The sequence below is a fragment of the Streptococcus oralis subsp. tigurinus genome (assembly GCF_002096275.1).
GTDB classification, from domain to species: domain Bacteria; phylum Bacillota; class Bacilli; order Lactobacillales; family Streptococcaceae; genus Streptococcus; species Streptococcus oralis_CN.
Genome location: NZ_NCUG01000017.1, coordinates 57672 through 173014 on the forward strand (window position 1 = coordinate 57672; position 115343 = coordinate 173014).

The following is a 115343-nucleotide window of genomic DNA, read 5'->3' on the forward strand; positions in this document are numbered from 1 at the left end:
CTTATTCCTTTTACAGATCAGCAGGATCGTAAGCCAGATTTTTTAGGATAGCAGAATATGAGGAGACAAATATAACATTTTCTTGTTGACGGGGATATTGGTGCATTATGCATCCATTTGCCAACAAGAATCAACAGAAAATAAAAGGAGGACTCATATGTCAATTACAAAACTTTTACAGATTCAATATCCAATTTTCCAAGGGGCTATGGCTCAAATCTCGCACTATCAACTAGCAGCAGCTGTTTCTGAGGCTGGAGGTCTGGGAATTATCGCTTCGGGTGGTATGACCGGAGAGCAGTTGCGAGAAGAAATTCGTGAACTGAGAAAGTTGACAGATAAGCCTTTTGGTGTCAACATCATGTTGATGATGAAAAATATCAAGGATATTGTGACCGTTATCATCGAAGAAAAGGTTCCAGTGGTAACTACAGGTGCAGGAACTCCTAAGCATATCATGCCTTACTTGAAAGAAGCAGGAATCAAGGTTATTCCAGTTATTGCCAGTGTCAAGCATGCTCAAAAAATGCAAGAATTGGGAGTTGATGCTGTAATCGCTGAAGGTTCAGAAGCTGGTGGCCATATTGGAGAGACCAATACAATGGCTCTTATCCCACAAATCGTTGATGCCGTAACGATTCCAGTCATTGCTGCAGGAGGTGTGGCAGATGGTCGTGGACTTGCTGCTGCGATTGCCCTAGGTGCACAAGGAGTTCAAATGGGAACAGTTTTTCTTGCTTCAGAAGAATGTCCAATTTCTCCAGCCTATAAAGAAGCTATTTTGGCGGCAAGTGATACAGCGACTGCGGTTACAGGCCGCATTGCGGGAGCGCCAGTTCGTTGTATTCGCAATGAGATGACGGATCACTACATTGAATTAGAGCAGAAAGGTACAAACCGAGAGGAACTGGAAGAAATTACGATCGGTTCCCTATCTAAGGCTGTCTATGAAGGTGATACAGTTCATGGTTCAATGATGAGCGGACAAATTGCGGGTTTGGTGAAAGACATCAAACCATGTAAGACTATTTTAGAATCAATTGTGAAACAGGCGCAAGAGTGCCTACAAGACATTCGACTAGAATTAGGTGAATAATGTAATCTAGACGGAAGATTCTGCACTGATGTGGAAAAAGGAGAGCGAGGCATTTGCTATCCTTTTTTATATATGGTTTCTTTAAGAGCATCTTGCTATAATAAAAGCAGTGCTTTCTCTTTAAAGGTCGCTTTTTAAGGGCTTTTGTGATATAATAATGCGCAAGAGGTTTAGAATGAAAAAAAATAATTTAATCCCGTTTTCTGCAGTCTTGCTAGGACTTGCAACTTTCGGAATCTTAACTTTGCTGATTATTTTTTCACATAATCTTGCTGTAACAATCACTGTTTTATTTTTATTTGTACTGCTTTATCTGCTTTTATTTGTATGGCAAAAAAAACAGTACGAAAAGAGCGAAATTGAACAAATCCAATATGTAAATCACCAAGCCGAAAATAGCTTGAGTACTTTGCTTGATCAAATGCCGGTGGGAGTCCTGAAATTAGACTTATCAAGTGGAGAAGTAGAATGGTTTAATCCTTATGCTGAGTTAATTTTGACAAATGAAGAAGGGGAAATTGATGTTGAGTTAATTCAAGCCATCATCAAGGCTTCTGTTGGGAATCCTGGTTCGTATGCTACCTTGGGTGAAACACGATATGCTGTCCATATGGATAAGGCTTCAGGCGTTTTGTATTTTTTTGATGTTTCTGGGGAGTACGAAGCAACTGTCGAATTGGTAACTAGCCGTCCAGTCATTGGGGTCATCTCAGTGGATAATTACGATGATTTGGAGGATGCGACGTCTGACTCTGATATCAGCCATATCAATAGCTTTGTAGCTAATTTTGTTTCAGAATTTGCTAGTAAGTATGCTATGTTTTCTCGCCGTGTGGGGATGGATCGTTTTTATTTATTCACAGATTATACAGTACTCGAGGAATTGATGAATGATAAATTCTCTGTTATTGATACTTTCCGAGAAGAATCAAAACAGAGGCAACTAGCCCTAACTTTAAGTATGGGATTTTCTTATGGTGATGGAAATCATGAAGAGATAGGGAAAATTGCCTTGCTCAACTTGAACTTAGCAGAAGTTCGCGGTGGTGACCAGGTGGTGGTCAAGGAAAATGATGAGACCAAGAATCCAGTCTACTTCGGTGGAGGAACTGCTGCGTCTATCAAACGTACTCGTACACGTACGAGAGCCATGATGACAGCCATTTCTGATAAGATTCGAAGTGTTGACCAGGTTTTTGTAGTCGGTCATAAAAATCTAGATATGGATGCCTTGGGCTCTGCTGTCGGTATGCAGTTGTTTGCAAGTAATATTATTGAAAACAGTTACGCTGTCTATGATGCAGATAAAATGTCAGCAGATATCGAGCGTGCTATCCAGTTCTTAAAGAAGGAAGATACTACGAAACTCTTATCTCTTACAGATGCGATGAAGCTAGTTACAAGCCGTTCGTTATTGATTTTAGTGGATCACTCAAAGACGGCTTTGACCTTATCGAAAGATTTTTATGATTTGTTTACTCAAACCATTGTTATTGACCATCATAGACGTGATCAGGATTTCCCTGAGAATGCAGTCATCACCTATATTGAAAGTGGAGCAAGTAGTGCGAGTGAGCTGGTCACAGAATTGATTCAGTTCCAAAATTCTAAGAAAAATCGTTTGAGTCGTATGCAGGCTAGCGTACTGATGGCTGGAATGATGCTGGATACCAAGAACTTTACATCTCGCGTAACGAGTCGAACCTTTGATGTGGCTAGCTACCTGAGAACACGTGGAAGCGATAGTATTGCTATCCAGGAGATTGCTGCGACAGATTTTGAAGAGTACCGTGAGGTAAATGAACTCATTTTACAAGGTCGTAAGCTAGCTTCAGATATCTTGATTGCCCAAGCTAAGGACTCAACCACTTATGACACAGTTGTTATCAGTAAGGCTGCCGATGCTATGCTGGCCATGTCCGGTATTGAGGCTAGTTTTGTTCTGGCAAAAAATACACAAGGATTTATCTCTATCTCAGCTCGAAGCCGTAGTAAAATCAATGTGCAACGCATTATGGAAGAGCTAGGTGGCGGAGGCCATTTTAATCTAGCGGCTGCGCAAATCGAGAATATGAATCTGTCAGAAGCAGGAGAAAAATTGACTAAACTAATCTTGGATGAACTAAAGGAAAAGGAGAAAGAAGAATGAAAGTAATCTTTTTAGCAGATGTTAAAGGAAAAGGAAAAAAGGGCGAAATCAAGGAAATGCCAACTGGCTATGCTCAAAACTTCCTGATTAAAAAGAATTTGGCCAAGGAAGCGACTGCTCAAGCAGTGGGCGAGTTGCGTGGTAAACAAAAATCAGAAGAAAAGGCTCATGCTGAAATGATTGCTGAAGCAAAAGCCATCAAGGCTAAGCTTGAAGCAGAGGAAACGGTTGTAGAGTTTGTTGAAAAGGTTGGACCAGATGGCCGTACATTTGGCTCCATCACTAACAAGAAAATTGCAGAAGAATTGCAAAAGCAATTTGGTATCAAGATTGACAAACGCAATATTCAAGTGCAAGCACCAATTCGAGCAGTAGGTTTGATTGATGTACCAGTGAAAATCTATCAAGATGTTACAAGTGTCATCAATCTTCGTGTAAAGGAAGGGTAAGTTTACAACTTCTTGACAAGATTGTAAAAGGAAGGAAAGTCGGATGGCAGAAGTAGAAGAACTACGAGTTCAACCTCAGGATATTTTGGCAGAACAATCTGTTCTGGGGGCTATTTTTATAGATGAGAGTAAGCTCGTTTTTGTCCGAGAATACATTGATTCTCGTGACTTCTTTAAATATGCTCATCGATTGATCTTCCAAGCGATGGTAGATTTGTCGGATCGTGGGGAAGCGATTGATGCGACGACAGTTCGGACGATTTTGGATAGCAAAGGGGATCTCCAAAATATTGGTGGCTTGTCTTACCTTGTCGAAATTGTCAACTCTGTACCAACTTCAGCCAATGCAGAATATTATGCTAAAATCGTAGCCGAAAAGGCTATGCTACGTCGCTTGATTTCCAAGTTGACAGAGTCTGTCAACCAAGCCTATGAGGCTTCTAAGCCTGCAGATGAAATCATCGCTCAAGCTGAAAAGGGACTCATTGATGTTAGCGAAAATGCCAATCGTAGTGGGTTCAAGAATATTCGCGATATTTTAAATATCAACTTTGGGAACCTAGAAGTTCGGTCACAACAAACTACGGATATCACAGGTATTGCTACAGGCTATCGTGATTTGGACCATATGACGACAGGTCTCCATGAGGAGGAGTTGATTATCCTAGCGGCGCGTCCAGCGGTTGGTAAGACAGCCTTTGCCTTGAATATTGCTCAGAACATTGGTACCAAGTTGGATAAGACGGTTGCTATTTTTTCACTGGAAATGGGTGCAGAAAGCCTAGTAGACCGTATGTTGGCAGCAGAAGGTTTGGTGGAGTCTCATTCTATCCGTACTGGTCAATTGACTGATGAGGAGTGGCAAAAATATACCATTGCTCAAGGGAATCTAGCCAACGCGAGTATCTATATTGATGATACGCCAGGGATTCGGATCACGGAAATTCGTTCGCGCTCACGTAAACTGGCTCAAGAAACAGGTAATCTAGGCTTGATTTTGATCGACTACCTACAGCTTATCACAGGGACTGGTCGTGAGAACCGCCAACAAGAAGTCTCTGAAATTTCTCGTCAGTTGAAAATTCTAGCTAAAGAGCTAAAGGTTCCAGTAATTGCTCTTAGTCAGTTATCTCGTGGAGTGGAACAGCGTCAGGATAAGAGACCAGTCTTGTCTGATATTCGTGAATCGGGTTCTATCGAGCAGGATGCGGATATCGTAGCCTTTCTATACCGTGACGACTACTATGATCGTGCAGGTGAAGAAGAGGAAGGAATTCCAAATAACAAGGTTGAGGTTATCATTGAGAAAAACCGTAGTGGAGCTCGTGGAACGGTGGAATTGATTTTCCAAAAAGAATACAATAAATTTTCAAGTATCTCAAAGAGGGAGGCATAAGATGTCAGATGCATTTTCAGATGTAGCCAAGATGAAAAAAATCAAAGAAGAAATCAAGGCACATGAGGGACAAGTCGTTGAAATGACTTTGGAGAATGGCCGTAAGCGCCAAAAAAATAGATTGGGTAAGCTAATTGAGGTTTATCCATCTCTATTTATCGTTGAATTTGGGGATGTTGAAGGAGACAAACAAGCCAATGTCTACGTTGAATCCTTCACCTACTCAGATATCTTGACAGAAAAGAACTTGATTCGCTATCTAGACTAAGAATCCTAAAATGAAGTGAGCTTTGCTCACTTTTTTCTTTTTCTCCCGAATAGTATAAACGAGGGGAACCTCGGAAATTTATATTATTAAGGAGAATGAATGACGTTTTTAAAATCAGGAGTTAAGAAGAGTAGATGTACTCAGTTGAGTGTAGGGCTGGCTACTTTGTTTGTTACAAGTACCTTTTTGTTTGGTGGGGAATCGGTTCAGGCTGATAGTGTAGCGCGTGGAGATGACTATCCGCTTCACTACAAAAATGGTAGTGTTGAAATCGATCAATGGCGGATGTATTCTCGCCAGTGTACGTCTTTTGCGGCCTTTCGTTTGAGTAGTGTAAATGGCTTTGAGATTCCTCCTGCCTACGGAAATGCAAATGAATGGGGACATCGTGCAAGGCGAGAAGGCTACCGTGTGGATACTAAGCCAGAAGTTGGGGCTATTGCTTGGTCGACAGAAGGTTATTATGGGCACGTGGCCTGGGTATCAAATGTGTCAGGGGATACGATTGAAATCGAAGAGTATAATTACGGGGTTCGAGAAAAGTATAACCGTCGAAAAGTCAAGGCTAGTTCGATGACAGGTTTTATTCATTTCAGGGATTTATCTGCTAGCCATAGTGCGGGTGAGAATGCTCGTAGCTCAGAACTTCCGTCTAGTGGGACAATAGTATTCACGGGGAAATCGCCTATTATGGACCAACCATCAAGCACAGGACAAGTTATTGACTACTATTATGCTGGTGAGAGTGTGAGTTATGATCAAGTTCTTGAAAAGGATGGTTATAAGTGGCTCGGTTATTTGTCTTATAGCGGTTCTAGAAGATATGTGCAGTATGCAGAGCTAAGCAATACAGAAAAAGGCTGGAAAAAAGAAGGAGGGAGTTGGTATTACCGAGAGAATGGGAAACTCGCAACTGGTTGGAAGAAAATAAATGGCAGTTGGTATCACTTTAAAGACAATGGAACCATGTCAACAGGTTGGGTGAAGGATGGTTCGCATTGGTACTATCTAAAGGCATCAGGGGAGATGCAGACAGGATGGCTAAAGGAAAATGGAACATGGTATTATTTGGAGAGTTCAGGGGCTATGAAGTCTAGCCAGTGGTTCCAAGTAGGAGGAAAGTATTACTACGTCAATGCTTCAGGGGCTTTAGCAGTGAATACCACTGTGGATGGCTATCGAGTGGATAGTAACGGAGCTAGAATCTAGAAAGAATATAAAAAAGAGGGCTTCACTACCATTTGCCTATTCTTTCCGATGGTATTTTTCCTTGCTTTCCTTTATAATGGGTGTATGGACAAGAAAAAATTATTATTAATTGATGGATCTTCTGTTGCCTTTCGAGCTTTTTTTGCGCTTTATCAGCAGCTGGATCGATTTAAAAATGCTAATGGTCTTCATACCAATGCAATCTATGGTTTTCAACTCATGTTGAATCATGTCTTAGAGCGAGTTGAACCCAGCCATGTTTTGGTAGCTTTTGATGCAGGTAAGACGACTTTCCGAACAGAGATGTATGCAGACTACAAGGGGGGGCGTGCTAAAACCCCAGATGAGTTTCGTGAGCAATTTCCCTTCATTCGTGAGTTGCTAGATCATCTTGGGATTCGCCACTATGAGTTGGCCCAGTATGAAGCAGATGATATCATCGGAACCTTAGGTCGCTTGGCTGAGAAGGATTCTTTTGAAGTGACTATTGTCAGCGGAGACAAGGACTTGATTCAGTTGACGGATGAGCATACAGTGGTTGAGATTTCCAAGAAAGGTGTGGCTGAGTTTGAGGCCTTTACACCAGATTACCTTATGGAAAAGATGGGCATTACCCCAGCTCAGTTTATAGATCTCAAGGCTCTTATGGGGGATAAGTCTGATAATATCCCTGGCGTCACTAAGATCGGTGAAAAGACGGGTATCAAGCTCTTGCTAGAACACGGTTCGTTAGAGGGTATTTATGAAAATATCGATGGGATGAAGGCTTCTAAGATGAAGGAAAATCTCATCAATGACAAGGAACAAGCCTTTTTGTCTAAAACCTTGGCGACCATTGAGACAAATGCACCGATTGAGATTGGCCTTGATGATTTGCTTTATAGTGGACCAGATGTGGAAAATCTCGGGAAATTCTACGATGAGATGGGCTTCAAACAGCTCAAGCAAGCTTTAAATGTGTCATCAACGGATGCGCCTGAAAGTTTGGATTTCACTATCGTTGACCAAGTCAGTCAAGACATGCTGAGCGCCAACTCTATCTTCCACTTTGAGCTTTTTGGTGAGAATTACCATACAGATGACTTGGTTGGTTTTGCCTGGTCCTGTGGGGATAAACTTTACGCTACAGACAAACTTGAGCTCTTGCAGGAGCCGATTCTCAAGAATTTTCTAGAAAAAACACCTCTGAAAGTGTATGACTTTAAGAAAGCGAAGGTTCTTTTAAATCGTTTGGGCTTGAATTTGCAGGCCCCTGCTTTTGACAGTCGTTTGGCCAAATACCTCCTCTCTACTGTCGAGAACAATGAAATTTCAACCATTGCGAATCTCTATGGCCAGACTTATTTGGCTGATGATGAGACCTTCTACGGTAAGGGGGTCAAGAAAGCTATCCCTGAGAGAGAGAAATTCTTGGAGCACTTGACTCGCAAGGTTGCTGTATTGGTTGAGACGGAGCCTGTTTTGCTTGAAAAACTCAGTGAACATGGGCAGTTAGATCTTCTCTATGACATGGAGCAACCTCTGGCTTTTGTCCTTGCCAAGATGGAAATTGCTGGAATCAAGGTCAAAAAAGAAACCCTACTTGAGATGCAAGCTGAAAATGAGATTGTCATTGAGCGACTCACCCAAGAGATTTATGAGCTGGCTGGTGAGGAATTTAATATCAACTCGCCTAAACAGTTGGGCGTACTTCTCTTTGAAAAACTGGGACTTCCTCTAGAATACACCAAGAAAACCAAGACAGGTTACTCGACAGCAGTGGATGTGCTGGAGCGTCTGGCTCCTATTGCACCGATTGTCAAAAAAATTCTAGACTACCGTCAGATTGCTAAGATTCAATCCACCTATGTGGTTGGCTTGCAGGATTGGATTTTAGATGATGGCAAGATCCACACGCGCTATGTGCAAGATTTGACTCAGACTGGGCGTTTGTCTAGTGTAGATCCAAACTTGCAAAATATCCCTGTTCGCTTGGAACAAGGTCGCCTCATTCGTAAGGCTTTTGTGCCAGAGTGGGAGGATAGTGTCCTTCTTAGCTCCGACTATTCACAGATTGAGTTGCGCGTTTTGGCGCATATCTCTAAGGATGAGCACTTAATCAAGGCCTTCCAAGAGGGAGCAGATATCCATACTTCGACAGCTATGCGTGTCTTTGGAATTGAACGTCCTGAGGATGTGACGCCAAACGACCGTCGCAATGCCAAGGCTGTCAACTTTGGAGTGGTTTACGGGATTTCAGATTTTGGTTTGGCGAACAATCTTGGTATTAGTCGTAAGAAGGCCAAAGCCTACATTGATACCTACTTTGAGCGTTTTTCTGGGATTAAAAACTATATGGAAGAAGTGGTACGTGAAGCGCGTGATAAGGGATATGTAGAGACCCTCTTCAAGCGTCGTCGAGAGCTACCAGATATCAATTCGCGCAACTTTAACATTCGTGGTTTTGCAGAGCGAACTGCCATTAACTCCCCTATTCAGGGTTCGGCAGCAGATATTCTTAAGATTGCTATGATTCAGCTAGACAAGGCTCTAGTTGAGGGTGGTTATCAGACCAAGATGCTGTTGCAAGTGCACGATGAAATCGTCCTTGAGGTTCCGAAATCAGAACTAGCAGCTGTCAAAGCTCTAGTGAAACAAACAATGGAAGAAGCCATCCAGCTCAGTGTTCCCCTTATCGCAGATGAAAATGAAGGGGCAACCTGGTACGAGGCTAAATAAGAAAGTTATGAAAGAGTTTGAAGCAGTTGCCTTCAAACTCTTTTTCATGATTTTCTGTAAGCAGTTTCCTTGACTTTTCCTTGTATTTGCGTTACTATATGTCCATATAAGATATGGGAGTCTGTGTACAGTCTGAGAGGAAGTGTTAAACTTCGACCGCACCTGATCTGGGTAATGCCAGCGTAGGGAACGATACTTAGCCGAATTCTGCACCTTTTCCATATATGGAAGGGGTTTTCTTTTTGTCAAAAGGAAACCTGAGAAAAGGAGGTTTTTATGAAAGCAAGCATTGCCTTGCAAGTCTTGCCCCTATCGCAGGGGGTTGATCGAATTGCTATTATCGATCAGGTTATTACTTATCTGCAAGCTCAGTCCGTGACCATGGTAGTGACACCATTTGAAACGGTCTTGGAAGGGGAGTTTGATGAGCTCATGCGTATTCTCAAAGAAGCGCTTGAAGTGGCAGGGCAGGAAGCAGATAATGTCTTTGCCAATGTCAAAATAAATGTAGGAGAAATTTTAAGTATTGATGAGAAACTTGAAAAGTATACTGAGACGTCACATTAGTCTATTTGGTTTTCTAGGAGTCTTGTTAATCTGGCAGTTAGCGGGAATATTCAAACTTTTACCCAAGTTTATCCTGCCAACCCCTTTTGAAATTCTCCAGGCCTTTGTTCGTGACAGAGAATTTCTCTGGCACCATAGCTGGGCGACCTTGAGAGTGGCTTTACTCGGACTAGTCTTAGGAGTCTTGATTGCCTGTCTCATGGCGGTGCTTATGGACAGTCTGACTTGGCTCAATGACTTGATTTACCCTATGATGGTGGTTGTCCAGACCATTCCGACCATTGCCATAGCTCCTATCTTGGTTTTGTGGCTAGGCTATGGAATTTTGCCCAAGATTGTCTTGATAATCTTGACGACAACCTTCCCTATCATCGTCAGTATTTTAGATGGATTTAGGCACTGTGACAAGGATATGCTGACCTTGTTTAGTCTGATGCGGGCAAATCCTTGGCAAATCCTGTGGCATTTTAAAATCCCGGTCAGTCTGCCTTACTTTTATGCAGGTCTGAGGGTCAGTGTCTCCTACGCATTTATCACAACAGTGGTGTCCGAGTGGCTGGGAGGTTTTGAAGGTCTTGGTGTTTATATGATTCAGTCTAAAAAACTGTTTCAGTATGATACCATGTTTGCCATTATTATTCTGGTATCGATTATCAGCCTTCTCGGTATGAAGTTGGTCGATATTAGTGAAAAATACGTGATTAAATGGAAACGTACTTAAATAGAGCGTTTTAGAAAAAGAAAAGAGGAAATGAAAATGAAGAAAACATGGAAAGTGTTTTTAACGCTTGTGACAGCTCTTGTAGCTGTCGTGCTTGTGGCTTGTGGTCAAGGGACTGCTTCTAAGGACAACAAAGAAGCAGAACTCAAGAAGATTGACTTTATCCTAGACTGGACACCAAACACCAACCACACAGGGCTGTATGTTGCCAAGGAAAAAGGTTATTTCAAAGAAGCTGGAGTGGATGTTGATTTGAAATTGCCACCAGAAGAAAGCTCATCTGACTTGGTGATCAATGGCAAGGCGCCGTTTGCTATCTATTTCCAAGACTACATGGCTAAGAAATTGGAAAAAGGGGCAGGAATCACTGCCGTTGCTGCTATCGTTGAACATAATACATCTGGAATCATCTCACGTAAATCTGACAATGTCAGCAGTCCAAAGGACTTAGTTGGGAAGAAATACGGAACCTGGAATGACCCAACGGAGCTTGCTATGTTGAAAACCTTGGTAGAATCACAAGGTGGAGACTTTGAAAAGGTTGAAAAAGTACCAAACAACGACTCAAACTCGATCACACCAATTGCCAATGGCGTCTTTGACACTGCTTGGATCTACTACGGTTGGGATGGTATCCTTGCTAAATCTCAAGGTGTAGAGGCTAATTTTATGTACTTGAAAGACTACGTCAAGGAGTTTGACTACTACTCACCCGTTATCATCGCAAACAACGACTATCTAAAAGACAACAAAGAAGAAGCTCGCAAAGTCATCCAAGCTATCAAAAAAGGCTACCAATACGCCATGGAACATCCAGAAGAAGCTGCAGATATCCTCATCAAGAATGCACCTGAACTCAAGGAAAAACGTGACTTTGTCATCGAATCTCAAAAATACTTGTCAAAAGAATATGCAAGCGACAAGGAAAAATGGGGACAATTTGATGCTGCTCGCTGGAATGCCTTCTACAAATGGGATAAAGAAAATGGTATCCTTAAAGAAGACTTGACAGACAAAGGCTTCACTAATGAATTTGTAAAATAATGACAGAAATTAGACTTGAACATGTAAGTTATGCCTATGGCGATGAAAAGATTTTAGAGGATATCAACCTGCAGGTGACTTCGGGTGAAGTGGTTTCTATCCTAGGTCCAAGTGGTGTTGGAAAGACCACCCTCTTTAATCTGATTGCAGGAATTTTAGAAGTCCAGTCGGGAAGAATTGTCCTTGATGGCGAGGAGAATCCCAAGGGGCGCGTGAGTTATATGTTGCAAAAGGATCTCCTCTTGGAGCACAAGACGGTGCTTGGCAATATCATCCTGCCCCTCTTGATTCAAAAGGTGAATAAGGTGGAAGCTATTGCCCGAGCAGATGAAATCCTTGCGACCTTCCAGTTGACAGCTGTACGGGACAAGTATCCTCACGAACTCAGTGGAGGGATGCGTCAGCGTGTAGCCTTGCTCCGGACCTATCTTTTTGGCCACAAGCTCTTTCTTCTTGACGAGGCTTTTAGCGCTTTGGATGAGATGACTAAGATGGAACTCCACGCTTGGTATCTGGAGATTCACAAGCAGTTGCAGCTAACAACCTTGATTATCACGCATAGTATTGAAGAGGCCCTCAATCTTAGCGACCGCATCTATATCTTGAAAAATCGTCCCGGGCAGATTGTTTCAGAAATTAAACTAGATTGGTCTGAAGACGAGGACAAGGACGTCCAAAAAATTGCCTACAAACGACAAATATTAGCAGAATTGGGATTAAATACTTAGAAAAATTGGGAGTTAGTGAAGATTATCCTTTACCAGCGCCCTTTTTCTTTTAAAAATGAGAAAATTTCGGTATAATAGTCAAAGATAGTCAAGGTTCAAAGAAGGAGTTTGATTTACTATGAGATTTAAAAATACATCAGATCATATCGAAGCCTATATCAAGGCGATTTTAGACCAGTCTGGTATCGTGGAATTGCAGCGGAGTCAGTTGGCGGATACCTTTCAGGTTGTGCCGAGTCAGATCAACTATGTAATCAAGACACGTTTTACTGAAAGCAGAGGTTACTTGGTTGAGAGCAAGCGAGGTGGTGGAGGCTACATTCGCATTGGGCGGATTGAGTTTTCCAGTCATCATGAAATGCTCCGCGATTTGCTTTACTCGATTGGTGAGCGAGTTAGTCAGGAGATTTATGAGGATATTCTCCAGCTTTTGGTGGAGCAGGACTTGATGACCAAGCAGGAAATGACCTTGCTGACTTCTGTAGCAACAGATCGTATCCTAGGGGAAGAATCCTCAGTTGTCCGTGCCAATATGCTCCGACAGCTATTACAAGAGGTAGATAGAAAAGAGAAGTAAGATGAACTATTCAAAAGCATTGAATGAATGTATCGAAAGTGCCTACATGGTTGCGAGCCATTTTGGAGCTCATTACCTAGAGTCTTGGCATTTATTGATTGCCATGTCCAATCACAGTTACAGTGTGGCAGGTGCGACTCTAAATGATTATCCTTATGAAATGGACCGTTTAGAAGAGGTTGCGTTGGAACTGACTGAAACCGACTATAGCCAAGATGAAACCTTTACGGAATTGCCCTTTTCCCATCGTTTGGAGGTTCTCTTTGCAGAAGCAGAGTATGTAGCCTCAGTGGTCCACGCAAAGGTATTAGGGACAGAGCATGTATTATATGCAATCTTGCATGATGGCAATGCCTTGGCAACTCGCATCTTGGAGAGAGCAGGATTTTCTTATGAAGACCAGAAAGATCAGGTCAGAATTGCTGCTCTTCGTCGCAATTTAGAGGAACGTGCAGGTTGGACAAGAGAAGACCTTAAGGCTTTGCGTCAACGCCATCGCACAGTAACTGACAAGCAAAATTCTATGGCCAATATGATGGGCATGCCTCAAGCTCAAAGTGGTGGTCTAGAGGACTACACGCATGACCTGACGGAGCAAGCGCGCTCTGGCAAGTTAGAACCAGTTATTGGTCGTGACAAGGAAATCGCACGTATGATTCAGATTTTGAGTCGGAAGACCAAGAATAATCCTGTCTTGGTTGGTGATGCGGGTGTCGGGAAAACAGCTCTGGCACTTGGACTTGCTCAGCGTATTGCTAGTGGGGATGTACCTGTGGAAATGGCTAAGATGCGCGTTTTGGAGCTTGATTTGATGAATGTTGTTGCGGGGACACGTTTCCGTGGAGATTTTGAAGAGCGTATGAACAATATCATCAAGGATATCGAGGAAGATGGCAAAGTTATCCTCTTTATCGATGAACTCCACACCATCATGGGTTCTGGTAGCGGTATTGATTCGACTCTGGATGCGGCCAATATCTTGAAACCAGCCTTGGCGCGTGGAACTTTGAGAACGGTTGGGGCCACCACTCAGGAAGAATACCAAAAACACATCGAAAAAGATGCTGCCCTTTCTCGTCGTTTTGCCAAAGTGACGATTGAAGAGCCAAGTCTAGCTGACAGCATGACCATTTTGCAAGGTTTGAAAGCTACCTATGAGAAACACCACCGTGTGCAAATCACAGATGAGGCCGTTGAAACAGCTGTCAAGATGGCGCATCGTTACTTGACCAGTCGTCACTTACCAGATTCTGCTATCGACCTCTTGGATGAGGCGGCAGCAACTGTGCAAAACAAATCTAAGCATGTGAGAATGGACGAATCCGACTTGAGTCCAGCTGACAAGGCCTTGATGGATGGTAAGTGGAAACAAGCAGGCCAGCTAATCGCAAAAGAACAAGAATTGCCTGTCTATAAAGACTTGGTGACAGAATCTGATATTTTGACCACCTTGAGCCGCTTGTCAGGTATCCCAGTCCAAAAGCTGACACAAACAGATGCTAAGAAATACCTTAACCTCGAAGCAGAACTACACAAACGTGTCATCGGCCAAGATCAAGCTGTTTCAAGTATTAGCCGTGCTATTCGTCGTAACCAGTCAGGTATTCGCAGTCACAAACGTCCGATTGGTTCCTTTATGTTCCTGGGACCAACGGGTGTCGGAAAGACTGAATTGGCCAAGGCCTTGGCAGAAGTTCTTTTTGATGACGAATCAGCCCTTATCCGCTTTGATATGAGTGAGTATATGGAGAAATTTGCGGCTAGCCGTCTCAACGGTGCCCCTCCAGGCTATGTGGGCTACGAAGAAGGTGGGGAGTTGACCGAGAAGGTTCGCAACAAACCATACTCCGTTCTCCTCTTTGACGAGGTAGAAAAGGCCCACCCAGACATCTTTAATGTCCTCTTACAGGTTCTGGACGACGGTGTCTTGACAGATAGCAAGGGGCGCAAGGTGGATTTTTCAAATACCATTATCATCATGACGTCAAACCTTGGTGCGACAGCTCTTCGTGACGACAAGACAGTTGGCTTTGGGGCCAAGGACATTCGTTTTGACCAGGAAAATATGGAAAAACGAATCTTTGAAGAGTTGAAAAAAGCTTATCGACCAGAGTTTATAAACCGTATTGATGAAAAGGTGGTCTTCCATAGCTTGGATAGCGAACACATGCAGGAAATCGTTAAGATTATGGTGAAACCATTGATTGCTAGCCTAGCAGAGAAAGGCATCGACTTGAAACTGCAAGCTTCAGCGTTGAAGTTACTAGCAAGTCAAGGATATAATCCAGAAATGGGAGCTCGCCCACTTCGCAGAACACTGCAAACAGAGGTGGAAGACAAGCTAGCTGAGCTCCTCCTCAAGGGAGAACTGGTAGCAGGCAAGACCCTCAAAATCGGTGTAAAAGCTGGTCAATTAAAATTTGATATTGCTTAAAAATGGAGAATCAGGAGTTGTCCTGATTCTTTTTGTATTTATTTTTATAAAACCAAAGGAAATAAGTTGACAATATGTAAATATTGGTTATAATAAGAATAAATAGATATTAAGATTTGTATAGAATGAAAAAGAGCAGAGTTTCCTGAAATTTCCACCATTTCAATAGAGCCCTGTTTCTTTTTTTGCGTATGAAATGAAAATAACGTAAACCTAGCCAAAGAGTGAATTTTAGATAGGTTAAGAAGGGAAATAGATGAACATTTTAGTTGTAGATGATGAGGATATGATTAGAGAGGGAGTAGCTGCTTTTTTGAGAGAAGAAGGCTATCATGTTATTCTAGCAAAGGATGGACAGGAAGCTTTGGAGAAATTTCATGAGTTCCCTATTCATCTGATGGTCTTGGATCTGATGTTACCGAAGCGGAGTGGATTTGAGGTGTTAAAAGAAATTAATGGAAATCATGATATTCCTGTAATCGTCTTAAGTGCGCTCGGAGATGAGGAAACTCAGATGCAGGTATTTGACCTTTATGCTGATGATCATGTGACGAAACCATTTTCACTGGTGCTCCTAGTCAAACGGATTCAAGCCCTGCTTAGGCGTTACTATGTTGTGGAGGATATTTGGCATTATCAAGATGTGACAGTGGATTTCACATCCTACCAAGCTCGAGTCAAGAACGAGGAGGTTGCAATTAAGCCGAAAGAATTGTTGGTTTTAAAATGTTTAATCCAACATAAGAACCAGGTCTTGAGTAGAGAGCAGATACTCGAGTCTATCTCAAATGATTTTGCAGATTTGCCTCTTGATAGAGTAGTTGATGTTTACATTCGAAATCTTCGTAAGAAGTTGGATCTGGATTGTATTGTAACAGTGAAAAATGCAGGATATAAAATTAGCTTATGATAAAAAACCCTAAATTATTAACCAAATCATTTTTAAGAAGTTTTTCGCTTTTAGGTGCAATCGCTTTGGTCATCCACATTGCCATCTATCTGACCTTTCCTTTTTATTACATTCAGCAAGAGGGTGAGAAGTTTAATGAGAGTGCTACTATTATGAGCAAGCACTTAGAAGGCAAAAATTTTCATGAACTGCCTAGTTTGCTGGAGTCCTATTCAAAATCTCTTCGCATCTCTGCCCATTTGAAAGATGACGTACTGGATAAGAGAATTTCCCTTGTGCACGACTTGGAAATAAAGGAAGGCAGTCCCACTAACTATATCGTAACGATTGACCGTCAGATTACGACAGCTGATGGTAAAAAGGTAACCATTCAATTTATTCAAGGTGTGGATATTTATAAAGAGGCAACACGGATTATGCTTCTCTATCTCCCGTATACCTTTTTAGCAACGCTTGTATTTGCCTTTCTCTTTTCCTACTTCTATACGAAACGTTTATTGGAGCCCCTCTTTTATATCTCAAAAGTTACAGGTAAGATGCAGGAGTTGGATCATGATATTCGCTTTGATGAAACGCGAAAGGATGAAGTTGGGGAGGTTGGAAAGCAAATCAATGATGTGTATGAAAACTTGCTGGCAGTCATTGATGAATCTGAGAGAAGAAATGAACGGATTGTCAGGTTGCAAAAGCAGAAAGTTTCTTTTGTTCGTGGAGCGTCACATGAGTTGAAAACCCCTTTAGCCAGTCTTCGAATTATTCTAGAGAATATGCAGTACAATATTGGGGATTATAAAGACCACCCTAAGTATATAGCAAAGAGTATCGATCAAATTGATCAAATGAGCCACTTGCTCGAAGAAGTTTTGGAGTCCTCTAAGTTCCAAGAGTGGACAGAGTGTAGCGAGACCTTGATAGTCCAGACTGTTTTGACGGATGTTTTATCTCGCTATCAGGAATTAGCACACTCAAGAGGAATAGAAATTGAAAATCAATTGACAGATGCTACTAGGGTCGTCATGAGTCTCAAGGCATTGGATAAGGTTTTGACAAACCTGATTAGTAATGCAATTAAATATTCAGATAAAAATGGGCGCGTAATCATATCCGAGCAAGATGGCTATCTTTCTATCAAAAATACCTGCCAACCTCTTAATCAAGAAGAGTTGAATCATTTGTTTGATATTTTTTACCACTCTCAAGTTGTCACAGACAAGTCTGAAGGGTCTGGTTTAGGACTCTATATCGTGAATAACATCCTAGAAAGTTATCAAATGTCCTATAGTTTTCTCCCTTATGAACAAGGAATGGAATTTAAAATTTGCTTGCAAGCAGATTAGTTGTATAAAGCAAAAGAACGGAAATCTCTCCGTTCTTTTTTGTTAAAGTTCACATAGGTTTAACATGAGAATATTATTTTAAATATAGAAAAAAGAAAGGATACTGGTATGGTATTTGCGATTATTTTAGTAACCTTCCTCGTTCGATTGATTTTTTTAAAACGTTCGATGGAGAATGAAAAACGAATCCTTAGCAATGGCGGGAAAGAATTTGGAGTTGAGAATACAAAACGATTAACGATGGCTCATATTGTTTTCTATCTCTCCTGCTTTGTTGAAGCAATGGTACACAAGACAAATTTTGATGGCATAAGCATGGTTGGTTTAGTCTTGCTTATTTTTTCTATGCTGATGTTGATGTTGGTGATTCACTTGTTGGGAGATATTTGGACAGTAAAGCTAATGCTTGTCAATAATCACAAATATGTAGATCATCCTCTCTTTCGAATTGTGAAACATCCCAATTACTTTTTAAATATTCTTCCTGAGCTAGTTGGTTTAGCTTTGGTGAGTCATGCTTACGTAACTTTTATCTTTATTTTTCCTGTCTACGCGGTTATTCTTTATCAAAGAATAGCAGAAGAAGAGAAATTACTGCAAGAAGTTATCATTCCTAATGGAAGAATGAAAGGATAGCAAAAATAATATAGCAAATTTCACATACAATTCATATTAGCAGGATATACTGTAGTTAATTAAAATTATGGAGGATACAGATATGTTTAAATCAAATCATGAACGAAGAATGCGATATTCCATTCGTAAATTTAGTGTAGGAGTAGCTAGTGTACTAGTAGCTAGCTTCTTTATGGGGAGTGTTGCTCATGCTGGTGAGATGAGCTCGAGTGCACCCACAAATAGTGCTAAGGTCACTGAACAAACTTCATCTAAGGATAAGGCAGGAGAAAACAAAGAAACTTCTTCTGAAAATAATAAAAAAACAGAGCCAGCTAGAGAAACTTTGAAAGATGCAAAAGAAAAATTAATAAAAGAGCTAGCGGAAAGTGACCTTCCTGCAGATAAAAAAGCAGCATATCAGCAGAAAATCGAACAGGCGAATGATACAGGAAGCTTGCTTTCGATAGATAATGATTTTCACCTAGACTTACTAGAACACCATGAAAAGCAGCATATGGAACAAGAAAGGAAGGAAAAAGAAAATCAATCGAAAGATGAAAATAAGGTGGTTCCTCCGACTAAGGAGAGCTCGGAACAGTCTTACGATACTTCTACAAAAGAGAACACAGGTGCGGTCGCTGAAATTCAAAAACGTTTAAAAGAAGAAATCAGAAAGGGTACCCTACCAACTGAGCGGAAAGATTCCTTGATAAAAGAGATTGAGGGAGAAGATGACCGTGATAACCTAGAAACTTTGGAGAATAGTTATAGAGAGCTGGAAGATACTTTCAAAAAAATCAATGAAGAACTTGACCATCAAAAGAAATTGATTAGTGATATGGCGACTACAAAAGGTATCACCGAAGAGGATAAAAGTTCTTTAGTAGGCGAAATCAATAAAATCAAAGAGCGAGTTGTAAATGATTTTAAGAACGAGTCGGATAAATCACTCCAAACGATTAAACAAGAAGTTATTGCCGATCTAGGTAAGTTATTCAAATCTTACAAAGCTTACGTTGAAAAAGAAATTCAAAACTACGTCAATGAACAAGTGGACGAAAACATAAAGGAGAAAAAACTAAACAAAGAAGAAGCAAACGAGGATGCCACAATCAAACAGTTACGCGAGTTGGAAAAAAAGGCGCTTCAGCAACTCGATCAGGCCGCGAAAAACGAAGAGGTGCTGAAGGCTAAACACAGTCTTCTTGATGAGATTGCAAAACTCAAAACATCTAATGGCAATAAAGAGACAACGAAACCGAGAGACAAACGAAGTGCTAAGGAGACTGATCAGCAAGATTTGGCTAAACAAATTTCAGAAGCTAATCTATCGCTTTCTAATCACATGAGTGAGCTGTTGGATAGAACTAAAAAGGATCTGAAATCTGAGGACGAGTCTAAATTTGATGAATTAATTAAAAATGCCTTAGGAATTGTAAATAAATATAGATCAGAGCTTTCTAAAGCTCAAACAAAAGAGGAACTAGATCGGATTCTAGAAACAGCGAAGTCAGAGCTAAATGCTGCTGTGGAGGAATTCAAAAAAGGGTTAACGAAACCAACTGAGCCTCAAAGAAAGCCTGATATGGAAGGTCATATTCCTCCAACTAAAGATGGGAAATCTCAGACACCGACTGAAGAAACGAAAGAGATAGAATCTTTGAAGAATAAGGCTAAGGAAGAGCTAAAAAAACTAGAGCAAGCTTTGACTGAAGTGAATAACTATCCAGAGTTACCAGAAAATAACAGTGATTATAAGGTGCAGAAAAAAGATATTTGGGAGGATTCTAAAAAGATTGCTCCTGCTAAAATAAAAGCATTTAGAGAGCAGTTAGAAAAAGGTTCATACACTGCCAAAACTCTCCAAACGTTTATAGATGACTTTATCTATTATCAAATCCATGCACAAATCGAAAAGATGACAAGACAAGTCGCTTTGTATCGAGAGAAATACGCGAAAATTCCTAGTTTAGAAAAAGAATTTGAATCAGGTATCAAGCAAATATGGAATAAGAATTATGCTACCTTAGAAGGGAAATATCTAGCGGATTACTTTAAGAACGAATTTCTTCCATCCTTTAATAAGATTCAGCAGATTGTGGAACTTCAGAAGGCTATCAGCCAGCTTGAAGAAGAAATGAAGACAGTCCCAGATGGAGCTAAGTTAACAGGAGAAGCTGGTTCTGCTTATGAAAAGGTCAGAAATCGTGCAAGCGAAATCATTAAACAAGGGAAAGAGCTTCTAGAACAAGTAAATATTACAGAAAAGCAGCTAGATACTCAGATAGGAGAGCTTCAGAAGAGCTTATCTGAATTGAAGGTAGCGAAGGCCAACTTAGTGCCAAAGAAAGAAGATAAGAAAGAAATTCCAAAACCAGATTTGCAACCAAGTCCTAAACCAGAAGGCAAGAAACCACACACGCCGGCACAACCCGGTACTGAGGATAAAAAACCATCTGCTCCAAAACCAGGTATGCAACCAAGTCCTCAACCAGAAGGCAAAAAACCGCAAACACCGGCACAACCCGGTACTGAGGATAAAAAGCCATCTGCTCCAAAACCAGGTATGCAATCAAGTCCTCAACCAGAAGGCAAGAAACCACACACGCCGGCACAACCCGGTACTGAGGATAAGAAGCCATCTACTCCAAAACCAGGTATGCAACCAAGTCCTCAACCAGAAGGCAAAAAACCGCAAACACCGACACAACCTGGTACTGAGGATAAGAAGCCATCTGCTCCAAAACCAGGTATGCAACCAAGTCCTCAACCGGAAGGTAAGAAACCGCAAACACCGGCGCAACCAAAGACACATAAAATCTTTACAGCAGCAGATGGCAAGACGAAAGTCTCAGTAATATTTGATAAACCTACAGATGCAGATAAGTTACATCTCAAGGAAGTAACGACGAAAGAGTTGGCTGATAAAATTGCTCGTAAAACAGGAGGGGGAACAGTTCGTGTGTTTGACTTATCTCTTTCTAAAGGAGGCAAGGAAACTCATGTCAATGGAGAACGAACTGTTCGGCTCGCGCTTGGGCAGACTGGATCAGATGTTCACGTCTATCACGTAAAGGAAAATGGCGACCTTGAACGCATTCCTTCTAAAGTTGAAAATGGGCAAGTTGTCTTTAAAACGAGCCACTTCAGTTTGTTTGCGATTAAGACACTTTCTAAGAATCAAAATGTCACTACACCTAAACAGACTAAGCCGTCTATCCAAGATAGTCAAACACAGATAGGAGAGAGCCAAACTGGAAAATTCCAGAATAAAGAAGTTAATCATAAACCACTGGCTACTGGAAATGAAACGGCGGCAAAAGGAAATCCTACATCAGCAACTGAGAAGAAATTACCATCTACAGGAGTGGCGTCTAATCTAGTTCTTGAGATCATTGGTCTCCTTGGTTTGATTGGAACTTCATTCATCGCGATGAAAAGAAGAAAATAATGATTCAGTTTTTTAAAAATATCCACTTTCGATATTTAGCATTTGATTGGTTAACCATTGAAGATCCTAAAGATTTTACTTATAATTGGTATCTAATAATGATAAGTCATTTCATATAGAGATGAATCTAAGATATAAAAAGAGAAGGCTATTGAACCGCAAAAGTTAGATTTTTTCTGTCTAGCTTTTGAGGGGCATTATAAAGATGGCCTTCTCTTTTTTTGTTACCTTTTTATAAAAAGTAATAAAAAACTATTGACAAAACAAAAATATAGTATATAATAAAAACATAGAAAATAAAAATATCAAAAATTATAAAAAGGTAAAACGTTTATGAAAAAGAAAACAGCAGTGGTATTTGGGACCTTTGCTCCTCTCCATCAAGGGCATATCGATCTGATCCAGCGAGCGAAGCGTCAGTGTGACCAGGTCTGGGTAGTCGTTTCAGGATACGAGGGAGATCGAGGTGAGCAGGTAGGTTTAAGTCTTCAAAAACGATTTCGCTATATCCGAGAGGCTTTTCGTGATGACGAGTTGACCTCTGTCTGCAAGCTGGATGAGACCAACCTTCCCCGTTACCCTATGGGCTGGCAGGAGTGGTTGAACCAGATGTTAGCGGAGATTTCCTATGATGAAACCCAGCAAGAACTGACTTTTTTTGTGGGAGAAGAAGAATACCAGCAAGAGCTATCTAGACGTGGATTTGGAACCGTCTTGCAAGAAAGAAAGTTTGGTATCTCAGCGACTATGATTCGAGAAAATCCAAGCAAATATTGGAAATACATCGCACAACCCTTCCGTCGTCAGTTTACAAAGAAAGTATTGATTATGGGAAGTGCTAGCAATGGGAAGACCACTCTGGCCAAGGATTTGGCAAGGTATTACGATGCGCCTGTTAGTCTGGAATACGCGCGTGAGTACCAGATCAAAAACAATGTCCGCGACGATGAATTGACTCCAAAGGATTATTATTATCTCCTTTTAGGGCAGTATGACCAGACCTCCAAACTAATAGATAGCAATGCCAATCGAGGCCTTGTGATAGCCGATACCAACTCCTTGGTAACAAAAGGATACTATGACTATTACATGGAGACTGAGGACCAAGAGGACTTATCAGGAGAAACCTTTGACAATCTTTTTGTTTCGATTTTGGCTAAGGAAAAATGGGACTTGATTCTCTTTGTGCAGCCTGTCGGTTCTTATGTCAATGACGGGTTTAGAGATATGACCATGGCGGAAGACCATATTCGCTACAGTTTTTCCCAGCATTTGGATCAGATGAGAGAGCGATATTTAACCAATATTCCTTTAGTTTATCTAGCGGAGGATTATCTAGGCAATTACGAAGCAGCAAAAGTGGCTATCGATGCCATTTACCAAGCAGATTAGGAGAAAATTATGAAAAAACTAACTGAAAAAATCACACAATTTATCGAAAACTTTAAAAATGTCCATGCCGAAGCCCGCAAGATTGGTTTTGCAGGGATCATGCGCCTGCTCTGGAAAGATCTCTTTGTCGGCCGTAGCCTTTTCCAGTGGTTGTATCTCATCGCCTTGTCAAGTGTTCCCTTGATCTTGGAATTCACGCAAAATATAGAAAGTCATGACTGGCTGAGCTTGTTTGCATCTTGGACTGGGATTGTCTGTGTTATCTTGGTAGCAGAAGGTCGTGCAAGCAATTATCTCTTTGGAGCCATTAACTCGGCTATCTATTTGATTTTGGCAATGAATGCGACTTTTTATGGCGAAGTCTTGACGACTGTTTACTTCTTTGTCATGCAGCCGATTGGTCTCTATGCTTGGTTGTCCAATCGTATCAATGACCAAGGAAAACCAGAAGAATCTCACTTTGAAGCTAAGAAATTATCTGTGATTGACTGGCTCAAGTACTTGGCCTTGACTGCCATTATCTGGATTGGTATGGGCTTGGCTTACCAAAGTATCAATAGCGCTCGCCCTTTCCGTGATAGTGTTACCGATGCGACCAATGGTGTTGGTCAGCTCTTGATGACACGTCTCTACCGTGAGCAATGGATTTTCTGGATTGCAACCAATCTCTTTAGTATTTATCTCTGGTGGGGTGAAAATATCCACATCCAAGGGATGTACTGGGTTTACACACTCAACAGTCTAGTGGGATGGTACCAATGGACCAAGGCAGTTCGAAAGGAGGCATAAGATGGCAGACATAAAGATTCCAGAAGGAATGACGGAAAAAGAATATTATGAAATCCATGCCAGTCAGGAGGAGTTTTTAGACTGGTACTACAGGCAGGAACTCCCTCAATATGAAAAACCAAGTGTGACAGTGGATATGGTGGCTTACTGCTTTGTCGAAGGAAAGATCAAGCTCTTACTGATCCGTCGCAAGGCCCACCCTTATCAAAACTGCTTGGCTCTGGTTGGAGGCTTTATGGACAAGGGAGAAGATGCTGCACATGCCTGTCAGCGCGAGGTGAGTGAAGAAGTCAATCTCGATCTACCTTTGGAAAAAATCGAGCAATTGATGACCGTATCGACCCCTGGGCGTGATCCACGGGGCTGGACAGTGACCATTGCCCACTTGGTGTACCTACCTAGTCGTGCATTAGACCTCGTTCAGGCAGGAGACGATGCTAAGGATGTTGTTTTCGTAGATGTCGATTTTCAGACGGGGAAATGCTACCTAGAGGGAGTAGAGTTGGAGGATCAAGCATTCGCTTTTGACCATTATGCCATTATTCAAGAGTCCATCAAACGAATCCAAGGGCGACTTGACTGGAATCCGACCTTCCTCTATCTGCTGGAGGAGGAGTTCACTGTCTACGAAGGGACTGAACTGGTCAATCTTATCAACCCCGGTCGTCCAATCGTCAGCAATAACTTTCTCGTAAAATACGGCGAATATGTAGAAGAAGTTGGACTCAAACGAGTACCTAAAAAGAAACCAAGAAAAACCTATCGATTGAAATAAAAAACGAGGCCGGGAACTTTTCCCGACCTTTTTATTTATCATCATTTTTTATGAATGGCTATCTTTCTTAGAATTACACAAGAGCGATGCAAAAAATAGGACTCTAATATAAAAAATTTTCTATTTTTTCGTTTCGATTACGAATTGAAATAGTGGAGGGAACAATTTTTAAAATAGTTTATCTAAATAGTTGACAGATTCAAAACCCAATGTTACAATTATATTACAAAAAGATTTCTTTATATTTCAAAAACATTACAAAGGAGTAAAAAATGAAAAAGAAAACCTATATCAAATTGATGGCAGTGACTGTGTTGGCTTCTACCTTGCTACTGGGAGCTTGTGGAAATAAAAACGAAACCACTCAAACCAGTAGCTCTGCAAAGACAAGTCAATCATCAAGCTCTAAAGCGGCTTCTTCTAGCAAAGAAAGCAAGACTCAAAAATCTTCAAGCTCAGCTTCATCTGAAAAGACTCAGGCATCTTCTGGTCAGTCTTCTACAACGGTAGACCAGTCACAAGCGAAACCGGCACCTGAATCAAGACAAGAACAAGCAGCTCCTAGTCAACAAGCCCCATCTCAGGCACCTTCAACTCAGCAAGGTTCTCAAGCCCAGTCTAACCAGTCAGGCTATGATCCAACAACTGACCGCCAACTTCAAGACAAGCAAGCAGAACACAACAAACGCTACAAGGGTGTTTTAACCATGGTCGATGGTGATTTCTCAGCAGCTGCAGGCAACTGGAAGGGAGCAAATGGCGAAACTATTACGGTTTCATCAGGGGGCCAATTTACAGTAGAAACTGCAGATGGAAAGAAAGAAAACTACTCTATTAGAGGCTACTCTTACACCCTTGATGATGGCAAGTATAATGCTAAAATCGGTGGAGGAAAAATCATCCAAATTACAACAGGTGCGGATGGTAAAGTTTCAAGCGTTGCCTTGTTTCAATAATAAAATTTGGTGTTTTAACTCTTACTAGAAATCGTTCTGTAAAAGAGTGAGTCAACTGTTTTTCACTTAGTTTCTCCAAGAGAAAGTGGTATAATAAAAAAATCAAAGGAAAACGAGTGATAATACATGTCGGATAAATTAATCTTACCTCAAAACACACGATTGATGGGAGTATTTCTTGGATTTGTAGGTGGTTCTTTGGATGTGTTTTGCCATATTCAATACCATAGTTTGGTAGCGACACAGACAGGGAATATTCTCCTACTGATATCTGATTGGCACGACTCAAATGTTATCAATACGATGCTACGATTCTGCTCCATTATTTTCTTTTCTCTAGGATTTCTGTTTGCATTGCACATGAAAGAATACCGCAAAACGGCCTACTGGCGGGTTAAGATGCTGCTCCCTTTATTTATTGGAACTCTTATTCTACCTTTCTTTTCACGATTTCCTCTATTAGAAGTTCCTTTCATCGCTTTTGGAACAGGAATGATGATGCTAACATTTACGGGCAGTTTGATTGAAGATCATCCCTATGTCATTTTTATGACGTCTGGAAATTATCGAAAGATGCTGACCGCTTTGTATCGCATTGCTAGAAGAGAAGGAAATATCCAAGAATACCGTCGTCAGGCCTTAAATTATGGGATTGTTGTGGGAAGTTTCGTAGTGGGCGCAATCAGCTTGGCTGTATTGATGCATTTTCTTCATGAATGGTCTATATGGATTGTCAGCCTCAATTTGTTTTTAATTATGTCCTATTATATAGCTAGAGTGAAGCAATTAGATTTACAAGATGAAAATATATAAAAACGGCAAGACTCATTTTTGAGCTTTGCCGTTTTTGTGAGTTGTAGATGTGGGACTATGCTTTGTCTAATTGCAAGAGGGCTTCAATCTCTGCAAGAGTGCTAGCTTGTGAAATAGCTCCACGAAGTTTGGCTGCGCCAGATGTACCACGAAGGTAGTGAGGAGCGAGGCCACGGAATTCACGGACTGCAATTTTTTCTCCTTTGAGGCTAATCAAGCGTTTTAAGTGTTCGTAGGCGATTTTCATCTTATCCTCAAAGGTCAAATCAGGAAGGATTTCTCCTGTTTCAAAGTAGTGGTTGATTTGATTGAAGAGGTAGGGATTTCCCATGGCTGCTCGGCCAATCATAACTGCGTCAGCACCAACTTCTTCGATACGCTGTTTAGCGTCTTGAACCGTACGGATGTCACCGTTGGCGATAAATGGAATCTTGGTTAAAGCTTGAGCGACCTTGTGAAGGGTCTCAAGGTCTGCGTGGCCAGTATACATTTGTTCGCGGGTACGGCCATGCATAGCGAGGGCAGAGACACCTGCAGCCTCAGCAGCGAGGGCATTCTCCACGGCCAGGGATGGATCAGACCAGCCGGTGCGCATTTTGACAGTTAGGGGGATATCAAGGACAGATTGGACCTTGTTGATAATAGAGTAGATCTTGTCTGGGTCCTTGAGCCACATAGCGCCAGCTTCGTTTTTCACGATTTTGTTAACTGGGCAGCCCATGTTGATATCGACGATATCAGTCTTGGTGTTTTCTTGGATGAATTCTGCTGCGCGTGCTAGGCTGTCTTCATCGCTACCAAAGAGTTGGATAGAAACGGGATTTTCGCCTTCATCGATGTGAAGCATATGCAAGGTTTTTTCATTGTTGTATTGGATTCCCTTGTCAGAGACCATTTCCATGACAACGAGTCCAGCTCCGAGCTCTTTTGCGATGGTACGAAAGGCTGAGTTGGTGACACCAGCCATGGGTGCTAAAACAGTACGATTGGGAATCTCAACATTGCCAATCATAAAAGGTGTATTAAGATTTGTCACGAATGAGTTCCTCCAGGTCGTTTTCATCAAAGTTATAAGTCGTTTGGCAGAATTGACAAGTGATTTCTGCCCCGTGGTCTTCCTCTTTCATTTCCTCTAAGTCTGAGCTTGGAAGGCTGGCAAGAGCATCCATGAAGCGTTCTTTACTGCAGTCACATTGGAAACGGATTTCTTCTTCGGAAAGTCGTTTGTAGGATTCGTCACCGTAGATAGCCTTGAGGAGAGATTCGATATGGTCTTCGCTTTCCAGAAGTGTTGAGATAGCTGGCATTTCTTGGATGCGTTTCTCAAAGCGGGCAATCTCTTCTTCCTTGGCCCCCGGCAATACTTGGAGAAGGAAACCTCCGGCAACTTTGACCTTGTCGTCTTTATCCAAAAGAACATTGAGGCCGACTGCTGAAGGGGTTTGTTGGCTTTCAGTCAGGTAGTATGCCAAGTCTTCACCGATTTCCCCAGAGATGAGGGGAGTCATGGAGTTGTAGGGATTTCCAGTACCGTAGTCTGTGATAACGAGAAATTGGCCATTGCCGACAAAAGGTCCGACAAGGACTTCACCAGTTGCAGTCTTTTTGATGTCAACACCTGGATTTTGAACGTAGCCTTTAACATTGCCCTTGGTATCTGCGACCGTGATGATGGCACCAAGAGAGCTGGTTCCAAGAACTTTAACAGTTAGTTTGGTATTTCCTTTTTCATTGGCTGCGAGAATTTGGCTAGCGATAAGGGTACGGCCAAGTGCAACAGTTGAACTGGCTTGAGTTTGATGTTTTTCTTGAGCAGTGCGGACAGTTTCCGTGCTATCAAGGACAAAAGCACGAAAGGCTCCGCTTTCTGATATAGTTTTAATAATTTTATCCATAGCTACTATTTTAGCATAAAAATGCTCAAAGGGGGAGTCGTGTGTTTGCTGTCATTCTTTAAACTGTTTAATTGCTGATGACTGGTATAGGAGATTTATAGAAATAGAAATTTTTGTTCACATTTACTGTTAACATTTTAATTTATCTTAAAATAACCTAAAACGAACTCTTAAGTTATGGTAAACAGTTGAAAAAAAGGTTGATAAAGTGGTAAAATGTTAGGAAGATAAGTTACTAATAGTTCGTAGTTGTAGTCGATAGAAATGATATATTAATGGATAGCTTATGAAAAAACAACGAAATCTACATATATTTTTAGGCCGAACGGCCCTATATTTTGTAATCTTACTTGGCTTGCTTTATTTTTTTAGTTACCTTGGGCAGGGACAAGGTGGCTTTATTTATAATGAGTTCTAGTTTAAAGGAGAAAAAGAACTGTGTCTAATAAACCGATAAAAGATATGATTGAAACGATTGAGCACTTTGCTCAAACACAGCCAACATATCCTGCCTATAATGTTTTAGGTCAAGAGCATACTTATGGCGACCTGAAGGCTGATTCAGATAGTTTAGCTGCAGCTATCGATCGACTTGACTTGCCTGAGAAATCTCCAGTCGTCGTTTTTGGTGGTCAGGAATATGAGATGTTGGCTACCTTTGTAGCACTGACTAAGTCGGGTCATGCCTACATTCCAATTGACAGCCATTCAGCCTTGGAACGAGTTTCTGCTATCGTAGAAGTTGCAGAGCCAAGCTTGATTATTGCCATCTCAGATTTTCCATTGGAGCAAGTCTTTATGCCAATGATGACTTTAGCTCAGGTTCAAGAAGCCTTTGCTCAAGGGGATAGCTATGAGATGACGCATCCAGTCAAGGGAGATGATAATTACTACATCATCTTTACTTCTGGTACGACCGGTAAGCCTAAGGGGGTGCAGATTTCCCATGACAATCTCCTCAGCTTTACCAACTGGATGATTACAGATAAGGAATTTGCGACGCCAAGTCGTCCACAAATGCTGGCTCAGCCCCCTTATTCTTTTGACCTATCTGTCATGTACTGGGCACCAACCTTGGCACTTGGTGGTACGCTTTTCGCTCTTCCTTCAGCCATTACTCAGGACTTCAAAAAACTCTTTGCGACCATCTTTTCACTCCCGATTGCTATCTGGACCTCAACACCGTCCTTTGCAGATATGGCCATGTTGTCAGAAGACTTTAATAGCAAGAAAATGCCAGGAATCACGCATTTCTACTTTGATGGTGAAGAATTGACGGTCAAAACAGCTCAAAAACTGCGCGAGCGATTCCCAAATGCCCGTATTATCAATGCCTACGGACCAACAGAAGCGACAGTAGCCCTGTCAGCTGTTGCTGTAACGGATGAGATGTTGACGAATCTCAAACGCCTTCCAATCGGCTATACCAAGACTGATTCTCCAACCTTTATCATTGATGAGGAAGGCAATAAACTGCCAAATGGTGAACAGGGAGAAATCATCGTTTCTGGACCAGCTGTTTCAAAAGGCTATATGAACAATCCTGAAAAAACGGCAGAAGCTTTCTTTGAGTTCGAAGGTCTTCCAGCCTACCACACAGGGGATGTAGGAACTATGACAAATGAGGGCTTGCTTCTCTACGGTGGACGGATGGACTTCCAGATTAAGTTTAATGGTTATCGTATTGAGCTTGAAGATGTTTCACAAAATCTTAACAAATCAAAATATATTGATTCGGCTGTTGCGGTCCCACGTTATAACAAAGACCATAAGGTACAAAATCTATTGGCCTATATCATCCTAAAAGATGGTGTTCGTGAACAGTTTGAACGCGATATCGATATTACCAAGGCTATCAAGGAAGACTTAGCAGATATCATGATGTCCTATATGATGCCATCTAAGTTTCTCTATCGAGACAGTTTGCCACTAACGCCTAATGGTAAAATTGATATCAAGGGCTTGATTAACGAGGTAAACAGTAGATGATGGAGCTTTATAAACAGCTACCTCATTTGGAACCTTATGGTGATCTTCAGTACTTTTTATACGTAATTGTTGCGACTTTACCTATCTTCATTGGTCTCTTTTTTAAGAAACGTTTTGCCTTGTACGAGGTGCTCGTTAGTCTCTTCTTTATCGTCACCATGTTGGTCGGTGAAAAGACCGATCAATTGGCTGCATTAGGTATTTACCTTTGCTGGGAAATATTGCTCGTACTCTTCTATAAGCATTATCGAAAAAATAAGGATGGCAAGTGGGTCTTCTATCTAGTTAGTTTTCTATCCCTCCTTCCGATTATCTTTGTTAAGGTTCAGCCAGCTATCAATGGAACGCAGTCTTTGCTTGGATTTTTGGGAATTTCTTACCTGACGTTTCGTTCGGTTGGGATTATCATCGAGCTGAGAGATGGAGTGATTAAGGATTTTACCCTCTGGGAATTCCTACGTTTCCTTCTCTTCATGCCAACTTTCTCAAGTGGTCCCATTGATCGCTTTAAGCGTTTTAATGAAAATTATCAGACCATTCCTGAGAGGGATGAGTTGATGGATATGCTAGAAGAGGCTGTCAAGTATATCATGCTTGGCTTCCTTTACAAGTTTATCTTGGCCCATGTTTTAGGAGAGATATTACTGCCTCCGCTGAAAAATTTGGCCTTACAGACAGGTGGTTTCTTTAATCATTATGCTCTGGCGGTGATGTATACCTTTGGTCTAGACTTGTTCTTTGACTTTGCGGGCTACTCTATGTTTGCCTTAGCCATTTCAAACTTGATGGGTATTCATAGTCCTATCAACTTTAACAAGCCCTTTTTGTCTAGGGATTTAAAAGAGTTTTGGAATCGCTGGCACATGAGTCTGTCTTTCTGGTTTCGTGACTTTGTCTTTATGCGGATGGTTATGGTGTTGACAAGAAAGAAGGTCTTTAAAAATCGCAATGTGACCTCAAGTGTAGCCTATATTCTCAATATGCTGATTATGGGATTTTGGCATGGTGTGACCTGGTACTACATCGCCTATGGACTTTTTCATGGGATTGGGCTGGTCATCAATGACGCTTGGGTTCGTAAGAAAAAAACGCTCAATAAAGAACGGAAAAAAGCTGGGAAGGGTTCCTTACCTGAGAATCGCTGGATTCAGTTGCTTGGCATGGTTGTCACCTTCCATGTCGTGATGGTTTCATTCTTAATCTTTTCTGGATTTTTGAATGATTTATGGTTTAAAAAATAAAAGGATATGAAAAATGGATATCAAATCAGAAGTTATTGAAATTATTGATGAGTTGTTTATGGAAGATGTTTCTGACATGATGGATGAAGATCTTTTTGATGCTGGTGTCTTGGATAGCATGGGAACGGTTGAATTGATTGTTGAGATTGAAAACCGTTTTGACATTCGTGTTCCAGTGACGGAGTTTGGTCGTGATGACTGGAATACGGCTAATAAAATCGTAGCAGGTATCACGGAGTTAAAGAATGCTTAAACGCTTGTGGCTGATCTTCGGGCCTATCTTCATTGCTGGCTTTTTGGTTCTTCTACTCATCTTTTTTTATCCAGGTACAATAAGCCATAATCTGACGGAGGAGAAGTACTCGGCGGCTTCTGTTAGTACAGAGAGCTTTAAAGAGAGAAGCCAAAAAGTGAGAGCTCTTACGGATCCAAATATGCGTTTTATCCCTTTTCTAGGGTCAAGTGAATGGGTTCGGTTTGACAGTATGCATCCTGCTGTTTTAGCAGAAAAATACAATCGTCCCTATCGTCCTTATTTTCTAGGTCAGGCAGGAGCAACCTCTCTCATCCAATATTTTGGATTACAACAAATCTTGCCGGAAATAGAGAACAATCAGGCAGTATTTGTGATTTCACCCCAGTGGTTTACAAAGACAGATTCCGATCCAGCGGCTTTCCAGAGTTTTTTTAACAGTGACCAGTTGACAGCTTTTTTGGAAAATCAATCTGGTGATACTGCGACTCAGCATGCGGCTATTCGTTTGTTAAAGCAGAATCCTAATGTTGCATTAAAAGGAATTGTTCAAAAGCTATCGAAGGGCGAGGAATTGTCAGAGATTGATCGAGCTACTATTGATATCTTTGCACGATTCAACGAAAAACAATCCTCTCTCTTTGGACAATTTTCTATTCGAGGAAAACTCAAATACAAGGAACATGTGGAAAATTATTTAAAAGATCTTCCAGATCAGTTTTCGTATGATGAGTTGGAGAAAATCGCTCGTAAGGATGCAGAGGCAAATACGACCAATAATGATATGGGGATGGAAAATCAGTTTTATAATACTCGGGTGAAAAAAGATCTAAAAAAATGGGAGGGGTCTCAAAAGAATTACAGCTTCCTCAAGTCAACGGAGTACAATGATCTACAGTTGGTACTCAATCAATTTGCAAAATCGAAGGTCAATGTGCTCTTTGTCATTCAACCGGTCAATAAGAAATGGATGGAATACACAGGCCTTAGCGAAGAGATGTACCAGCATGCTGTGGAAAAAATTCGTTACCAGCTAGAAAGTCAGGGGTTCACCAATATTGCCGACTTTTCAAAAAATGGAGGAGACCCTTATTTTGTTAAGGATACCATTCATATAGGTTGGTTGGGTTGGTTGGCTTTTGATAAGGTTGCCAATCCCTTCTTGACGGATCCAAAACCAGCTCCAGACTACAAGATGAATGACCGCTTCTTTAGTGAGGACTGGGCAAGCTATGATGGGAACATCAAAGATTTCCAATAAAATGAGCTAAAAGTTTGGGATTTGAACCCAAGCTTTTTTGTTTAAATAGCGAATGTTTTAGATGAAAATAAGTCAAAGGTTTCAAATTTTCTAGAAATATCGTATAATATAAAGGAAAAACGAAAAGAAAAGGATTTTAAAATGAACAAACGTTCTTTGTTACCTGTCTTGTCGACAGCCCTGTTAGCTCCAGCCTTCTTAGCTGGACAAGTCTATGCTGAAGAAGCAACAACTCCTGCAGAAAGTTCAGCTGTTGTATCGACTCCTGCTACATCGGCGACTCCAGCTCCTGTTGAGAGCCCTGCGGTACCGGAAACTTCAGCAACTTCAGAAGCGGTTGCACCTGCAGAAACTCCGTCAGCTCCTGCTGAATCTACTAAAAGCGAAGAAAAGGACACCGTTATCTTACACACCAATGATGTCCATGGTCGTATCGTAGAGGAAAAAGGAGTAATTGGAGATGCCAAGTTAGCGACTGTCATTGAGCAGGAACGTGCGAAATCAAATCAAAATACTCTGGTTGTTGACGCGGGAGACGCTTTCCAGGGTTTACCGATTTCCAACTCTACGAAGGGTGAAGCACGCGCTGAAATTCTTAATAAGATGCAGTATGATGCCATGGCAGTAGGAAACCATGAGTTTGACTTTGGTCTTGATGAAGTTAAAAAATACAAGGAAATCTTGAAATTCCCATTACTTAGCTCGAATACTTATGTCAATGGAGCTCGTCTTTTTGAAGCTTCTACAATAGTTGATAAAGATAAGACTGTGGAAGGTGATGAATTTGTTGTAATCGGTGTGACAACGCCTGAAACTGCTACAAAAACCCACCCTAAAAACATTAAAGGGGTAACTTTTACAGATCCAATCTCTGAAGTCAATAAGGTCATCGAAGAAGTTCAAGCTAAGGCGCGTGCAGAAGGTAAGGACTACAAACACTATGTTGTGCTGGCTCACTTGGGTGTGGATACCACAACCCCAGTAGAATGGCGTGGTTCAACCTTGGCAGAAGCCTTGTCTAAAAATCCTCGTTTGAAAGGGAAACGCGTAACAGTAATCGACGGTCACTCTCATACAGTAGAATCAACGACTTATGGAGACAATGTTACCTATAACCAAACAGGAAGCTACCTTCATAATGTTGGGAAAGTTATCTACAAATCACGTCAGCTTTTGGGTAATCCTACGTTGATTGCAGCTACTGATGCTAAGAAATTACCAGCCAATCCAACAGTTGAAAAACTAGTCAAAGATATTAAACAAAAATACGATGCTGAAAATGCTGTTGAAGTCGTTTCAAACAGCCCTGTAGAACTCAACGGCGATCGTGAAAATGTTCGGGTTCGTGAAACCAACCTCGGAAACGTCGTAGCGGACTCCCTCTATCAGTATGGTCAGACAGGATTTAGCCATCCGACTGACATCGCTGTGACAAATGGTGGTGGCTTGCGTGAAACTATTGCAAAAGGCAAACCAATCACTAAAGGAAATGTCATAGCTGTTCTTCCGTTTGGAAATACCATCTCACAAATCCAAGTGACGGGGCAACAAGTCTTGGATATGTTTGAAAAGTCACTCGGATCTATCTTGCAGGTCGATAAAGATGGCAAGAAGGTCTTGGATGAGAACGGGCAACCATTGTTGGAGCCAAGTGGTGGCTTCTTGCAAGTTTCAGGTGTGAAGGTCTACTATGATACTAATCTACCATCAGGTAAACGTGTCTTGGCTATTCAGGTTAAAAACCGCACAACTGGTCGTTATGATCTCCTAGACCTCGCAAAAACCTACTATCTTGCAACTAATGATTTTCTAGCTGCGGGTGGCGATGGCTACACTATGTTAGGTGGCGCGCGTGAAGAAGGCCCATCTATGGATGCAGCTTTTGAAGAATATTTGAAAACTGCTGATTTGACCCAGTATGAAAAGATCAATCCGAATTCACGGACGATTTCTGTGGATTCTACAACCTTTAGTTTGCCAGTAGAAACGCCTCAAACGAATGCAGCTGCTAGCGATGCGACTACGAATGTGCCATTGACTTATGAGGTGGCAGGTCAATTTAGCAAGAAGGCAGTTGTCTCAGAAAAAGCTCTCCCAAATACAGGAAGTGAACAATCCATCTTCTTGCTCTTGATGGGAATGGTAGCCGGTCTGGCAGGTATCTTATCGAGCCGAAAACCAAAGCAAAAATAGGTTAAATTTCATATCTAGAAGAGTCTAGGGAAACGTTTTTACTCCTTTTTTCCTTGACTCTTTTTTGGTTTATGATATAATTAACCAGTAAAGAATCGGTGGTTATCTAAGTTTTTTTACGGAAAAGATAGCTAGGGAAGGAGTAACACATGAGACAGCTTGCACAGGAAATCGATAACTTTTTAAACGAGGTGATTTTGAGATCTGAGAACCAGCATGAAATTCTGATTGGGCATTGCACAAGTGACGTTGCCTTGACCAATACTCAGGAACACATCCTCATGCTCTTATCAGAAGAATCCCTAACCAACTCGGAGTTGGCCCGTCGCCTCAATGTCAGTCAGGCGGCAGTGACCAAGGCTATCAAGTCTTTGGTCAAAGAGGGCGTGTTAGAGACATCCAGAGATCCAAAGGATGCGCGTGTGATCTTTTATCAACTGACAGAGCTAGCTCGACCAGTGGCGGCAGAACACCACCATCATCATGAGCACACGCTCTTAGCCTATGAACAAGTGGCAAGTCAGTTTACTCCAAACGAACAAGAAGTTATCCAGCGGTTTTTAACTGCTTTAGTAGGAGAAATCAAATAATGCGGTATATTACAGTAGAGGACTTGTCTTTCTATTATGACAAGGAACCTGTCCTCGAGCACATCAACTACAGTGTTGATAGTGGGGAGTTTGTCACCCTGACTGGTGAAAATGGAGCTGCCAAGACGACGCTTATCAAGGCGAGTCTAGGCATCTTGCAACCAAGATTTGGCAAGGTAACCATTTCAAAGACAAATACTCATGGAAAAAAGCTAAGGATAGCTTATCTTCCCCAGCAGATTGCTAGTTTTAATGCTGGCTTTCCAAGTACGGTTTATGAATTTGTCAAGTCGGGTCGCTATCCGCGAAAGGGCTGGTTCCGTCGCTTGAATGCTCATGATGAGGAACATATCAAGGCCAGTCTAGACTCGGTTGGTATGTGGGAACACCGTGACAAACGAATTGGTTCCCTCTCGGGAGGGCAAAAGCAACGAGCAGTGATTGCTCGGATGTTTGCTTCTGACCCAGATATTTTTGTCCTGGATGAGCCGACAACAGGGATGGATGCGGGAAGCAAAAATGAATTTTACGAACTCATGCACCACAGTGCCCACCATCATGGCAAGGCTGTTTTGATGATTACCCATGACCCTGAGGAGGTCAAGGACTACGCGGATCGCAATATTCACCTAGTCCGTAACCAAGACTCGCCGTGGCGTTGTTTTAACGTTCACGAAAGCGACCAGGAGGTGGAACATGCTTAGTTTGTTATCCTATGACTTCATGCAGCGAGCCTTCTTGGCGGTCATTGCCATGAGTCTCTTTTCTCCAGTTCTTGGGACCTTCCTTATCTTACGTCGTCAGAGTCTCATGAGTGATACCCTCAGTCACGTTTCTCTATCAGGGGTAGCCTTTGGTCTGGTTTTGGGGATTTCTCCAACTATTTCAACCATTGCTATTGTCTTGATCGCTGCTGTCTTTCTGGAGTATCTCCGTACAGTCTATAAGAACTTTATGGAAATCGGGACTGCCATCCTCATGTCAACAGGGCTTGCAGTCTCCCTTATTGTGATGAGTAAGGGGAAAAGTTCGAGTTCCATGAGTTTGGACCAATATCTCTTTGGTTCGATTGTGACCATTAGCCAGGAGCAGGTGATTTTCCTCTTTGCCATTGCTGTGGTTGTTTTACTCTTGACTTTCTTATTTTTGCGACCAATGTACATCCTGACTTTTGATGAGGACACGGCTTTTGTAGATGGACTTCCAGTGCGAACCATGTCTATCCTTTTTAACATGGTGACAGGGGTGGCCATTGCCCTTATGATACCAGCGGCAGGAGCCCTTTTGGTGTCGACTATTATGGTCTTGCCGGCTAGCATTGCCCTTCGTTTGGGGAAAAACTTTAAATCGGTTATGCTGCTTGCCAGTGCTATTGGCTTTTTGGGAATGGTGGCAGGTCTCTATATTTCCTACTATGCGGAAACACCTGCCAGCGCTAGTATCACCATTATCTTTGTAGCTGTCTTTTTGTTAGTCAGTCTACTGAAACGCTTTATCAAATAGGAGAATGAAATGAAAAAAATTAGCTTACTACTGGCTAGTCTATGTGCTCTGTTTTTAGTGGCTTGTTCCAATCAAAAGCAGGCAGATGGGAAGCTAAATATCGTGACAACCTTTTATCCTGTCTACGAATTTACCAAGCAAGTCGCAGGAGATACCGCTAATGTAGAACTCCTCATCGGTGCTGGTACAGAACCCCATGAGTATGAACCGTCTGCCAAGGCAGTTGCTAAAATCCAAGACGCAGATACCTTTGTCTATGAAAATGAAAATATGGAAACTTGGGTTCCTAAATTGCTAGAATCCTTGGATAAGAAAAAGGTGAAAACCATCAAGGCGACAGGCGATATGTTGCTCTTGCCAGGTGGCGATGAAGAAGAGGGAGACCATGACCATGGAGAAGAAGGCCATCACCATGAGTTCGATCCCCATGTTTGGTTATCACCAGTCCGTGCCATTAAACTAGTAGAGCATATCCGTGACAGCTTGTCAGCAGATTATCCTGATAAAAAAGAAACCTTTGAGAAGAATGCTGCTGCCTATATCGAAAAATTGCAAGCCTTAGATAAGGCCTACACAGATGGTTTGTCTCAAGCCAAACAAAAGAGCTTTGTGACCCAGCACGCTGCCTTTAACTACCTTGCCTTGGATTATGGTCTCAAGCAAGTATCCATCTCAGGTCTCTCACCAGATGCTGAGCCATCAGCAGCACGTTTGGCAGAATTGACAGAGTACGTCAAGAAAAATAAAATCGCCTATATTTACTTTGAAGAAAATGCCTCACAAGCCCTAGCCAATACACTTTCAAAAGAGGCAGGTGTCAAAACAGATGTCCTCAATCCTTTAGAAAGTCTGACAGAAGAGGACACCAAGGCGGGAGAAAATTACATCTCTATCATGGAGAAAAACCTCAAGGCTTTGAAACAAACAACGGACCAAGAAGGACCAGAAATTGAGCCAGAAAAGGAAGAAAATACCAAGACAGTTCACAATGGTTACTTTGAGGATGCAGATGTCAAAGATCGTACCTTGAGTGACTATGTCGGCAACTGGCAGTCGGTCTATCCTTTCCTTGAGGATGGAACTTTTGATCAAGTCTTTGACTACAAGGCTAAGTTGACTGGCAAGATGACCAAAGATGAGTATAAGGCCTACTATCAAAAAGGTTATCAGACAGATGTGACTAAAATCAACATTACGGATAATACTATGGAATTTGTTCAAGGTGGCCAAAGCAAGAAATTCACTTACAAGTATGTCGGCAAGAAAATCTTGACATATAAGAAAGGCAATCGTGGCGTGCGCTTCCTCTTTGAAGCGACAGATGCGGACGCTGGACAGTTCAAGTATGTTCAGTTTAGTGACCACAATATCGCCCCAGTCAAGGCAGAACATTTCCATATCTTCTTTGGAGGTACTAGCCAAGAAGCCCTCTTTGAAGAGATGGATAACTGGCCAACCTATTACCCAAATAACCTATCTGGACAAGAAATCGCCCAAGAAATGTTGGCGCATTGATGCAAGAGAAGATCCCGCAAATCTGCGGGATTTTTTGGTAGAAATGATTAGGTTGTTAGGTATTATAGTACCACAGTTGTGCTGTTCACAATGTGACAAAGCAGTCATTTTCTACTGGTTGATTCTCACTAGCTGGCAAATACAAAAGCTACGATTGTACAAATTATAGAATCTTTTCAGGGGATTTAGGAAGGAATCCTAGTCATATTGACGCTGCTATCGCTTTTTGTTATAGTCAAGGAGAGAGCAGTCCGGAACAATAGTTTATTCACAGTCTGTGGATAAGTCTAGGGGAAAATGACATATAACTCAGGGTGTTGAAGTATCCTGATAATAGTTCCGTATATTAGTGACTTTCTGGAAAGCTAGTAGAAAACCTAGTACAGAGCTATTTGACAAAGGTATGTTTAAGGTGACAGGTGAGCTAGAGACTGAAAAAAACTAGTTTTTAGGCATGTTTTCTTATCCACAAGTTGTGGATAACTTTGTGAACAAGAGAAAGAGATATGAGATGATGACGAACATAAAACCACATAGGCCATTACCAAGTCAGGCCCAGCTGGATTATTTAGAGGATGAACTAGCTGCCTTTATCCATTTTGGCCCCAATAGCTTTTATGACCAAGAATGGGGAAGTGGGCAAGAGAATCCTAAGCGTTTTAACCCGAACAAGTTGGATGCGCGTGAATGGGTTCGAGTGCTCAAAGAAACAGGTTTTAAAAAACTGATTTTGGTGGTTAAGCACCACGATGGTTTTGTCCTCTACCCGACAGCTTATACAGACTATTCGGTCAAGGCTAGCCCTTGGAGGGGTGGAAAGGGGGACTTGCTCCTTGAGGTTTCCAAAGCTGCGACTGAGTTTGACATGGACATGGGAGTGTATTTGTCTCCTTGGGATGCTCACAGTCCCCTCTATCATGTGGACCGAGAAGCGGACTACAATGCCTATTATCTGGCTCAGTTGAAGGAAATCTTATCAAATCCTAACTATGGGAATGCTGGGAAATTTGCCGAGGTTTGGATGGATGGTGCTCGAGGGGAGGGGACCCAGCAGGTCAACTATGAGTTTGAGACTTGGTTTGAGACTATTCATGACCTACAAGGGGATTGCTTGATATTCTCAACAGAGGGAACTAGTATTCGCTGGATTGGTAATGAACGGGGCTATGCAGGGGATCCCTTGTGGCAAAAAGTCAAGCCCGACCAGTTGGGGACAGAGGCTGCATTAGATTATCTACAGCACGGTGATCCCTCAGGAACGCTGTTTTCAATCGGCGAGGCAGATGTTTCCCTTCGGCCGGGTTGGTTTTACCATGAGGATCAGGATCCCAAGTCTCTCGAGGAGTTGGTCGAGATTTATTTTCACTCGGTAGGGCGGGGAACCCCTCTCTTGCTCAATATCCCACCAAACCAAGATGGTCTCTTTGATGAACGGGATATCCAGCGACTGTATGAATTTAGAGCCTACCGTGACGAGCTCTATAAAGAAGATTTGGCTTTGGGAGCCAAGGTATCTGGTCCTGCTCTATCAGCAGACTTTGCTTGTTGCCACCTGACAGATGGACTAGAGACCAGTTCTTGGGCTAGTGATGTAGAACTGCCAATTCAGTTAGAGCTCGATTTAGAGTCACCTAAAACTTTTGATGTGATCGAGCTGAGGGAAGATTTGAAGCTAGGACAACGCATCGTTGCTTTCCATGTTCAGGTAGAGTTGGATGGTATCTGGCAGGAGTTTGGATCAGGATTTACAGTGGGCTATAAACGCCTTTTGCGAGGATCGGTCGTTGAGGCGCAGAAGATACGTGTGACCATTACAGAGGCACAGGATTTGCCAGTATTAACTATGATTTCACTTTATAAAACACCTAGCTTGTCAAAAAAAGAAGCTGTTCAGCAGCTAGAGTTTTCAGAAAAAAGTCTAGCTGTGACCAAGGGAGAAAATGCCTATTTTACAGTCAAGCGCAGAGAATGTAGTGGTCCTTTGGAAGCTAAGATTTCGATTCAACCAGGGACGGGTGTGCATGGTGTCGCTTATCAGGATGTGATTCAAGCTATTGAGTTTCAAGTTGGCGAGACTGAAAAAAGATTGACGCTTCCAACCTTGTATTATACAGGAGATAAAACCTTGGATTTCTATCTGAACCTAACGGTGGGTGGTCAGCTTGTTGACCAGCTTCAGGTCCAAGTTTCATAAAAAAAGAACCTTTGCGCGATGCAAAGGTTCTTTTGGTTAATAGTGATTTGGTAGCCAGCTGAGGGTGAAGATCAGTTGCTCAGCTTTCAAGAGGTCTTGGTGTTGGATGCTAGATACAGAGGTCTTGTCTAATCGACACTCTTTGACAAAGTTAAAATGGCTGTAGTTTTGCTCAGCATGGATATCTAGCCATTTATTTTCCTTAGCTAGGTAGACACGCAGATGGTCAAAGAGAGGGATTCCGAGGTCGTAGCTGGGTTTGCCTGGACAGGTCGGGTAGAATCCAAGAGCCGACCAGATGTACCAAGCAGAGAGACTACCGTTGTCCTCATCGCCAGGATAGGCTTGCCAACTTGGGTGAAAGGCTTTCTGACGTATCGACTTGATGAGAAGAGCAGTGTAGTCAGGGTAGTCACTGTAGCGGAAGAGATAAGGGATGTGGAAACTAGGTTGGTTGGAAATGGCGACTTGTCCAAAGGGAGCAGTAGCCATCTCGCTCATCTCGTGAATCTCATAACCATAGCCAGTCGTTTCAAAGAGAGGAGCATCCTGACAGGCTTTCAAAAGGTAGTGACTAAAGGTTTCTTTTCCACCCATCAGTTGGATTAAGCCAGGGATGTCGTGGAGGACGCCTAAAGTCGCTTGAATGGCAGAGCATTCGGCGTAGTCACGTCCCCAACTATAAGGAGAGAAGTCTGGTCGGAAGTTTCCTTGACTGTCTCGCGCTCGCATGTAGCCTGTTTCAGCGTCAAATAGATGGCGGTAATTTTGTGACGAAGTTCTATAAGTTTCCGCGATGTCATTTTGACCAAGCTTTTCGGCACAGTTGGCGATACAAAAGTCGCTATAGGCATCATAGTCAAGGGTGTGGCTGACGCTTTCGTAGTGGTCGGTAGAGAGATAACCCAGTTCTCGGTATTGGGCTAGTCCGTGGCGACCGTTGATGCCAAGAGGATCAGACTTGGTGGCCGTCTCCAGCATGGCTTGGAGGAGTTCTTCTTCCAAGTCGGGAGCCATATCCTTGCAGGCGCTATCTACGATAATGCCATCTAGCAGAGTACCAGGCATCATACCACGTTCGTCTGGAGCCAGCCATTTTGGAAGGAATCCAGTATCGCGGTAGCTATTGAGGAAACCTTCTAAAAAGCGGTGATAGTGTTCTGGTATGATAAGAGCAAAGAGGGGGAAGGTGGTGCGAAAGGTATCCCAGAAACCATTGTTGCTAAAGAGGACGCCGGGCTTGACAGTACCAGTAGCCAGGTCCATATGGATGGCTTGCCCTGATTCATCAACCTCATAAAAAGTCTGCGGGAAGAGAAAGAGTCTGTAAAGGCAGTGATCAAAGAAGGTTCGGTCAGCTTCTCCTGTCTCCATAATATCAAAACGATGGAGGAGGTTTTTCCAGTCCGCTTTCGCATTTGCTTTACAGCTATCAAAGTCCGTTTGAGGTAGATTAAGCAGAGCTTGAGAAGGAGAGATGAAAGAAGTTGCTAGCTGGATTTCAGCATGACTATCTGTCAGGTCAATTCGCCAGTCTCCACTTTCTTGGCTGACAGCAAGAATATCCGTATTCATTTGTAAAGCAGTAAACAGTATCAGCGGATTTTTGTTGGTCTCTGTTTTTCCCTCTTGACGCAGGGCAAGAGTCCGCTTATCTATTTGTTCTCCTGTCAGTTCATCTGCTGCGTGAAGATAGAGGGAGAGGGCTTTGCCTTGCTTTTGCTCCAAACGAATAGAAGCGCCATAGCAAGTCGGTGTCAGTTGGCTTTCAATCTGATAGCGCAGGGAGAAAATCTTCAGATAATGAGGTTGGAAAGAGGCCTTATCCCTATCATAGGAGGATTGACGGTGAAAGAGGCTGTTTCCACCCAGATGGCCTGTGACAGGTGTCAGAAGGAGCCAAGAGTAGTCGCCAATCCAAGGACTGGGCTGGTGGGTTAATCTAATCCCCTGAAAAATAGGTAGATGCGGATCGAAAAGCCAAGCTTCCTCCTGATCACTGGTCTGGGGCACAAAATAATTCATCCCGAAAGGGACGCCTGTGTAGGGCAGGGTATTTCCTCGAGAAAAGGCATGCTTGCTAGCAGTCCCAAAGCGGGTATCGATGGTTTCAAGTAGTGGTTTCATAGTCTTTCCTTTAGCTGTTTTTCTACATTATATCAGAAAAATGAGACCTTTAGATATGGGGTTCGAAAGTAAGCAATTTTGTAGAAAAATGACTATCATTTGTGTATGTATTTTCTGTCTCAAAAACTATATACTGAACATGAAACTTGTTTGAAAGAGGAAACTGCACGATGACTTATTCGAAAGAAATTGTTAGAGAATGGCTGGATGAAGTAGCAGAGCGGGCTAAGGACCATCCGGAGTGGGTGGATGTCTTTGAGCGTTGCTATACAGACACCTTGGACAATACGGTCGAGATCCTAGAAGATGGCTCAACCTTTGTATTGACTGGGGATATTCCTGCCATGTGGCTTCGGGATTCGACAGCCCAACTCAGACCCTACCTTCATGTGGCTAAAAGAGATCCTCTCTTGCGCCAGACCATTTCAGGTTTGGTCAAGCGTCAGATGACCTTGGTGCTCAAGGATCCGTATGCCAATTCCTTCAATATTGAGGAGAACTGGAAGGGCCACCACGAGACTGACCACACGGACCTTAATGGTTGGATCTGGGAACGCAAGTACGAGGTGGACTCGCTTTGCTATCCTTTGCAACTGGCTTATCTACTTTGGAAAGAGACTGGTGAGACCAGTCAGTTTGATGAGACTTTTGTCGCAGCAACCAAGGAAATTCTCCATCTTTGGACAGTGGAACAAGACCACAACAATTCACCTTATCGTTTTGTCCGTGATACAGACCGCAAGGAAGACACCTTGGTAAATGATGGATTTGGACCTGACTTTGCAGTGACAGGTATGACCTGGTCAGCTTTTCGTCCGAGTGATGACTGCTGTCAGTATAGCTACTTGATTCCATCCAATATGTTTGCCGTAGTTGTCTTGGGGTATGTGCAAGAAATCTTTGCAACACTGGACCTAGCTGACAGCCAAAACATCGTGGCAGACGCTAAACGCCTGCAAGCTGAAATCCAAGAAGGAATCGAAAACTACGCTTACACCACTAACAGCAAGGGTGAAAAGATTTACGCCTTTGAAGTGGATGGTTTAGGGAATGCTAGCATCATGGATGACCCAAACGTACCAAGTTTGTTGGCTGCGCCTTATCTGGGCTACTGCGACATTGACGATGAGGTTTACCAAGCAACTCGTCGGACCATTCTGAGCCCTGAAAATCCATACTTCTACCAAGGAGAATACGCTAGCGGTCTCGGAAGTTCTCATACCTTCTATCGCTATATCTGGCCAATCGCCCTTTCTATCCAAGGTTTGACAACAAGAGATAAGGCGGAGAAGAAATTCTTGCTCGATCAGCTGGTTGCCTGCGATGGTGGAACAGGTGTTATGCACGAAAGCTTCCACGTGGATGACCCAACGCTCTACTCTCGTGAATGGTTCTCTTGGGCCAACATGATGTTCTGTGAGTTAGTCTTGGATTACCTGGATATTCGCTAGTGAGCTATCGCTCAACAGATTCTGGTAAAGAATCACAAATATATTTTTAAATTTAAGTTAGAATGAGGTTTTACTTCATGGAAAATGTTGTCGTACATATTATCTCACATAGTCACTGGGACCGTGAGTGGTACTTACCTTTTGAAAGCCACCGTATGCAGTTGGTGGAATTATTTGACAATCTCTTTGACCTCTTTGAAAATGATTCTGAGTTCAAGAGCTTCCACTTGGATGGACAAACCATTGTCCTTGATGACTACTTGGAAATTCGTCCTGAAAATCGCGACAAAGTCCAAGGTTACATTGACCAAGGCAAACTCAAAATTGGTCCTTTTTACATCTTGCAGGATGACTACTTGATTTCCAGCGAAGCCAATGTTCGCAATACCTTGATTGGTCAAGCAGAATGTGCAAAATGGGGCAAATCAACCCAGATTGGTTACTTCCCAGATACCTTTGGAAATATGGGACAAGCTCCCCAAATCCTTCAAAAATCAGGCATTCACGTGGCAGCCTTTGGCCGTGGTGTCAAGCCGATTGGATTTGACAACCAAGTCCTCGAAGATGAGCAGTTCACTTCCCAGTTTTCAGAAATGTACTGGCAGGGTGCAGACGGAAGTCGTGTCCTCGGTATTCTTTTTGCCAACTGGTACAGTAATGGAAATGAAATTCCAGTGGATAAAGACGAGGCCTTGACTTTCTGGAAACAAAAATTGGCAGACGTGCGTGACTACGCTTCTACCAACCAATGGTTGATGATGAACGGATGTGACCACCAGCCTGTACAGCGAAATCTGAGTGAAGCCATTCGTGTGGCCAATGAACTCTTCCCAGATGTGACCTTTGTGCATAGTTCCTTTGATGACTATATCCACGCAGTAGAAAGTGCTCTGCCGGAGCAACTATCTACGGTTACAGGTGAGTTGACCAGTCAGGAAACAGATGGCTGGTATACACTGGCTAACACTTCTTCATCCCGTATTTATCTCAAACAAGCTTTCCAAGAAAATAGCAACCTGCTAGAACAAGTAGTGGAACCATTGACGGTCATCACTGGCGGACATAACCACAAGGACCAGTTGACCTATGCTTGGAAAGTCCTTCTACAAAATGCGCCACATGACAGTATCTGTGGCTGTAGCGTAGACGAGGTTCACCGTGAGATGGAAACACGTTTTGCTAAGGTCAACCAAGTTGGGAACTTCGTTAAGACCAATCTTCTCAACGAGTGGAAGGGTAAAATCGCAACCCATGAAGCCCAAAGCGACCATCTCTTTACCGTCATTAACACAGGCTTACATGATAAGGTTGATACGGTAAGCACAGTGATTGATGTGGCGATTTGTGATTTCAAGGAATTGCACCCAACAGAAGGCTACAAGAAAATGGCAGCCTTGACCTTGCCAAGCTACCGTGTTGAAGACTTGGAAGGACATGCTGTAGAAGCGAAAATCGAAGATCTGGGAGCTAATTTTGAGTATGATTTGCCAAAAGACAAGTTCCGTCAGGCTCGTATCGCTCGACAAGTGCGCGTGACAGTGCCTGTTCATCTAGCACCTCTCTCTTGGACAACCTTCCAATTGCTTGAAGGAGAACAAGAACACCGTGATGGTATTTACCAAAATGGAGTGATTGATACGCCATTTGTAACGGTTAGTGTGGATGAAAACATCACGGTCTATGACAAGACAACTCATGAAGCGTATGAGGATGTTGTTCGCTTTGAAGACCGTGGTGACATTGGAAATGAGTACATTTATTTCCAACCAAAAGGAACAGAGCCTATCTACGCAGAACTCAAAGGATATGAAGTCTTGGAAAATACAGCTCGTTTTGCCAAGATCTTGCTCAAGCATGAATTGACAATTCCAGTAAGTGCAGACGAAAAACTGGATGCAGAACAAAGAGGCATCATCGAGTTTATGACGCGTGAAGCTGGGCGCTCAGAAGAATTGACAACCCTTCCTCTGGAAACAGAGATGACTGTCTTTGTTGACAATCCTCAAATCCGCTTCAAGACTCGCTTTACCAACACCGCTAAGGATCACCGTATCCGTCTCTTGGTTAAGACTCATAATACGCGTCCAAGCAATGATTCTGAAAGCATTTATGAGGTGGTGACACGACCAAATAAACCAGCGGCTTCATGGGAAAATCCTGAAAATCCTCAACACCAGCAAGCCTTTGTCAGTCTGTATGATGATGAAAAAGGGGTGACGGTGGCAAATAAAGGATTGCACGAGTATGAAATCCTTGGAGACGACACTATTGCAGTGACCATTCTTCGTGCCTCAGGTGAGCTAGGTGACTGGGGTTACTTCCCAACACCAGAGGCTCAGTGCTTGCGTGAGTTTGAAGTTGAGTTTGCTCTGGAATGCCATCAAGCCCAAGAACGCTTCTCAGCCTTCCGTCGTGCCAAAGCCTTCCAAACACCATTCACTAGTCTTCAGGTCGCTAAACAAGAAGGAAGTGTTGCAGCAACTGGTAGCCTCTTGAGTCACGCGGCACTCAGCTTACCACAAGTTTGCCCAACAGCCTTTAAAGTGGCGGAAAATGAAGAAGGATATGTCCTCCGTTACTACAATATGAGTCAAGAAAATGTGCGCATCTCAGAACACCAACAAACTATTCTTGACTTACTTGAGCGACCATATCCCGTTCATTCAGGACTCTTAGCACCACAAGAAATTCGTACAGAATTGATCAAAAAAGAAGACATTTAACAGTTTTAAAGTGTTTGATAACTAATACTATGAGATAGAAAGGAGGGGCGAAAAAGTAAGGGCTAACTGCTGATTCGCCCCTTTTTACGGTAAAGAACAATGATTATTGCAACCATTGATATCGGAGGGACCGGTATAAAATTTGCTAGTCTAACTTCCGATGGAAAAATACTAGATAAGACAAGTACTCCAACGCCAGAAAGTTTGGAGGATTTACTAGCTTGGCTAGACCAACGCTTGGCAGAACAAGATTATAAGGGTATTGCTATGAGTGTTCCAGGCGCGGTCAATCAAGAAACAGGTGTGATTGAGGGAATCAGTGCTGTGCCTTACATCCATGGCTTTTCTTGGTATGAGGCTCTTGCTCATCACCAGCTACCTGTCCATCTAGAAAATGATGCCAACTGTGTTGGACTTAGTGAATTGCTAGCTCACCCAGAGCTTGAAAATGCAGCCTGTGTCGTGATTGGGACTGGGATCGGCGGAGCCATGATTATCAATGGCAAACTTCACCGTGGTCGCCACGGCTTAGGTGGTGAGTTTGGCTACATGACAACCATCGCACCAGCAGAAAAACTTAACAACTGGTCGCAACTAGCGTCAACTGGAAATATGGTGCGCTACGTGATTGAAAAATCTGGTCAGACTGACTGGGATGGTCGCAAGATTTACCAAGAAGCTGCAGCAGGAAATGCTCTTTGTCAAGAAGCGATTGAGCGCATGAATCGTAATCTGGCTCAAGGTTTGCTCAATATTCAGTATCTCATCGACCCAGATATCATTAGTCTGGGTGGCTCTATCAGTCAGAATCCAGACTTTATCCAAGGTGTCAAAAAAGCTGTCGATAAATTTGTCGAGACCTACGAAGAATACACGGTCGCACCAGTTATCCAAGCTTGCACCTATCACGCAGATGCCAATCTTTACGGTGCCCTAGTCAACTGGCTACAGGAGGAAAACCAATGGTAAGATTTACAGGACTTAGTCCCAAACAAACGCAAGCTATTGAAGCATTAAAAAATCACATTTCTCTGCCAGATGTAGAGGTAGCTGTCGCTCAGTCTGACCAAGCCTCTATCTCTATCAAGGGTGAAGGTGGACACTATCAACTAACCTATCGAAAACCTCACCAACTCTACCGCGCCTTGTCCTTGTTGGCAACAGCTCTAGCAGAAGGTGATAAGGTAGACCTTGAAGAACAAGCTGCTTATGAAGATTTGGCCTACATGGCAGACTGTTCTCGAAATGCGGTGCTGAATGTGGCTTCTGCCAAACAGATGATTGAGGTCTTGGCTCTCATGGGTTATTCAACCTTTGAGCTCTACATGGAAGATACTTATCAGATTGAGGGGCAACCTTACTTTGGTTATTTCCGTGGTGCCTACTCGGCTGAGGAGTTGCAGGAAATCGAATCCTATGCCCAGCAGTTTGACATGACCTTTGTGCCTTGCATCCAGACCTTGGCCCACTTGTCAGCCTTCGTCAAATGGGGTGTCAAAGAAGTGCAAGAACTCCGTGATGTAGAGGACATTCTCCTTATCGGTGAAGAAAAGGTGTATGACCTGATTGATGGCATGTTTGCCACTCTGTCTAAACTGCAGACACGCAAGGTCAATATTGGGATGGACGAAGCCCACTTGGTTGGTTTGGGGCGCTACCTCATTTTGAACGGTGTTGTGGACCGTAGTCTCCTCATGTGTCAACACTTGGAGCGCGTGCTGGATATTGCCGATAAGTATGGTTTCCACTGCCAAATGTGGAGTGACATGTTCTTCAAACTCATGTCAGCAGATGGCCAGTACGACCGTGATGTGGAAATTCCTGAGGAAACTCGTGTTTACCTAGACCGTCTCAAAGATCGTGTAACCTTGGTTTACTGGGATTATTACCAAGATAGCGAAGAAAAGTACAATCGTAATTTCCGCAATCACCACAAGATTAGCCAAGATATAGCCTTTGCAGGTGGTGCTTGGAAGTGGATTGGTTTTACCCCACACAACCATTTCAGCCGTCTAGTGGCTATCGAGGCCAATAAAGCCTGTCGTGCTAATCAGATCAAAGAGGTCATCGTAACTGGTTGGGGGGACAATGGTGGGGAAACTGCCCAGTTTTCTATCCTACCCAGCTTGCAAATCTGGGCAGAACTCAGCTACCGCAATAACCTCGACCGTTTGTCTGCTCACTTCAAGACCAATACAGGTCTATCGGTTGAGGACTTTATGCAGATTGACCTAGCTAACCTCTTACCAGACTTGCCAGGCAATCTCAGCGGGATCAATCCCAACCGCTATGTCTTTTATCAGGATGTTCTCTGTCCGATTCTTGACCGGCACGTGACACCTGAACAGGACAAACCGCACTTTGCTCAGGCAGCTGAGATTCTCTTTGACATCAAAGAAAAAGCTGGGGACTATGCCTACCTCTTTGAAACTCAGGCCCAGTTGAACCAGATTTTAAGCAGTAAAGTGGATGTGGGACGACGCATTCGTGAAGCTTATAAAGCCGGTGACAAAGTCAGCTTACAGCAAATCGCCAGACAAGAATTACCAAAACTCAGAAGCGAGATTGAACATTTCCATGCCCTCTTTAGCCATCAATGGTTGAAGGAAAACAAGGTCTTTGGCTTGGACACAGTTGATATCCGTATGGGAGGACTCTTGCAACGCATCAAGCGAGCAGAAAGTCGCATCGAGGCTTATCTAGCTGGTCAGCTTGACCGCATCGACGAGTTAGAAGTGGAAATCTTACCATTTACTGACTTCTACGCAGACAAGGGATTTACAGCCACAACAGCCAACCAGTGGCACACTATTGCGACAGCTTCGACGATTTATACGACTTAAAGGTCTTTTTTCCGAGTCAGAATGTTTCTCGTGAAACCTATTTCTTATAAAAAACTTCTCCACAAAAAATAATTTGTGGAGTTTTTTCTATAATTAGTAGTTTAACCTAGCCTTCAAATAGGAGTATACTAATAATGTAATCGTTATCAAACCTAAAAATTCGATGAAATCAGTTTTTAGGAATAAAAAGGGAGGAAATTATGAAAAAGTTTTCAAAGACCTTGAGAGATAACTGGATCTTTCTCTTGATGGTTTTACCAGGGGCACTCTGGTTGATTCTATTCTTTTACATTCCAGTATTTGGGAATGTGGTCGCCTTTAAAGACTACCATATGACCAGTAATGGTTTCATAGATAGTATTGTGAATAGTAAATGGGTCGGGTTAGATAATTTCAGATTCTTGTTCAGTTCAAAAGATGCCTTTATCATCACTCGTAATACCGTTCTTTACAATCTCGGCTTTATCTTTATCGGTTTGATTGTATCAGTAGGGATTGCCATCATCCTCAGCGAGCTCCGCTCTAAAAGAATGGTTAAGATTTTCCAAACGTCTATGTTGTTCCCTTACTTCCTGTCATGGGTTATCATCAGTTTCTTTACAGATGCCTTCCTAAACATTGACAAAGGGGTCTTCAACCATTTCCTAACATCCATTGGCATGAAGGAAGTCAACTTCTACGCTGACTTAGGCATTTGGCCATACCTTCTCCTTTTCCTAGGTATTTGGAAAGGCTTTGGATATAGCAGTGTCATGTACTATGCGACAATCATGGGAATTGACCCAACCTACTACGAAGCAGCAACAGTGGACGGGGCGAGCAAGTGGCAACGTATTCGCAACGTAACCATTCCTCAGTTGACTCCGCTTGTAACAGTCTTGACCATCCTTGCAGTCGGAAATATCTTCCGTGCAGACTTTGGTCTCTTCTATCAAATTCCACACAATGCTGGTCAGCTTTACAATGTAACCAACGTTTTGGACGTATATGTCTTTAATGGTTTGACTCAGACAGCAGATATCGGTATGGCTTCAGCAGCCGGTCTTTACCAATCCGTTGTCGGTTTGATTCTGGTTATCCTATCAAACTTGCTTGCAAGACGAGTCGATCCAAACTCCGCTTTGTTCTAGAAAGGAGGAGAATATGGCAGAAAAGAAAATTAAAAAAGAAAAAATCGATAATGTCGGCATTCACTCCTTCAGTAAGAAAGCAGATATCTTCTTTAGTATCATCTCTGGTTTGATCGCTCTTTCTTGTATCTTGCCCTTTATCTTCGTTATCATCATTTCAGTGACAGACGAAAAGAGCATCCTCCAGTATGGATATAGCTTTTTCCCTTCGAAGTTTGGTGTAGATGGATTCCAGTTCTTGGCTCAGTTTAAAGATAAGATCCTCCAAGCGCTCTTTATCTCAGTTTTTGTAACCGTAGTTGGAACAGTGACCAATGTCTTCATCACAACCACTTATGCCTACGCCATCTCACGGACAACCTTTAAGTACCGCAGATTCTTTACAATCTTCGCTCTTCTTAGTATGTTGTTCAATGCTGGTTTGGTACCAGGCTATATTGTGGTAACTCGCCTGCTTCAACTTGGTGATACCGTTTGGGCCTTGATTGTTCCAATGCTTCTTTCACCATTCAACATCATCCTGATGCGTTCTTTCTTCAAGAAGACCATTCCAGAAGCCATTCTCGAGTCCGCTCGTATCGATGGTGCCAGCGAAGCTCGGATCTTCTTCCAGATTTGTTTGCCATTGTCACTTCCAGGTATCGCAACCATCACGCTTTTGACAGCTCTTGGTTTCTGGAACGACTGGTTCAACGCCCTTCTTTACATCAAGAGTGACAACTTGTATCCATTGCAATATTTGCTTATGCAAATCCAACAAAATATGGACTACATCGCAAAAGCAGTCGGTCTATCTGGTCAACTGGGAGTTGCTCTTCCAAAAGAAACAGGTCGTATGGCTATGGTTGTCGTTGCAACCCTTCCAATCGCCATTCTATATCCATTCTTCCAACGCTACTTTGTTAAAGGTTTGACGATCGGTGGTGTGAAAGAATAGCATTTGCTGAGAAATACCGTTTCTCTCTTCCCAACTTCATCTTAGTGACTGAAGTTACAAATTATTAAATCGTTTATAAGTTTAAAAATAAAAAAAGGAGTTTTTATCATGAAAAACTGGAAAAAATATGCTTTTGCATCTGCTAGCGTAGTCGCTTTGGCTGCAGGTCTTGCTGCTTGTGGAAACCTTACAGGTAATAACAAAAAAGCTGCTGACACTGCTTCAAGTGAAAAACCTGTTCTTAAAATGTACCAAATCGGTGACAAACCAGACAACTTGGATGAATTGCTAGAAAATGCAAACAAAATCATCGAAGAAAAAGTCGGTGCTAAATTGGATATCCAATACCTTGGATGGGGTGACTATGATAAGAAAATGTCTGTTATCACATCATCTGGTGAAAACTATGATATCGCATTTGCATCTAACTATGTCGTAAATGCTCAAAAAGGTGCTTATGCTGACTTAACTGAATTGTATAAAAAAGAAGGAGCAGAGCTTTACAAAGCACTTGACCCAGCTTACATCAAAGGGAACACTGTAAACGGTAAGATCTATGCAGTACCAGTTGCAGCTAACGTTGCATCATCTCAAAACTTTGCCTTCAACGGAACTCTTCTTGCTAAATACGGTATCGATATTTCAGGTGTCACTTCATACGAAACACTTGAACCAGTCTTGAAACAAATCAAAGAAAAAGCTCCAGACGTAGTACCATTTGCGGTTACGAAGAACTTTATTCCATCTGATAACTTTGACTACCCAGTACCAAATGGACTTCCATTTGTTATCGACCTTGAAGGAGACACTACTAAGATCGTAAACCGTTACGAAGTGCCTCGCTTCAAAGAACACTTGAAGACGCTTCACAAATTCTATGAAGAAGGATACATTCCAAAAGACGTAGCAACAAGCGACACTTCATTTGACCTTCAACAAGATACTTGGTTCGTTCGTGAAGAAACAGTAGGACCAGCTGACTACGGTAACAGCTTGCTTTCACGTGTTGCGAACAAAGACATCCAAATCAAACCAATCACTAACTTTATCAAGAAAAACCAAACAACACAAGTTGCCAACTTTGTTATCTCAAACAACTCTAAGAACAAAGAAAAATCAATGGAAGTGTTGAACCTCTTGAACACGAACCCAGAACTCTTGAACGGTCTTGTTTACGGTCCAGAAGGCAAGAACTGGGAAAAAATTGAAGGTAAAGAAAACCGTGTACGCGTCCTTGATGGCTACAAAGGAAATACTCACATGGGTGGATGGAACACTGGTAACAACTGGATTCTTTACATCAACGAAAACGTTACAGACCAACAAATTGCAGATTCTAAGAAACAATTGGCAGAAGCTAAAGAATCTCCAGCACTTGGATTCATCTTTAACACTGACAATGTGAAATCTGAAATCTCAGCAATTTCTAACACAATGCAACAATTCGATACAGCAATCAACACTGGTACTGTAGACCCAGATAAAGCAATCCCAGAATTAATGGAAAAATTGAAATCTGAAGGTGCCTACGAAAAAGTATTGAACGAAATGCAAAAACAATACGACGAATTCTTGAAAAACAAAAAATCATAAGAACGATTGATTTCGTGTATTCATTCCTAATTCCTAAAAATGTGATCACTGCCTTCCCTAGTTCTCTAGGGGAGGTAGTGATTTTTAGGATGCAAACATGAAAAGAGTGGTTCTGAGGGTTTATGCGATGTGATACACATACATCTATAGGGGATTTATTATGAAAAAATATCGCCTTCTTTTCAAAATGAGTGCTGTCTTCTCTTACCTATTTTTCGTATTTGGTCTTTCTCAGCTGACGCTTATTGTCCAAAACTATTGGCAATTTTCTTCCCAGATTGGCAATTTCTTCTGGATTCAAAATATCTTGAGTTTGCTATTTAGCGGAGTCATGATTTGGATTCTGGTTAAGACAGGCCATGGTTATCTCTTTCGCATTCCAAGAAAAAAATGGCTTTGGTATTCGATTTTGACAGTATTAGTGGTAGTGCTCCAGATCTCTTTTAACGTTCAGACAGCTAAACATGTTCAGTCAACTGCGGAAGGTTGGGCTGTACTGATTGGTTATAGTGGGACTAACTTTGCAGAGCTAAGTATCTATATAGCCCTGTTCTTTCTGGTTCCACTGATGGAAGAATTGATCTATAGGGGTTTGTTGCAACATGCTTTCTTTAAACATTCGAGATTTGGCCTTGATTTGCTTCTTCCTTCCATTTTGTTTGCTCTTCCTCATTTTTCAAGTCTGCCTAGTCTGTTAGATATTTTCGTTTTTACAACATCTGGAATCATCTTTGCTGGTTTGACCCGCTATACCAAGAGCATCTATCCTTCCTATGCAGTGCATGTGATCAATAATATTGTAGCGACCTTGCCATTTTTGCTGACTTTTTTACATAGGGTGTTTGGGTAAAATACTGGCTGGAGAGTTAGGAATTATAGTTTTTCAATTTATAAGCGAATTTCAGGAGGTAAATAAGTATGACACCATTAAAATGGTTTGCTGGAGGAAGCGAAAGACGTTGTGAAGCCATGACTATCATTGATCATCTACTGGAAGATATAAAGGATGAGCCTCAACTTACTCCCTTGAAAAATCAGTTAGTGATTTATAAAAGACGACTAAGGGACGACGGGACCTCTGTTCCATTTATATTGAGCCAAATGAATGTTGCCCTTTCGCGTGTATTGATTGAAAACAAGCTAAGTTTGTCAGAAAGTCAAGACGAGCAGATCAAAAAATTGAGAGAATTATCTGTTATTCGGTATGGTTACTGATGAAGTGCAGTGGCAGGTCTCTCTATACAATTTCCGGTCAAATAAATTGCATTCGTTTTCTCAAGTGGGTATACTAGAATAGTTGAATGAAAAATTCTGAAAATTTAAGAATAGAAAAGAGAACAAATCTTATGGCAAAAGATATTCGTGTCTTACTTTACTACCTCTATACTCCAATTGAAAACGCAGAGCAATTTGCGGCAGATCACTTGGCTTTCTGTAAATCAATCGGCCTTAAAGGCCGTATCCTAGTCGCTGACGAGGGAATTAACGGAACCGTTTCAGGTGACTATGAAACAACTCAAAAATACATGGACTACGTTCACAGCCTCCCAGGAATGGAAGACCTCTGGTTCAAGATTGACGAAGAAAATGAACAAGCCTTCAAGAAGATGTTTGTTCGCTACAAGAAAGAAATTGTCCACCTTGGTTTGGAAGACAACGACTTTGACAACGACATCAACCCACTTGAAACAACAGGTGCTTACTTATCTCCAAAAGAGTTCAAAGAAGCCCTTCTTGATGAAGATACAGTGGTCCTTGATACACGTAACGATTATGAGTACGACCTAGGACATTTCCGTGGGGCTATCCGCCCAGACATCCGCAACTTCCGTGAGTTGCCACAATGGGTCCGTGACAACAAGGAAAAATTCATGGACAAGCGTGTCGTGGTTTACTGTACAGGTGGTGTTCGCTGTGAGAAATTCTCAGGCTGGATGGTGCGTGAAGGCTACAAAGATGTCGGCCAATTGCACGGAGGAATCGCGACCTATGGTAAAGACCCAGAAGTTCAAGGTGAGCTTTGGGATGGGAAAATGTACGTCTTTGACGAGCGTATCGCAGTTGATGTCAACCATGTCAACCCAACCATCGTAGGGAAAGACTGGTTTGATGGAACACCATGTGAACGTTATGTCAACTGTGGAAATCCCTTCTGTAACCGTCGTATCCTAACATCAGAAGAAAATGAAGACAAGTACCTTCGTGGATGCTCACACGAGTGTCGTGTTCACCCACGCAACCGCTATGTTTCAGAAAATGAATTGACACAAGCAGAAGTAATCGAGCGCCTAGCAGCTATCGGTGAAAGCTTGGATCAAGTCGCTACAGTATAAAGCAAACAGCCTTCAGGGGCTGTTTTTCTATGCTTTTTATCTAAAAATCTAAAGTTTGTTTCTGTATCTTTCAGGAAAATAGGGTATACTATGTGTAAACGATTTCAAAGGAGGCCAGTTATGGCGAAAACATTTTTTATCCCAAATAAAGAAAGCATTCTAGGACAACAGGAGGTCTTGACTGCCAAGTCTATCTTGGCCTTGGTAGAGGGCTTGGAGTCACACAGTTATGATGCGGTCTATCTCCGTCAGCCTCTCAATCGTCTCGAGTATATCGAGTGTGGGATTGTAGGTCAGTCGCAATTTCTTTTCAAAGTGAACTATGCGGATAGTCGAAAAGGTTATCAAGTGGTGATTCCAGATTTCCTTACTAGAGCGGACTGGGAGATTGTGGAGACTCTCCTCCAGGCCCTATCTGGCAAGTTGGGGCAAGTGGTAGAAGGGTTAGAAGGGTTTGAGTTTGAAGCTTATTTCCGACAAACGCTCCAGAATTATCTAGCTGACAAAGCAGCTCGTCTAGTATACTGCCAAGGGCTCTTGGCTCCTATCTATTTCAACAAGGAATACCTCGAGAGCTTTTTGGCTGAGGATGGATTGGCACGTTTTGAAGAGCTGGTCAAGAAGGTTCAAGGTTCTGATTCCTACCTTGCCAGTGTGAAATTTTACCCAGATACTCAAGGAAAGGTACACGGTATCTATCACCTAGCTCAGGGAGTCAAAACGATTTTACCAAAGGAACCCGTTGTACCAGTGCCTTATACCGAGCAGCTGGCAGGAAAGGAACTTGTTTGGGAGATTGACCTAGTGAAGATTTCTGGTGATGGGTCCAAAGCAGAAGACTATGAAACCATCGCTCGCTTAGATTATGTAAAATTCCTAGAGTCACTACCAACAGCATTTTACCAGCAACTAGATGCCAATCAATTAGAAGTACAAGCCATCCTAGGACAAGATTTTGAAGGATTGGCAACTATCAAGTAGACACAGTTCAAAAAAGAGTAAGCATAAAAATCCCTGTCATTAACAAATGGCAGGGATTTTGGTTAAAAGAAGGTCAGGATGCGAAGGTAGTCCACTGTCAGCGCAAGCTCTGCAATGAAGAAGGGTAAGAGAATAGCGCCATCAAGTAAGACAGCGAGCAAGAAACGATAAAATGGATCAAGGCTACGGGTCTTACTTGGCTTGCTAATCACAAAGAGATTGCCAAGGGCAAAGATGGCCATGCTTAGAAGAGTGAGGATGCCAGCAAATCGTAAGCCACCAAAGAGTGCAAAGAAACTTGCTAGAGCTGTTAGGACAAGTGGGATAGCAAAGAGTCTGCTATACCGATCGAAGGCTTCTTGGAATGTGAAGTCGCTCTCCTGATCCAGCACACGTCGGACAGTAAAGCCTCCCAAAATGATGGAAAAGTAAAATAGAGCGCTAGCGACCAAGATAGAAAGTCCAGCAAAGAGATCTACAGGTGGGAGCTGGTTAGGAGAACTATTAGCAATAGAAATCATATAGCCATAGTAGAGGCGCTTGATATGATAGATACTAAAGAAAAGGTTGATTGACGACAGCAAGGTGAGTAGGACAAAGACACTATAACGATGCTTTTGGTCCCTAGTCTTGCTGGTAGTTGGTTCTTGGATAGCATCCAGCAGCCAAGACCAAAATAGTGCGATTTCTTCTTTGAGTCGAGCAGTTTTGCGGGGGTCAATGTCTGGGATATAGGGACTTTCTAAAGCCTTGCTGAGAATACTTTTCTCTTTTACAGAGTTTTCTTGCTTGTGTTCCTCTTCAGCTTTCCCTTCTCCCTCTTCCTCGGTTTGGGTTTCCCCGATTATTTCGGGAGTTTCCTCCTCATGCGTTTCTGACTCTTTAGGTGAGATAGGAGTTTCTTGGCTTGCTTGTGGTTCGGTCTCCACAGTTTCCGAAGTCTCTGGTTGGTCAGGCTGGATTTCCGATTTCGACTGAGCTGATTTCTTCTCAAGATCGGCGCTTTCAAACCATTCTTGTGTCATGGTGGAACCTCCTTTTTTATGGTCGTTTTCTATTTTTAGATTAGCAGATGAAAGCGTTTTTGTCAATGATTGCTAGGTGGGGCAGAGTACTCTTCTTCCTTGGAGAGGTAAATATCCTGATTGGCTTTTATGATGAGCAGGTCCTTGACATCTGCTTTTTCCGTTTTATAAGGGTTGCTTAATTCCGTGCCTCTTGATTCAGGTTTTTCTCTTGTGAATTGGTGGATAGAACCATAGTTACTTGAGACGTCCCAGTTAATTCGTTGGCTCTCTTTTTGGGTCAGAGTGATTGAGAGATAATCTTTGGCAGTCAGTTCAACCTTACCATAGACTTGGATATTTTCAGCATGGAAGCGATTCTCTGTTGACTCTAGTTGACTATCTGTAAGGTCTGTATCAAAGATATTGATGATATTGGGTGTCGTGAATTTGCTGTTTTTGATACGACTTCCTTCAATTCGGAGGAGATAACCATTTGTATTGAGAGTTGCATTTTCAAGGTTAGCATTTATGATGGTGGTTTGTCCACGATTGGCTGAGACGGTGATAGCCTGTAGTCTTCTTCCTTTAGGTAGGGAGAGTATGACTTCGTCAAAACGATTAGAATAACTGCTAGCGATACGAAGTAGGCCTTCGATTCCTGAACCGAGAAAACGATGTTGGGAGGCTTGTTTGTCAGTGACGCTCAGTGTTTTGTCACTCATGCCAGTAGTCAGATCGTGACGGCCAGACACCGAAGGATGATAGGTGATATGGATCTTGTCATCTACAGACTCTGTGATGGTTAGGCTGTGTTCTTCAAGGGTCAAATCAAGTTTTTCCACTTCACTTCCAAAGGTCACTTCTTCGATACGATTGTCATAGACGGGGTCTTTTGACATGGCAAGCAAACTTTGAATACCATTAGACTGGGCGCCTACAATAATCATGATAAAACCAAGGATCGTGGAAACCACACCAAAGATGAGAAATCCTTTCGTCAATTTACGCATGTCTGTCACCTCTCTTTCCTTTTTTAAGAATCCATTGCACCAAGCGAATAATCAGGAGGCCAAAGAAACGAGCTACATAGGAGATGCCTAGTAGAACAAGAGAAGAAGCACCGATAGCGAGCAAACCAGCCCCGAAAATCAAGGTAAAGGCGGATTTGGCTTCGACTAGGACGCTAAAACTCTCTACGATAAAGAGTCCGCCCAGTAGGATGCCCGTTACCGAAACGGTAAAAAAGGCTAGAATGACGGAGGCGGCTGCGATAAAAAGCCCGATAATGGTTAATATAATTGCAATTCCAACAGGAATTCCGATAGGGGCTGCTAGTAAGGCAAGTAGGGCAATGTGTAGCAGTTGACGGTCATTCTTTTGAGCAGGGGCTTCATTGACTTTTTTATCGAGAAGATCAGAGAGGATATCATGGGCAGCTTCTTTTGGTGTTCCCAGACTAGCAATGAGCTCCTCTTCGCCCTCTGGGCCTGCATCGTCAAATAGTTCCTTAAAGTAGTCCATAGCTTCGATGCGGTCAGCTTCAGGCAGTTTATGGAGATAGGTTTCTAACTGAGTCAGATAGTCAGTTCTTGTCATGGCGGATACTCCCTTCTATGATGCCGTTGACGGTGTCGGTATAGAGCGTCCACTCTTCCTTTAGAGTAACGAGCTGCTCTACGCCCCGATTGGTCAAGGAGTAGTATTTGCGCATACGCCCCTGAAACTCTCTAGAGTAGGTGGTCAGAAAGCCACTGGCTTCCAATTTTTTGAGAATGGGATAGAGCGTAGATTCTTTTATATTGGCGATGAGTTTAATGGTTTGGCTAATCTCATAACCATAAGAATCCCCCTGCTCCAGTACAGCCAAGATGAGAAACTCGATCAAGGCAGAGGATGTTGGGAAGTACATGGGAAACCTCCTTTATATTATATAAAAATTTTATATATACTCTTTTCAAATATATTGTATCTCAAGTTGAAAGCCCTGTCAAGAAATATGTGTAAAAATTTTATATATAAAAAAACTCCTAGTAAAAACTAGAAGTTTAGAGGATTTTATCCGCCCGATCCACCATAAAGAGTGAGATAGTCATGATGATATCGATGGCTAGAAGAGCAAGGACAGCTGGAATCCAAGATTGGAAAAGTTCAAAACTATAACCAAACAAGGTAGGACCAAAGGCCGCCAAGATGTACCCCCCTGTTTGCGCCAGTCCTGATAGCTGAGCTGTCTTTTCAGGAGAACTGGTTTTAAGAGAGAAGCAAACCATGAGGTAGGGAAAGAGGGCACTGCAGGCTGTTCCAATCAAGAGATGGGCGACTAACCAGTAGAGGAAATTATTGGTTGGATACAAGAGCATGGCAATTCCTGTCATCCCAGCGATAGAGATAATTGCCAGCATGATTCGACGGTGGCCGTCTGACAGATGAGTTGTCAGACTTGGAACAGTCATTGAAAAAGGAATGCTGATCAGCGAGAAGATAGAAGCTAGAAGAGCCGCATCACTATTAGAAAGACCAGCACTAATAGCAATCGTTGGCAGCCAGGTCATGCTCGTATAAAAGAGCAAGGACTGAAGTCCGCCAAAGATAATGATAGCCCAGACAGATTTGCTTTTTAGAATATTTTCTTTCGATTTCTTTTCTTGCTGCCCTTCTAGATAGTGGTTGTGGCGATGATTTGGCAACCAGACTAGCAGAGTGACCAGACAGAGAAAGCTGAGCACGAGGATGAGGCCCTTCCAAGAACTGGCTTGGGTGATAGGGACCGAAAGATAAGAAGCGATGGCCGTTGAAACCCCCATGGCAGTGACATAGAGAGTTGTTAGGAAACTAATCTTTTGAGGCTGATTTGCCTGGATCATACTTGGGAGGAGTACATTGAAAATAGCAATGCTCGCTCCGATGATCAGAGTTCCTAGATAGAGAAGGGGAAGATTGAAAATCCGAACGACAGAGCCAACAGTTAAGAGGAGGAGACAGTAAGTAAAGAGGTGTTCTAGTCCAATCTTTTGTGCCAAGCGACTCGCAAAAGCAGAGAAAAAAGCAAACATCAAGAGAGGGAGACTGGTTAAAATCCCAAGAGAACTAACCTCAACTCCTAGTCCCTGAGCAATATCTCCTAAAATAGTTGGAAGAGCAGTGAAAGGAGAGCGTAAAACAGTCCCGATTAAGACAATTCCTAGAACAAAAAAGAGTGATCGTTTTTTCATGAAAACCTCGATAGGATGATTTTAATAACAGCTTATTTTAAGGTTTTTTTCTTACAATGTCAAGGAGAGGACTGCTAAGAAAGTTCGATTGATTTAAGCGAGAATAGAGTGAAAGGAGATACATTTCTTTACTAGAATTTTCCTTGATTTGATATAAAAATAGGAAAGTGAGAAAATTTGTGATAAAATAGTGGAAGGAAATCTATATATTGGAGAAAAACGGTGCCTGAAAAGCAAAAAATCAGCGTCTTGATGTCGGTCTATGTAAAGGAAAGCCCGACGTTTTTGAGAGATGCTATCAAAAGTGTTCAAAATCAAACCTTGAAACCGAGTGAACTTGTTCTTGTTGAGGATGGGCCCCTCACGCCAGAGCTCTATCAGGTGCTAGATGAAGTGGAAGCTCAGTCAGACATTCCAGTGAAACGGTGCCCCTTAGAGCAAAATCAAGGTTTAGGCTTGGCTCTTCGATACGGTGTTTTACAGTGTCAGTATGACATTATTGCACGGATGGATACGGACGATTTAGCCGTTCCGGATCGTTTTGAGAAACAGCTTCAGCTAATGGAGAAAGAAGATCTCGATCTCTTAGGTGGGCAGATTGCAGAGTTCATTGACAATCCAGATGAGATTGTGTCTTATCGTCGTGTTCCAACTCAGCACGCAGACATTGTGGCTTATCAGAGAATGAGAAGTGCTTTTAACCATATGACAGTCATGTTCAAAAAGGACATGGTCCTCAAAGCGGGCAACTACGAAGACGGGCTTTACATGGAGGATGATCTCCTCTGGCTCAATATGATTACGGCAGGTGCCAAGACTGGCAACCTAGATCAAATCTTGTGTAAGGTTCGTGTAGGTGCAGGAATGTTTGAGCGTCGAGGTGGCTTGCGTTACCTTAAATTCTATCGTCAAGCTCGCCAACGGATGCTGGAGCGAGGGCAAATTTCTTACAGGGAATATGCTAAAAGTATGTTCATTCAGGCAATTGTTGCACTTTGTCCAGGTTTTGTTCGTCAGTTTATCTTTGTCAAACTTTTAAGAAAGAGCAAGTAAGACCTGATAGATTGAACGATTCGGGTTATCATAACAATAGTATCATCTGACTCTTTTAAGGGGGAGTAAATTCCTATGAATAAAAAACTAACAGATTACGTGATTGATCTGGTTGAAATTTTAAATAAACAGCAAAAACAAGTATTTTGGGGGATATTTGATATTCTGAGTATGGTGGTTTCCATCATCGTGTCTTATATCTTGTTTTACGGCCTAATAAATCCTGCGCCTGTGGACTATGTGATCTACACTCTTTTAGCCTTCCTTCTCTATCAAATCATAATTGCATTTTGGGGGCTGAATGCTAGTATTAGTCGCTACAGTAAGATTACGGATTTTATGAAAATCTTTTTTGGAGTGACACTCAGTAGTGTTCTTTCTTATGGAATCTGCTATGCCTTTCTTCCATTATTTTCTATCCGTTTCATCGTGCTCTTCATTTTGTTGAGTACCTTCCTCATCTTGCTTCCTCGCATCACCTGGCAGTTGATTTATTCTAAACGTAAAAAGGGTAGTGGAGATGGAGAGCATCGCCGTACCTTCTTGATTGGTGCGGGAGATGGTGGTGCCCTCTTTATGAATAGCTACCAACATCCAACCAGTGAGCTTGAGATAGTGGGGATTTTGGACAATGATGAAAAGAAAAAAGGGCAAAAACTAGGTGGAATCCCAGTCCTAGGCTCTTATGACAATCTACCTGAATTGGCCAAACGTCACCAAATCGAGCGTGTTATCGTAGCAATCCCTTCGCTTGATCCATCAGAGTATGAACGTATCTTGCAGATGTGTAATAAACTAGGTGTCAAATGTTACAAGATGCCTAAAGTTGAGACAGTTGTTCAAGGTTTACATCAATCGGGTAGTGGTTTCCAAAAAATTGATATCACAGACCTTTTGGGCCGTCAGGAAATTCGCCTTGACGAATCACGTCTGGGTGCAGAAATTACAGGCAAGACCATCTTGGTGACAGGAGCCGGCGGTTCGATTGGTTCTGAAATTTGTCGCCAGATTAGCCGCTTCAACCCAGAGCGTATCGTCTTGCTTGGACATGGTGAAAATTCAATCTACCTTATTTATCATGAGTTGATTCGTAAATTCCAAGGGATTGATTATGTTCCTGTCATTGCAGATATTCAGGATTATGATCGTCTTTTACAAGTGTTTGAACAGTACAAACCAGCTATCATCTACCATGCTGCAGCCCACAAACACGTTCCGATGATGGAGCGCAATCCAAAAGAAGCCTTCAAGAACAATATCCTCGGGACCTATAATGTTGCCAAGGCTGTTGATGAGGCCAAAGTACCTAAGATGGTCATGATTTCGACTGACAAGGCGGTCAATCCACCGAATGTTATGGGTGCGACTAAGCGCGTGGCAGAGTTGATTGTCACGGGCTTTAACCAACGTAGCAAATCAACCTACTGTGCAGTTCGTTTTGGGAATGTTCTCGGTAGCCGTGGTAGCGTGATTCCTGTCTTTGAACGTCAGATTGCTGAAGGCGGTCCCGTAACGGTGACAGACTTCCGTATGACACGTTACTTCATGACCATTCCAGAGGCTAGCCGTCTGGTCATCCACGCTGGTGCTTATGCTAAGGACGGAGAAGTCTTTATCCTTGATATGGGCAAACCGGTCAAGATCTACGACTTGGCTAAGAAAATGGTCCTTCTAAGCGGGCACACGGAAAGTGAAATTCCAATCGTTGAAGTCGGTATTCGCCCAGGCGAAAAACTTTACGAAGAACTCTTGGTTTCGACCGAATTGGTTGATAACCAAGTCATGGATAAGATTTTCGTTGGTAAGGTTAACGTCATGCCTCTAGAAGCCATTGATCAAAAGATTGAAGAGTTCCGTTCACTCAGCGGAGATGAGCTCAAAGAAGCGATTATTTCCTTTGCAAATGAGACAACCCACGTTGAGTAAGAGTGTCCAACCAATTAATTATAAATAGAAAGCCAAGGTTCTGTTTGTACAGAACCTTGGCCTTTTTACTCTGTAATTTCAAATCGTTGTATTATTTATAGTTGCTTAATGATGTCGTCAATGGTATGGGCAATCCAGTCAGGTTGATAGCTGAGTAAATCAGCCTCTTCTCCAAATCCCCAAGTAACAGCGAACTTTTTAATGCTAGTTTCTTGGGCTCCAATCATATCAAACTTGGTGTCCCCGATGATGAGGACTTGGTCTGCAGGGAGTTGATGCGTTTGCAAGGCAAAACGGATGACATCCGCCTTGTGTGGCGTTTCAGGACTAGAGCCGTAAATGCCATCAAAGAAATGATGGATTCCTAGATTTTTAGTCATATCATGAGCAGTAGGAGTATTCTTTGTTGTGGTAATATAGAGAGGGTAGTTTTGCGAAAGCTCTTGGAGCAATTCCGTTATTCGGGGAAAGAGTTGGGCTTCGTGGATGCCTTTTTTCTTGTAGTAAGAGCGGTAGATTTGAACAGCCTCCGAGATTTGCTCCTTGGGAAGACACATTGCAAAACTACTTTCAAGTGGCGGTCCCATGAAACCACGAATGGTTTTAGCATCAGGAGTCGGAACTCCCAGTTGTTCAAAGGTATGGGTAAAGGAATTGTGGATCCCGATAGAACTGTCAACCAGAGTTCCGTCTAGATCAAAAAAGATTGCTGAGATAGAGGGCATAGTTTCTCCTAATAGATAAGCTTATTCTCCGAAGATTTCTTTTTGTAGGCGGCGACCAGTAGGAGTGGCAGCGAGTCCACCCTCAGCCGTTTCACGAAAGGCAGTTGGAAGGCTGGATCCGACCTGGTACATGGCATCGATGACTTCGTCAACAGGGATCTTAGATTCGATACCTGCTAAGGCCATATCTGCCGCTATAAAGGCAAAGCTGGCTCCCATGGCATTTCGTTTGACACAGGGAACCTCAACCAGACCAGCGACAGGGTCACAGATGAGACCCAGCATATTTTTAATGACAAAGGCGATGGCTTGGCTAGCCTGATAGGGGGTTCCACCTGCAGCCAAGGTCAAGGCTGCGGCACTCATGGCAGAGGCAGAGCCGACTTCGGCCTGGCAGCCACCTTCAGCACCTGAGATAGAGGCATTGTTTGCGATGACTAGTCCAAAGGCACCCGCAGCAAAGAGGAAATCCAGCTGTTCTTCATGGCTAAGGTCTAATTTTTGGATAGCAGCAGTGAGAACGGCTGGCAGACAGCCAGCACTTCCTGCGGTTGGAGTGGCGCAGACCAAGCCCATTTTCGCATTGTGTTCATTGACCGCGATGGCATTTCGGGCGGCTGATAGGATGGTAAAGTCCGACAAGGCCTTGCCACTTTTGAGATGGCGGTCTAGTTTGGCCGCGTCTCCACCCGTTAGGCCACTACGGGATTTGTTTTCACTGAGACCGAGCTCGACAGAGGCTTTCATGACTTCTAGATTGCGTTCCATGAGGAGGAGAACTTCTGGCCGTTCTCGACCGGTTAATTGATATTCTGTCGCAATCATGAGTTCTGCGACATTTCCTTGGAAGTCTAGATCCGCCTGCTCGACCAATTCTTTGATAGAATAAAACATGTTTCCTCCTACTTAAAGAAATTGACATTGTGGAGATGAGGGATTTTTCGGATTTCTTCAATCGCCTCTTCGCAACTTCGACTATCGACTTCGATAATCATGATGGCTTTTTCTCCAGCTTTTTCTCGAGTCACATTCATCTGAGCGATGTTGATATCGAAACGAGAGAGGGCTTCAGTAACATGGGCAATCATACCTGGGACATCCTGATGCACGATGATAATGGTTGGTGTGTTCATGTTGAGAGAGACAGCAAAGCCGTTAAGCTCCGTAACTTGGATATTTCCCCCACCAATGGAAATTCCTGTCACACTGATGGATTTGTGTTCATTCTTCACAGTAATTTTAGTGGTATTAGGATGAGGGGCATTGCTGTCTTTCTGAATGGTCCAGACAATCTTGATACCGCGTTTATGGGCAATCTCAAGGCTATTTGGAATATCGGGATTGTCCGTATCCATACCTAAAATACCAGCGACGAGAGCAAGGTCAGTTCCATGACCACGGTAGGTCTTGGCAAATGAATTAAATAATTGGAATTCAACTTCTGTTGGCGTATCGTCAAAGATGGAAGAGACAATTTTTCCGATACGAACAGCTCCAGCTGTGTGGCTACTTGATGGGCCAATCATGACTGGTCCGATAATATCAAAGACAGATTGAAAACGAAGTGATTGCATCTGTTTCCCCTTATAAAGATTCTTATAACTATTATATCAAAGAATGGACCTCTGCGCTTGTTTCCCTTATCAAAAGCTCAAAATGATTAAAGATGGTATAAAATAAGGTCTTTTGTGACAAAAACCTCCTTAAAACGGTAAATATAAAACATTTTTGTAATATTTCTACATATAACCGTTAAACAACGGTAACATTTAAAAGGTATCATAGATATATTCAATGGAAGGAGAATTTTTAGATATGTCATTAACAACTAAAAAAATCAAAACAACTATCGCAGGAGTAGCAGCTTTGCTTGCTTTCTTTGCCCCGGCTCTTGCCTCTGCGCAAGAAACTGTAACTTACACTGTTAAATCAGGTGATACTCTTTCAGAAATCGCTGAGAAGTACAACACAACTGCTGAAAAATTGGCAGCAAAAAACAATATCAAAGATATTCACCTTATCTATGTTGACCAAGTTTTGGTTATCGAAGGAACAGCTTCTACTACAGCTCCAGCAGCAACAACGGAAGAAACAGCTCCAGTAGCTACAGAAACAGTTGAAGAAGCTCCAGCTGCAACAACTACAACTACAACTTATGAAGCACCAGCAGCAGAAAGCAACACTGCAGCAGCTTCTACTGTAAGTGGTTCTGAAGCAGAAGCCAAAGAATGGATCGCTCAAAAAGAATCAGGTGGTAGCTACACAGCTACAAACGGCCAATACATCGGACGTTACCAATTGACAGATTCATACTTGAATGGTGACTACTCAGCTGAAAACCAAGAACGTGTAGCAGATGCTTACGTTGCAGGACGTTACGGTTCATGGACAGCTGCTAAGAACTTCTGGCTTAACAACGGTTGGTATTAAGAATGCAAGAGTCCTTTAGGGCTCTTTTTTGTTTCTCTATAACAAAAGGTGTAACGATATTCTCAGTAATGCTCCATTTGTATAATTCCAACGAAAATCTTCAAATTGTTTTAAAACTCAAATGGTATAAATAAGCTTATTATATGTAAAAATATATCATATAATAAGCTTTTTCTTGATTTGAATGAAATAAAATACAGTTTTTCCTTGACAAACGAGGATGAGAGGAGTATTATTTATACAATATTAAAGTATAAAAATAAAAGGAGGTTCTTCTATGAATAAAGTGAAGAAGGTGTTGATGACGATGTTTGGTTTGCTTATGTTTCCCTTATTATTTGCTTGTAGTAACACTCAATCCCAAGGTGTTGAAGCCATTAAGGCTAAAGGAAAATTGGTGGTGGCCCTAAATCCAGAGTTTGCTCCATTTGAATATCAAAAATTAGTTGATGGGAAAAATCAGATTGTAGGTTCAGATGTTGAACTAGCTAAAGCCATCGCAAAGGAACTAGGTGTAGAAGTGGAGTTCTCTCCAATGAGTTTTGACAATGTACTAGCTAGTCTTGATTCAGGTAAGGCCGATCTTGCCATATCAGGTGTTTCTAAAACGGAGGAGAGAAGTCAAGTTTACGATTTTTCAATTCCCTACTACACTTCGAAAAATAAGGTTATCGTAAGAAAATCTGAATTAACGAATTACCAATCAGTGAAGGATTTGGCTCAGAAAAAGGTTGGAGCGCAGAAAGGTTCTATCCAGGAAACTTTGGTCAAAGAAACCTTGCAGAATTCTTCTCTCGTTTCACTTCCTAAAAATGGAAATTTGATAACAGACTTGAAATCAGGGCAACTGGACGCGGTTATCTTTGAGGAGCCAGTGGCGAAAGGATATGTAGAGAATAATCCAGACCTAGCCATCGCTGAGTTTGATTTTGACAATGACAAAGAAGATTCCTACGCTGTTGCGATGAAAAAAGACAATAAAGAATTAAAAGAGGCGGTTGACAAAACTATCCAGAAGTTGAAGGATTCTGGGGAATTGGACAAATTGATTGACGATGCTTTTAAAGCCTCTATCGAAAAATAGAAAGAAGGAAGAGAAATGAGTAAGGAAAAAGTTATTTTAGCCTATTCAGGTGGATTGGATACATCAGTTGCTATTACATGGTTAAAAAAAGACTATGATGTGATTGCTGTTTGTATGGATGTGGGTGAAGGAAAAGATTTGGAGTTCATCCACGATAAAGCTCTCAAGGTTGGGGCTGTTGAGTCTTATGTCATTGATGTTAAGGAAGAATTTGCTAATGACTATGTTTTAGTGGCCCTTCAGGCTCATGCCTACTATGAACAAAAGTACCCCTTGGTATCTGCTCTGAGTCGCCCTCTTATTTCAAAAAAACTCGTTGAAATAGCTCATCAGACAGGGGCAACCACAATTGCTCATGGTTGCACAGGTAAGGGAAACGACCAAGTTCGGTTTGAAGTCTCTATTGCAGCTTTGGATCCCAATTTAAAAGTAGTTGCGCCTGTTCGTGAGTGGAAATGGTCTCGTGAAGAAGAAATCCAATATGCCAAAGAAAACGGCGTCCCAGTTCCTGCTGACCTTGACAATCCTTACTCTGTCGATCAAAATCTTTGGGGACGTGCAAATGAATGTGGTGTTTTGGAAAATCCTTGGAACCAAGCGCCAGAAGAAGCATTTGGAATCACATCTTCTCCAGAAGAGGCTCCAGACAGTCCAGAATTTATTGACATTGAGTTTAGCTGTGGGGTGCCCATCTCCCTCAATGGTGAGAAGATGAAAGTGGCGGCTTTGATTCAAAAGCTAAATGAAATTGCAGGCAAACACGGTGTTGGTCGTATTGACCATGTGGAAAATCGCCTAGTCGGTATTAAGTCAAGAGAGATTTATGAGTGCCCAGGTGCTGTGACTTTATTGACAGCTCATAAGGAGATTGAAGACTTGACTCTTGTGAGAGAAGTGGCTCATTTCAAACCCATTATCGAAAATGAATTGTCCAATCTCATCTATAATGCCTTGTGGTTTAGCCCAGCAACTCAGGCTTTGATTGCCTATATCAAGGAGACACAGAAAGTTGTCAATGGAACTGCAAAAGTTAAACTTTACAAGGGAAACGCCCAGGTAGTGGCTCGGAAATCTCCAAATTCTCTTTACGATGAAAATTTGGCGACTTATACTAGTGCGGATACCTTTGACCAAGATGCGGCTGTTGGATTTATCAAGCTTTGGGGGCTTCCGACTAAGGTTTATTCAGAAGTTCAGAAAAATGTTGAGTAGTGACACGATAGAAAGGGACGACAGGATATGTCGAAAAACACAAAATTATGGGGTGGTCGATTTGAAGGCACTGTAGAAGATTGGGTAGAACAGTTCGGTGCGAGTATTTCCTTTGACCACCAACTGGCAAAATTTGATTTGATGGGTTCCCTAGCTCATGTTCAAATGCTAGGACAGACTGGCATTTTAAGCTTGGAAGAGGCAGAGCAGATCCAAGATGGTCTGCAAGCTTTGTTGCGAGATTTAGAGGCAGGAGAGCTTCATTTTGATATTGCAAATGAAGATATTCATATGAATATGGAAGTGTTGCTGACAGAGAAAATCGGTCCTCTGGCTGGGAAACTACATACGGCTCGTTCTCGGAATGACCAAGTCGCAACGGATATGCACTTATATCTAAAGGAGCAGCTTGGCCATGTCTTGGATAAGTTGGCGAATCTGAACAGTGTTTTGCTGGGTTTGGCTGAAAAACATGTGGAAACCATCATGCCAGGCTATACCCATTTACAGCACGCCCAACCGATTAGTTTTGCCCACCATCTCATGGCTTATTACAATATGTTCCAAAGGGACAGCGAACGCTTTGCATTTAACCTAAAACATACGGACCTATCTCCCCTGGGTGCGGCTGCCTTGGCGGGGACAACTTTTCCAATCAATCGTCAATTATCGAGTGATTTATTGGGCTTCCAACAACCCTATACCAATTCCTTGGACGCAGTGAGTGACCGTGATTTTATCTTGGAATTTCTGTCAAATGCCAGCATTTTGATGATGCATATGAGTCGTTTTTGTGAGGAAATCATCAATTGGTGCAGTTTTGAGTATCAGTACATTAGCTTGTCTGATAGCTTTTCAACGGGTTCGTCTATCATGCCCCAGAAGAAAAATCCTGATATGGCCGAATTGATTCGAGGGAAGACAGGACGGGTTTACGGGAACTTGCTTGGACTATTGACCGTTATGAAGTCTTTGCCTCTGGCCTATAATAAGGATTTGCAAGAGGACAAGGAAGGCATGTTTGATACAGTAGAAACGATTTTAAATTCTCTGGATGTGTTGGCAGGTATGCTATCGAGCATGCAGGTTAATAAGGCCAAAATGCAGCAATCTACAGAGAATGATTTTTCGAATGCGACCGAACTGGCAGATTATTTGGCAGAAAAAGGCCTCCCCTTTAGAGAAGCGCATGAAATAGTAGGGAAATTGGTTCTAGACTCTATCAAGCATGGTAAAAACATCCAAGATTGGGATTTGAAGGAGTTGCAAGTCTACCATCCCTTGATTGAAGCGGATATTTATATCTACTTGCGTCCAGAAACCGCTGTTCAGAGACGGAATTCCTTAGGAGGAACCGGTTTTGAGCAAGTGAAATACCAGATAGAACAAGCGAAGAAAGAACTTAAAGGGGAGAATTGATTCGTTTACAAAGTAAGAAAGAGAGGTTGAGATGATTTATCAGCCTCTTTCTTGTCTTCTCCAACCAAGCGTGTTATAATGAATACTGCTCAAGCGACCTTCAATCGTGAAGCACACACGACCTTCAATCGTGAACTAGTCATTTCGTTTATCTTTTATTACGTCGTTAACTCGCAATGAGATGCAAGCTGAGCTTGTCTGATTTATAACCTCAATCAGTCTCCCAGACTGATTGAGCGAACTCAAGTTATGCCTGCGACTCGTTGCCTATCATATTTTCATTTTAAGATGATAGGCTAAAATGGTCTCCCAGACCATTTTACTCCTAAAAGCAAACGAAAAGACTATACTCGAAGAAATTCTATTGAAAGTCATAGTAAATAGAATTTTGAAGGGTATAAATAAACGAATAGATGGGAGACTTACCATGAGTGATAACTCTAAAACACGTGTTGTCGTTGGGATGAGTGGTGGTGTTGATTCGTCGGTGACGGCTCTCTTGCTCAAGGAGCAGGGCTACGATGTGATCGGTATCTTCATGAAGAACTGGGATGACACAGATGAAAACGGCGTCTGTACGGCGACCGAAGATTACAAGGATGTGGCTGCGGTGGCAGACCAGATCGGCATTCCTTACTACTCTGTCAATTTTGAAAAAGAGTACTGGGACCGCGTTTTTGAGTATTTCCTAGCGGAATACCGTGCAGGGCGCACGCCAAATCCAGATGTTATGTGTAACAAGGAAATCAAGTTTAAGGCCTTTTTGGACTATGCCATGACCTTGGGGGCAGACTATGTAGCGACGGGGCACTATGCCCGTGTAGCGCGTGATGAGGATGGCATCGTTCACATGCTTCGTGGCGTGGACAATGGCAAGGATCAGACCTATTTCCTCAGTCAACTTTCGCAAGAACAACTCCAAAAAACCATGTTCCCACTGGGGCATTTGGAAAAGCCTGAAGTTCGCAGACTAGCAGAAGAAGCTGGACTTGCGACTGCCAAGAAGAAAGATTCGACAGGGATTTGCTTTATCGGAGAAAAGAACTTTAAAAACTTTCTCAGCAACTACCTGCCAGCTCAGCCTGGTCGCATGATGACTGTGGATGGTCGCGATATGGGTGAGCATGCAGGTCTGATGTATTATACGATTGGTCAGCGTGGTGGACTCGGTATCGGTGGGCAACACGGCGGTGACAATGCCCCTTGGTTCGTTGTCGGAAAAGACCTGAGCAAGAATATCCTCTATGTCGGTCAAGGATTCTACCATGATTCGCTCATGTCAACAAGCCTAGAAGCCAGTCAAGTCCACTTTACTCGTGAGATGCCAGAGGAATTTACGCTAGAATGTACGGCTAAATTCCGCTACCGTCAGCCTGATTCTAAGGTGACTGTACATGTCAAAGGAGACAAGGCAGAAGTTATCTTTGCGGAACCGCAACGCGCCATCACACCAGGACAGGCAGTTGTCTTTTACGATGGCGAAGAGTGTCTCGGTGGTGGTTTGATTGATAATGCCTACCGTGACGGACAGGTTTGTCAGTACATATAGTTTGACAAATTTTCTCAATCTGCTACAATAATAAAAGCAATAGAAATGATGGTCAAAGCTCATGGATGTTGCAGGCTTTTTTGTCCTGCACTTCTTACGAGTTTTGACTGTTTTTGTGTCGTTTAAGGGAAAGGATAAAAATGACTCAACAAGACTTTCGGACAAAAGTGGGAAATACTGTTTTTGGTGTTCGGGCGACAGCCTTGATTCTCCAACATGGCAAGCTCCTAGTCACCAAAGGCAAGGGCAAGTATTACACTATTGGCGGTGCGATTCAAGTCAATGAAAGAACGGAAGACGCGGTAGTCCGTGAAGTGAAGGAAGAACTGGGTGTCAGAGCTCAAGCTGGGCAGCTAGCTTTTGTGGTTGAAAATCGTTTTGAACAGGACGGTGTTTCCTATCACAACATCGAGTTTCATTATCTGGTGAACTTGCTTGAGGATGCCCCATTGACCATGCAGGAAGATGAGAAAAGGCAGCCCTGTGAGTGGATTGACTTGGATGAGTTAGAGGATTTCCAGCTGGTTCCGGCCTTTTTAAAAACAGCTCTTCCAGATTGGGACGGCCAACTAAGACACATTCATCTTGAGGAATAGGAGAAAAAATGACTTATAATTTTACGGAAGAATACGATATTATTGTAATCGGTGCGGGACACGCTGGGGTTGAGGCTTCCTTAGCTGCCAGCCGTATGGGCTGCAAGGTTTTGCTTGCGACCATCAACATTGAAATGTTGGCTTTCATGCCTTGTAACCCTTCTATCGGTGGTTCTGCCAAGGGGATTGTCGTGCGTGAAGTTGATGCCCTTGGTGGCGAGATGGCTAAAACCATTGACAAGACTTACATACAGATGAAGATGCTCAACACAGGGAAAGGACCTGCTGTCCGTGCCCTTCGTGCGCAGGCTGACAAGGAACTTTACTCTAAGGAAATGCGCAAGACAGTTGAAAATCAAGAGAATCTGACCCTTCGTCAAACCATGATTGATGAGATTTTGGTGGAAGATGGCAAGGTTGTCGGTGTGCGTACGGCGACCCATCAAGAGTATGCTGCCAAGGCTGTTATCGTGACCACAGGAACTGCTCTCCGTGGGGAAATCATCATCGGAGATCTCAAGTACTCATCAGGTCCTAACCACAGCCTAGCTTCTATTAACCTTGCTGACAATCTCAAGGAACTGGGCCTCGAAATCGGTCGTTTCAAGACAGGAACCCCTCCACGTGTCAAGGCCTCTTCTATCAACTACGACGTGACAGAGATTCAGCCAGGAGATGAAGCGCCTAATCACTTCTCATACACGTCACGTGATGAAGACTATGTCAAGGATCAGGTGCCATGCTGGTTGACCTATACCAACGGTACCAGTCATGAAATTATCCAAAATAACCTCCACCGTGCGCCTATGTTTACAGGTGTGGTCAAGGGTGTAGGTCCTCGTTACTGTCCGTCGATTGAGGATAAAATTGTGCGCTTTGCGGACAAGGAACGTCACCAACTTTTCCTAGAGCCGGAAGGGCGCAATACAGAGGAAGTCTATGTCCAAGGTCTTTCAACCAGTCTGCCTGAGGATGTCCAACGTGAGCTGGTTCATTCCATTAAAGGTCTGGAAAATGCAGAGATGATGCGAACAGGTTATGCCATCGAGTATGACATGGTCTTACCTCATCAGTTGCGTGCAACACTTGAAACCAAGAAAATCTCAGGACTCTTCACAGCTGGTCAGACAAATGGAACGTCAGGTTACGAAGAAGCTGCTGGCCAAGGGATTATCGCTGGTATCAATGCGGCTCTGAAAATCCAAGGCAAGCCTGAGTTGATTTTGAAGCGCAGTGACGGTTATATCGGAGTGATGATTGATGACTTGGTGACCAAGGGAACCATTGAACCCTACCGTCTCTTGACCAGTCGTGCTGAATACCGTCTCATCCTCCGTCATGACAATGCCGATATGCGTTTGACAGAGATGGGGCGCGAGATTGGCCTTGTGGACGATGAACGTTGGACTCGCTTTGAGATTAAGAAAAACCAATTTGACAATGAGATGGCTCGTTTAGATAGCATCAAACTCAAGCCAGTCAAGGAAACCAATGCTAAGGTTGAAGCGATGGGATTCAAGCCATTGACGGATGCCGTGACAGCCAAGGAATTTCTCCGTCGCCCAGAAGTCTCTTATCAAGATGTGGTAGCCTTCATCGGTCCAGCTGCAGAGGAATTGGATGATAAGATTATCGAATTGATTGAAACAGAAATCAAGTACGAAGGTTATATTTCCAAAGCCATGGATCAGGTTGCCAAGATGAAGCGCATGGAAGAAAAACGCATTCCAGCTAATATTGATTGGGATGATATTGATTCTATCGCGACAGAAGCTCGTCAGAAGTTCAAACTCATCAATCCAGAAACCATCGGCCAAGCCAGCCGTATTTCGGGAGTAAATCCAGCAGATATTTCTATTTTGATGGTGTATCTTGAAGGTAAAAATCGTAGTATTTCTAAAACTCAAGAAAAGAAAGCATAGAGAAAAACAGCTCCGAAGACGGGGCTGTTTTGTTGACTTGTACTCAATGAAAATCAAAGAGCAAACTAGGAAGTTAGCCGAAGGCTGTACTTGAGTACGACAAGGCGAAGCTGACGTGGTTTGAATTTGATTTTCGAAGAGTATTATTCTTCATCTGGTGTGAGGATCATAGGGATGATAATCGGTTCACGTTCTGTATTTTCATAGAGGAAGGGGCGAATGGCGTTGACAATGGCGCCATTGACAGATTGCACGCTAGCATCTTTGTTCTTCAGTGCGATACGAATAGCATTGAAGAGGATGCGCTGACTTTGGCGAATCAAGTCTCCAGATTCTCTCATGTAGACAAAGCCTCGGCTGAGGATATCTGGACCAGACAAGATCATTTTAGACTTGAAGTCAACAGTTGCGACTGCTAGAACGACACCGTCTTCAGATAAATCACGACGGTCTTTGAGGACAGCAGCGCCGATTTCACCGATACGATTTCCATCGACATAGATGTCTTGGGCATTGAAATGCCCAGCGATACGAGCTGAGTTAGCAGTAAGGGCAAGGACATCACCATTGCTCATGATAAAGATATTGTCCTTCTCGACACCCGTATCCACCGCTAGTCCAGCGTGGACTTTTTGCATGCGGTATTCACCATGGACAGGCATGAAGTATTTTGGCTTAATCAAGCGGAGCATGAGTTTTTGCTCTTGCTGACCACCGTGTCCAGATGTATGGATATTGTTCACTTTACCGTGGATAACTTCGACACCAGCTTCAGAAATAGTGTTAATCAATTTGTTGACGCTAGTGGTATTTCCAGGGATTGGGCTAGAAGAGAAGATAACCGTATCACCGGGTTGGAGTTGCACCTGACGGTGGGTTCCGTTAGCGATACGAGAGAGGGCCGCCATTGGCTCACCTTGACTACCTGTACAGAGGATCAGAACCTCGCCTGCAGGGTAGTCTTTGATTTCATTTGGCTCGATAAAGGTTCCCTTAGGAGCTTTGATGTAGCCAAGCTCGATCCCGTTGACAATGGCCTTTTCCATAGAACGACCAAAGACCGCAATCTTGCGTCCAGTCTTAACAGCAGCATCTGTTGCTTGCTGGAGACGGAAGATATTTGAGGCAAAGGATGCAAAGATGATACGACCTTCGATGCCTTGGATAATCTTCATGATGGACTGGCCAACGACTTTTTCAGAGTTGGTAAAGGTTGGCACTTCTGCATTTGTCGAGTCAGAGAGGAGACAGAGAACACCCTCTTCACCAAGAGCTGCCATACGGTGCAAGTCTGCAGGTTCACCAACTGGAGTGAAGTCGAACTTGAAGTCACCCGTACAGACGATTTTTCCTTGAGGAGTATGGATGACAATCCCCAAAGGCTCTGGAATGGAGTGAGTGGTTCTAAAGAAAGTTGCCTTGAGATTTTTAAAGGTTAACTCAGTGTTATGGTTGATTTCGTAAAGTTTGGCGTTACGCAAGAGACCGTGTTCTTCGAGTTTTCCACGGATCAAAGCCAGGGCAAGCGGTCCAGCGTAGATAGGGACATTTGCTTGTTTGAGCAGGAAAGGAATCCCACCAATGTGGTCCTCGTGTCCGTGTGTGATCAAAACAGCCTTGACGCGGTCAATATTGTCTACGATGTAAGAGTAGTCGGGGATAACATAGTCAATACCCAGCAAGTCATCTTCTGGGAATTTAATCCCAGCATCGACGATGATAACCTCGTCTTGGTATTCAATTCCGTATGTGTTTTTTCCGATTTCTCCCAGACCACCGATGGCAAAAACGCCGACTTCTTCAGGTTTAAGAGTATAGGCCATATTAGAACTCCGTGATTTCGAAGACGCCAGTTTCTTTTTCGTAATCTAGCAATTTGTCAGACAAGAGTTCGATATACTCGATGTTGTACTCTGGGCGGTTTTCTTCGACAAGTTGGCGAGCAGCGATACGGCCCTCAAGTTCTGAGCTGGCATCGATGTCTAGGTAAAGTGAGCGTGTTGTTTCACGACGTGGGCTACGTTCTTTTGTTTCTTGATAAAAAACTTTGTAAATCATATAGTTCCTTTCTATTTACAGGTCAGCTTATTCCAAACTTTTAGTAGAGATTTGCTTGATTTCATTCCATTTTGTGTCTAGATTGACCTTGATTCGTTACAATTATTTCAATTATACCACAAAATGAAAAATTAGTAAAAGACGGAAAATGAGAAAGTCGTAAGGGGAAGAGGGAGCAAAAAGATAGATAGAATTTGGTTGGAGAGCGCTTAGGTGTTATAATTAAAGGGGAAATCTGAAGAGATAGTAGATTTAAGGAAGAATATAGTTCTAGTTTCATTAATCGTTAGAGTAGATGGTTGGGAAGAATGATATCTTTGAAAAAAGAAAAAGCTCTTGAGAAATCTCGAGAGCAAATAAAAAGGCTGAGACAAAACTCGGGGATTTTCCTGGAGCAGTCCAGGTGGCAGCACCTCTACCTGAAGCGAATGCATCGCAACCTTTGAATGACTTGTCACCAAATCAAACTCGATCTCAGCCTTTACTTAATTCTATCATCTATGAGGCTAAGAAGTCAATCTATAAGTATAACGATGTAGAAATAGCAAGATGGAGTGGAGCGCTTACTAAAAGGCAAAGACAAGCACTTAATTTAAGAGTAAGCAAAAAGAGAGGACCAATGGTAGTCAGGGGTCTTTACAGCTCAAAGCTGAGGGCAGTCCCACACCCGTACCAGAAGTTGGTACCTTTGAACGCTCTGTTACCAGTCGCCCTACATTATCCTCTCGATATTTATATTTTACTATAACTTACTGAAGGAATCAACTTTAAAAGCACCAAAAAGCCCTTGACCGAAGTCAAGAGCCATCTAACACTGGGGGCGAACGAATCAATCGCAATTCCAGTTCTTTAGAAACCGAAGTTTCAGGGATAGCACCGCAACCCGAAGAGTCAACGACTCAACCTGATTTTCCTACCAGTGTTGAATTACATTTTAACATTGATAGAACAACATTGTCAACAGTTTATATAAAAATAGGAATACCAAAAGGAGAATTAAGAATGTTTAGTTTGTTTGAATTTGCAGTAGGGGTTCGCCTTTTGATGTTTATAGTCTTTGTAGCCTGTGTCTATGGGGGGAATGCCCTGTTTGCGCATCTGGAACACCGCAAAACAAAGTTTCTTTGGAAGCTTGCTTTTGTGACGCTCTATTCAATTTTTCTCCTCCTTGTAACCTATGTTGTCTGGCTCGTTTTCTACTTTGGTTTAAATGCCTAAAGTCAATTATTCCTCTAGATATACAGAAAATCCACCTCGTCTTGATAGATGGGATGAACTTTCTGTATATTTAGATGAGATCTTTATTGTTACAATGTTGATTTCTCGCATCGAAAATCGAGTTGAAACATAAAAAGAAAACAATACAAACCGATAAATCAACTGGTAAGGAGATTCTAGTTATGTTTAAATCATTTAGAAGATAGAGCATGCAATAGCCGAAGAAGAGAAAAAAGTTAACCCTTCTAAAAATGTAATTTTTATCTAGCATGACTTATCCAAATTTCTTACGAAGATCTTTCCCGATAGTGTAAGCAGCCATAAATAAAGCTATACCAACACCTACGCCAAAACCGCCCTTAATTCCTTGCAATTCTTTATTAGAAATTGCACAATACTTATCCAAACCTTTAATCATACTAACCTCCTAAAAAATAACCAGCAGCCAAACCAGAACCTACTAGTGCTGTTCCACCTGCAATAGCTTTCCAAGATACTGCTACTCCAAAGATAACTAAGGGAGCGAGACCACCATCAATATCAGATAATTCGTTTTCAGATAACGATAAAAATTGATTGTCAAGAACATCAAAATTTGTCATTGAACTTTCCTCCTTTTTTCTTGTTCACTTATATATTCGGAAAAGATAGGAAAAATGTAAAATTTTTTAAATTTTTTGTGCAGAATTGCTTGTCCTAAGTGGCAGGCCCTTTTGTTTCAAAACAAAGAAAATTCCCATGCGCTGGCTTTTGTAGTATAATAGTAAACAGACAAAAAGATAGGAATGTGTTATGAAAGTATTAGCTTTTGATACGTCCAGCAAGGCTCTTTCTCTAGCCATTTTAGAGGACAAGCAGGTTCTTGCCGAGACGACGATTAATATCAAGAAAAATCACAGTATTACCCTCATGCCTGCCATCGATTTTTTGATGGTAAGTTTGGATTGGACACCTAAGGACTTGGACCGCATCGTGGTTGCGGAAGGGCCAGGTAGCTACACGGGCTTGCGAATCGCGGTAGCAACTGCTAAGACCTTAGCTCATACACTGAACATCGAGTTGGTTGGTATGTCGAGTCTATTGTCTCTGGTACCACGCCAACAAGAAGGCTTGTTTGTTCCTTTAATGGATGCGCGTCGCAACAATGTTTACGCAGGATTTTATGAAAATGCCAAACCTGTCATGCCAGAAGCGCACCTGCCCTTTGCAGAAGTGCTAGAAAAAGTCAAGGATGCTGACCAGGTGACCTTTGTCGGAGAAGTTGGCCCCTTTGTGGAGCAGATCCAAGAACAGCTACCACAAGCTAGCTACCAACAAACCTTGCCAAATGCAGCTAATCTAGCTCTTTGGGCCTGGGACAAGGAAGCAGACTCCTTGCATGACTTTGTGCCGAATTACCTCAAGCGTGTTGAAGCCGAGGAAAATTGGCTCAAGAACCACACCGAGTCTGGTGAGTCCTACATTAAACGCCTATGATAGAAATCAAACGAATCCAAAAACAGCCTGAACTAGCTAAAACCATCTACGCTGTCATGGCAGCTGTTTACCCAGTCAGTCCTTGGACGCTGGAACAAATCCAAGCAGACCTGTCCCAAGACCAGACTTGGTATGCCCTAGCTTTGGACGAGGCAGAAGTGATTGGTTTTCTAGCTGTTCAGGAGAATCTATTTGAGGCAGAAGTCCTGCAAATCGCTGTCAAAGGAGCCTATCAGGGTCAGGAAATTGCGTCAGCCTTGTTTGCTCAATTGCCAACGGATAAGGAGATTTTCCTCGAAGTCAGAAAGTCAAACCAACGAGCGCAAGCATTTTACAAGAAAGAAAAGATGGCGATCATCGCTGAGCGAAAGGCTTACTATCATGACCCAGTCGAGGACGCCATCATCATGAAGAGAGAAATAGATGAAGGATAGATATATTTTAGCATTTGAGACATCCTGTGATGAGACCAGTGTTGCCGTACTGAAAAACGATGACGAGCTCTTGTCCAATGTCATTGCGAGTCAAATTGAGAGTCACAAACGTTTTGGAGGTGTAGTGCCAGAAGTGGCCAGTCGTCACCATGTCGAGGTTATTACAGCCTGCATCGAGGAGGCACTGGCAGAAGCGGGAATAACCGAAGAAGATGTGACAGCTGTTGCGGTTACCTATGGACCAGGATTGGTCGGAGCTTTGCTAGTTGGTTTGTCGGCTGCCAAGGCCTTTGCTTGGGCACATGGACTTCCGCTGATCCCCGTGAATCACATGGCGGGCCACCTCATGGCGGCTCAGAGCGTTGAGCCTTTGGAGTTTCCCTTGCTAGCTCTCTTGGTTAGCGGTGGGCACACGGAGTTGGTCTATGTTTCTGAGGCTGGCGATTATAAGATTGTTGGGGAAACGCGGGACGATGCGGTTGGTGAGGCCTATGATAAGGTCGGCCGTGTCATGGGATTGACCTATCCAGCGGGTCGCGAGATTGACGAGCTGGCCCATCAAGGTCAGGATGTTTATTCTTTCCCACGTGCTATGATTAAGGAGGACAATCTAGAGTTTTCATTCTCAGGTTTGAAGTCTGCCTTTATCAATCTTCACCACAATGCCGAGCAAAAGGGAGAAAGCTTGTCCAAGGAAGACCTGTCAGCATCTTTCCAAGCTGCAGTCATGGATATTCTTATGGTCAAAACCAAGAAAGCCTTAGAAAAATATCCTGTTAAAACTCTAGTCGTAGCCGGTGGCGTGGCAGCTAATAAAGGTCTCAGAGAACGCCTAGCAGCTGAAATCACAGATGTCAAGGTCATCATCCCACCCCTACGCCTTTGCGGAGACAATGCAGGTATGATTGCCTATGCCAGCGTCAGCGAGTGGAACAAAGAAAATTTTGCAGGCTTGGACCTCAACGCCAAACCAAGCCTCGCCTTTGATACTATGGAATAAAGAGTCAGCTTAAGGCTGGCTTTTTTGCTCGCCGAAATGTCAGAAAATTTTGATAAAAATATAAAAATAATGATATAATATATAAAGAATAGGAGGCGGTCAGATGATTGAGAGAATGGAATTGGGAGAATTTTACAAGGAATTGCGGCTGGCGAGGAAACTCAAGCAGTCAGATGTGGCTTGTGAGGGTCTAACAGCTTCTCAGTTATCTAAGTTTGAACTGGGGCAGTCTATGTTGTCTGCGGATAAACTGATTCTAGCTATCCAAGGGATAAATGTAACCTTCGACGAGTTTGGACACAAGCTTAACAATTATCAAGAATCACCACATATGCGATTTGGACGAAAGGTTGTAGATCGCTTTGCCCATCAAGATATGGCTGGCTTAGAGCAACTATTAGAGGAAGTTGAGCAAGAACAGATGGCGCAGACCTATCGTCGTTTGAACGCTATTGTGATTAAAAACGCTATCCATTCTCTGGATAAAAACTATCTGCTAGAAGAGGAGGATAGCGAGTTTTTGACTAGCTATCTCTATGCTATCGAGTCTTGGACCTGGTTTGAACTCTATCTTTTTTGCAATACCATGCCTTTCTTAAGTAATCAAGATCTGATTTTTTTATCAACCTCTTTACTTGAAAAATCCAAGGAATTTAAAGAATTGGCACACAATAGACTGTATATGAAAAGTGGCTTTCTGAATATCATATCAGAGCTCATGGAGCGCAAACTTTTTTCTTATATCCCAATCTTTGAAGCCGAGTTGGAGAGTATGCTCCGACCATACGATGTTTTTGAGAAATTATTGTGGCAGTTTTTAAAGAAGATGAGCATTTTCCTTCAAACTAAGGGAAGCAATCAGAAAGAAATTGAACACTTTATCCAATCTCTGCAAATATTAGAAAATCCACAATTAACAGCCCTTTTTGAACTACGCTTGCAGCAATATAAAGAACTTATCAATTAGCTAAAGATGGGAAATGATAATAATATCAGCAACGATTGTCAATAATGCTATGATTTGTTTCTTCATTTCATGTCCTCCTACATAATGGTAACTATATTATATCAGTGAAATAATCAAATCAATCAAAATCGCAAATCTGAAATTTCTATAAGAAAAAATATCAAATATGCGATTTTCTAAAATGTGGTGATTTCCGTGTTATACTATCGTTGTAAGACACTTAAAGCAAATCCTAGGTCGCAGAAGTGGTTTACAAATAAAAATAATTGAAGGAGTGTAAATATGTTGAATTTACAATTTGCAGAAACAATGGAACTAACAGAAGTGGAGTTGGAGAAGGTTTACGGCGGAAATTTCACTATGGCTTGTGTGGGTGAAAATATTGGTTGTGGTGGTAGTGCTTTGCCTGCTTGGGGAGGTAGAGGTATTAGTCCCAGACCTTATGGGGCATTTGATTGGTCGAATGGGCTGATTGAAGGACTGTTTGGAAAACGTCGTAACTAACATTTAGGAGAAAAAACTATGAAAAGGGAAGAAACGAAATTTTACCTAGGGACCATTTTGGTACTTATGTCTTATTACTTGATTTTTAATTTAGTAGTGAGATTAGAGTTCATGGATCAATTATCAGATTTTGGATTTTATGGGATTCAAATTTTATTGATAATAATTGAAGGAATTGCTGCTACTGTGGTTCTTGTTAAGAGTCAACGTTGGAAAGAGTACGGTCGCTTCCAGTTTCGTTGGTCCTATCTGGGTATCTTCGTTCTTTCCTTTATATTGATGTTTTTGTGGGTAAATATAACGACTCGAATCTTTCCCAACACGCAAAATGGTAGTGCTATAAAAGAAACCGTAGCCAATTTGACGGGAATTAGTTATTTTGTGACACGTATTCTCTACGGCAGTCTTATTGCTCCGATAGTTGAGGAATTAGTTTTCCGTGGACTTCTGATGACAGCCCTATCTAAATTTAAAAAATACTATATTGATGTTATCATTTCTTCCACACTCTTTAGTCTCATCCATGTTTTACAATATGGATGGGTGTTAACAGACTTCATCGTTTATGCAGGAGCAGGTCTGCTACTCTGCATGCTCTTTCGTTATACACGTTCAATTTATTGGTCAATGGCCCTTCACATCTTGTGGAATACCTTTTTAATCATCGTCAGTTTACTGGTGTTTGGGTATTAGAAAGATGAAATATGAAAAAGATAATCTCACGCTACTACCTTTTTATAGTTATTCTGCTTGTCATTGCTGACCAGTTCCTCATTCGTTTGCTTTTACATAGCGACCTTGCTGCTGGTCTATCTGACTTTGCCTATTATTTGTCGGATATGCTGTTAAACTTTCTTGTGGTTCTGCTTGCTATTATTGTTATGATTCGGTCAGGTAAATGGCAGAAAATCAACAGTAGGAAATTTAAGGGATCCTATCTTTTTTATTCCTTCCTAGCTCTTCTTGCTTTTGTTATTTGGAATTTCGTCACATTTTATCTTTTCCCACCTACCAAAAATGAAATTTCCTATCAACTCGCCATCCCTACTTTTACAGGAGCTACGGCATTTTTGATGTATTTTTTCTATCCTGTGATTGCAGGTCCCATTTTTGAAGAGATAATCTATCGTGGATTGGTGATGACCGCTCTGGAAAAAGTTAAGAAATGGGGACTGGATGTGCTTGGTTCGGCTGCTTTATTCGGGATCTTGCATATTAGTAACCACGGTTGGGTATTGACAGACTTTTTCTTCTATATGGGTGGTGGTCTCATATTTGCAGTCTTATTTAGAGTGACAAAGTCCATTTATTGGGCTATTGGGCTGCACATAGTCTACAATGGTATTGGTCAGATTCTCTCCTTGTTGTTTTAGAGTTTTTCAATAATCCTAATTAGTAAAAGAGAACACTAGCTGTGACATAAAATTCCCGAGTCAGTTTGTAGTGCTGGACCAAGCCTTTACGGAGCTTTTGATTGGATGAAAGGACTCTGGGCAGGTTTGGCTGAAAGACGACGTAAATAAAACTTAAAAGGAACAACTATGAAAGGGAAAGAAACGAAATTTTATCTAGGGACCATTTTGGTGCTTGTGTCCTATTACTTGATTTTTAATCTTGTAGCAAAATTAGATTCAGTGAACCAACTATCCGACTTTGGATTTTATGGGATTCAAATTTTATTGATAGTAATTGAGGGAATTGCTGCTACTGTGGTTCTTGTTAAGAGTCAACGTTGGAAAGAGTACGGTCGATTCGAGTTTCGTTGGTCCTATCTGGGTATCTTCTTTCTTTTCTTTATGTTGATGTTTTTGTGGGTAAATATAACGACTCAGATCTTCCCCAGTATGCAAAATGGGAGTGCAATAGTGAAAGAAGCAGCTAATTTGATAGGAATTAGTTACTTTGTAACGCGCATTCTCTATGGGAGTCTCATTGCTCCGATAGCTGAGGAGTTAGTCTTCCGTGGCCTGCTGATGACAGCCCTATCTAAATTTAAAAAGCGCTATGTTGATATAATTGTTTCCTCAACTCTATTCAGTCTCATCCATGTTTTGCAATATGGATGGGTGATAACAGACTTCATCATTTATGCAGGAGCAGGTCTGCTACTCTGTATGCTCTTTCGCTATACACGTTCAATTTATTGGTCAATGGCACTCCACATCTTGTGGAATAGCTTTTTAATTATCGTCAGTTTATTGGTGTTTGGGTATTAGGCTTGGCAGAATTTTTTACATCACATAGATAAGGCTGGCTTCCCAGTCTTTTTCTTTATCTAAAATATCTAATAATAGTCCTTGCTCAATTCTTTGTTACCTTAAATGAAAAAGTAATTTTAAAATCCAATCACGGAATCCGATTCTATCAAAGTTTGTCAGTCTGAGAGTTTTTTAGTATAGTAGAAATATGAAATTTACAAAAATAATCAGTAGTTTGCTTGCTCTAGGAGCTCTTTTCCTGCTTTTAACAGCTTGCCAGAATTTTAAAAAGACACAACTGGTTTTGTTTGAATCCCTTTCATTCAATATGTCCCTTAAATCCTTTGAAGAAGTGTTTGGAGAGGCTAGCGAAGTAGTGGAGGAAACAGAGATGGCCTATCGAGATACTTGGCGTTCTGAAGACCCTTATTTCTATAAAACGGGACGCCTTTTCTATGATTACGAAAATATTGCTTTGAATGGTTATACAGGTCGAGCAAGATTCACATTTTCAAAATCGCATCGCTTGGAAGAAGCGACAGCTCATATTCCTGTAGCTTCAAAAGGGGAGCAATATGTAGTGCTCAACAATCTATCCCATACTATAAAAAAAGAAATTGAAGCTCTTCCGAATTTTCAATCTGTAACTACCGAGACGGTAGGACTATACGATGACGGCTATCGCTATAAAGTCAAGTTGAAAGGACAAAGTAGAGAATTTTGGATCGATGTTTATCCGACAGAAGATGAGTCTGTTGAAAGCCAAGCCGATAAGTACACTATCCGAGTTGATCAGTTTTGGATGTACTCATCAGCAAGCAATGCTTTTTAACAATATTTACTAGCTACTAGTTTCAAACTCTAAACTTTTTTCTCTTCTTTGAATGTGTTATAATATTCCTTGCTGTGGCTGTGACCTTGAACAGCCTCAAACGAAGAGAATAAGAGGAGAGAGATGAAAGAAAAAGGATTTTGGGAAGGTGTACAGGCGGCTATGCCGACTGCCCTTGGTTATGTCAGCATTGGTCTGGCTTGTGGGATTATCGGTGCGCCCTATGTGACACCTGTTGAGATGGGCTTGATGAGCCTCTTTGTTTATGCTGGGAGTGCCCAGTTTGCCATGTTGGCACTGATTGCGGTACAAGCGCCTGTGGCAGCTATTGCTATGACGGTCTTTTTGATCAACTTACGACTCTTTTTGCTGAGCTTGCATGCATCGACCTATTTCCGTCATACTAGTCTCTGGCAAAATATTGGCATGTCCAGTCTCCTGACAGATGAAACCTATGGGGTTTTGATGGGAGAATTAGCCCATACAGACAAGGTCCATCCCATGTGGATGCACGGGAACAATCTCAATAGTTATGTGGCCTGGTTTATTGGAACAGTGGCTGGGACAGCACTTGGTGGTCTCCTACCAAATCCAGAAATCTTTGGTTTAGACTTTGCCCTCGTGGGAATGTTTATCGGGATTTTCACTTCGCAATTTCAGATTATGCAAAGAAGGGTTTCTGTTCGCAATCTGCTGATGATCCTAGCAGTGGTTGCGGTATCTTTCTTTTTGCTCTTGACAGTGGTATCTCAATCACTAGCTGTTTTGTTTGCGACCTTGCTAGGTTGTACTATGGGGGTAATCTTAGATGGTCAGTAAGTATCTTTTATTAGCAGTTATTTTCTCTGGCTTGGTGACTTGGATTCCCCGTATGATTCCCTTCATCTTAGTCAAGTACAAGGGGTTGCCAGCAATCGTCGAGCGTTTTTTGAAGTTTTTGCCTGTTTCCATTATCTTTGCTTTGATCCTTTCAAGTGTGGTGTCAGGTAAGGTTGGGAGCCTTCCTCAGATCAAGTGGCTGGACTTCTTGGCAGTCTTTCCAACGGCTTGGGTAGCCTTTCGCTACCGCAATCTAGTAGGTACGGTTCTTTTTGGGGTAGTCTTGATTGCAGTCTTGCGTCTGGTCTTTTAAATCAGCCATAAAAAAAAACTATCACAGAGATAGATATCATATAATGGCGTAAATTCCTTTTTTCTGTTAAGATAAGACTATATTCTATTTTGGAGGAAATATTATGAAGAAAATTATTAAATATTCATCACTTGCTGCTCTAGGGCTTGTAGCCGCAGGTGTATTGGTAGCTTGCTCAGGCGGTGAAAAGAAAGATGCTGCATCTGGTGAAGCAACATCTAGTAAAAAAGAAATTATCGTTGTAACCAATGCTACACCAAAACCATTCAACTATGAAGAAAATGGCGAATTGACTGGTTACGAGATTGAAGTGGTTCGCGCTATCTTTAAAGATTCTGACAAGTATACTGTCAAGTTTGAGAAGACAGAGTGGTCAGGTGTTTTTGCAGGACTTGATGCTGATCGTTACCAAATGGCTGTTAGCAACATCAGCTACACTAAAGAACGTGCTGAAAAATACCTTTATGCAGCTCCAACTGCTAAAAACCCTAACGTTCTTGTAGTGAAAAAAGATGACTCTAGCATCAAATCGTTTGATGATATCGGTGGAAAATCAACAGAAGTTGTTCAAGGAACAACATCTGCTAAACAGCTAGAAGACTACAACAAACAACACTCAGATAACCCAACTATCCTTAACTACGTTAAAGGGGACTTCCAACAAATCATGGTACGTTTGAGTGATGGCCGATTTGACTACAAGATTTTTGATAAAATCGGTGTAGAGACAGTCATCAAGGACCAAGGTTTGGATAACTTGAAAGTTATCGAACTTCCAAGCGACCAACAACCTTACGTATACCCACTTCTTGCGAAAGGTCAAGACGAGTTGAAATCATTTGTAGACAAACGTATCCAAGAGCTTTACAAAGACGGAACTCTTGAAAAATTGTCAAAACAATTCTTCGGAGACACTTACCTGCCAGCAGAAGCTGACATTAAATAATTAAAAACACCTCTGTTAATGACAGGGGTATTTTTTATGTAAGCACATTCAAAAAATGACCTCTTTACCTCATATCCTTTGACAGAAGGCGCTTACATGGGTTATAATAGTATATAATACCTTTAAAGGAGATTGTCATGAAATATAAAAAATTTCTATCCTCATTTACATTAGCGACTGCTTTGTTAGCAGCAAGTGCGATAAATCAGGAAGTTCAAGCTAATGAAAAGCCTGTAGATGCTAAGGAAAAAGCTGTTGCACCATCATCATCTGAAAAACAGATTACAGATGCGCAAGAGGAAGTTAAAAAAGCTCAAGCCTCTGTAGATGAAAAAGCTCCGAAAGAAGCGGAGGCTAAAAAGGATGTAGCCAAGGCTGATAAGAAGATTGCCGATACTAAGAAAGCTATTGAGATAGCTAAAAATGCTGATGCTATCATCGAAAAGGAATCAAAGGTAGCATCTGAGAAGAGTGCTGAAAAAGCGGAAGCTGACAAAGCTTTGGCAAATGCAGAATCTACAGCAACAGCAGCTAAATCTGCAGAAACAGAAGCTAAAACAGCTAGCCAATCTGCCAATGAAAAGCGTGACGCTAAAGCAGCAGAGGTAAAAGAAAAACAAGCTGAACTAGATGGCATGACTGATGAAAGTCTTAAAAATCAAATCTCTAATGCAGAAAACGAGGTTAAAAAAGCCGATCAGTCTCTTCAAGAACAAACGAAAGCAGCAAATGCAGTAGCGAACAAGATCGCAGACAAACAAAAGGAGCTTGATAATTACAAACCAACAGTTTTGAAAAAGGTCTTGAATCCAGAAGAACAAGGACGTAAAGCTCCAGCTTTTGATAGTGATTATGACTATAACAAGCAATATCGTCCTAAAGATGCCTCAGGCAATCCTTTGATGGAGAATGTTTACTTCCAAGGTGTTCGTGAAGTTGAAATAGAAGCAACTGAAGAAATGAAACGCTTCACTAAGGCTATGGCTGACTACAATGCAAATCCATCCAAATATAAAACAAGACCAGTCTTTAAGTTTGTTGTGGACAATCGCAAATTGACAGAAGCTTTCATTGAGCTAGTAAATGAACTCCGTCATGCTAATGGTGTTACACAAGACTTAGCCCTAGATGAAGCCTACATTAAACATGCACAAGAACGTTCAAATGAAATGGCTACCACTGGAGTCCTCAGCCATGATACCAAGTTATCACACCCAGATGGAGAAGATGTTCGTGTAGAAAATATTGGAATGTCTTATCTAATTCCTGGATCCGATGGTGGACCAAACTTTGTGGAAGTTAAAAACGGTCAAACGATTTATAATTTCGATAAGATCATGACTTATAAACAGTTTGCTTATCAATCACTCTTAGCTTGGTATGCAGACTTTAATAATATAAAAGGAATCGACTACGGACACCGCAGAGCCCTGCTTACACCGGTTGGAGGAAAAGTAGGTGTAGCCCAAGGAACAATTGAAGGAAAAAATCCTAATTATATTTATCATACATATATAAGTAATGCCTATACACCTGAAACAGTGAAGGAATACCGTTCTAATTTCTATGCCTTTAATGAAGACGATAAATTGCATCCGACCTTCTATGGTAAACGCATGAAGTTCTTGCCTGAGCATCACTTTGTATATGTTGAAAAAACAGTTATTGACAAATCTGCTGATCTTAAGGCTGAACTTGCATCGTTGAAAGCAGAAAAAGCTGACAAAGATGCTAAAAAAGTAGCTACTGAAACTAAAAAAGCGGACTTGTTAGCAAACTTGGATAAATTAAATAAACAAGCCAATAATTTAGTCAATGCGCGTGAACAAGTTAAAAAGGATTTGGAACAAGCTAAATCTGATTTGGCAACCTTAACTGCTGATGCGAAAGCAAAATCTGAATTAGTTGCTACAAAATCACAAGAGGCAACTAAAGCAAGCCAAAATCTAAAAGCCTTGCAAGCCAAGGTAGCAGAATTGGCTACAGCTATTAAGAATGCAGAAGAAAAACGCGATAAAGCAATGGCCTTGAAAGGTCAAGCATCAGCCTTAGAAACAACATTGAAGCAAGCAGAAGAGGATAGAGCAAAGGCTCAGAAAGTTAGTGATCAAGCAGAGGCTGAATTGAAAGTGGCTCAAGCAGCCCTAGCAGAAGCCAAAGCGAAGCTACAAGCTTTATTAGATGTACTTGAAGCAGAAAATATGCTAAAAGTGGCAGAAAAAGATGGAATGATTATTGGCCTACCAAAAAATGCACCAATTCAAGCCCCACTTCCAGAATTTGATCTTCGTAAACTTGCTGATAAACCTCAAGGTGCAGAAGCTAATAAACCTGGAGAAAAAGCTTCTACAAAAGCATTACCAAATACAGGAACAAACTCAGGTGTAGATGGACAAACGACTCTGTTCGGAGTTTACGGTTTACTTGCGAGCCTCGGCTTAGCAGGCATCGCAACACGACGCAGAAGACAAGGTAAATAATTCTTAAAAGCTATCTAGCGAGCAGCTAGCTAGCTTTTTTTATGTAGAGGTCCAGAAGCGAATGTCGTTTAATATTAGCTTAATATGTATAGTTTCAAACTATAGGTCTTCCTATCTATTAACAATTTGCGAAATCAAATAAAGTATGAGATACTATTACGGTATTATTTTTAAAGGAGATGGAATCATGAAAATTAAAAAATGGCTCGGTGTAGCAGCGCTTGCTACAGTCGCAGGTTTGGCTCTTGCAGCTTGCGGAAATTCAGAAAAGAAAGCAGACAATGAAACAGTTGTCAAAATTGCAACAGTTAACCGTAGTGGTTCTGAAGAAGCACGTTGGGATAAAGTCCAAGAATTGGTTGAAAAAGATGGCATTAAATTGGAATTCACAGAGTTCACAGACTACTCACAACCAAACAAGGCAACTGCTGATGGCGAAGTAGACTTGAATGCTTTCCAACACTACAACTTCTTGAACAACTGGAACAAAGAAAACGGGAAAGATCTTGTAGCGATTGCAGATACGTACATCTCACCAATCCGCCTTTACTCAGGTAAAAATGGAGAAGAAAACAAGTACACCAAAGTGGAAGAAATCCCAGATAACGGTGAAATTGCCGTACCAAACGATGCAACAAACGAAAGCCGTGCGCTTTACTTGCTTCAATCAGCTGGCTTGATCAAATTGGATGTTTCTGGAACTGCACTTGCAACAGTTGCTAACATCAAAGAAAATCCAAAGAACTTGAAAATCACTGAATTGGACGCTAGCCAAACAGCTCGTTCATTGTCATCAGTTGACGCTGCCGTTGTAAACAATACCTTCGTTACAGAAGCAAAATTGGACTACAAGAAAGCACTCTTCAAAGAGCAAGCTGATGAAAACTCAAAACAATGGTACAACATCATCGTTGCGAAAAAAGATTGGGAATCATCACCTAAGGCTGATGCTATCAAGAAAGTGATCGCGGCTTACCACACTGATGAAGTGAAAAAAGTTATCGAAGAAACATCAGACGGTTTGGATCAACCAGTTTGGTAATAAGAAACAGGGAGGTGGGAGAGAAAATTCCACCTCTTGCTTTTGTATAGAGCATGGATTGTAAAAAAGACTATAGGTTCATAGAAAGGTAGAGAGAATATGGTTTTTCCTAGCGAACAAGAACAGATTGAAAAATTTGAAAAGGATCATGTAGCCCAACATTATTTTGAAGTCTTGCGCACCTTAATTTCCAAGAAATCAGTCTTTGCCCAGCAGGTTGGACTTAAGGAAGTCGCAACCTATCTTGGTGAGATTTTCAAGCGAGTAGGGGCCGAAGTGGAGATTGATGAGACTTACACGGCGCCCTTTGTCATGGCACATTTCAAGAGTTCGCGTCCAGATGCTAAGACCTTGATCTTCTATAACCACTATGATACCGTACCAGCGGACGGAGATCAGATCTGGACAGAGGATCCTTTTACCCTTTCTGTGCGAAATGGCTTTATGTATGGACGTGGGGTTGACGACGACAAGGGTCATATCACGGCTCGTTTGAGTGCTCTGAGGAAGTATATGCAGCACCATGATGACCTGCCTGTCAATATCAGCTTTATCATGGAGGGAGCGGAGGAATCCGCTTCCATGGATCTAGATAAGTATCTGGAAAAACATGCGGATAAACTCCGTGGCGCAGATTTGTTGGTCTGGGAACAAGGAACCAAGAATGCCTTGGAACAGCTGGAAATTTCTGGTGGAAATAAGGGGATCGTGACCTTTGATGCCAAGGTAAAAAGTGCTGATGTGGATATTCATTCTAGTTATGGTGGGGTTGTGGAATCAGCTCCTTGGTACCTCCTTCAAGCCTTACAGTCTCTTCGTGCAGCAGATGGTCGTATCTTGGTGGAAGGTTTGTACGAAGAGGTACAAGAGCCAAATGAACGAGAATTGGCCTTGGTGGACACTTACGCTCAACGAAACCCAGGGGAAATCAGTCGCATTTACGGCCTGGAATTGCCCCTCTTACAAGAGGAGCGGCCTGCCTTTCTCAAACGTTTCTTTTTCGAGCCCGCCCTCAATATCGAAGGAATCCAGTCTGGTTATCAAGGTCAGGGTGTTAAAACGATTTTGCCAGCAGAAGCCAGTGCTAAGTTAGAGGTTCGTCTGGTTCCTGGCTTAGAACCGCATGATGTTCTGGAAAAAATTCGGAAACAGCTAGACAAAAATGGCTTTGATAAGGTAGAATTATACTATACCTTGGGAGAGATGAGTTATCGAAGCGATATGAGTGCGCCAGCCATTCTCAATGTCATCGAGTTGGCCAAGAAATTCTATCCACAAGGTGTTTCAGTCTTGCCGACTACAGCAGGCACTGGACCTATGCATACGGTCTTTGATGCCTTAGAGGTACCCATGGTGGCCTTCGGTCTAGGGAATGCCAATAGTCGAGACCACGGTGGAGATGAAAACGTGCGAATCGCCGATTACTACACCCATATTGAATTAGTAGAGGAGCTGATTAGAAGCTATGAGTAGAGATATTATCAAGTTAGATCAGATCGATGTGACTTTTCACCAAAAGAAAAGAACCATCACAGCGGTTAAGGATGTGACTATTCACATCCAAGAAGGGGATATCTACGGAATCGTTGGATATTCTGGAGCAGGGAAATCAACCCTTGTACGGGTGATTAACCTCTTGCAAAAGCCATCTGCAGGAAAAATTACCATTGATAACGACGTCATTTTTGATGGCAAGGTGACCTTGACGGCAGAGCAGCTGCGTCGTAAACGTCAGGATATCGGGATGATTTTCCAGCATTTCAACCTGATGAGTCAAAAGACAGCAGAGGAAAATGTAGCCTTTGCCCTTAAACACTCTGGACTCAGCAAGGAAGAAAAGAAGGCCAAAGTAGCTAAGTTGTTAGACTTGGTTGGCTTGGCGGATCGTGCTGAAAACTACCCTTCACAACTATCTGGAGGGCAAAAACAGCGTGTAGCTATTGCGCGTGCCTTGGCCAATGATCCGAAAATTTTGATTTCAGATGAGTCAACGTCTGCTCTCGACCCTAAGACAACCAAGCAAATTCTAGCCTTGTTGCAAGATTTGAACCAAAAATTAGGTTTGACTGTTGTTTTGATTACGCATGAAATGCAGATTGTCAAAGACATTGCCAACCGTGTGGCAGTTATGCAGGATGGTCGTTTGATTGAAGAGGGTAGTGTTCTTGAAATTTTTTCAGATCCTAAACAACCTTTGACTCAAGACTTTATCTCAACTGCCACAGGTATTGACGAAGCCATGGTCAAGATTGAGAAGCAAGAAATCGTAGAGCATTTATCTGAGAACGGTATCTTAGTGCAGCTCAAGTATGCAGGGGCTTCGACAGACGAGCCACTTTTGAATGAATTGTATAAGCGTTACCAAGTAACGGCTAATATCCTTTATGGAAATATCGAAATTCTTGATGGCACTCCTGTTGGAGAATTGGTTGTGGTCTTGTCAGGTGAAAAAGCAGCGCTAGCAGGTGCTCAAGGAGCTATTCGTCAAGCAGGCGTACAGCTAAAAGTATTGAAGGGAGGACAGTAAGATGACAGAGTTGATTCAAACTTATCTACCAAATGTCTACAAGATGGGCTGGGCTGGTCAAGCAGGCTGGGGAACGGCTATCTACCTAACCCTTTATATGACAGTTCTTTCCTTCATCATCGGAGGGTTCTTGGGGCTGGTGGCAGGTCTTTTCCTCGTCTTGACAGCACCAGGCGGTGTCTTGGAAAATAAGGTTATCTTTTGGATTTTAGACAAGATTACCTCTATTTTTCGTGCGGTTCCCTTCATCATCCTCTTGGCAATCATGTCGCCACTGTCTCACTTGATTGTGAAGACTAGTATCGGGCCAAATGCAGCTCTTGTCCCCCTTTCTTTTGCAGTCTTTGCCTTCTTTGCCCGTCAGGTGCAGGTTGTTTTGGCTGAGCTGGATGGCGGTGTCATTGAGGCGGCTCAAGCGAGCGGAGCGACCTTCTGGGATATCGTGGGTGTTTACCTATCAGAAGGTCTTCCAGATTTGATTCGTGTGACGACGGTGACCTTGATTTCCCTTGTTGGGGAAACAGCCATGGCCGGTGCGGTTGGTGCTGGTGGTATCGGTAACGTGGCCATTGCCTATGGGTTTAACCGCTACAATCACGATGTGACCATCTTGGCGACTATCATTATCATCTTGATTATCTTTGCAATCCAGTTCTTGGGAGATTTCTTGACCAAGAAATTAAGTCATAAATAAATGGAAGGAGCCCAACGGGACTCCTTTTTGTTTTCTAGCCGAAATGCAAGAAGAGTAAAGCTTCTTTTTAGAAATATGCTATAATAAAGAAAGGTCCCTCAATTAGCAAATCGGAAAGTTTGCTGTAGGAGGGATGATAATGTAAAGGAGTCTAGCTGGTATGAATTATTTCGAGGGGAATGAGTTTTTCCTTCTCTTATTTGTAGTTTTACTGATTGGTTTTGTGGTAAACTTTTTTGAAAAACGTAAGGACTACTATATTTTGGCGCTCTCCCTCTTATTTGCAGGAGCTATCTATGGTAAGAGTCGAGCGATGATGGTCTATTTGCTTGCCTTTGTCGTTTATCAATATTTTCTGGTTTTTCTAGCACAGAGGATAGAGGTAAAGAGGCTGAAACCACTGGTTTTCCTTTCCATCCTTCCTTTAGTAATCAATAAAGTCTTTGCCCTGACTTCTCTGCATTTGTTGGCCTTTATTGGAATTTCTTACATGTCCTTTAAGACCATTCAGATCATGCTAGAGATATCGGATGGCTTGATCAAAGAAAAAGTCAGTGTAAAAGATTATCTACAGTTTTTACTCTTTTTCCCAACGGTTAGTGCTGGTCCGATTGATCGGAGTAGGAGATTTTTAAAAGAGATAAACGAGGTCATGCCTCGGAAAGAGTATCTAGAGTTAGCTGGGGACGGTGTGTATCGTATCGTTCTAGGTCTACTTTATAAGGTTGTTTTGTCAACCTATGTTTACCAGATGTTACTCGCTCTAAGCAATACGGGTACAGTCGTCTACTCAATTAAATATATGTACCTCTATACCTTGTATCTGTTCTTCGACTTTGCGGGCTATAGTCTAATGGCCGTTGGAAGTAGTAATATTCTAGGTATTCAGACACCGATGAACTTTAACAAACCTTTCTTGAGTGTCGATATCAAGGATTTCTGGACCAGATGGCATATCACCTTGTCAACCTGGTTGAGAGATTTTGTGTTTTCAAGAGTATTGATGCAGGTTATCAGGAAAAAATGGTTTAAAAATAGACTACACAATGCAACCTATGCCTATATGGTCAATATGTTGGTCATGGGTTTTTGGCATGGTCTTAGTGTTAGCTACATTGTCTATGGTTTTTATCATGGTGTCTTGATGGCTGGATTTGAAGTGTATCAAAAGAAAAGCAATTTTTATAAGAAAAATAAAAATAAAAACTGGTATAAGCTACTGAGTTGGTTTGTGACCATGAATTTGGTTATGGTTGGTTTCTTTATCTTTTCAGGTGAACCCTATAAAATCTTACTAACGATTTTAAAGAGATAAGAGATTGAAAAGAAGTCTGCCAGATCGAAGGGATAGGATAAAACGAGATGATTAAATTAAAAGCATTTTTACTATCGCTTGTGCTCGTAATTGCGACGCTTGCCCTTTTAAATGTGACGTATGTCAAGAAGATTGAGGATTATTATAAAGTCAAGGATAACAGTATTCGCTATAGCACCTCATATGAAAAGTATAAAAGTAGAGATATTTTAACAAGCAATATAACCCCCAATACACTGGTTCTATTGGGCTCATCTGAGTTGGTTGCGACGATAAATGAAGACTATCATCCCAATAAAATTTTTAACTACAACGATTTTAATATCATGCAGATTGGGACTAGTTATTCACAAAATATCATTCAGGCTACGACCTTGGGTTCTATTGAAGGATCTATGAGTAAGCGAAAAGTAGCTATAGTAGAGTCGGTTCAGTGGTTTGAAAAAGATGGGACCCATCAAGATGCCTTTTTGAACAAGGCTTCTCAGGAACATATCTTCCACATGCTAGATAATGACAAGATTAGTAAGGAAACGAAAGAAAAACTGATCAATCGTATTATTGAAATCACCAAGGGAAACAAGCAACAAAATGACATCTACAAAAAATATAAAAGTTATTTCATAGATGGAAAAGGGACTATTGTTGATAAAAAACTACTAGAGTTTGAGAACGCGATGTATTCCTTTAAGCTCAAACAGACTTTTTATCAAAAACATGCTAAATCAGATTATCCTTCACTAGGAGACAAAACCCCAGACTATGATTGGCAGAAGATGACGGATCAGTTTGTGGAAGAGGTCAAAAAGAAAACAGACAATAATGACTATGCTGTTGATAATAACTACTACAATACTTACTTAAAAGACCGCTATGCATCACTAAAAGATTCCAATAAAGATTTGAGCTACCTAGAGTCACCTGAATATTCAGATATGGAACTTTTCTTGACGGTTGCTAAAGAATTGGGCATTGAAGTTGAGGTTATTATTTTCCCAGTAAACGGGAAATGGAACGACTACACAGGAGTCTCAAGAGAGATGCGAGAAAAAACTTATAAAAAAATAGAAGATGTCGCAAAAAGCCATGGTGCAACGGTACTAAACTATGGAAACAGAGAGTATGATGATTACTTTTTATTTGACGTGATGCACGTTGGAGTGAAAGGATGGATGGAAGTTGAAAAAGAACTTTACAAATTTGCAAACCAAGCTAACTAACACACAGCGTTTAATCTTGTGGACACTATTTTTCTATACGGTTATCTTAAGCATCGTGATTTACTGTTTTGTGACTGATTTTTCGAATATTCAAGAATTTATCTATAGTGAATTCTAAGATTGTATACAAAAAGGCCCTGGAACTAGGCATTGCTAGTCTTCAGGGCTTTTACCTTACATTTTATCGGTGATTTTTTGACTTAGAAATTGCCCCATCACAGCACCCATCAAGGCCCCTAGGAGGATGCTTGAAACAAAGAGAAGAATTTTGTCCAACTCTGGAGCGACCATGATACGGTCGATGTATTCTTGTGACTTCCCACGCGCAAGTAAGGTGGCCACGTAAGCTTTGGGACTAATCCACATGAGAAGGATAGGGCCACTTGTGCTAAAAGCAAAGACGAGGAAGGAGAGGGTGTTTTTGATTCGGCCTCTGTAGTTGCCGAGACGAGCGATGACATCTGCTGCAAGACCACAGGCGAGTCCTGGGAGAAAGGCACCAGCGCCATGCTTGCTCGCTAGGAAGAAAAGTGCCATAAAAAGTCCTAGAGTCGTAATAGCGCCAAAACGAGGGACTTTCGTCAAAAGAAGCATGTAGACACTGCCACCGACAAGGGCAGAAAAGGCAGGCGCGTAGAACATATTGCCTGTTTGGTCGACTAGGTGTCCTAGGAAGACTCCAATCCCTACACAGAGAAAGTAGAGGACGGCGGCCAAGAGGGTGGTTAAGATATTTTTCTTCATGAGAATCTCCTTGATGCGAATTAACAAAACCAATTGTATCACGCTTTTTGAGGATTGTAAATGGGAGTTCTATATTTTTGAAAACGTTTGAAATATGATATAATAGTTACATCGTTAGTTTAAGGAGAGTAGCATGGGAAAATTTCTAGAATTCGTCTTTAATCGTATCTTTTTGGGAATGATGGCGACGGCTTATTTCTGGCTATTAACACTAGCAGGAGGAGTGATCTTTGGTTTGGCCCCAGCTAGTGCAACTCTTATGAGTTTGTATGCAGAACATGGTTATACCTATCGAGCATACCATTTGAAGGAAGCTTGGGAATTGTATAAGAGCAATTTTATCAAGAGCAATCTGGCTTTCTATAGTTTTGTGTTTGTGGATCTTGTTCTAGTTTATGGTTTGTATCTTCTAGTTCAATTGCCCCATCAGACGATTTTCCACCTCTTGGCGACCTTTCTCAACGTCCTTGTAGTTGCTCTTGTCTTTCTAGCCTATACTGTTTCCTTGAAACTTCAGGTGTACTTTGATTTATCCTACCAAAACACCTTGAAACTGTCCCTTATCGGGATTTTCATGAGCTTACCTGCGATTGCCAAGGTTTTACTCGGGACGACTCTCCTTGTAGGAGTTGGTTATTATATGCCTGCCTTGCTCTTTTTTGTAGGAATTGGGATGTGGCATTTCTTTATCAGTGATATGTTGGAACCTATTTATGAAAGTATCCATGAAAAATTGGCGACAAAATAGAATGAAGCAGTTTTGGCTTCACTCTCTTTTACGTATTTATAGTTTGGTTATGATTGTGATCATTGCCAGTTTTGCGATTATGCTCTCGTATGCTGACTGGGATTCACGTGAGAAAGAGGCCCAAAGGGTTGCAGAACGTGTGACTACTCGGACAGTGAGTGAAGTGGAATACTATCACAGAGAGTCAACTCAACTCGCTCAGTCTTTGGTTGAAAATCAAGCCCGAATTGAAGGGATTTACAAGTATTTCAGTCTTAGCACCCCAGACTATTTCTATTGGCAATTAGAGCGTAAAACTTCGCCTTATATTTCTGTATCCTTGTATGAAAATATTGATAATATCTATGTTCGGAATGATTTTGTGACTGGAGTGGCCATTGTTCTTCAGGACTATAAGGAAGTCTATGTTTCGACTAGAGAGAAACGCAGTGGAGAGAAAGTCCCTGCGGAGGATTTTAAGCCGACAGCCAATAGTTTTGCCATTCCTGTTTCTGATCCTGTGTCTGACAAGGATTTAGGAGTGATCTATATCTCCTTATCCCCAGATGTTTTACATGGCGCTATTGACAATACTCGGGGTCATATCCCAATGGCTGTAACAGTAACTTCGCCTTTTGAGACCGAGATGTTCCATATTGGGGAGAAGGTATCAGCCGAGCGAGAAAACTGGTTTGTAGGTGTTACCTCTCACGGTTATCAGGTTCGAGCTGCTGTTCCTAAAAATTTTGTTCTTACTGGAACTTTGACGAGTTCAGCTATTATTATTGGGCTAAGTATCCTCTTTATCATCATTTTGTACGTGACTCTTAGACAGACTTTCTCAAATTACCAAAAACAGGTCGTAGATCTAGTAGATTCTATCGAGGTGATTGCTCAAGGAGAAGAAGGGCTTCGAATTGATACCTCTGAAAAAGACCAAGAGTTGCTTCTCATTGCAGAAACAACCAATGATATGTTGGATCGCCTAGAAAAAAATATCCACGATATCTATCAGCTAGAGCTCAGTCAAAAGGATGCCAATATGCGAGCCCTACAAGCTCAAATCAATCCTCACTTTATGTACAATACTCTGGAGTTTTTACGGATGTATGCCGTTATGGAAAGCCAGGATGAACTGGCAGATATTATCTATGAATTTAGTAGCTTGTTACGCAACAATATCTCCGACGAGCGGGAAACCACGCTGAAGCAGGAGTTGGAATTCTGCCGAAAATATAGCTATCTCTGCATGGTGCGTTATCCTAAATCCATTGCTTATGGTTTCAAGATTGCACCAGAATTGGAAGAAATGAGGATTCCAAAATTTACACTCCAACCATTAGTAGAAAACTACTTTGCCCATGGTGTTGACCATCGCAGAACAGATAATGTCATCAGTATCAAAGCCTTGAAGGGTCAAGGATTCGTTGAAATCTTAGTAGTAGACAATGGTCGGGGAATGTCCTCTGAGAAACTAGCTAGCTTGCAAGAAAAATTAGCTCAACGAAGTTTTGAACACGAGGCAAGCTATAGTGGGGAGCGGCAATCAATTGGAATAGTAAATGTACACGAACGCTTTGTTCTCTACTTTGGGGATCGCTACCAAATCAGTGTAGAGTCAGCTGAGCAAGAAGGTGTTCGTTACCATATCACTATCCAGGATGAATAGAAAGGGTAGAAATGTATAAAGTTTTATTAGTAGACGATGAGTACATGGTGACAGAGGGGCTCAAGCGATTAATCCCCTTTGAAAAATGGGATATGCAAGTCGTCGCGACAGCTAATCACGCAGATGATGCTTTGGATTACGTCAAGGAAAATCCAGTGGATGTGATCATTTCCGATGTCAACATGCCAGATAAGACAGGGCTTGAGATGATTAGGGAAATGAAAGAGCTACTTCCAGATACCTATTATATCTTGCTGTCTGGTTATCAGGAGTTTGATTATGTCAAAAAAGCCATGAACCTTAGTGTCGTGGATTATCTGGTCAAGCCAGTAGACAAGGTGGAGTTGGGCAATTTATTAGAAAAGATTGCGCTACAGCTTCAAGAAAAGGTGGAGCAAAGTCAGACCCTCAGTCAAGAATTAGATGAAGAAGGCTTTATCAGTTTCTTAGCAGGTAAAGAAAACTGGTGGATAGGACTTTCAAAGGAAAAGCAAGGCTCTTTTACCATTCCTTACTATGTTTTGGGGCAAGACTGGCAGATTTTCATCTCTGATCAACCGCTCGATGGCATCGTCGTGACACCATTTGAAGCACCCTACCAGCAGTCCTTTGAGAATTGGAAGATCAATGCTGAAAAAGCCCTCTTCTACGGTTCAGTCAATCTAGAAAAATCCGAGAGTTTGTTTGCTTATTACGAGCCGATTTATCGGGTGATTATCCAAGGGAATATCAATCAAATCATTGAAGAATTAACCCTGCTAGAGAAGGTTGTTTTGAAGAATACCCCGCGCGTGGCCATCACGAAGCAGCTCTTCACCCAGTTTGTCATGGATGTCTTCCATTTGTTTGAACACCTAAAAGCAGATGATATGACGGAGATTGTCAAAGCCATCCATGCCATTAACTCCTTTGAAGAATTGGTTGCCTATATCAAAGAAACCTTGACCAAGTTCTTTGGCCAGTACCGCATGAATGAAAATGTGGTGAGCGTTCTGGAGGTGATTGGGCGTGATTATCAGAAAGAGCTCTCACTTAAGGATATCAGCAAGGATCTCTTTATCAATCCTGTCTATCTCGGTCAGCTAATCAAGAGAGAAACCAACTCAACCTTTGCGGAATTGCTCAATAAACAGCGAATTAAGGCGGCGCAACAACTCTTACTTTCAACCAGTGATAGTATCGAAGATATTTGCTATGCAGTTGGCTACAGTAATGTTGGATATTTCTACAAGGTTTTCCGTAAATTGTGCGGAAAATCACCGAAAGCCTATCGGAAACAAGTTGAAACCAGCTTGTAAAAGTTGTATTCCTGTACAAAAAATGCTATAATGTTCAAAATATCTTATGGAGGAAAACATGAAAAAGAATCCTATTTATCTTTGGGTCTTGTTAGTTCTATCAGCCCTTATTTCATCTATGTCACTATTTGGAATCTTGAGTCCATTGCCAAGTAAAGATGCTCTTCGTGCTAGCCTGGCAAATAGCGGGACGCTCACTGCCCAGCAATTAGAAGACACGGTCAACTATACTTACAAAGTATCAGAATCCTCTCACTCTATTTTTAATATGTTGTTGATTATTTTATCTGCAATTTTAGTTGTAGTAGCCTTTGTGTTTCTCGTACGTAAAAACGTACAATTCGCAAACTATACTTATGTTGGCTATGTTCTACTAGCTATTGTTGGTTTGGTTTATAGCTATATGAACGTTCAAGATGCAGTCCAATTAATCAAAGATAGTGCCCTTGGCTTAGGAATGGGAGCATTAGCAAAAGGAACGAATATTTTGTTCATCATCATCAATGTTCTCTTTTTAGCCTTAGTCTTTTACAAGATGTGGCGCCAACAAAAGGACTTGGCTGAGGAAGTTGAAGCAGAAGAAGCTGCCTAAGTATTGACAAAAAAGAACTATCAAGTTACAATTTTGGTAGTTCTTTTTATATCGTAAACATAAAAATCGAGGTCAACATGAAAAAAATATCCTTAGTGTATATCAGTCTGAGTGGGAATACAGAAAGTTTTGTAACCCGACTCAAGGACTATCTCTTGTCCCAGTACGAAGGGATTGAGGTCCAAAAAATCCATATCAAGGACCTAGTCAAGGAAGGTCAAGAATTCTTTGAAATGGAACATCCCTATATCGCTTTTTTGCCGACCTATCTAGAAGGTGGGAACGGCGTCGATAACGGCGATGTTGAGATTCTAACGACTCCAGTGGGCGACTTTATCGCCTATGGGGACAATGCTAGTAAGTGTTTTGGGGTAGTCGGTTCTGGTAATCGTAATTTTAACAATCAATACTGTCTGACAGCCAAGCAGTATAGTCAGCGCTTTGGTTTCCCAGTTTTGGCTGACTTTGAAATGCGTGGTATGCTGGGAGATATTAAAAAGGTCGCAGCAATCATTGCAGATTTGTATGAGTTAGAAACAGAAAAATAAAGTAGTACTGAGGGGCAGTTGAGATTTTCAACTGCTTTTTGTGTATACAAAAAGCACCCCGTAAGGGTGCCATTTATAAACTATCCTGCTTTTCCGATAGCAAGTGCATAGATAAAGAAGATAGCGAAGCCAAAGAGGAAAATCAATCCTGCGATAGCGAGGAGTTTTAGCCAAGAAGGAAGATTTTTATTTTCACGTGTCACCAATACATAGTTCAAAAGAGCGAAGAATGGTGTTGTCAGGAAAGAACCAATCATGGCGAAGCGAAGCATGGTTGATACTTGACCAGCAAAGAACTTGATGATGATGATACCGATAACAGCTGTGAGGGTCATCCAGATGTTCAAAGATTTGCTATCATCCTCTTTTTGACTTAACAAGAGTCGTAGGGAAACCTGATTAACGCGGGAATAGCCATCGATAACAGTAATGACTGTTCCAAAGATACAGAGAAAGGCGATGAAGGTGATCAAGTAACGGGACCATTCTCCAAGAACAGAGGCATACATACCCACGAATTGAGAGATGTATTTGGCTGAAGCGGCCTCAACTGCTTGTCCTGTAGGATACTGAATGAGTGCTCCGAGTGCTACAAAGAATACAGCCAGGATAGCAGTTCCAATGTAACCAACGTTAAAGTCGAAAAGGGCGTCCTCTGTATTAAAGTTGACAGTCTTTTTCTTTTCAGCAGACCAGAGTGAGTTGATGGCTGAAATTTCAATAGGGGCAGGCATCCATCCTAGGAGGGAAACGATAAAAGGGAGGGCTGCCATTTGCCAAGGTGTCTTCTCAACAAAATCAGAGCTGTATTCTGGATGCTTAATTGCTGCAATGATAACTGCAAGAACAGTTGCAATAGTTAAAGCTGACATGATCCATTTTGCCATACCATCCAACAGTTTGTAGCCACCAAAGAGTAGCATGGCCCAAATGACTGCAACAAGGATGAGGGACCATTGAGTGATACTAAGACCGATCATTGGAAAAGCGCTAGCGATGATAGCTGAACAAAGGATGGCGACACCAGCAGTATTGACCAAGGCAGAAAAGACATTGAGAATAAAGAAAATCCAGAGATAGAGTTTCCCTTTTTCGGCATAGCCTTCGACCAAGGTTTTACCAGTGTCGGCAGTATATTCGGCACCAAAACGGAAAAATGGATATTTAAAAATATTGGCCAAGATAACTAAGAGGAGTAGTGACCAACCATAAGAACCACCAGCTTGAGTGGAGGATACGATGTGAGAACCTCCAACGGCAGCAGAAGCCATGAGGATACCTGGCCCCATTGCCTTTAGTTTGCTTGCCCAGGTTGACTGGCTTGATAACGTAACTTGTGACATAATAGATGCTCCCATTTTTGAATTTTCAGAATAATCTGAATAGATAGCTACTATTCTACAAAAAACTTAAAAGAAATGCAAGAATATTTTGAAAAAAGTTGGGAAGTTCTGAAAAAAATTACAAAAATCATATGAAAATAACCGTGGCTGTTTCAAGGGGATGATGTTTACTAGGGCCAATAAAAATCCGAGAAGTTTTCTTCTCGGATTTCGGTTATTTCAATTGATCTGTGACGTCTTTTGAGAGCAACATTCCCAGATGGTAAGTTTTATTGATATGTGCAATGACATCATTGATATTTTCAGTCGTGTGAATTTTCTCTTTGATGTCAGACCTAAATGTCTCGTCCTTCAAGAGTTGCTCTTGGTAGAGTCTTTGAAGTCTTTCCTTCTCGTACTTATTGAGCAGAAAAAGGAAAACCAAGCTAATTATAACGAGGATATAAGCATATTGACTCATAAGGTATCTCCCAGTATGATAAAGAAATAGTAAAAGTGAATAAATTGTTTTATTGAATAGCTGCAAGGCCGACCAAAATATAAATATTATTTTGCCTCAACCTTTCAGATTGCTTTCAAGTAATTTAAAGATTAGAACCTAACCCCAACTAAATCGCTGTTATTTGGTTTGACAAGTTAGTGAAGCGCCTAACCAAATCCTTGATAGGATTTGGCGTTAGTTACTTATACTATTCGAAAATCAAATTCAAACCACGTCAGCGTCGCCTTACCGTACTCAAGTACAGCCTGCGGCTAGCTTCCTAGTTTGCTCTTTGATTTTCATTGAGTATTAGACTGCTTTACAATAAAGTGATTAAAAGATTACGACATGAGCCTAACAAAATCGATATTATTTGGTTAGGTGAATTAGTGAAGCGTTTAGGCAAGTGTCTCTGGTTACGACGTAAAGAAACATAAATCGAGAATATTTATGTTTCTTTACTAGTGAAGCGCCAAGCCAAATCCCTGATAGGATTTGGTGTTAGTTACTTAGATTGCTTTGCAATCAAGTAACTTTGGCGATTTACATCTTCTCCGGCGCTTCTACTCCGAGCAAACGAAGAGCTTCTTTGAGGACGACTGCGGTTGCGTAGCTGAGGGCCAGACGACTGTCGCGCTCAGGGCTTTCATCTAGGATACGTGTATGTGCATAATATTTGTTAAATGCTTGAGCCAAACTAATCGCAAATTTCGCAATGATAGAAGGTTCAAAGTTATCTGCTGCACGATTGATAATACGTGGGAAGTCTTGGAGTAGTTTAATGATTTCCCAGCTTTCAGCATCATTCAGGCTGTAGTTGCCAGCCGTATTTGGTTTGAAATCGGCTTTGCGCAAGATAGATTGGATACGAGCGTAGGCGTATTGAACGTAAGGTCCAGTTTCTCCTTCAAAGGATACCATTGCTTCAAGGTCGAAGTCATATCCATTTGTACGGTCGGTCTTAAGATCATAGAACTTGATAGCCCCAACTCCAACAGCATGGGCAACCTGGTCTTTATTTTCTAACTCAGGATTTTTCGCTTCGATTTGGGCTTTGGCACGACTAACAGCCTCTGCAACAGTAGGCTCTAGCAAGATGACATTTCCTTTACGTGTAGAGAGTTTCTTCCCTTCTTTTGTTACCAATCCAAACGGAACATGGACAATGTCTTGACTCCAATCGTAGCCCATCTCTTGTAGTACTGCCTTGAGTTGTTTGAAGTGGGCAGATTGCTCTTGACCAACAACATAGATGGATTTTGCAAATTGGTATTCGTTTTTACGGTAAAGGGCTGCAGCCAAGTCACGTGTGATATAGAGAGTTGCACCATCAGATTTTTTGATAAGGGCTGGATGTTCAATTCCATATTTTTCAAGATTGACAACTTGGGCCCCTTCTGACTCAACAAGAAGTCCTTTTTCAGCGAGAATGTCTACAACAGCATCCATCTTATCATTGTAAAAGGCTTCCCCGTTGTAGCTGTCAAATTCGACTTGCAATTCATTGTAAAGACGGTTGAATTCTACTAAACTTTCATCACGGAACCATTGCCAGAGAGCGAGGGCTTCCTCATCTCCATTTTCCAGTTTGCGGAACCATTCGCGTGCTTCTTCATCCAAGCTAGGGTCTTTTTCAGCTTCAGCATTGATGCGAACATAGAGTTTAAGAAGTTCATCGATTGGATGTGCTTTAACGGCTTCCTCATTTCCCCATTTCTTGTAGGCAACGATCAACATTCCAAACTGTTTACCCCAGTCTCCTAGGTGGTTGACCTTGACTGTTTGATAGCCAATCTTTTGGAAAATATGTGACAAGCTATCTCCGATAACAGTTGAACGCAAGTGCCCAATAGAGAATGGTTTAGCGATATTGGGACTAGACATATCGATAACGACATTTTCTTGCTTGCCAATGGTTTGGTCGGCATAGTGCTCTTTTTCAGTGATGACATTCTGTAATACCTGAGCCGAAATAGCGCTTTTATCAAGGAAAAAGTTGACGTAAGGTCCTGTTGCGACAACCTTTTCAAAGGCTTGACTATTGATTTTTTCAGCAATATCTGTTGCAATCATTTGAGGAGCTTTACGCTCGACCTTTGCTAGAGAAAAGGCAGGGAAGGCGATGTCTCCCATTTCTGAGTTTTTAGGTGTTTCCAGTAAATTTAAAATAGCCTCTTGATCCAGGCTATCAATGACGCTAGCCAACTCGCTAGCAATCAATTCTTTTGTATTCATAAGGGCTCCTTTTGGGCTTTTTTACTATTTTAACACAATTTACTACATTTTTTGAGAAAGAAAAGAATTTTTTTGAATTATCTATTTTTTTTGGTATAATGTAGTTATAAAATAAATGTAAAATTTGTTATAAATATTCACTTAAGAGGATAATATGAGAAAAAGAGAACGGCATCAATTGATTAAAAAGATGATCACCGAAGAAAAACTTGGGACACAAAAAGAGATTCAAGATCGTTTAGAAGCTCGTAATGTTTATGTGACACAAACGACTTTGTCGCGTGATTTGCGTGAAATCGGCTTGACCAAGGTTAAGAAAAATGATATGGTGTATTATGTACTAGCAAATGAGACAGATAAGATTGATTTAGTTGAGTTTTTGTCTCATCATTTAGAAGGAGTTGCAAGAGCTGAGTTCACCTTGGTACTTCATACCAAACTTGGGGAAGCTGCAGTCTTAGCAAACATTGTAGATGCAAACAAGGATGAATGGATTTTAGGAACGGTTGCTGGTGCTAATACCTTATTGGTTATTTGTCGAGACCAGCACGTTGCCAAGCTGATGGAAGATCGTTTGCTAGATTTGATGAAAGATAAATAAGGTCTTGGGAGTTGCTCTCAAGACTTATTTTTAGCAAGGAGAGACGGAAAATGGCAACAGAAAAGCTATCACCCGGCATGCAACAGTATGTGGATATTAAGAAACAATACCCAGATGCTTTTTTGCTTTTTCGAATGGGTGATTTTTACGAGTTGTTCTATGAAGATGCAATTAATGCAGCACAAATTTTAGAAATTTCCTTAACAAGTCGGAATAAAAATGCAGAAAATCCGATACCCATGGCGGGCGTCCCCTATCATTCTGCCCAACAGTATATCGATGTTCTGATTGAGCAGGGCTATAAGGTAGCCATAGCCGAGCAGATGGAAGATCCCAAACAAGCAGTTGGGGTTGTCAAGCGAGAGGTGGTTCAGGTCATCACACCTGGAACGGTCGTTGATAGCAGTAAGCCGGATAGTCAGAATAATTTCTTGGTTGCCTTAGATCGTGATGGCAGTCAGTTTGGTCTGGCTTATATGGATCTGGTGACGGGTGATTTCTATGTGACGGGGCTATTGGATTTCACGTTGGTTTGTGGGGAAATTCGCAATCTCAAGGCTCGTGAAGTGGTGCTGGGTTATGACTTGTCTGAGGAAGAAGAACAAATCCTCAGCCGTCAGATGAATCTGGTGCTTTCCTATGAGAAGGAAGGCTTTGAGGATGTCCATTTACTGGATCCACGACTGGCAGCTGTGGAGCAAGCAGCAGCTAGTAAGCTGCTCCAGTATGTTCACCGGACCCAGATGCGGGAATTGAACCACCTCAAACCAGTTATCCGCTATGAAATCAAAGATTTCTTGCAGATGGACTATGCGACCAAGGCTAGTCTGGATTTGGTTGAGAATGCCCGTTCAGGTAAGAAGCAAGGCAGTCTTTTCTGGCTTTTAGATGAAACCAAAACAGCTATGGGTATGCGACTCTTGCGTTCTTGGATTCACCGTCCTTTGATTGATAAAGAGCGAATCATCCAACGTCAAGACGTGGTGCGGGTCTTTCTTGACCACTTCTTTGAGCGCAGCGATTTAACGGATAGCCTCAAGGGTGTTTATGATATCGAACGCTTGGCTAGCCGAGTTTCTTTTGGTAAGACCAATCCCAAGGATCTTTTACAGTTAGCGACCACTTTATCTAGTGTGCCACGGATTCGTGCGATTTTAGAAGGCATGGAGCAACCTGCCCTAACCTATCTTATCGAACAGTTAGATGCCATCCCTGAGTTGGAGAGCTTGATTAGTGCTGCCATTGCTCCTGAAGCTCCTCACGTGATTACGGAAGGTGGCATTATCCGTACGGGATTTGATGAGACCTTAGACAAGTACCGTCGTGTGCTCAGAGAAGGGACTGGTTGGATTGCTGAGATTGAGGCAAAGGAGAGAGAAAACTCTGGCATCAGTACGCTCAAGATTGACTACAATAAAAAGGACGGTTACTATTTCCATGTAACCAATTCGCAACTGGGAAATGTACCTGCCCACTTTTTCCGCAAGGCAACGCTGAAAAACTCAGAACGCTTTGGTACCGAAGAATTAGCCCGTATCGAGGGAGATATGCTGGAGGCGCGTGAGAAGTCAGCCAACCTAGAATATGAAATCTTTATGCGTATCCGTGAGGAAGTCAGCAAGTACATCCAGCGTTTGCAGGCTTTAGCCCAAGGAATTGCAACGGTTGATGTCTTGCAAAGTCTCGCAGTTGTGGCTGAAACCCAGCATTTGATCCGACCTGAGTTTGGAGACGATTCACAAATTGATATCCAGAAAGGGCGCCATGCTGTCGTCGAAAAGGTCATGGGAGCTCAGACCTACATTCCAAACAGTATCCAGATGGCAGAAGATACCAGTATTCAGCTAATTACAGGGCCCAACATGAGTGGGAAGTCAACCTACATGCGCCAGTTAGCCATGACTGCGGTTATGGCCCAGCTGGGCTCGTATGTGCCGGCGGAGAGCGCCCATTTGCCTATTTTCGATGCTATCTTTACCCGTATCGGAGCAGCAGATGACTTGGTTTCAGGTCAATCAACCTTTATGGTGGAGATGATGGAGGCCAACAATGCCATTTCGCATGCGACCAAGGACTCCTTGATTCTCTTTGATGAATTGGGACGCGGAACTGCAACGTATGACGGGATGGCTCTGGCCCAATCCATCATCGAATACATCCATGAACATATCGGAGCCAAAACTCTCTTTGCGACCCACTACCATGAGTTGACCAGTCTGGAGTATAGCTTGGAACACTTGGTCAATGTCCACGTGGCAACCTTAGAGCAGGATGGGCAGGTTACCTTCCTTCACAAGATCGAACCAGGTCCAGCTGACAAATCCTATGGTATCCATGTTGCTAAGATCGCTGGTTTACCAGCCGAACTTTTAGCAAGGGCGGATAAGATATTGACTCAACTGGAGAATCAAGGGACGGAAAGCCCTGCTCCAATGAGAGAAACAAGTACTGTTACTGAACAGATGTCACTCTTTGACGCGCCTGCAGAGCATCCTATCCTAGCAGAATTAGCTAAACTGGATGTGTACAATATGACACCTATGCAGGCTATGAATGTCTTGGTCGAGCTCAAACAAAAGTTATAAAAAGAATCCCACTCATGCATTTGTGAGTGGGATTTTCTCCATTACTTTTTATGGGCCAAGAGTTGATTGATGTGGTCTACTTTTTTTGCTTCTCTTTTGTAGAGAATAACCCAGATGATGAGGTAGACGATCGCAAACTCTGGAATGAGCTGGAGATAGAAGGTCCAGTGGAGGGGGAACCAACCAGCCAGAGTTGCCAGTGGGACAAAGCCAGCCAGCATGAGGAAGAAATGGGAAAGTGTGGCACGGAGCAGGCTCCAGTCACGGTTGAATAAGCGGCTGCCAAAGCTAAAGAGAACGCCGATAGCTGACCAGATAATCGTGCAGTAGAGCAAGATCAGGGCACCATGAACCTGATGTTGAACCATCACTTGGCCGATGAGAGAGTCGGAACTTAATGGGGCGTAGGTACTTGGTGCATAAATGAGTGAAAAGATGATAGAGAGGATGAGGCCGATGAGGACGCCAGCAGCTGCGTCGTGAAATACTTGTTTTTTCATAGTTCTAATTTCTCCTTGATGGTTTTTAGGTAACGGCGTGAAGAGTAGGTGAAGCTTTCGTTTTTTAAGAAAATTTCAACCAGACCGTTGGGCGTGAGCTTGAGATGAGAGATCGAGTCGATATTGACGATTTCAGATTGGGAAATTTGGATAAAAGTGGTCGGTAGAATTTCAAGAACTTGATAGAGTCGCAAATCAATGCTGTAGGTCTGACTCGACGTTTCTGCTAGAACCTTTCGATTCTCGATATAGAAGCGCTGAATCTTGCCAATTTCAACTAGATAGACCTGACCATCAATCTTTCCTTTGATTGTTTCTTTTTGGTCAAGATTTTCAGCGAACTCGATGACTTTTTGGACTTTTTTGGTTTCTTGAGGTGCTTGGACAATCAGCTTTTCTTCCTTGTAAGTCTCCTTAATCTGTAGTTCTACTTTCATAAATTTCTCTCCTTACATTTCATACAAAATTGTGATCACTTCTTGTACACCTTTATTAAACACTATTTTACGACCCATGACAAGAGCTTTTGCCTATGTGGAGAGATTTGGAGTCTATGTGGTATTTGCTTTTTCTGATAGTATCTGAAATATGGTATAATAGCACTAATCAATTTCTAGGAAAATAGATACAGAAAGGGGCTGAAAGATGTCTCATATTATTGAATTGCCAGAGGTGCTGGCAAACCAGATCGCGGCAGGGGAGGTGATTGAACGTCCTGCCAGTGTAGTCAAAGAGTTGGTAGAAAATGCCATTGACGCGGGTTCTAGCCAGATTATCATTGAGATTGAGGAATCAGGTCTCAAGAAGATTCAAATCACAGATAATGGTCATGGAATTGCCCACGATGAGGTGGAGTTGGCCTTGCGTCGCCATGCAACCAGTAAGATAAAAAATCAAGCAGACCTCTTTCGGATTCGAACGCTCGGATTTCGAGGTGAAGCCCTACCCTCTATCGCTTCTGTCAGTGTCTTGACTCTGTTGACTGCGGTGGATGGTGCGAGTCATGGGACCAAGCTCGTTGCGCGTGGGGGTGAAGTTGAGGAAGTCATCCCAGCGACTAGTCCTGTGGGGACCAAAGTTTGTGTGGAGGACCTCTTTTTCAACACGCCTGCCCGCCTCAAGTATATGAAGAGCCAGCAAGCGGAGCTGTCTCATATCATTGATATTGTCAACCGTCTAGGGTTAGCTCATCCGGAGATTTCCTTCAGTTTGATTAGTGATGGTAAGGAAATGACGCGGACAGCAGGGACTGGTCAACTGCGTCAAGCCATCGCAGGGATTTATGGTTTGGCGAGTGCCAAGAAGATGATTGAAATTGAGAACTCTGACTTAGATTTCGAAATTACAGGTTTTGTGTCTCTGCCTGAATTGACACGAGCAAATCGTAACTATATCAGCCTCTTTATCAATGGCCGTTATATCAAGAACTTTCTACTCAACCGTGCTATTCTTGACGGTTATGGAAGCAAGCTCATGGTGGGACGTTTTCCACTGGCTGTCATTCACATCCATATCGATCCTTATCTGGCTGATGTCAATGTGCATCCGACCAAGCAAGAGGTGCGGATTTCTAAGGAAAGAGAACTAATGGCGCTGCTTTCAGAGGCCATTTCTAATAGTCTCAAAGAGCAAGCCTTGATACCTGATGCTTTAGAAAATCTTGCCAAGTCGACCGTGCGTAATCGTCAAAAGGTAGAGCAGACCATTCTCCCACTCAAAGAAAATACGCTTTACTATGAAAAAACAGAACTCTCAAAACCTAGTCAAGCTGAGGTGGCTGATTATCAAGTAGAATTGACTGATGAAGGACAGGACTTAACCTTGTTTGCCAAGGAAACCTTGGACCAGCTAACCAAGCCCGCAAAACTGCATTTTGCAGAGAGAAAGCCTGCTAACTACGACCAACTAGACCACCCAGAGTTAGATCTTGCTAGCCTCGATAAGGCTTATGACAAGCTAGAGCGAGAAGAATCATCCAGCTTCCCAGAGTTGGAATTTTTTGGACAAATGCACGGCACTTATCTTTTTGCCCAAGGGCGAGATGGACTCTACATCATAGACCAGCACGCGGCTCAGGAACGAGTTAAGTACGAGGAATACCGAGAAAGTATTGGCAATGTTGACCAGAGTCAGCAACAACTCCTAGTGCCCTACATCTTTGAATTTCCTGCGGATGATGTCCTCCGTCTCAAGGAAAGAATGGCACTTTTAGAGGAAGTGGGCGTCTTTCTAGCAGAGTACGGAGAAAATCAATTTATCCTGCGTGAACATCCTATTTGGATGGCAGAGGAGGAAATCGAGTCTGGCATTTATGAAATGTGCGACATGCTGCTCTTAACTAAGGAAGTTTCGATCAAGAAATACCGAGCAGAGCTGGCTATTATGATGTCCTGCAAGCGGTCTATCAAGGCCAACCATCGCATCGATGACCACTCGGCTAGACAGCTTCTTTATCAGCTTTCTCAGTGTGACAATCCCTATAACTGTCCACACGGACGTCCCGTTTTGGTGCATTTTACCAAGTCAGATATGGAAAAAATGTTCCGACGCATTCAGGAAAATCATACCAGTCTTCGTGAGTTGGGGAAATATTAAGAACACAAAAAGCCTTTGTTTTTCCAAACAAGGCTTTTTAGTTTTTCTAAGGTGGGAATTTTGAATGGACATGGGCAACTTGACACGAGGTTTACACTTGCTTGACAAGACCAGTCCTATAAAAAGTGTTGTGAAAACTGAACTAGGTGACTCAAGATTTCGCAGAGTCGTCTTGGTTTGAAGGATTCTCAAGACCAATCACTTTATCAAGATAACGTTGTTTGGTTTTGAGAGTCTTGTTGATGGCAATTGCGGACGCAATCAAGAGAACGAAGGTCAGCCAAATCTAGGCGGTGAATTCAGCTGGGAAACTAGAACCAGCTAAAAAGAGATAGATAGCCAGAGCCAAGACGAAAATAGAAATCACTTGCCAGAGACCAAAGGATTTAGCCTCTTTATAGTAGTTGTCCTTGTCTTCCTCCAAAATCACTGCTGTGGAAACTTTTTCGAAGCTTTCATCCAGTAGTAGATAGTCAGTTGTCACTTGAAAAATATTGCTTAATTCAATGATTTTTTCGATTTCAGGAAGGACTTGTCTAGACTACCATTTGGAGATGCTTTGCCGCGAAACATTGATTTGTTCTGCTAGCTTTTCTTGGGACCAACCTTTTTTCTTTCTGAGCTCAAATAGTTTTTCTGCAAGTTTCATCATTCTATCCTCCTTTTTCTACCTCTATCCTAACAATTTTTACTTATAATGAGAATACAATCTCCTGTACTATTTGTCAACCAGAGGTTGCACCTTTTGTTGCAGTCTGTCTTGGGGAAATATGGTATACTAGATAGGCAAAATAATGGAGAAAAATTATGTACGAATATCTAAAAGGAATCATTACCAAAATCACTGCTAAATATATTGTCCTAGAGGCGAATGGTATCGGTTATATCTTGCATGTAGCCAATCCCTATGCCTACTCAGGTCAGGTCAATCAAGAAACTCAGATCTATGTGCACCAAGTTGTCCGTGAGGATGTCCATCTGCTTTACGGCTTTCGCTCAGAAGATGAGAAAAAACTTTTTCTTAGTCTGATTTCGGTCTCAGGGATTGGTCCTGTATCAGCTCTTGCTATTATCGCAGCCGATGACAATGCTGGCTTGGTTCAAGCCATCGAGACTAAGAACATCACCTACTTGACCAAGTTTCCTAAAATTGGTAAGAAAACAGCCCAGCAGATGGTGCTAGACTTGGAAGGCAAGGTAGTCGTGGCTAGTGATGACCTTCCTGCCAAGGTCTCAGTGCAAACCAGCGCTGAAAACCAAGAACTGGAAGAAGCTATGGAAGCCATGTTGGCATTGGGCTACAAGGCAACTGAACTCAAGAAGATCAAGAAATTCTTTGAAGGAACGACAGATACAGCTGAGAACTATATCAAGTCGGCTCTTAAGATGTTGGTCAAATAGGAGAATAGTATGCCAAAACGTTGTTCGTGGGTCAAGATGACCAATCCGCTCTACATCGCCTACCACGACCAGGAGTGGGGACAGCCCCTTCATGATGACCGCGCTCTTTTTGAACTGCTCTGTATGGAGACTTATCAGGCTGGTCTGTCTTGGGAAACGGTACTAAACAAACGCCAGGCTTTCCGAGAAGTATTTCATGGCTATCAAATTCAGGCGGTCGCGGAAATAACAGATGGGGAGTTGGAAGCCTTGTTAGAGAATCCAGCCATCATCCGAAATCGTGCCAAGCTCTTTGCGACGCGTGCCAACGCCCAAGCATTTTTACAAGTCCAGAAAACCTATGGCTCTTTTGATACTTATCTCTGGTCCTTTGTTGAGGGGAAAACTATCGTGAATGATGTTCTTGACTATCGCCAGGCACCTGCTAAAACAGCCTTATCTGAAAAGTTATCTCAAGATCTCAAAAAACGTGGTTTCAAATTCACAGGTCCAGTCGCAGTTTTAGCTTTTCTACAAGCAGCAGGTTTGATTGACGACCACGAGAATGATTGTGAATGGAAGGGGAATTAAATGATGTCTAACAAAAATAAGGGAATTCTGATTTTTGTGATTCTCTACACGGCTCTCTTTGTTTTTGACGGTGTTAAATGGTTAGCTTCCTTGATGTCATCTTCAATTGCGAATTATCTAGTTTATG

106 protein-coding genes and 1 pseudogene (2 of these 107 cut by a window edge) are annotated in these 115343 nt (G+C 42.2%); 85 read left to right on the top strand and 22 right to left on the bottom strand.

What is annotated here, in order from left to right:
* The 23 genes from B7725_RS04155 to B7725_RS04265 all read left to right on the top strand — a co-directional run.
* Positions 1-51: the 3' end of an MBL fold metallo-hydrolase gene (locus B7725_RS04155; RefSeq protein WP_084874703.1), read on the top strand. It extends 867 nt beyond the left edge of the window; the window shows 51 of its 918 coding nt (coding positions 868-918); its start codon lies beyond the left edge, outside the window; it ends in the stop codon at positions 49-51.
* A 64-nt stretch (positions 52-115) separates the two neighbouring features.
* Positions 116-1096, top strand: a complete 981-nt coding sequence (locus B7725_RS04160; protein ID WP_268700433.1) for a nitronate monooxygenase — start codon at positions 116-118, stop codon at positions 1094-1096.
* A gap of 175 nt (positions 1097-1271) precedes the next feature.
* On the top strand, positions 1272-3245 hold the full coding sequence (locus tag B7725_RS04165; RefSeq protein ID WP_084874708.1) for a DHH family phosphoesterase: 1974 nt from the start codon (positions 1272-1274) through the stop codon (positions 3243-3245).
* Positions 3242-3694, top strand: coding sequence for a 50S ribosomal protein L9 (rplI, locus tag B7725_RS04170; RefSeq protein ID WP_000864201.1), 453 nt, complete (start codon positions 3242-3244; stop codon positions 3692-3694). The genes B7725_RS04165 and rplI overlap by 4 nt, the downstream gene beginning before the upstream one ends.
* 43 nt (positions 3695-3737) lie before the next feature.
* Positions 3738-5090 (top strand): replicative DNA helicase, encoded by a 1353-nt coding sequence (dnaB, locus tag B7725_RS04175; RefSeq protein WP_061416316.1) that lies wholly within the window; start codon positions 3738-3740, stop codon positions 5088-5090.
* Position 5091: 1 nt separating this feature from the next.
* Positions 5092-5358, top strand: coding sequence for a Veg family protein (locus B7725_RS04180; RefSeq protein WP_009729582.1), 267 nt, complete (start codon positions 5092-5094; stop codon positions 5356-5358).
* Between the two features lie 99 nt (positions 5359-5457).
* Positions 5458-6567: a CHAP domain-containing protein gene (locus B7725_RS04185; protein WP_084874710.1), complete on the top strand. Its 1110-nt coding sequence runs from the start codon at positions 5458-5460 to the stop codon at positions 6565-6567.
* A gap of 84 nt (positions 6568-6651) precedes the next feature.
* Entirely contained in the window at positions 6652-9285 is a 2634-nt protein-coding gene (gene polA / locus B7725_RS04190; protein ID WP_084874921.1) for a DNA polymerase I, read from the top strand.
* A 276-nt stretch (positions 9286-9561) separates the two neighbouring features.
* Positions 9562-9852 (top strand): thiamine-binding protein, encoded by a 291-nt coding sequence (locus B7725_RS04195; RefSeq protein ID WP_084874711.1) that lies wholly within the window; start codon positions 9562-9564, stop codon positions 9850-9852.
* Positions 9815-10573 (top strand): ABC transporter permease, encoded by a 759-nt coding sequence (locus B7725_RS04200; RefSeq protein ID WP_162279008.1) that lies wholly within the window; start codon positions 9815-9817, stop codon positions 10571-10573. Before B7725_RS04195 ends, B7725_RS04200 begins: the two co-directional genes overlap by 38 nt.
* 36 nt (positions 10574-10609) lie before the next feature.
* Complete coding sequence (locus B7725_RS04205; RefSeq protein WP_084874714.1) at positions 10610-11617, top strand: ABC transporter substrate-binding protein; 1008 nt, start codon at positions 10610-10612, stop codon at positions 11615-11617.
* Positions 11617-12345, top strand: a complete 729-nt coding sequence (locus B7725_RS04210; protein WP_084874716.1) for an ABC transporter ATP-binding protein — start codon at positions 11617-11619, stop codon at positions 12343-12345. Before B7725_RS04205 ends, B7725_RS04210 begins: the two co-directional genes overlap by 1 nt.
* Positions 12346-12463: 118 nt before the next feature.
* Entirely contained in the window at positions 12464-12922 is a 459-nt protein-coding gene (locus tag B7725_RS04215; RefSeq protein ID WP_084874717.1) for a CtsR family transcriptional regulator, read from the top strand.
* 1 nt (position 12923) lies between these two features.
* Positions 12924-15356, top strand: coding sequence for an ATP-dependent Clp protease ATP-binding subunit (locus B7725_RS04220; RefSeq protein ID WP_084874719.1), 2433 nt, complete (start codon positions 12924-12926; stop codon positions 15354-15356).
* Positions 15357-15612: 256 nt separating this feature from the next.
* Positions 15613-16266: a response regulator transcription factor BgrR gene (bgrR, locus tag B7725_RS04225; RefSeq protein WP_001024193.1), complete on the top strand. Its 654-nt coding sequence runs from the start codon at positions 15613-15615 to the stop codon at positions 16264-16266.
* Complete coding sequence (gene bgrS, locus B7725_RS04230) at positions 16263-17603, top strand: sensor histidine kinase BgrS (protein ID WP_084874721.1); 1341 nt, start codon at positions 16263-16265, stop codon at positions 17601-17603. The genes bgrR and bgrS overlap by 4 nt, the downstream gene beginning before the upstream one ends.
* 108 nt (positions 17604-17711) lie before the next feature.
* Positions 17712-18239, top strand: a complete 528-nt coding sequence (locus tag B7725_RS04235) for an isoprenylcysteine carboxyl methyltransferase family protein (RefSeq protein WP_084874723.1) — start codon at positions 17712-17714, stop codon at positions 18237-18239.
* Positions 18240-18321: 82 nt separating this feature from the next.
* Positions 18322-21672, top strand: a complete 3351-nt coding sequence (locus tag B7725_RS04240; RefSeq protein ID WP_084874725.1) for a GAG-binding domain-containing protein — start codon at positions 18322-18324, stop codon at positions 21670-21672.
* Between the two features lie 333 nt (positions 21673-22005).
* Positions 22006-23064 carry an AAA family ATPase gene (locus tag B7725_RS04245; protein WP_084874726.1) on the top strand — a complete coding sequence of 353 codons (1059 nt, stop codon included), beginning with the start codon at positions 22006-22008 and terminating at the stop codon, positions 23062-23064.
* 9 nt (positions 23065-23073) lie between these two features.
* A complete protein-coding gene (pnuC, locus tag B7725_RS04250) occupies positions 23074-23853 on the top strand; it encodes a nicotinamide riboside transporter PnuC (RefSeq protein ID WP_084874728.1) in 780 nt (259 codons plus the stop codon).
* Between the two features lies 1 nt (position 23854).
* On the top strand, positions 23855-24628 hold the full coding sequence (locus tag B7725_RS04255) for an NUDIX domain-containing protein (RefSeq protein WP_084874730.1): 774 nt from the start codon (positions 23855-23857) through the stop codon (positions 24626-24628).
* A 272-nt stretch (positions 24629-24900) separates the two neighbouring features.
* Positions 24901-25584 (top strand): hypothetical protein, encoded by a 684-nt coding sequence (locus B7725_RS04260; protein ID WP_084874731.1) that lies wholly within the window; start codon positions 24901-24903, stop codon positions 25582-25584.
* 126 nt (positions 25585-25710) lie between these two features.
* A complete protein-coding gene (locus tag B7725_RS04265; RefSeq protein ID WP_084874733.1) occupies positions 25711-26397 on the top strand; it encodes a YoaK family protein in 687 nt (228 codons plus the stop codon).
* Positions 26398-26452: 55 nt separating this feature from the next.
* On the opposite strand, the gene dusB is transcribed toward B7725_RS04265, so the two are convergent.
* Together dusB and hslO are read right to left on the bottom strand one after the other, a co-directional pair.
* Entirely contained in the window at positions 26453-27433 is a 981-nt protein-coding gene (gene dusB / locus B7725_RS04270; RefSeq protein WP_162279009.1) for a tRNA dihydrouridine synthase DusB, read from the bottom strand.
* Entirely contained in the window at positions 27420-28292 is an 873-nt protein-coding gene (hslO, locus tag B7725_RS04275; protein ID WP_084874735.1) for an Hsp33 family molecular chaperone HslO, read from the bottom strand. Before hslO ends, dusB begins: the two co-directional genes overlap by 14 nt.
* A gap of 286 nt (positions 28293-28578) precedes the next feature.
* On the opposite strand from hslO, the gene B7725_RS04280 reads away from it, so the two are divergent.
* The 11 genes from B7725_RS04280 to B7725_RS04330 all read left to right on the top strand — a co-directional run bounded on the left by B7725_RS04280 (position 28579) and on the right by B7725_RS04330 (position 41031).
* On the top strand, positions 28579-28710 hold the full coding sequence (locus B7725_RS04280) for a teichoic acid D-Ala incorporation-associated protein DltX (RefSeq protein WP_029692964.1): 132 nt from the start codon (positions 28579-28581) through the stop codon (positions 28708-28710).
* Positions 28711-28730: 20 nt separating this feature from the next.
* On the top strand, positions 28731-30281 hold the full coding sequence (dltA, locus tag B7725_RS04285; RefSeq protein ID WP_084874737.1) for a D-alanine--poly(phosphoribitol) ligase subunit DltA: 1551 nt from the start codon (positions 28731-28733) through the stop codon (positions 30279-30281).
* On the top strand, positions 30278-31522 hold the full coding sequence (gene dltB / locus B7725_RS04290; RefSeq protein ID WP_084874738.1) for a D-alanyl-lipoteichoic acid biosynthesis protein DltB: 1245 nt from the start codon (positions 30278-30280) through the stop codon (positions 31520-31522). Before dltA ends, dltB (B7725_RS04290) begins: the two co-directional genes overlap by 4 nt.
* Positions 31523-31535: 13 nt before the next feature.
* Positions 31536-31775 carry a D-alanine--poly(phosphoribitol) ligase subunit DltC gene (dltC, locus tag B7725_RS04295; RefSeq protein WP_000351968.1) on the top strand — a complete coding sequence of 80 codons (240 nt, stop codon included), beginning with the start codon at positions 31536-31538 and terminating at the stop codon, positions 31773-31775.
* Positions 31768-33036: a D-alanyl-lipoteichoic acid biosynthesis protein DltD gene (gene dltD / locus B7725_RS04300; protein WP_084874740.1), complete on the top strand. Its 1269-nt coding sequence runs from the start codon at positions 31768-31770 to the stop codon at positions 33034-33036. The genes dltC and dltD (B7725_RS04300) overlap by 8 nt, the downstream gene beginning before the upstream one ends.
* Before the next feature lie 141 nt (positions 33037-33177).
* Positions 33178-35229, top strand: coding sequence for a cell surface ecto-5'-nucleotidase Nt5e (gene nt5e, locus B7725_RS04305; RefSeq protein WP_084874741.1), 2052 nt, complete (start codon positions 33178-33180; stop codon positions 35227-35229).
* A 149-nt stretch (positions 35230-35378) separates the two neighbouring features.
* Positions 35379-35819, top strand: coding sequence for a zinc-dependent transcriptional regulator AdcR (gene adcR, locus B7725_RS04310; RefSeq protein ID WP_084874743.1), 441 nt, complete (start codon positions 35379-35381; stop codon positions 35817-35819).
* Positions 35819-36523 (top strand): metal ABC transporter ATP-binding protein, encoded by a 705-nt coding sequence (locus B7725_RS04315; protein WP_001269483.1) that lies wholly within the window; start codon positions 35819-35821, stop codon positions 36521-36523. The genes adcR and B7725_RS04315 overlap by 1 nt, the downstream gene beginning before the upstream one ends.
* Positions 36516-37322 (top strand): metal ABC transporter permease, encoded by an 807-nt coding sequence (locus B7725_RS04320; protein WP_084874745.1) that lies wholly within the window; start codon positions 36516-36518, stop codon positions 37320-37322. The genes B7725_RS04315 and B7725_RS04320 overlap by 8 nt, the downstream gene beginning before the upstream one ends.
* Positions 37323-37331: 9 nt before the next feature.
* Complete coding sequence (gene adcA / locus B7725_RS04325; RefSeq protein WP_084874746.1) at positions 37332-38837, top strand: zinc ABC transporter substrate-binding lipoprotein AdcA; 1506 nt, start codon at positions 37332-37334, stop codon at positions 38835-38837.
* A 514-nt stretch (positions 38838-39351) separates the two neighbouring features.
* Positions 39352-41031, top strand: coding sequence for an alpha-L-fucosidase (locus tag B7725_RS04330; protein WP_162279012.1), 1680 nt, complete (start codon positions 39352-39354; stop codon positions 41029-41031).
* A 36-nt stretch (positions 41032-41067) separates the two neighbouring features.
* On the opposite strand, the gene B7725_RS04335 is transcribed toward B7725_RS04330, so the two are convergent.
* Positions 41068-43158, bottom strand: a complete 2091-nt coding sequence (locus B7725_RS04335) for a GH92 family glycosyl hydrolase (protein ID WP_084874750.1) — start codon at positions 43156-43158, stop codon at positions 41068-41070.
* A gap of 170 nt (positions 43159-43328) precedes the next feature.
* Here B7725_RS04335 and B7725_RS04340 point away from each other — a divergent pair, with 170 nt between their 5' ends.
* The 11 genes from B7725_RS04340 (at position 43329) to B7725_RS04390 (ending at position 57149) form a co-directional block, all read left to right on the top strand.
* Positions 43329-44609, top strand: a complete 1281-nt coding sequence (locus B7725_RS04340; RefSeq protein ID WP_084874751.1) for a glycoside hydrolase family 125 protein — start codon at positions 43329-43331, stop codon at positions 44607-44609.
* Positions 44610-44686: 77 nt separating this feature from the next.
* Complete coding sequence (locus B7725_RS04345; protein ID WP_084874753.1) at positions 44687-47332, top strand: alpha-mannosidase; 2646 nt, start codon at positions 44687-44689, stop codon at positions 47330-47332.
* A 99-nt stretch (positions 47333-47431) separates the two neighbouring features.
* Positions 47432-48301 carry an ROK family protein gene (locus B7725_RS04350; RefSeq protein ID WP_084874755.1) on the top strand — a complete coding sequence of 290 codons (870 nt, stop codon included), beginning with the start codon at positions 47432-47434 and terminating at the stop codon, positions 48299-48301.
* A complete protein-coding gene (locus B7725_RS04355) occupies positions 48295-50175 on the top strand; it encodes a beta-N-acetylhexosaminidase (protein ID WP_084874757.1) in 1881 nt (626 codons plus the stop codon). The genes B7725_RS04350 and B7725_RS04355 overlap by 7 nt, the downstream gene beginning before the upstream one ends.
* Before the next feature lie 200 nt (positions 50176-50375).
* Entirely contained in the window at positions 50376-51305 is a 930-nt protein-coding gene (locus B7725_RS04360) for an ABC transporter permease (RefSeq protein ID WP_000714584.1), read from the top strand.
* A gap of 13 nt (positions 51306-51318) precedes the next feature.
* Positions 51319-52242 (top strand): carbohydrate ABC transporter permease, encoded by a 924-nt coding sequence (locus tag B7725_RS04365; protein WP_000818344.1) that lies wholly within the window; start codon positions 51319-51321, stop codon positions 52240-52242.
* 108 nt (positions 52243-52350) lie between these two features.
* Positions 52351-53835, top strand: a complete 1485-nt coding sequence (locus B7725_RS04370) for an ABC transporter substrate-binding protein (RefSeq protein WP_084874759.1) — start codon at positions 52351-52353, stop codon at positions 53833-53835.
* Positions 53836-53995: 160 nt separating this feature from the next.
* Complete coding sequence (locus tag B7725_RS04375) at positions 53996-54685, top strand: CPBP family intramembrane glutamic endopeptidase (protein WP_084874760.1); 690 nt, start codon at positions 53996-53998, stop codon at positions 54683-54685.
* A gap of 68 nt (positions 54686-54753) precedes the next feature.
* Positions 54754-55050 (top strand): bacteriocin immunity protein, encoded by a 297-nt coding sequence (locus tag B7725_RS04380; RefSeq protein ID WP_000188103.1) that lies wholly within the window; start codon positions 54754-54756, stop codon positions 55048-55050.
* A gap of 131 nt (positions 55051-55181) precedes the next feature.
* Positions 55182-56168: an oxygen-dependent tRNA uridine(34) hydroxylase TrhO gene (gene trhO / locus B7725_RS04385; RefSeq protein ID WP_001030012.1), complete on the top strand. Its 987-nt coding sequence runs from the start codon at positions 55182-55184 to the stop codon at positions 56166-56168.
* Between the two features lie 120 nt (positions 56169-56288).
* Positions 56289-57149 (top strand): DUF4299 family protein, encoded by an 861-nt coding sequence (locus B7725_RS04390; RefSeq protein WP_084874762.1) that lies wholly within the window; start codon positions 56289-56291, stop codon positions 57147-57149.
* A 62-nt stretch (positions 57150-57211) separates the two neighbouring features.
* On the opposite strand, the gene B7725_RS04395 is transcribed toward B7725_RS04390, so the two are convergent.
* The 5 genes from B7725_RS04395 to B7725_RS04415 all read right to left on the bottom strand — a co-directional run bounded on the left by B7725_RS04395 (position 57212) and on the right by B7725_RS04415 (position 61368).
* The gene (locus tag B7725_RS04395) at positions 57212-58174 is read right to left on the bottom strand and encodes a DUF6574 domain-containing protein (protein WP_084874763.1); all 963 of its coding nucleotides are present in this window, start codon (positions 58172-58174) and stop codon (positions 57212-57214) included.
* 62 nt (positions 58175-58236) lie between these two features.
* On the bottom strand, positions 58237-59166 hold the full coding sequence (locus tag B7725_RS04400) for a DUF4097 family beta strand repeat-containing protein (RefSeq protein WP_084874765.1): 930 nt from the start codon (positions 59164-59166) through the stop codon (positions 58237-58239).
* Complete coding sequence (locus B7725_RS04405) at positions 59159-59752, bottom strand: DUF1700 domain-containing protein (RefSeq protein WP_084874766.1); 594 nt, start codon at positions 59750-59752, stop codon at positions 59159-59161. Before B7725_RS04405 ends, B7725_RS04400 begins: the two co-directional genes overlap by 8 nt.
* Positions 59739-60065, bottom strand: a complete 327-nt coding sequence (locus B7725_RS04410; RefSeq protein ID WP_000273860.1) for a PadR family transcriptional regulator — start codon at positions 60063-60065, stop codon at positions 59739-59741. Before B7725_RS04410 ends, B7725_RS04405 begins: the two co-directional genes overlap by 14 nt.
* A 136-nt stretch (positions 60066-60201) precedes the next feature.
* On the bottom strand, positions 60202-61368 hold the full coding sequence (locus tag B7725_RS04415; RefSeq protein WP_084874767.1) for a CynX/NimT family MFS transporter: 1167 nt from the start codon (positions 61366-61368) through the stop codon (positions 60202-60204).
* 222 nt (positions 61369-61590) lie between these two features.
* Between B7725_RS04415 and B7725_RS04420 the strand changes: the two genes are divergently transcribed.
* Both B7725_RS04420 and B7725_RS04425 read left to right on the top strand, forming a co-directional pair.
* Positions 61591-62421, top strand: coding sequence for a glycosyltransferase (locus tag B7725_RS04420; protein ID WP_084874768.1), 831 nt, complete (start codon positions 61591-61593; stop codon positions 62419-62421).
* A 75-nt stretch (positions 62422-62496) separates the two neighbouring features.
* On the top strand, positions 62497-64347 hold the full coding sequence (locus tag B7725_RS04425) for a polysaccharide biosynthesis protein (protein WP_001035719.1): 1851 nt from the start codon (positions 62497-62499) through the stop codon (positions 64345-64347).
* Between the two features lie 95 nt (positions 64348-64442).
* Here the strand turns inward: B7725_RS04425 and B7725_RS04430 are convergent, their stop codons facing one another.
* The 3 genes from B7725_RS04430 to sdaAB are packed head-to-tail and all read right to left on the bottom strand — an operon-like array spanning position 64443 to position 66646.
* Positions 64443-65072: an HAD hydrolase-like protein gene (locus tag B7725_RS04430; RefSeq protein ID WP_084874770.1), complete on the bottom strand. Its 630-nt coding sequence runs from the start codon at positions 65070-65072 to the stop codon at positions 64443-64445.
* A 21-nt stretch (positions 65073-65093) separates the two neighbouring features.
* Positions 65094-65966: an L-serine ammonia-lyase, iron-sulfur-dependent, subunit alpha gene (gene sdaAA, locus B7725_RS04435; protein ID WP_000500031.1), complete on the bottom strand. Its 873-nt coding sequence runs from the start codon at positions 65964-65966 to the stop codon at positions 65094-65096.
* Between the two features lie 8 nt (positions 65967-65974).
* Positions 65975-66646 carry an L-serine ammonia-lyase, iron-sulfur-dependent subunit beta gene (gene sdaAB / locus B7725_RS04440; protein ID WP_033584754.1) on the bottom strand — a complete coding sequence of 224 codons (672 nt, stop codon included), beginning with the start codon at positions 66644-66646 and terminating at the stop codon, positions 65975-65977.
* Between the two features lie 241 nt (positions 66647-66887).
* Between sdaAB and apf the strand changes: the two genes are divergently transcribed.
* The 7 genes from apf (at position 66888) to mnmG (ending at position 75284) form a co-directional block, all read left to right on the top strand.
* Entirely contained in the window at positions 66888-67502 is a 615-nt protein-coding gene (gene apf / locus B7725_RS04445) for an aggregation-promoting factor (RefSeq protein WP_084874772.1), read from the top strand.
* A gap of 277 nt (positions 67503-67779) precedes the next feature.
* On the top strand, positions 67780-68586 hold the full coding sequence (locus tag B7725_RS04450; RefSeq protein ID WP_084874774.1) for an ABC transporter substrate-binding protein: 807 nt from the start codon (positions 67780-67782) through the stop codon (positions 68584-68586).
* Positions 68587-68601: 15 nt separating this feature from the next.
* The gene (locus B7725_RS04455; RefSeq protein WP_084874776.1) at positions 68602-69798 is read left to right on the top strand and encodes an argininosuccinate synthase; all 1197 of its coding nucleotides are present in this window, start codon (positions 68602-68604) and stop codon (positions 69796-69798) included.
* Between the two features lie 27 nt (positions 69799-69825).
* On the top strand, positions 69826-71217 hold the full coding sequence (argH, locus tag B7725_RS04460) for an argininosuccinate lyase (RefSeq protein ID WP_084874778.1): 1392 nt from the start codon (positions 69826-69828) through the stop codon (positions 71215-71217).
* A 427-nt stretch (positions 71218-71644) separates the two neighbouring features.
* Positions 71645-72766, top strand: coding sequence for a tRNA 2-thiouridine(34) synthase MnmA (gene mnmA / locus B7725_RS04465; protein WP_001282946.1), 1122 nt, complete (start codon positions 71645-71647; stop codon positions 72764-72766).
* Between the two features lie 140 nt (positions 72767-72906).
* Positions 72907-73362 carry an NUDIX hydrolase gene (locus B7725_RS04470; protein WP_162279010.1) on the top strand — a complete coding sequence of 152 codons (456 nt, stop codon included), beginning with the start codon at positions 72907-72909 and terminating at the stop codon, positions 73360-73362.
* A gap of 8 nt (positions 73363-73370) precedes the next feature.
* Complete coding sequence (gene mnmG / locus B7725_RS04475) at positions 73371-75284, top strand: tRNA uridine-5-carboxymethylaminomethyl(34) synthesis enzyme MnmG (protein ID WP_084874781.1); 1914 nt, start codon at positions 73371-73373, stop codon at positions 75282-75284.
* Positions 75285-75427: 143 nt separating this feature from the next.
* Here mnmG and rnjA read toward each other — a convergent pair whose 3' ends face one another.
* Complete coding sequence (rnjA, locus tag B7725_RS04480; RefSeq protein WP_084874782.1) at positions 75428-77107, bottom strand: ribonuclease J1; 1680 nt, start codon at positions 77105-77107, stop codon at positions 75428-75430.
* Between the two features lies 1 nt (position 77108).
* Positions 77109-77342: a DNA-dependent RNA polymerase subunit epsilon gene (locus B7725_RS04485; RefSeq protein ID WP_000639588.1), complete on the bottom strand. Its 234-nt coding sequence runs from the start codon at positions 77340-77342 to the stop codon at positions 77109-77111.
* Between the two features lie 1002 nt (positions 77343-78344).
* Here B7725_RS04485 and B7725_RS04495 point away from each other — a divergent pair.
* Positions 78345-78560 carry a hypothetical protein gene (locus B7725_RS04495; protein ID WP_084874784.1) on the top strand — a complete coding sequence of 72 codons (216 nt, stop codon included), beginning with the start codon at positions 78345-78347 and terminating at the stop codon, positions 78558-78560.
* A gap of 274 nt (positions 78561-78834) precedes the next feature.
* Here B7725_RS04495 and B7725_RS04505 read toward each other — a convergent pair whose 3' ends face one another.
* Together B7725_RS04505 and cibA are read right to left on the bottom strand one after the other, a co-directional pair.
* The gene (locus B7725_RS04505) at positions 78835-78978 is read right to left on the bottom strand and encodes a hypothetical protein (RefSeq protein ID WP_000589673.1); all 144 of its coding nucleotides are present in this window, start codon (positions 78976-78978) and stop codon (positions 78835-78837) included.
* A gap of 1 nt (position 78979) precedes the next feature.
* Complete coding sequence (cibA, locus tag B7725_RS04510; protein ID WP_000180842.1) at positions 78980-79162, bottom strand: fratricide two-peptide bacteriocin subunit CibA; 183 nt, start codon at positions 79160-79162, stop codon at positions 78980-78982.
* Positions 79163-79352: 190 nt separating this feature from the next.
* Between cibA and tsaB the strand changes: the two genes are divergently transcribed.
* The 19 genes from tsaB (at position 79353) to dltD (B7725_RS04605) (ending at position 97327) form a co-directional block, all read left to right on the top strand.
* Positions 79353-80036 carry a tRNA (adenosine(37)-N6)-threonylcarbamoyltransferase complex dimerization subunit type 1 TsaB gene (gene tsaB / locus B7725_RS04515; protein ID WP_084874787.1) on the top strand — a complete coding sequence of 228 codons (684 nt, stop codon included), beginning with the start codon at positions 79353-79355 and terminating at the stop codon, positions 80034-80036.
* Complete coding sequence (gene rimI / locus B7725_RS04520; protein ID WP_084874789.1) at positions 80033-80470, top strand: ribosomal protein S18-alanine N-acetyltransferase; 438 nt, start codon at positions 80033-80035, stop codon at positions 80468-80470. The genes tsaB and rimI overlap by 4 nt, the downstream gene beginning before the upstream one ends.
* On the top strand, positions 80460-81470 hold the full coding sequence (tsaD, locus tag B7725_RS04525) for a tRNA (adenosine(37)-N6)-threonylcarbamoyltransferase complex transferase subunit TsaD (RefSeq protein WP_084874791.1): 1011 nt from the start codon (positions 80460-80462) through the stop codon (positions 81468-81470). Before rimI ends, tsaD begins: the two co-directional genes overlap by 11 nt.
* Before the next feature lie 103 nt (positions 81471-81573).
* Positions 81574-82437 (top strand): Rgg/GadR/MutR family transcriptional regulator, encoded by an 864-nt coding sequence (locus B7725_RS04530; protein WP_084874793.1) that lies wholly within the window; start codon positions 81574-81576, stop codon positions 82435-82437.
* 282 nt (positions 82438-82719) lie between these two features.
* Positions 82720-82941, top strand: coding sequence for a hypothetical protein (locus tag B7725_RS04535; protein ID WP_084874794.1), 222 nt, complete (start codon positions 82720-82722; stop codon positions 82939-82941).
* 18 nt (positions 82942-82959) lie between these two features.
* Positions 82960-83634, top strand: coding sequence for a CPBP family intramembrane glutamic endopeptidase (locus tag B7725_RS04540; protein ID WP_084874796.1), 675 nt, complete (start codon positions 82960-82962; stop codon positions 83632-83634).
* 11 nt (positions 83635-83645) lie between these two features.
* A complete protein-coding gene (locus tag B7725_RS04545; RefSeq protein WP_084874798.1) occupies positions 83646-84314 on the top strand; it encodes a CPBP family intramembrane glutamic endopeptidase in 669 nt (222 codons plus the stop codon).
* 168 nt (positions 84315-84482) lie between these two features.
* Positions 84483-85157 carry a CPBP family intramembrane glutamic endopeptidase gene (locus B7725_RS04550; protein WP_084874800.1) on the top strand — a complete coding sequence of 225 codons (675 nt, stop codon included), beginning with the start codon at positions 84483-84485 and terminating at the stop codon, positions 85155-85157.
* A 190-nt stretch (positions 85158-85347) separates the two neighbouring features.
* Complete coding sequence (locus B7725_RS04555) at positions 85348-85971, top strand: hypothetical protein (RefSeq protein ID WP_084874802.1); 624 nt, start codon at positions 85348-85350, stop codon at positions 85969-85971.
* 123 nt (positions 85972-86094) lie between these two features.
* Positions 86095-86790 (top strand): AzlC family ABC transporter permease, encoded by a 696-nt coding sequence (locus B7725_RS04560; protein WP_084874804.1) that lies wholly within the window; start codon positions 86095-86097, stop codon positions 86788-86790.
* The gene (locus B7725_RS04565; RefSeq protein WP_000253928.1) at positions 86780-87103 is read left to right on the top strand and encodes an AzlD domain-containing protein; all 324 of its coding nucleotides are present in this window, start codon (positions 86780-86782) and stop codon (positions 87101-87103) included. The genes B7725_RS04560 and B7725_RS04565 overlap by 11 nt, the downstream gene beginning before the upstream one ends.
* A gap of 103 nt (positions 87104-87206) precedes the next feature.
* Positions 87207-88049 (top strand): amino acid ABC transporter substrate-binding protein, encoded by an 843-nt coding sequence (locus tag B7725_RS04570; protein ID WP_084874806.1) that lies wholly within the window; start codon positions 87207-87209, stop codon positions 88047-88049.
* A 137-nt stretch (positions 88050-88186) separates the two neighbouring features.
* Positions 88187-90529 (top strand): CAP domain-containing protein, encoded by a 2343-nt coding sequence (locus tag B7725_RS04575; protein WP_084874808.1) that lies wholly within the window; start codon positions 88187-88189, stop codon positions 90527-90529.
* Between the two features lie 187 nt (positions 90530-90716).
* Positions 90717-91571 (top strand): MetQ/NlpA family ABC transporter substrate-binding protein, encoded by an 855-nt coding sequence (locus tag B7725_RS04580; protein ID WP_084874810.1) that lies wholly within the window; start codon positions 90717-90719, stop codon positions 91569-91571.
* A 99-nt stretch (positions 91572-91670) separates the two neighbouring features.
* Positions 91671-93044 carry a M20 family metallopeptidase gene (locus B7725_RS04585; RefSeq protein ID WP_084874812.1) on the top strand — a complete coding sequence of 458 codons (1374 nt, stop codon included), beginning with the start codon at positions 91671-91673 and terminating at the stop codon, positions 93042-93044.
* The gene (locus B7725_RS04590) at positions 93037-94098 is read left to right on the top strand and encodes a methionine ABC transporter ATP-binding protein (protein ID WP_000085690.1); all 1062 of its coding nucleotides are present in this window, start codon (positions 93037-93039) and stop codon (positions 94096-94098) included. Before B7725_RS04585 ends, B7725_RS04590 begins: the two co-directional genes overlap by 8 nt.
* Before the next feature lies 1 nt (position 94099).
* Positions 94100-94792, top strand: coding sequence for a methionine ABC transporter permease (locus tag B7725_RS04595; RefSeq protein WP_084874814.1), 693 nt, complete (start codon positions 94100-94102; stop codon positions 94790-94792).
* A gap of 160 nt (positions 94793-94952) precedes the next feature.
* Positions 94953-96107 carry a D-alanyl-lipoteichoic acid biosynthesis protein DltB gene (dltB, locus tag B7725_RS04600; protein ID WP_084874816.1) on the top strand — a complete coding sequence of 385 codons (1155 nt, stop codon included), beginning with the start codon at positions 94953-94955 and terminating at the stop codon, positions 96105-96107.
* A gap of 47 nt (positions 96108-96154) precedes the next feature.
* Positions 96155-97327 (top strand): D-alanyl-lipoteichoic acid biosynthesis protein DltD, encoded by a 1173-nt coding sequence (gene dltD, locus B7725_RS04605; RefSeq protein WP_084874818.1) that lies wholly within the window; start codon positions 96155-96157, stop codon positions 97325-97327.
* Between the two features lie 174 nt (positions 97328-97501).
* Here dltD (B7725_RS04605) and B7725_RS04610 read toward each other — a convergent pair whose 3' ends face one another.
* Positions 97502-98071 carry an MptD family putative ECF transporter S component gene (locus B7725_RS04610; protein WP_084874820.1) on the bottom strand — a complete coding sequence of 190 codons (570 nt, stop codon included), beginning with the start codon at positions 98069-98071 and terminating at the stop codon, positions 97502-97504.
* Positions 98072-98204: 133 nt separating this feature from the next.
* On the opposite strand from B7725_RS04610, the gene B7725_RS04615 reads away from it, so the two are divergent.
* The 5 genes from B7725_RS04615 (at position 98205) to nrdI (ending at position 102905) form a co-directional block, all read left to right on the top strand.
* Complete coding sequence (locus tag B7725_RS04615) at positions 98205-98819, top strand: YesL family protein (RefSeq protein WP_084874821.1); 615 nt, start codon at positions 98205-98207, stop codon at positions 98817-98819.
* Positions 98797-100467 (top strand): sensor histidine kinase, encoded by a 1671-nt coding sequence (locus tag B7725_RS04620; RefSeq protein ID WP_084874924.1) that lies wholly within the window; start codon positions 98797-98799, stop codon positions 100465-100467. Before B7725_RS04615 ends, B7725_RS04620 begins: the two co-directional genes overlap by 23 nt.
* A gap of 11 nt (positions 100468-100478) precedes the next feature.
* The gene (locus B7725_RS04625; protein WP_084874823.1) at positions 100479-101765 is read left to right on the top strand and encodes a response regulator transcription factor; all 1287 of its coding nucleotides are present in this window, start codon (positions 100479-100481) and stop codon (positions 101763-101765) included.
* A gap of 58 nt (positions 101766-101823) precedes the next feature.
* Positions 101824-102357, top strand: a complete 534-nt coding sequence (locus B7725_RS04630; RefSeq protein WP_000740034.1) for an ABC transporter permease — start codon at positions 101824-101826, stop codon at positions 102355-102357.
* 77 nt (positions 102358-102434) lie between these two features.
* A complete protein-coding gene (gene nrdI, locus B7725_RS04635) occupies positions 102435-102905 on the top strand; it encodes a class Ib ribonucleoside-diphosphate reductase assembly flavoprotein NrdI (RefSeq protein WP_000724242.1) in 471 nt (156 codons plus the stop codon).
* An 80-nt stretch (positions 102906-102985) separates the two neighbouring features.
* On the opposite strand, the gene B7725_RS04640 is transcribed toward nrdI, so the two are convergent.
* The 3 genes from B7725_RS04640 to argS form a co-directional block, all read right to left on the bottom strand.
* A complete protein-coding gene (locus B7725_RS04640) occupies positions 102986-104248 on the bottom strand; it encodes an NRAMP family divalent metal transporter (protein WP_084874825.1) in 1263 nt (420 codons plus the stop codon).
* Between the two features lie 214 nt (positions 104249-104462).
* Positions 104463-104708, bottom strand: a complete 246-nt coding sequence (locus B7725_RS04645; RefSeq protein WP_084850017.1) for a MarR family transcriptional regulator — start codon at positions 104706-104708, stop codon at positions 104463-104465.
* Positions 104709-105272: 564 nt separating this feature from the next.
* The gene (gene argS / locus B7725_RS04650; protein ID WP_084874827.1) at positions 105273-106964 is read right to left on the bottom strand and encodes an arginine--tRNA ligase; all 1692 of its coding nucleotides are present in this window, start codon (positions 106962-106964) and stop codon (positions 105273-105275) included.
* Between the two features lie 154 nt (positions 106965-107118).
* Here argS and argR point away from each other — a divergent pair, with 154 nt between their 5' ends.
* Both argR and mutS read left to right on the top strand, forming a co-directional pair.
* Positions 107119-107565, top strand: a complete 447-nt coding sequence (argR, locus tag B7725_RS04655; protein ID WP_001231483.1) for an arginine repressor — start codon at positions 107119-107121, stop codon at positions 107563-107565.
* A gap of 50 nt (positions 107566-107615) precedes the next feature.
* Entirely contained in the window at positions 107616-110150 is a 2535-nt protein-coding gene (gene mutS, locus B7725_RS04660; RefSeq protein ID WP_084874829.1) for a DNA mismatch repair protein MutS, read from the top strand.
* 41 nt (positions 110151-110191) lie between these two features.
* On the opposite strand, the gene B7725_RS04665 is transcribed toward mutS, so the two are convergent.
* Together B7725_RS04665 and B7725_RS04670 are read right to left on the bottom strand one after the other, a co-directional pair.
* Positions 110192-110650, bottom strand: a complete 459-nt coding sequence (locus tag B7725_RS04665) for a DUF3021 domain-containing protein (RefSeq protein ID WP_084874830.1) — start codon at positions 110648-110650, stop codon at positions 110192-110194.
* A complete protein-coding gene (locus B7725_RS04670; protein ID WP_084874832.1) occupies positions 110647-111087 on the bottom strand; it encodes a LytTR family DNA-binding domain-containing protein in 441 nt (146 codons plus the stop codon). The genes B7725_RS04665 and B7725_RS04670 overlap by 4 nt, the downstream gene beginning before the upstream one ends.
* Before the next feature lie 208 nt (positions 111088-111295).
* Here B7725_RS04670 and mutL point away from each other — a divergent pair, with 208 nt between their 5' ends.
* Positions 111296-113245, top strand: a complete 1950-nt coding sequence (gene mutL / locus B7725_RS04675; protein ID WP_084874834.1) for a DNA mismatch repair endonuclease MutL — start codon at positions 111296-111298, stop codon at positions 113243-113245.
* Positions 113246-113396: 151 nt separating this feature from the next.
* Here mutL and B7725_RS04680 read toward each other — a convergent pair.
* A pseudogene (locus B7725_RS04680) lies at positions 113397-113894 on the bottom strand (helix-turn-helix domain-containing protein).
* 158 nt (positions 113895-114052) lie between these two features.
* On the opposite strand from B7725_RS04680, the gene ruvA reads away from it, so the two are divergent.
* The 3 genes in view from ruvA to B7725_RS04695 are tightly spaced (at most 9 nt apart) and all read left to right on the top strand, a layout consistent with a single transcriptional unit that may run on beyond the window.
* Positions 114053-114646, top strand: a complete 594-nt coding sequence (ruvA, locus tag B7725_RS04685) for a Holliday junction branch migration protein RuvA (protein ID WP_084874836.1) — start codon at positions 114053-114055, stop codon at positions 114644-114646.
* Between the two features lie 9 nt (positions 114647-114655).
* On the top strand, positions 114656-115216 hold the full coding sequence (locus B7725_RS04690) for a DNA-3-methyladenine glycosylase I (RefSeq protein WP_084874837.1): 561 nt from the start codon (positions 114656-114658) through the stop codon (positions 115214-115216).
* A protein-coding gene (locus tag B7725_RS04695; protein WP_084874839.1) for a CPBP family intramembrane glutamic endopeptidase crosses the window boundary here: on the top strand, positions 115217-115343 show its 5' end (the start). Its footprint extends 548 nt past the window's final position; only the first 127 of its 675 coding nucleotides appear in the window; the start codon lies at positions 115217-115219; the stop codon falls past the right edge of the window.

Bases quoted from the DNA above. Each gene is read 5' to 3' on its own strand.
- B7725_RS04665 (WP_084874830.1), bottom strand. From the start codon at position 110,650: ATGAAAAAACAAGTATTTCACGACGCAGCTGCTGGCGTCCTCATCGGC.
- B7725_RS04360 (WP_000714584.1), top strand. From the start codon at position 50,376: ATGAAAAAGTTTTCAAAGACCTTGAGAGATAACTGGATCTTTCTCTTG.
- dltD (WP_084874818.1), top strand. From the start codon at position 96,155: ATGATTAAATTAAAAGCATTTTTACTATCGCTTGTGCTCGTAATTGCG.
- B7725_RS04260 (WP_084874731.1), top strand. From the start codon at position 24,901: ATGAAAAAGAAAACCTATATCAAATTGATGGCAGTGACTGTGTTGGCT.
- B7725_RS04335 (WP_084874750.1), bottom strand. From the start codon at position 43,158: ATGAAACCACTACTTGAAACCATCGATACCCGCTTTGGGACTGCTAGC.
- ruvA (WP_084874836.1), top strand. From the start codon at position 114,053: ATGTACGAATATCTAAAAGGAATCATTACCAAAATCACTGCTAAATAT.
- B7725_RS04620 (WP_084874924.1), top strand. From the start codon at position 98,797: ATGAAAAATTGGCGACAAAATAGAATGAAGCAGTTTTGGCTTCACTCT.
- B7725_RS04345 (WP_084874753.1), top strand. From the start codon at position 44,687: ATGGAAAATGTTGTCGTACATATTATCTCACATAGTCACTGGGACCGT.
- bgrR (WP_001024193.1), top strand. From the start codon at position 15,613: ATGAACATTTTAGTTGTAGATGATGAGGATATGATTAGAGAGGGAGTA.
- mutL (WP_084874834.1), top strand. From the start codon at position 111,296: ATGTCTCATATTATTGAATTGCCAGAGGTGCTGGCAAACCAGATCGCG.
- hslO (WP_084874735.1), bottom strand. From the start codon at position 28,292: ATGGATAAAATTATTAAAACTATATCAGAAAGCGGAGCCTTTCGTGCT.
- B7725_RS04565 (WP_000253928.1), top strand. From the start codon at position 86,780: ATGGTCAGTAAGTATCTTTTATTAGCAGTTATTTTCTCTGGCTTGGTG.
- B7725_RS04450 (WP_084874774.1), top strand. From the start codon at position 67,780: ATGAATAAAGTGAAGAAGGTGTTGATGACGATGTTTGGTTTGCTTATG.
- B7725_RS04530 (WP_084874793.1), top strand. From the start codon at position 81,574: ATGATTGAGAGAATGGAATTGGGAGAATTTTACAAGGAATTGCGGCTG.
- B7725_RS04390 (WP_084874762.1), top strand. From the start codon at position 56,289: ATGGCGAAAACATTTTTTATCCCAAATAAAGAAAGCATTCTAGGACAA.
- B7725_RS04180 (WP_009729582.1), top strand. From the start codon at position 5,092: ATGTCAGATGCATTTTCAGATGTAGCCAAGATGAAAAAAATCAAAGAA.
- bgrS (WP_084874721.1), top strand. From the start codon at position 16,263: ATGATAAAAAACCCTAAATTATTAACCAAATCATTTTTAAGAAGTTTT.
- B7725_RS04415 (WP_084874767.1), bottom strand. From the start codon at position 61,368: ATGAAAAAACGATCACTCTTTTTTGTTCTAGGAATTGTCTTAATCGGG.
- B7725_RS04495 (WP_084874784.1), top strand. From the start codon at position 78,345: ATGTTTAGTTTGTTTGAATTTGCAGTAGGGGTTCGCCTTTTGATGTTT.
- B7725_RS04690 (WP_084874837.1), top strand. From the start codon at position 114,656: ATGCCAAAACGTTGTTCGTGGGTCAAGATGACCAATCCGCTCTACATC.
- B7725_RS04595 (WP_084874814.1), top strand. From the start codon at position 94,100: ATGACAGAGTTGATTCAAACTTATCTACCAAATGTCTACAAGATGGGC.
- B7725_RS04425 (WP_001035719.1), top strand. From the start codon at position 62,497: ATGAATAAAAAACTAACAGATTACGTGATTGATCTGGTTGAAATTTTA.
- B7725_RS04215 (WP_084874717.1), top strand. From the start codon at position 12,464: ATGAGATTTAAAAATACATCAGATCATATCGAAGCCTATATCAAGGCG.
- B7725_RS04555 (WP_084874802.1), top strand. From the start codon at position 85,348: ATGAAATTTACAAAAATAATCAGTAGTTTGCTTGCTCTAGGAGCTCTT.
- B7725_RS04200 (WP_162279008.1), top strand. From the start codon at position 9,815: ATGAGAAACTTGAAAAGTATACTGAGACGTCACATTAGTCTATTTGGT.
- B7725_RS04455 (WP_084874776.1), top strand. From the start codon at position 68,602: ATGAGTAAGGAAAAAGTTATTTTAGCCTATTCAGGTGGATTGGATACA.
- B7725_RS04550 (WP_084874800.1), top strand. From the start codon at position 84,483: ATGAAAGGGAAAGAAACGAAATTTTATCTAGGGACCATTTTGGTGCTT.
- B7725_RS04625 (WP_084874823.1), top strand. From the start codon at position 100,479: ATGTATAAAGTTTTATTAGTAGACGATGAGTACATGGTGACAGAGGGG.
- argR (WP_001231483.1), top strand. From the start codon at position 107,119: ATGAGAAAAAGAGAACGGCATCAATTGATTAAAAAGATGATCACCGAA.
- B7725_RS04485 (WP_000639588.1), bottom strand. From the start codon at position 77,342: ATGATTTACAAAGTTTTTTATCAAGAAACAAAAGAACGTAGCCCACGT.
- B7725_RS04210 (WP_084874716.1), top strand. From the start codon at position 11,617: ATGACAGAAATTAGACTTGAACATGTAAGTTATGCCTATGGCGATGAA.
- B7725_RS04545 (WP_084874798.1), top strand. From the start codon at position 83,646: ATGAAAAAGATAATCTCACGCTACTACCTTTTTATAGTTATTCTGCTT.
- B7725_RS04645 (WP_084850017.1), bottom strand. From the start codon at position 104,708: ATGAGTCAATATGCTTATATCCTCGTTATAATTAGCTTGGTTTTCCTT.
- dnaB (WP_061416316.1), top strand. From the start codon at position 3,738: ATGGCAGAAGTAGAAGAACTACGAGTTCAACCTCAGGATATTTTGGCA.
- adcR (WP_084874743.1), top strand. From the start codon at position 35,379: ATGAGACAGCTTGCACAGGAAATCGATAACTTTTTAAACGAGGTGATT.
- B7725_RS04320 (WP_084874745.1), top strand. From the start codon at position 36,516: ATGCTTAGTTTGTTATCCTATGACTTCATGCAGCGAGCCTTCTTGGCG.
- tsaD (WP_084874791.1), top strand. From the start codon at position 80,460: ATGAAGGATAGATATATTTTAGCATTTGAGACATCCTGTGATGAGACC.
- B7725_RS04395 (WP_084874763.1), bottom strand. From the start codon at position 58,174: ATGACACAAGAATGGTTTGAAAGCGCCGATCTTGAGAAGAAATCAGCT.
- B7725_RS04405 (WP_084874766.1), bottom strand. From the start codon at position 59,752: ATGACAAGAACTGACTATCTGACTCAGTTAGAAACCTATCTCCATAAA.
- B7725_RS04265 (WP_084874733.1), top strand. From the start codon at position 25,711: ATGTCGGATAAATTAATCTTACCTCAAAACACACGATTGATGGGAGTA.
- B7725_RS04350 (WP_084874755.1), top strand. From the start codon at position 47,432: ATGATTATTGCAACCATTGATATCGGAGGGACCGGTATAAAATTTGCT.
- sdaAB (WP_033584754.1), bottom strand. From the start codon at position 66,646: ATGCAATCACTTCGTTTTCAATCTGTCTTTGATATTATCGGACCAGTC.
- B7725_RS04575 (WP_084874808.1), top strand. From the start codon at position 88,187: ATGAAATATAAAAAATTTCTATCCTCATTTACATTAGCGACTGCTTTG.
- B7725_RS04400 (WP_084874765.1), bottom strand. From the start codon at position 59,166: ATGCGTAAATTGACGAAAGGATTTCTCATCTTTGGTGTGGTTTCCACG.
- argS (WP_084874827.1), bottom strand. From the start codon at position 106,964: ATGAATACAAAAGAATTGATTGCTAGCGAGTTGGCTAGCGTCATTGAT.
- rnjA (WP_084874782.1), bottom strand. From the start codon at position 77,107: ATGGCCTATACTCTTAAACCTGAAGAAGTCGGCGTTTTTGCCATCGGT.
- B7725_RS04670 (WP_084874832.1), bottom strand. From the start codon at position 111,087: ATGAAAGTAGAACTACAGATTAAGGAGACTTACAAGGAAGAAAAGCTG.
- B7725_RS04375 (WP_084874760.1), top strand. From the start codon at position 53,996: ATGAAAAAATATCGCCTTCTTTTCAAAATGAGTGCTGTCTTCTCTTAC.
- B7725_RS04365 (WP_000818344.1), top strand. From the start codon at position 51,319: ATGGCAGAAAAGAAAATTAAAAAAGAAAAAATCGATAATGTCGGCATT.
- argH (WP_084874778.1), top strand. From the start codon at position 69,826: ATGTCGAAAAACACAAAATTATGGGGTGGTCGATTTGAAGGCACTGTA.
- B7725_RS04610 (WP_084874820.1), bottom strand. From the start codon at position 98,071: ATGAAGAAAAATATCTTAACCACCCTCTTGGCCGCCGTCCTCTACTTT.
- B7725_RS04340 (WP_084874751.1), top strand. From the start codon at position 43,329: ATGACTTATTCGAAAGAAATTGTTAGAGAATGGCTGGATGAAGTAGCA.
- dltD (WP_084874740.1), top strand. From the start codon at position 31,768: ATGCTTAAACGCTTGTGGCTGATCTTCGGGCCTATCTTCATTGCTGGC.
- mnmA (WP_001282946.1), top strand. From the start codon at position 71,645: ATGAGTGATAACTCTAAAACACGTGTTGTCGTTGGGATGAGTGGTGGT.
- cibA (WP_000180842.1), bottom strand. From the start codon at position 79,162: ATGACAAATTTTGATGTTCTTGACAATCAATTTTTATCGTTATCTGAA.
- B7725_RS04410 (WP_000273860.1), bottom strand. From the start codon at position 60,065: ATGTACTTCCCAACATCCTCTGCCTTGATCGAGTTTCTCATCTTGGCT.
- B7725_RS04355 (WP_084874757.1), top strand. From the start codon at position 48,295: ATGGTAAGATTTACAGGACTTAGTCCCAAACAAACGCAAGCTATTGAA.
- trhO (WP_001030012.1), top strand. From the start codon at position 55,182: ATGGCAAAAGATATTCGTGTCTTACTTTACTACCTCTATACTCCAATT.
- B7725_RS04430 (WP_084874770.1), bottom strand. From the start codon at position 65,072: ATGCCCTCTATCTCAGCAATCTTTTTTGATCTAGACGGAACTCTGGTT.
- nt5e (WP_084874741.1), top strand. From the start codon at position 33,178: ATGAACAAACGTTCTTTGTTACCTGTCTTGTCGACAGCCCTGTTAGCT.
- B7725_RS04535 (WP_084874794.1), top strand. From the start codon at position 82,720: ATGTTGAATTTACAATTTGCAGAAACAATGGAACTAACAGAAGTGGAG.
- B7725_RS04165 (WP_084874708.1), top strand. From the start codon at position 1,272: ATGAAAAAAAATAATTTAATCCCGTTTTCTGCAGTCTTGCTAGGACTT.
- B7725_RS04540 (WP_084874796.1), top strand. From the start codon at position 82,960: ATGAAAAGGGAAGAAACGAAATTTTACCTAGGGACCATTTTGGTACTT.
- B7725_RS04255 (WP_084874730.1), top strand. From the start codon at position 23,855: ATGGCAGACATAAAGATTCCAGAAGGAATGACGGAAAAAGAATATTAT.
- B7725_RS04615 (WP_084874821.1), top strand. From the start codon at position 98,205: ATGGGAAAATTTCTAGAATTCGTCTTTAATCGTATCTTTTTGGGAATG.
- adcA (WP_084874746.1), top strand. From the start codon at position 37,332: ATGAAAAAAATTAGCTTACTACTGGCTAGTCTATGTGCTCTGTTTTTA.
- B7725_RS04240 (WP_084874725.1), top strand. From the start codon at position 18,322: ATGTTTAAATCAAATCATGAACGAAGAATGCGATATTCCATTCGTAAA.
- B7725_RS04560 (WP_084874804.1), top strand. From the start codon at position 86,095: ATGAAAGAAAAAGGATTTTGGGAAGGTGTACAGGCGGCTATGCCGACT.
- nrdI (WP_000724242.1), top strand. From the start codon at position 102,435: ATGAAAAAAATATCCTTAGTGTATATCAGTCTGAGTGGGAATACAGAA.
- polA (WP_084874921.1), top strand. From the start codon at position 6,652: ATGGACAAGAAAAAATTATTATTAATTGATGGATCTTCTGTTGCCTTT.
- apf (WP_084874772.1), top strand. From the start codon at position 66,888: ATGTCATTAACAACTAAAAAAATCAAAACAACTATCGCAGGAGTAGCA.
- B7725_RS04590 (WP_000085690.1), top strand. From the start codon at position 93,037: ATGAGTAGAGATATTATCAAGTTAGATCAGATCGATGTGACTTTTCAC.
- B7725_RS04185 (WP_084874710.1), top strand. From the start codon at position 5,458: ATGACGTTTTTAAAATCAGGAGTTAAGAAGAGTAGATGTACTCAGTTG.
- B7725_RS04195 (WP_084874711.1), top strand. From the start codon at position 9,562: ATGAAAGCAAGCATTGCCTTGCAAGTCTTGCCCCTATCGCAGGGGGTT.
- tsaB (WP_084874787.1), top strand. From the start codon at position 79,353: ATGAAAGTATTAGCTTTTGATACGTCCAGCAAGGCTCTTTCTCTAGCC.
- B7725_RS04380 (WP_000188103.1), top strand. From the start codon at position 54,754: ATGACACCATTAAAATGGTTTGCTGGAGGAAGCGAAAGACGTTGTGAA.
- B7725_RS04315 (WP_001269483.1), top strand. From the start codon at position 35,819: ATGCGGTATATTACAGTAGAGGACTTGTCTTTCTATTATGACAAGGAA.
- B7725_RS04235 (WP_084874723.1), top strand. From the start codon at position 17,712: ATGGTATTTGCGATTATTTTAGTAACCTTCCTCGTTCGATTGATTTTT.
- mutS (WP_084874829.1), top strand. From the start codon at position 107,616: ATGGCAACAGAAAAGCTATCACCCGGCATGCAACAGTATGTGGATATT.
- B7725_RS04205 (WP_084874714.1), top strand. From the start codon at position 10,610: ATGAAGAAAACATGGAAAGTGTTTTTAACGCTTGTGACAGCTCTTGTA.
- B7725_RS04585 (WP_084874812.1), top strand. From the start codon at position 91,671: ATGGTTTTTCCTAGCGAACAAGAACAGATTGAAAAATTTGAAAAGGAT.
- B7725_RS04505 (WP_000589673.1), bottom strand. From the start codon at position 78,978: ATGATTAAAGGTTTGGATAAGTATTGTGCAATTTCTAATAAAGAATTG.
- sdaAA (WP_000500031.1), bottom strand. From the start codon at position 65,966: ATGTTTTATTCTATCAAAGAATTGGTCGAGCAGGCGGATCTAGACTTC.
- rimI (WP_084874789.1), top strand. From the start codon at position 80,033: ATGATAGAAATCAAACGAATCCAAAAACAGCCTGAACTAGCTAAAACC.
- B7725_RS04630 (WP_000740034.1), top strand. From the start codon at position 101,824: ATGAAAAAGAATCCTATTTATCTTTGGGTCTTGTTAGTTCTATCAGCC.
- B7725_RS04570 (WP_084874806.1), top strand. From the start codon at position 87,207: ATGAAGAAAATTATTAAATATTCATCACTTGCTGCTCTAGGGCTTGTA.
- dltB (WP_084874816.1), top strand. From the start codon at position 94,953: ATGAATTATTTCGAGGGGAATGAGTTTTTCCTTCTCTTATTTGTAGTT.
- rplI (WP_000864201.1), top strand. From the start codon at position 3,242: ATGAAAGTAATCTTTTTAGCAGATGTTAAAGGAAAAGGAAAAAAGGGC.
- B7725_RS04470 (WP_162279010.1), top strand. From the start codon at position 72,907: ATGACTCAACAAGACTTTCGGACAAAAGTGGGAAATACTGTTTTTGGT.
- dltC (WP_000351968.1), top strand. From the start codon at position 31,536: ATGGATATCAAATCAGAAGTTATTGAAATTATTGATGAGTTGTTTATG.
- pnuC (WP_084874728.1), top strand. From the start codon at position 23,074: ATGAAAAAACTAACTGAAAAAATCACACAATTTATCGAAAACTTTAAA.
- B7725_RS04220 (WP_084874719.1), top strand. From the start codon at position 12,924: ATGAACTATTCAAAAGCATTGAATGAATGTATCGAAAGTGCCTACATG.
- B7725_RS04330 (WP_162279012.1), top strand. From the start codon at position 39,352: ATGACGAACATAAAACCACATAGGCCATTACCAAGTCAGGCCCAGCTG.
- B7725_RS04370 (WP_084874759.1), top strand. From the start codon at position 52,351: ATGAAAAACTGGAAAAAATATGCTTTTGCATCTGCTAGCGTAGTCGCT.
- B7725_RS04280 (WP_029692964.1), top strand. From the start codon at position 28,579: ATGAAAAAACAACGAAATCTACATATATTTTTAGGCCGAACGGCCCTA.
- mnmG (WP_084874781.1), top strand. From the start codon at position 73,371: ATGACTTATAATTTTACGGAAGAATACGATATTATTGTAATCGGTGCG.
- dltB (WP_084874738.1), top strand. From the start codon at position 30,278: ATGATGGAGCTTTATAAACAGCTACCTCATTTGGAACCTTATGGTGAT.
- B7725_RS04640 (WP_084874825.1), bottom strand. From the start codon at position 104,248: ATGTCACAAGTTACGTTATCAAGCCAGTCAACCTGGGCAAGCAAACTA.
- B7725_RS04245 (WP_084874726.1), top strand. From the start codon at position 22,006: ATGAAAAAGAAAACAGCAGTGGTATTTGGGACCTTTGCTCCTCTCCAT.
- B7725_RS04580 (WP_084874810.1), top strand. From the start codon at position 90,717: ATGAAAATTAAAAAATGGCTCGGTGTAGCAGCGCTTGCTACAGTCGCA.